This window comes from Hephaestia caeni, from assembly GCF_003550065.1.
GTDB lineage: Bacteria > Pseudomonadota > Alphaproteobacteria > Sphingomonadales > Sphingomonadaceae > Sphingomonas > Sphingomonas caeni_A.
The window spans coordinates 115,343-226,023 of the sequence record NZ_QXDC01000002.1 but is presented as its reverse complement, the minus strand read 5'-3'; the positions used below and the strand labels follow the sequence as shown (position 1 = coordinate 226,023).

Sequence of the window (110,681 nt, the reverse complement as noted above, 5' to 3'; positions counted from 1 at the left end):
CCCTTGCGTTGCCATAGGACAAGCGCGTTCATTGCCACCCCGACGCAATGGTGCTCACCAGCTTTGGCGGCAAATCGAACGACTGCCTCGCCGCAATTCAGCATCAATTCATTGGGGCAAGCAGAGTCTTCGTATCTCGAACGGAGGACACTATGAGATTGACTGTAGCAACGGTGCTTCTTTTGGCTGTGCCGTTCACTGTGCATGCTCAGATCGCGCCTCGAACCCCGCCAAGCGACGGCCACATTCCGGGTGGCATAATCGATGTGCGTGTCCGCCCTTCCCACCCGACGATCGGACGCGAACTTCGCGAGACCCGTGACCGCATCGATCGCGGGCGAGACAATGGCGACCTGTCGAAGCGTGAAGCAAGGGCGTTGCGTCGGGAGGCCACGCAAATCGGCACGCTTGCAGATCGCTATGGCCAGGACGGTATCTCCGAGGCCGAGCATCGCGAATTGGAAATGCGCACACGCGTTTTGCAGAGTCAGATAGACATCCAGCGCATTCGACAAAATCCCAGCGATCCTGATTGATTCGCAACACAGGCTTGGCGCGCGCAACGCACCTACGAGCGCTGCCGTCGCTCCTTTTTCCGTAAGCCTTCGCCTTCCATATCAAACGCCCGCTTGCCGCGCCGTTTCCATAAGACGAGCGCGGTGTCGCGATCGTTGCCCTGCAACCTGTTCGCGAGATCAAGGAACGCGCCATAGAGCGTAGCGCGGTCATCGTCGGTCAGATCGACCAGCTCCGCCTTGACGACGAGGCCACCCAGCTCAATGAGCTGTCGCGTCCGCTCGCGGCGCTTCACCTGCCAATCGCGCATGTCGCTTCGCGCTTTTGCCGCTTCAAGCCGATACCGCATCGCCATCGCGCGGCGCAGTGCCTTCATCATCGCGACCAGATCGCGGCGCAGACTTGCGGGCCGAGCGCTGAAAGAATGCCACGCCCGCCTTGCGCCATGCCTCCTTCGCGCTCGCGTCCTTGTTCGCCGCCGCGCCGAGCAATGCGCCCGCGAGCATATCGGCATCGAGCGCGTCGGCACCCGTCGCGATGACGAGTTCGCCGAGCTGACGAACGCGGCGTTCCTTGAGCAGCTTCGCCTTGTCGGCAAGCATCTTCAGTTCCGAGTCAAAATCGCGTGGCTTGCGCATCGTAAAGTCTCCATCCTTGTTCGATGGAGCGATTCTAGGTTATCGCCTTGCGTAATGCAGTAGAGTCGCCGGGACAGCCTGACACCACCTAGTCCCGTCCGAGAATTTATTCGAGAAGGGCGCGCTTATACGTCGTGCCGACGTGCGCTTCGCAGTGTAACTGAACGATCGCTATGGCGATCTTCCATTTCAGCGTGCAAGTCATCGGGCGCACTTCGGGCCGCTCCGCCGTCTCGGCGGCTGCCTATCGCGCGGGCGAGCGCCTGCACGACGAGCGCCTCGACCGCGACCATGATTTCCGCGCCCGCTCGGGTGTCGAGCATAGCGAAATCATGTTGCCGGAGAACGCGCCCGAACGCTTCTCCGACCGCGAAACCCTCTGGAATGAAGTCGAGGCGATCGAGCTACGCAAAGACGCACAGCTCGCGCGCGAGGTCGAGTTCGCCATTCCGCGCGAGATGACGAAGGAACAGGGTATCGAGCTGGCCCGCGATTTCGTCCAGACCGAGTTCGTCGACCGCGGCATGATCGCGGATTTGAATGTCCATTGGGACGTTGGCGCCGACGGCATGGCAAAACCCCATGCCCATGTCATGCTCACCATGCGCGAGGTGGGCCAAGACGGGTTCGGGGCGAAGGTGCGCGAGTGGAACGAGCACGCGCATGTCGGCCAGTGGCGCGAACGCTGGGAGGCTCATGTCAACGCGCGGCTCGCCGAACTCGACATCGACGCGCGCATTGACCATCGGTCGCTGGAAGCGCAAGGCATCGACCTTGAACCGCAGGACAAGATCGGCGGTCCCGCGCAGCGGATGGAACGCGAGGGCCAGCTTGCCGACCGTGCCGAACTCCACCGCGAGATCGCGCGCGAGAACGGCGAGCGGATCATCGCCGATCCCGGCATCGCGCTCGACGCGATCACCCACGGGCAGGCGACCTTCACGAACCGCGATCTTGCCATGTTCGCGCATCGGCACAGCGATGGGCGCGAACAGTTCGATGCTGTGCTCGGCGCGGTGCGATCCTCGCCCGACCTGATCGCGCTTGGCAAAGACGGACGCGGCGAGGACCGGTTCACCAGCCGCGAGATGATCGAGACCGAACAGCGGTTGCAACGCGCATCGGAATTGATGGCGACACGCGAGCGGCATCGCGTGTCGGAAGCGGACCGGAAAGGCGCGCTGGCGCGCGCGGAGGCGGATGGGCTTGTGCTGTCGGGCGAGCAGCGCGCCGCGTTCGACCATGTGACCGACAGGCAGGGCTTGAGTGTCGTTATCGGCTTTGCCGGAACCGGCAAGAGCGCGATGCTCGGCGTTGCACGCGAGGCGTGGGAGCACGCGGGCTATGAGGTGCGCGGCGCCGCGCTCTCGGGCATTGCGGCGGAGGGTCTGGAACATGGCTCGGGTATCGCGTCGCGCACGATCGCGAGCATGGAACATGGCTGGTCGCAGGGGCGCGATTTGCTCGGCCCGCGCGACGTGCTCGTTATCGATGAGGCCGGCATGGTCGGCACGCGCCAGATGGAGCGCGTATTCTCCCATGCTGCCGAGGCTGGCGCAAAGGTCGTGCTGGTGGGCGACGCGCAGCAGTTGCAGGCGATCGAGGCGGGCGCAGCGTTCCGCGCCATCCACGAACGGCATGGCGGGGTGGAGATTACCGAAATCCGTCGCCAGCGCATCGACTGGCAGCAGGACGCCACGCGTCATCTGGCGACCGGTCGAACCGGCGAAGCCATCGCTGCCTATGCCGACAAGGGTATGGTCCACGCCGCCGAGACGCGCGAACAGGCACGCGACGAGCTGATCGACCGTTGGGACGCTGCGCGGCAGGCCGAACCGCAGGCCACGCGCATGATCTTCACCCACACCAATGACGAAGTGCGCACCCTCAACGAGATGGCGCGCGGGCGCTTACGCGACGGGGGCGAGCTGGGCGACGATGTGCGCGTGCGGACCGAGGAAGGTGAGCGGGATTTTGCGCCGGGCGATCGGGTGATGTTCCGGCGCAACGAACATAGCCTTGAGGTGAAGAACGGCACGCTCGGCACGGTCGAGCAGGTCAACCAGTCAAGCATGACGGTTCGCACCGACAGCGGGCGCAGCGTGGCGTTCGACTTGAAGGATTACCGCGACCTCGATCATGGCTATGCCGCCACGATCCACAAGACGCAGGCGGTCACCGTCGATCGCACCCATGCGCTCGCGACGCCCGGTATGGACCGGCATGGCGCCTATGTCGTCCTCTCGCGGCATCGCGACGGCGCGGACCTGCACTATGGCCGCGACGACTTCAAGGATCAGGGCAAGCTTGTCCGCACGCTGTCGCGCGAGCGCGCCAAGGATATGGCGAGCGATTACAGCCGGGCTGACCCGGCGCGCGACTTCGCCGAGCGGCGCGGGATCGGCTTTCGCGAGCGCATCGCGGAAATCGCCCGCGCAGGCGCGGAGAAGGCGCGCGGCATCTTCGACGGGTTGCGGCTTTCCCTACCCGGACAGGATCGCGGGGCGCAGACTGCACCCCATCAACAGCGTGACATTTTCGCGGACTTCAAACCGCCCGCTCCACAGCACCAACGCGAACAGAGTATGTTCGCCAACTTCCGCCCGCCCCCGCAAAGCCACGACCTGGCCAAGGCGGCCCGCGCAGCGCACGAACGGATGCGGGTTATCGCCGTTCAGCGCCACGCCCGCGCCGTCGCGAACATCTGGAAGATGCAGGATCAGGGCTTGCCCGTCCTGCCCCACCAGCGCGCCGAACTCGACAAGGCCCGCGAGGCGGTGAACCAGACCGGCAAGTATGCCGCGCAGGACATGGAGCGAGCCTATAACCGTGATCCCGCGCTGGCGTCCGAAGCATCGGCCGGGCGCGTCCGCCAGGCCATGCGCGCCATGAGCCAAGAGGCGGAAATCCGCACCGATCCCGACAAGCGCGCCGACAGGTTCGTGGAAGGCTGGCGGCAGCTTGGCCAGCATCGCGAAGAATTGCAGCGCGATGGGGACTTCCGGGGCGCGCGGAAAGTATCCGAGCAGATGGCGGGCATGGTCAAGAGCCTTGAGCGCGACGCGCAGGTGGAATCCGTCCTGCGCGGCCGCAAGCAGGAACTCGGCATCAACTTCGAGACGGGCCGCCAGCTTTCCCACGACCTCGCCAGCAGCGTCGGTATCGAAATGGGGCGCGGCCGTGACCTTGGCATGAGCAGATAGGAGAAATGATCATGGATAGCAACTTGCCAACCCTTCCGCGATCGGTCCCGGAGGCGGTTCCCGCGTCCGAACAGGACAAAGCCACCCAGGCCTTCACCCAGCTCGCCGAGAAGGTAGCCTTGTTGGAAGCGGCCATTGCAGGCCTTTCTGCAAAGCGCGAGGCCATGCCGGACTATAGCGAGACGCTTGGCGAGATCGCGGCGCTTCTCGAAAGGATGCGCAAGGCGATCAACACGCTCGCCCACCGTCCAGCGATGGAGATCACGCCGGATGCGATGGCGCAGCAGATCGCGGCGGCCGGAAAGGCGGCGCGCGCGGAGGACAGCGCAGCCACCGCGCAGGCGCGCGACCGGATCGACAAAGCTGCCGCCCGGATGGAACTGCTGGCAGGTACGGTTGCGACCATCCGCGAACATCGCCGTCACCTGCTATGGGCGGTGGGCGGCGGTGCGCTCGCGGCTATCCTGCTATGGTCGATCGCGCCCGGAACCATAGCGCGCGCCATGCCCGATAGCTGGCATTTGCCCGAACGAATGGCAGCGCGGACGCTGGACCTTGATCGCTGGACGGCCGGGGAACGCCTGCTTGCCACTGCCGAGCCGGAGCGCTGGCGGACCGTAGTCCTGGCAAACCGAATCTTGCAGGACAATCTCCAAGTAATTTCTGATTGCCGTTCGGCCACACAGAAATCACAGAAAGCCACGCGATGCACTGTGACCATCCCAGTCGACTAACTTATCCATCCATCATTATTTCATAGGAGCGACAGAAGTGCTCTGCCAAGTCGCTCCAATTATTATTATGAAGAGCATCTCTCAGTTTTATAAGCAAGCCGCCTTTTGAAATCTCCCAAATCTCGATTATGGGAAGGTAGAAACATCCCCGCACGCGTTTTAACATGAAAGCGTTAAAAAGAATCCGAGCCGTTCTTCCATTTCCATCTTCGAAAGGGTGGATGGCGTTTACTCCGGAGAAAGCAAGAATCGACGCCCATAACGGCGCCTCCGCCTCACAATCGCGAATAGTGCGGTCAAGTTCGTCAATCAAAGCTGGGACTCGGTGCGGAGGCGGATAGATGCCGCGATTGCCGAACTTATCCGTATTGGTCCCAACCTGTGTCACGCGTATCCCCTTTGCATGCACGGGAAGCGCTTCTATCACCACGTTCATAGCATTGAGGAGCCCTTCAGACTTTAGTTTGGCAATGTGCTGTGCGATGGCCACCTCGGTCGAGGATGTGCGCGACTTTCGAACCCCACCATCCATGTAGCTCAGGTAGGGACTCAGAGGGTGTTGCAACTCCTCGACCCTGGATTTGATATCCTCGCGCTTGGGATCGTGAATTTTCTCGATTGCCGCCAAAGGATTGGTTTCGCCTTTTGCTGCAATCGCCTTTTCCACGTCATTCAATCGGTTTCGCAATCCAGTGTCCAGACTACTCCAAGGCGGAGGCCGAAATGGGGGGATATGGACGTCACCAATATAATACTTCCCGCTTCCCAGTGATCGATTGGCCATGTCAGACCTCAATCTTGAGGGTGGGGCTGCCGGCAGCTTTGTCATGCACCAATCCTTTCGAAACCGTCATTACCCTATCGGCCGCCTCGATTGACTGCTGACGATGCGCGATTACGATCCGCGTAATGCTGAGACGCGAAAGCGCCTCTAGGACCTTAGCTTCATTTTCAGGATCAAGATGAGCAGTTCCTTCATCCATGAATAGTATGGCTGGCCGACCATAAAGTGCCCTTGCCAGTAATACACGCTGCTTCTGACCGCCCGATAACACCGACCCCATATCGCCAATCAAGGAATCATAGCGAAGCGGCATAGCGTTGATTTCATCATGAACGGCCGCCAGTTTAGCGACTTCCTCTACCCTCGCCATGTCGATTTCCGAATCGAAGAAGGCTATATTTTCGGCAATGCTGCCAGCATAGAGTTGGTCGTCTTGTGAAACTGAACCGATAGCCTGTCGGTAGGCGTGCTTGGAGAAACTCTTGATCGATCGGCCGCCAACGAGAACCTCCCCATGAAACGGTTCGAACAGACCCATCATGATCTTCATGAGCGTGGTTTTTCCACCCCCGGAAGGACCGATCAATGCCAGCATCTCGCCCGGCCGGATGGTCAGATTGACTCCCTTGAGAACGCTCTGCTCCCCGAAGCCATAGCGGAAATGGACGTTACGTAGTTCCAACTCCTGGCTGAAATCCGGCCGATCAACATTGGCAACCAGATTGGCGTCCTCCTGCTTCGATAAGGCCACGTCAGCCACGCGGGCAAGATGCACCTGCATAATCTTATAGTTCAGTAGCTGCTCGATAAGCCGCATGGAGGCATCGAGGAATTGCGTTTTGTACGCCTGGAACGCAAAAAGCATTCCAAGTGACAGAGCCCCATCCAGAACAAGACCGATTCCGAGATATACAAATGCGATCTGTTCAACAATCAGGACGAGCTGCCCGAGCCCGTCAAACCCGGCAGTGGTTCTTTCAAGCTTTATTTGCGCGTTGACGGCATCGGCCTTTGTTCTTTGCCAAAGACGTTGCCGATTGCCTTCCTGACCAAAGGCCTTGATCGCAGCGATACCTCTGACGCTCTCGATAAAAGCACTTTGCTCGCGTGCCGCAGCAGTGATTGCATCGATGTTCTTGAGCCGCAACGTACTGAGAAACGCCAAACGCAAACCGGCATAGAACGCGAAGAGCACTGACGTCACAAGCGCCAAAAGCGGCGCATAGATCACCATCAGCGTCAACGTCGCGAGCGTCATGACGCCATCGATGAGTCCCGTTACCATGCCGTCACTGACGAGCTGCGTAATTGGCTGCGTCGATCCGAAACGAGAAACGATGTCGCCGATATGACGTCTCTCGAACCATTGTAGGGGCAAGCGCAGGAGGTGCCGATATAGGTTGACGATCACCTGATAAGACAGGGAGTTGGTCATGCTGACGACCGCAAGCGATCGTACCCAACTCGAAAACACCTTGATTAGCCCCAGCCCCCCGAAGCCAAGTGCAAGAACAAGGAGCAAATCTCGATCCGATGATGGCACGACGCTATCGACGGACACTTGCATCAGAAATGGCAATGCCAGCGTCGCCAACTGAATAACGGCGGAGAGGATCAGCACATTTTTCAGGACCGACCAGAATCCGCTGATCGAACTCCAGAGCTGCCGCACGCCAAATTTCGTCTTCTCGACGCCAGGCACGAATTCCGCCGATTTCAGGAGTTCAAGAGCTACGCCCGTGAAGGAGCGTGACACCTCTTCGCCACTGAGCTTCAGCACGCCCCTGGCAGGGTCGTGAACGATATAGCGCACGCCCTGAACACGTCTCTCGATCCCAGCGAGCACAACGAAATGATTGAGGTTCCAGTGCAATATGGCGGGCAATGCCATCTTATCGAATTCTTCGATCTCGCCTCTCAATGGCCGGCAATTGAAGCCTATTGCTTCGGCGACCCGGATAACCTGTCCTAGCGTAGCCCCCTTAAGGGAAAGACCGAACCTCTGTCGCAGTGCGACCAAATCTGTCTTGTAGCCATGAAAGCCCGCTACCATTGCAAGGCACGCCAAGGCGCACTCACTTGCCTCCGATTGAGGAATATACGGGAGCCGGGCGCGTCCGGAGAGATTTAGCGCCGCAGCGTCGCTCACGACGATCTCCTCGCAGCGGCCCGAAGTGGCGCTAGAAACCAATCTAAGAAGGTTCTGCGTTCCAGTATGATGTTCGCCTGCAAGGTCATGCCGGGCTGGAGCATTTCGCGCTTCCCGAAGGCCAAGACCGATTGCTGAGAAGGAATCACTTCGATGCGATAGACCGGCTCTTCCGTCTGGAAGGCGGCGTCCAGATCCTTGGGATTGATAGCCGTGCGTGAAACGGCTTTCACGACGCCCTGGAAGCTACCGAACTGCTGAAAGGGGAACGCGTCATAGAGTAAGCGAACTTCCTGCCCTGGATGGACAGCCCCAATCGCCCGGCTTGGTGCATACAGTATCGCCTTCAACGAAGCATCTCGCGGGACGACTACAGCCAAAGGAAATTGAGGATCGGCGCGGCTGCCGACGCCTGCCTGAAAGGCCGTAACCCATCCATCCAGCGGCGCCGTGACCAAATACGCCGAATCTCCTTCAAATTGCGCCAACTTTTGATTGAGCGGCTCAACGGCCGCTTCGATTTGGTTTTCGGCGCGCTTTTGGTCTGCAAGGAGGCTATCGATGGCGAGTCTCGCCGCGTCGGCTTCGCCCTGTTTAGCATTCTTCTGTTGCTCCAAGGTTGCCAACTCTTGCCGCGTGCTCAAAACCATCTGGCGTCGCCGCTCATACTCCACGCGGGACACGAAACCGCGTTCCAAGACACCCTCAATCCGCCCGAGCATCTCTTCATTGGACTGAATCAGGTCCTGTTGGATTTGTATCTTCTGCTTGATCAAGGATAGCTCGCGAAGCGCAGCCTCACGTGCATTCGAAAGCCTTTCGGCTTCCAAAGTTGTATAGTTCTTGGAAAGGACGATTTGTTTCCGGTTGAAGGCGAGTTCATTCCTCACCGAAGCCAGTGCGGCGCTGGCGATGCCTTCACCCGACGAAGCCTTTCGATCCACTTGAATCGTTGCGATGGGCTCATTGGCCCGGACATAGCCTCCGTCTTTGACGTAAATTTTCGAGATTACTCCGGTTGTGCTCGGGTAGAGCCTTGCGGACGGGCGATCGGTAGCCAGCACACCGGCCACAGTCTCAATCCTTGGGAATGTCCCGTAAACGACCCAGGCCAATGCCCCGATCATGACCAACACAATCGCACCAACGATGACAGTGGTGGAAATGGGTTGCGAGAGGACCACGGTGCCGTGAAGCCGCTCGTTTCGTGCCTGAGCCACCTCTTCACGAAACAAACTCTGCGAATCCATAACGCCCCTATATTGTAAAATACATTTAAACCAATCTGATTCGCGATTAATGTGGAATAAGAACTATTCTCTTTGCGCTATAATCGAACAAAGAATTAAACCTAGTAAAAAAAGCTGACCCTAAAAAACCATTAACGCCAGAAAACTTCCTTTTCGAAACTCTGGCTGGCATGGAACCTTTAACGGTTCCAATTTCCACATTGACTGAATTCACTTCCTTGGTTAGAAATTTTTCTCCACTCGCATCCACAGCCACCGAGCTGCGAGAATTCGAATTTACTGGTATGTAATTTCTCCAGTCCTCCTGAGAGATAGATAGAGCGCCATTGTTACCAAGGTCCACATAAACCGTAGCCGGCTTGCCATTAATATTCATGCTTATAGAATTGTTATCATTAAGCGAAATTTCCGCTACATCTTTGCCGATTTTTGGATTTATTGATCCGCTATTTCTAATATAAATCTTCATATTTTCGGTATCTACGTAAAACGCTAACTTATTAAAATACTCCCTTCCGAGAATTACGCCAACCGGGCGACCGATTTCCGCAGAGAAACGCGAGAGGTCCACGCCAGCCATGTGCGCTTGAAAGGTTAGCTGCCTAGGAATGGAAAATGGGACATTTTGCACCACGCTCTGAATACTGGTGCCATTTGCCGTTCGAACCCTTCCGTGACTGTCATTGGTTTTCAGTCCAAGGCTTCGCGCCAAATTGACATCGATGAACGTCTGCTCTGCACCATTGTCGAGCAACACCCAAACCTCTTTACCCGCCACATTCCCCTTGAAGAAAATGCCGCCTCTCAGGAGATCAATTGGCGTTGGAGCCCATTCCTTCTGCGCTAACGAAAGCTTCACATCTTGTTGAACGAGTTCGCCAGTCGTGGAATCGGATGGCGCTGTGCCAACGCCTTGCGCTCGTGCGACTTGGAAGGGTAGAAGAAATATACATAGGAAAATTGTGAATCTTCTGAGATTCATATCTCTATTTCCTGATAAAATCGAAAGAGTTACCAATAAAAATAGGCGGGATCGTTAAAATAACCAATCCCACCTATTTTCAACGTCAGAACGGAATAACCAATGACCCAGATGCAGAATAGCTGCTTCCGTTGGTGCTAAAGGACAATGATCCGGTTATTCCACCTCCAAAATCTACCTGATACGATTGATCAAATGATCCATTTTCTATGTTAACAGTCCCCGTATAAACGGAACCGTTGTTAGTTATCTGCAAGGAAATGCTGTTGACCGAGAGGTCATTCAGGCTGAAATCAGCTATGAGATCAGCGTTGGGCGCAATTGATGCAGTAACAACGATGTCAGCCTCGTTGGCCTCGGGGTCAATATCGACGTCAACGTCAACAGAGCCGCCCCCATCTCCGCCACCGCTTCCTCCGCCGCTGCCCCAGCCTCCATCGCCACCGGGCCAGCCACCACCGGGCCAACCGCCACCCCAACCACCACCGCCGCCGCCAGGATCGCCAATGACGACTATTTCAGACGAAGAATTTCCTCCAGCGACGAGCTTCAACTCCTCGCGAGTTAACATGCGCATCAGATAGCTCCTTTCACGTTGGCATTGAGCGCCGTCGAGAAAGAAAGAACAACAACTCCGATTTCCGTGCCTGCGTGTGCTGCCCTTCTCTTGTCTCGACCGGCCGGGCTGTCTCCAGCCCGGCCGGTAAACGTGTAGGCTCAGAGCGAGTCGGTCAATACAAATTTCCTATATAAGTCCAATATCGACAGGATAATGTTGGCAATTTGCCATGGAATTGAGATTTTTTGCGACTGCGGGCAATTTCAGCCAACAACTGTTACAGAATTTTTACAAAAGGCTCCGCTGACTTTAAGCGGACCGCGCTGGAGTGATCATTTCGCAGTATGATCACGGTATGCTAACTCAGCAGGAGTCATCAGGAATGATTCTGAGGAACTTATGCGAATAATGAGCTTTCTTCCATATATCGCTTCGCTTGGTGTCCTCATGGGGACTCCCGCTACCGCCTTCGCTCAAGCAGAGTCCGCACCTGACTCTTCCGCTGAGAATGGGCGGATAACGATCCAGTTCGTCGGCAAAGACCAATATGGGGCCACGCCCGTCGAAATTCACAATGGAACGATATTCTTCAAGGCCGTCGTTGCTAATCGAGATATTTGGATGGTGTTGGACAACGGTGCCAGCAACACCATCCTTGATGAAGCGGTGGCGAAGCAGGCAGGCTACAGAACCACGGCGAGCACGATGTCCTTCAAGACGATGCAAGGTGAGATCGTAGGACACCGGCTGGACGATGGTGCCGTGACGATTCCACCGCAGTTTAGCGTCGCGGGAAACCTGTTCACATTCGATCTTAGCGAAATGGAAAAGTTTCTGGGTAGGCCGATCGGTGGAATTCTGGGGGCTGACGTTCTCAGCCGTTTTGCGCTCATCTTTGACACTGACGGTCAACGGTTCACGCTAGCACCAAGCGGAAAGGTGACGCCTCGTGAAGCGCATATTGTCTTCCCTCTGGTGAAGCCGGCAAAGATCGCAGCCAAAGTCAGCAACCAATCGCTATTGTTGTCGGTGGACCTGGGATATAATGGTCAGGCGGCGATTAGGGATACTACCTGGCATCGCCTTGGACTCACCACGGAGCCATTGAGGAAAGAGGAACGATATGGAGCTGACGGCTCCTCGCGGACGACGCCGACCGTGGTGATCAGTGAAATGAGCTTTGGCCCATTGCAGGTTCGTGATTTTCCCGCTGAGATTAGCGAAATGAACGATGAACTCGGTGATGGCGTAATCGGGATGGGCCTCCTCAACAGGTTCAACTTCATACTGGATATTTCTGCTGGCAAGCTACTTCTTACGCCTAGACAGCCACTCACATCGGCACGAGAAGCGTCTCCATAGTGCGCACCACTACACTCGATGCCATGACACGGGGCAGCGGGTTACATTCTTAAACGCAATCTGCGTTGCCTTCCTCCTGTTCCAAAGACACTCATATGATCCCTATGGACATATGGTATATCGGATGGTATCTCCCCGCTAGGAAGCATAAGAAACTTCCGTTTATCAATACCTTGCCACGGCAACCGGGTGACCGTAGGGGTCACCAACCAATTCTTGCGGGCGTGGGAATCTATTCGCGGCGTCGTTCCAGTGCCAGGCGCAGTGCCTTGAGCCGAACCTCGCCATCGTGCACCGCGATCTTCAATCGGTTGATGCCGGGCAGCAACGTCACGTCAATCGGCGCCGTACTCGTCCAGCCGTTCGCGGCGTGCACCGCGATGGCCTTCGCCGGACCGTCGTTGATCCGCACACCGATCGTTGCCCCCCGGGCAGCCGCCGTGGCGAGCACCAGCCGCGCCGCGCCGCCACCCTCGGCGGTGATCGTATATTGCATCCATTCGCCCGCTTCGAAACGATCGACAAACGGAGTGCCATCCGCCTCGCGGGCGATGTCAACGCCGTCGTTGCGATAGGTGCGGCCGTCGTTCCATTCGGTGCGATCGCCGCCGGTCGCGATGTGATAATTGGCGTCGACGCGATCGTGATAGGCGACGCCCGCCGGCCCCATGTCGTAATCGACCGCCGCGATCGTCAGCGGCGCCTTGCCCAACACGTGCGGTGCAAACGGGATCGCGCGATCCGAATGCGGCAGCCGGAACATCGCGTCGATGACGTCGGGGTGCCGGATGTTGTTCTCGAACGCGATGTCGTGCGTGGCGAGTCGCATCAGCGTTTGATCGGCCTCGGCGGTCGACGGGCGCGGACCATCGTGGATCCAATAGTCGACGAGCTTCTTCCAGCCCGGATTGGGCGCGACTTCGAGCGGATTATTGAAGCCGATCTTCTTGAGCGGCCACCACGACCAGCCGATGCCGTGGCGTTCGACCAGCCGGATCGCGTCGCGGAACCAGACGTTCGAATTCTCCCCCGATTCGCCGAGCCAGACGGGCATGCCGTATTTCTCGCGCAGCCCCAGGATATCGGTGAGGTCGGCGTCGGTGTTGTGGTTCCAATATTTGTGGAAGCTCAGCACCATATTGCCGTCCCACGCGGGCAGCATCCCGGCGTAATTATTGCCCCAGCAATTGCCCTCGATGACAATCAGATGCCGCCGGTCGACCGCGCGGATCGCGCTCGTGATGCGCTTGAGCAGCGCCGTCAGCGGGGCATTTCCTTGCTCCTTGCAGCCATGCCCGCCGCCCTCCCCATCGAAATCCCAATTGGGCTCGTTGAGAATGTCGTAGCCCCCGACCCACGGTTCGTCGGCGTAGCGCGTGGCAAGCTTGTGCCACAAGGCGACGGTGCGACGCTGGTTCTCGGCGCTGTCCCACAGCGACGGCGTATCGGGATCGCGATCGGCGATCGGCAGGTCGGCCCCCTGCCCGCCCGGCGCGGCGTGGAGATCGAGGATGACGTAGATCCGGTTCGCGCGCGCCCAATCGATCAGCGCGTCGATGCGCGCAAAGCCGTCTTCCTTCCAGCGATCTACGCCCGCGGGCACGGCCTCGTCGAGCAACAGATTGTAGTGCATCGGTAGCCGGATCGAGTTGAAGCCCCAGCGCCCCATCGCATCCACATCGGCCTTGGTGATGTAATGATCAAGCCAGGCGCGATAGAAGTCGGCGGTGCGATCGGGGCCGATCAGTTCGGCGATGTGCTGACGAACAACGTGCTGTTGCCCTTTCTCCAGATCGCCCAGCCCGAGCATATAGCCTTCCTGGAGCATCCAGCCGCCCAGCCCCATGCCGCGCAGCAGCACCGGGGCACCGTCGCCGTCGACGATTTCGGTGCCGCGCGTGTGGAGGAAGCCCTGCGCCTGCGCCGCCGCGCCCGACAGGCACAGCAATAACGCGGCGGCGATCAGGCGAAACGGCATCGTTCGGGCTCCCCTCGTTTCGCGAGGGCATAGCCTAGATTTCAGCCAAAGTGAACGTTCTCACATCTCGCCGCGCGCGCGGCGGATGGCGTACCATTTGGCGACGTTGGCGTTGTGCTGATCGAGCGTATCGGCAAACACATGCCCGCCCGTGCCATCGGCGACGAAATAGAGCGCGTTCGAGGCCGCCGGATTCAGCACGGCATCGATCGAAGCGCGGCCGGGGTTGCAGATCGGCCCTTCGGGCAGCCCGGCCATCGCATAGGTGTTATAGCCGTTTTTCGCTTCCAGTTCGGATCGCAGGATGCGGCGGCCGAGCGGCTTGCCGTGGGTGATCGGATAGATCACCGTCGGATCGGCCTGAAGCGGCATGCCGCGCTTGAGCCGGTTGGAATAGACCGCGGCCACCGTGCGCCGTTCTGAGGGCTTGCCGGTCTCCTTCTCGACAATCGACGCGAGGATCAGCGCCTCACGCGGGGTGGCAACCGCGATTCCCGGCTGGCGTCGCTTCCAGGCCTCCGCGAGATAGCGCGACATCGCCCCCTGCATCGCCGACAGTACCGACGCGCGCGTATCGCCGCGCTGATAACTATAGCTGTCGGGCAACACCGAGCCTTCGGCCGGCACGGCGACGCTGCCGGTCAGCGCGGCCGCCTCGGCAAGCTTTTGCTGAACGTAGATCGAGGGTAGCCCCTCGGGGATCGTCACCAGCCGCTGGAGCGTCTTGCCGTTCTGCATCGCCGACAGAATGTCCGACTGGCTGACATGCGCCGGAAGCTGATATTCGCCGGCCTTGATCGGGGCGGAACCGCCGAACAACTTGGCCAGCAGCAGGAAACGCCGCGCCGAACCAATCGCCCCCGCCGCCTCGAGCTGATCGGCCGCACGGGTCAGCGTCGCCCCCTGCGGCACGACGACGGTGACGGTCTTTTCCGCCGGCCCGGCGCCGCTCCAGCTCTGGGCGACCAGAAACACCCCGAGGATCGCGGCGAGCGCGATCAGCAGGCCGAGGCAGCCGGGCTTGCGCATCGGACTAGAGCGCCCGCAGCACCAGCGAGGCGTTGGTGCCGCCGAAGCCGAAGCTGTTGTTGAGCACCGCCTTCACCTTGCGCTTCTTCGCCGTGTGCGGGACGAGATCGACGCCCGCGCACCCCTCGCTCGGATGATCGAGGTTGAGCGTGGGCGGCACGATCTGATCGCGCATCGCGAGGATGCAGAAGATCGATTCGACCGCGCCGGCACCGCCGAGCAGATGCCCGATCGCCGATTTGGTCGAACTCATCGACAGATCGCCGATCGCATCGCCGAACAGCCGCCGCACCGCGCCCAATTCCAGCTCGTCGCCAAGCGGGGTCGAGGTGCCGTGCGCATTGATATAGTCGATATCGGACAGCGCGAGCCCCGATTTGCGCACCGCCATCTGCATCGACCGGAACGCGCCCGATCCTTCGGGATGCGGCGCGGTGACGTGATAGGCGTCGCCCGACAGGCCATAGCCGATCACCTCGGCGTAAATCTTGGCGCTGCGGGCCTTGGCGCGCTCATATTCCTCGAGCACGACCACGCCTGCGCCCTCGCCCATCACGAAGCCGTCGCGATCGACATCATAGGGGCGGCTGGCCTTTTCGGGCGTGTCGTTGAAATTGGTGCTGAGCGCGCGCGCCTGCGCGAAGCCCGCGATGCCGAGCGGGCAGATCGCGCCCTCGGCGCCGCCGGCGAGCATGACATCGGCATCGTCCATCGCGATCATCCGCGCCGCATCGCCGATCGAATGCGCGCCCGTCGAGCACGCCGTGACGACCGCGTGATTCGGCCCCATCAACCCGTATTTGATCGAGACCTGGCCCGAGATCAGGTTGATCAGCCGGCCGTGGACGAAGTGCGGGCTGACGCGGCTCGGCCCCTTTTCGTGGAGCACGATCGATTCGCTTTCGATCCCCGGCAGGCCGCCGATCCCCGCGCCGATTGAACAACCGGCGCGGAATCGCTCCTCCTCGGTCATGTCGGTGAGCCCGGCATCCTCGATCGCTTGCCCCGCGGCATCGATGCCGTAGACGATAAACGGATCGACCTGACGCTGGATCTTGTGATCGACGCGCTTGCCGGCATCGAAACCATAAGCGTGGTCGGCGGGCTTCACCTCGCACGCGATCCGGCATTTCTGATCCGACGCATCGAAACGCGTGATCGGCCCTGCGCCCGACCGGGACGCGATGATGTTGGCCCAGCTCGTCTCGACGTCACCGCCGAGCGGGGTGACAAGGCCGAGACCGGTGACGACGACACGGCGCATGCCGCTTCTCCTAGTACGTCACCCCGGCAACGCGCCGGGGTCTCTTCGTTGCAACGCACCGCCGGCAATCGCCGGAGGAGCGTCGATGGATAAACAGAAACGGCCCCCGGCACCGGAAACCGGGCGGGAGCCGTCTATCGAGCGACCAAGCCTGAAAGCAGGCTTCGATCAGCCCTTGTGCTCGTCGATATAGGTGATCGCGTCCTTGACGGTCGTGATCTTCTCGGCAGCATCGTCGGGGATTTCGACGCCGAATTCCTCCTCGAACGCCATCACCAGCTCAACGATGTCGAGGCTGTCTGCACCGAGATCGTCGATGAAGCTCGCGTCTTCGGTGACCTTGTCGGCCTCGACGCCGAGATGCTCGACGACGATCTTCTTCACGCGATCGGCGGTCTCGCTCATGTCCCTAGTCCCTCTTTCAGTTGGGGTTTGAATTTCCTGAACGCACGTAGAACGCGTGCCCCGTCGTGGCAAGTCCGGACGTCAGATCATTGCCATGCCACCGTTGACGTGCAGCGTCTGTCCGGTGACGTAACCGGCCTCCTTGCTGGCCAGATAGACCACCGCCGCACCGATATCCTCGCCCGTACCCAGATCGCCCGCGGGGATGCGCCCGAGCAGCGATTCCTTCTGCGCCTCGGGCAGCACGTCGGTCATCGCCGATCGGATAAAGCCGGGCGCGACGCAATTGACGGTGATGTTGCGGCTGGCGAGTTCCTGCGCCAGCGCCTTCGACATGCCCACCAGCCCCGCCTTCGATGCCGCATAATTGGCCTGCCCCGGATTGCCCGTCTGCCCGACGACCGAGGTGATCGAGATGATCCGGCCGAACCGCGCCTTCATCATCGGCCGGGTAGCGGCGCGGGCAAGGCGGAATGCCGCCTCCAGGTTGACGCGGATCACCTGATCCCATTCGTCATCCTTCATCCGCATCGCCAGATTGTCGCGCGTAACGCCGGCATTGTTGACGAGGATATCGAGCCGGCCGCCAAGCGCCTCGACCGCGGCGGGCACCAGCGCATCGACGGCGGCGGCATCGGCGAGGTTCGCGGGTACGGCCACATGATCGCCGCCCAACGTTGAACGGAAAGCAGCCAGTTTCTCGGCATTCGAGCCCGACACCGCCAGTCGCGCGCCCTGCGCCGCGAGCGCGGTCGCGATCGCCGAGCCGATTCCGCCCGAAGCGCCGGTCACCAGCGCAGTCATGCCTGTGAGGTCGAACATCATATCACTCCATGATTTGGTGCGCATAGAGACGTAGAGGGGTATAGTCGTTGGCGACGCGACGGATATCCCCTCCAAACGTCGCGCCTCCGCGCGAAAACTAAATCTCTTTCACCAACGCCTCGACGTCATCCATCGTGATGACGCTGTTGGTGCCGGCATCGGGAACGGTCCGCTTGACCATCGCGCCGAGCACCTTGGCGCCGAATTCGACGAACAGCCACACCCCCGCATCGTGCATCGCGAGCACCGATTCGCGCCAGCGCACGCGCCCGGTGACCTGCTCGACGAGGTGGGTGCGGATCGCATCGGGATCGCTCACCGGCGCGGCGGTGACATTGGCGTAGACGGGCACCAGCGGCGCCTCGATCCGCGCGTCGGCAAGCGCGGCATGCATGGCATCGGCGGCGGGCTGCATCAGCGGGCAATGGAAAGGCGCCGACACCGGCAACGACACCGCGCGCCTGGCACCCATGTCTTTCGCAAGCGCGATCGCGCGCTCGATCGCCTCGCGCGCGCCCGACAGCACGACCTGGCCGGGATCATTGTCATTGGCGACGGTGCAGACCTGCCCCTCCGCGGCGGCGTCGGCGATTTTCTGCGCCATTCCCACGTCGGCGCCGAGCAGCGCCGCCATCGCGCCCTCACCCACGGGGACCGCCGCCTGCATCGCGCGTCCGCGTAGCCTGAGCAGCCGCGCGGTGGTGGCGAGATCGATCGCGCCGGCCGCGCACAAGGCGGTATATTCGCCCAGGCTGTGCCCGGCGACGAAATCGGCCTTGTCCGCGAGCCGGATGCCGCCTTCCTGCTCGAATACCCGGAGCGTCGCGATCGCGTTCGCCATGATCGCGGGCTGCGCGTTCTCGGTCAGCGTCAGGTCATCGGCCGGGCCTTCGCGCATCAGCCGGAACAGATTCTGGCCGAGCGCTTCGTCGACTTCCTCGAACACCGCGCGCGCGACGGGGCTGGCGTCGGCAAGCCCGCCGCCCATGCCGACGGCCTGGCTGCCCTGCCCCGGAAAGATGAACGCGCGCATCATGGTCTCCTCAGCGAAACGAACCGCCCGGTTAGAAACGCGCGCCGACGATGGCAAGCGGCGAGCAATGCGCCCTCCGCGCCGCCGCGACAATTTGCGACCATTTCGCACGATCGCCGACACATCTGCGCGACACCGGCTGCCTAGCTTGGCCATGACGCCGAATGAGGGCGCCGATGAAGAAGTGGAGTAGCAGTCATGAAAAAGTTTCTTCTGAGCGCGGCCGCCGCATCGATGGTCGCGATTCCCCTGATGGCCGCGGCCCCCGCCGAAGCGGCGCCGCGCCACCAGACGACCGTCGTCAAGCACAAGGCGAACGGCCGCACCGTGATCAAGCAGCGCAAGGTGGTGCGCCGGCCTGTCCAGCGAACAGTCCGCTACCAGACGAGCTATCGCCCCGCCCACGCAACCTATCGCCCGGTCTACGCGACCCCGCACCGCACCTGGGCCCGCGGCCAGCGCTTCGACTATCGCTATGCGCCGCGCTATCGGGTGGTGAACAATTACCGCGGCTATAACCGCCTCTACACGCCGCCGCGGGGCTATCACTGGGTCCAGTCCGGCAACGATGCGGTGCTGGTCGCGATCGCCAGCGGCCTGATCGGCGCGGTGATCGGTGGAGCGTTCCTGAACTAAGGCGCCGCACCGGCCCACTCCCCCACCCGGCCACCCAATAGGATAATCGCATTGGGAGGTCGGGTGGGGGGGGGTGGGCCGGCACCGCTTTCCACCAGGACTCCGGGACTTGCGTTTCGCCCGGATTTCGCTAAGGAACCCGCGCAACCGGGGTGGGAAGCATCGCTTTCCGCCCTGGTTTTGCGTTGCAATAGACGATAGCCGGAGGGGCCAGCGCACGGGGCGCGGGTCAGCGATCGGCCAAGACGAAGGACGAAACATGGCTCTTTACGAGCACGTGTTCCTTGCGCGCCAGGATCTGGCACAGGCGCAGGTGGACGCGCTGGCGGAAGCCGCCACCAAGATCATCGAGGACTTGTCAGGCAAGGTCGTCAAGACCGAGACCTGGGGTCTGCGCAGCCTCGCGTACAAGATCGCAAAGAACCGCAAGGCGCATTACGTGATGCTGGAGATCGACGGCCCCGGCGCCATCGTCGCCGAGCTTGAGCGCCAGAACGCGATCAACGAAGACATCATCCGCTACATGACCGTTCGCGTCGACGAACTCGAAAACGGCCCGACCGTCATGATGCGCAAGAGCGACCGCGACGGTGGTCGCCGCCGCGACCGCAATTAAGGGAGGCAGAACACATGGCACGCCCGTTTTTCCGCCGCCGCAAGAGCTGCCCCTTCTCCGCGAAGGATGCACCCCGGATCGATTACAAGGACGTCCGCCTGCTCCAGGGCTTCGTCTCCGAGCGCGGCAAGATCGTTCCCTCGCGCATCACCTCGGTGAGCGCGAAGAAGCAGCGCGAACTCGCCCAGGCGATCAAGCGCGCCCGTCATCTGGGCCTGCTGCCCTATCTCGTGAAGTAAGGAGGGCAAGCACATGGACGTGATTCTGCTCGAACGAGTCGAGAAGCTCGGCGGCATCGGCGATGTGGTGAAGGTGAAGGACGGCTTCGCCCGCAACTTCCTGCTGCCGCGCAAGAAGGCGCTGCGCGCCAATGAGGCCAACCGCAAGGTCTTCGAAGCCAATCGTGAGCGTCTGGAGGCCGAGAACGCTTCCCGCCGCACCGATGCCGAGAAGGAGGCCAAGGGTCTCGACGGCACCTCGCTGACACTGATCCGCCAGTCGTCGAACACCGGCCAGCTCTACGGCTCGGTCGCGGTGCGCGACGTCGTCGAGGCGCTCGAGGCCGATGGCCATAAGATCGCCAAGAGCCAGGTCGTGCTCGATCGCCCGATCAAGGCGATCGGCATGCACGAGGTCAAGGTCGCGCTGCACCCCGAAGTCGCGGTGACGATCAAGATCAACGTCGCGCGCTCGCCCGAGGAAGCCGAGATGCAGGCCGAGGGCGTCGACGTGATGGCGCAGATGTTCGAGGAAGCCCACGACGTCGCGGGTTTCACCGAAGACTATCAGGCATCGCAGGACGCCGCGGCGGCGCTGGGCGAGGAAGCCCCGGCACCGACAGCCGAAGCGACCGAGGTCGAGGCGGACGACGCCGACCAGGCCTGATCCGCGTCAACCGATCCAGAGAAAGGGCCGTCCGGCAGATACCGGGCGGCCTTTTCTTTTGGTTACGGTTCTTTACGGCTGATTGTTCCGTTCTCGTGGCAGGATAGCGAGGCTCAGCAAGCTGAGTGCGCCGGCCGCGACGAGATACAAGCCGACATGGCCGAGTCCGCCGTGGTCGGCGAGCGCCTGGGCGATCATCGGCGCGAGCCCGCCGCCGACGATACCGCCCAGATTGAACGACATCGAGGTGCCGGTATAGCGCACGCCCGGCGGAAACAGGCTCGGCAGCCAGCCGCCGAGCGGGCCGTAGGCGAAACCCATCACGAACAGCGCCAGCGCGAGCCATAGCCAGACGACGAACAACGACGGAGCGCCCAGCATCGGGCCGAGCAGAAATCCGACCGCGATCGTGCCCGCGAAGCCCCAGGCGAGCATTCTCCCCGCCCCGGTGCGGTCCGCGAGCACCGACGCGACGACGATGCCCGCCGCGAGGAACAGGATCGCCACGAGTTCGATCGCGAGAAACGCCTCGCGGCTGTGGCCGAGCACCGTGGTTTCGTATCCCATCGCGAAGGCGGTCGCGAGGTAGAAGATCGCGAAACAGGCGACGACCGAAACCGTCGCCGCCAGCGTCTCACGAAAATGATCGCGCAACAGCGTCGCGATCGGCACCTTGGGCAGCGCCTCGGCCTGAGCAGCCTCCAGAAACTCCGGCGTCTCCGTCAGTTTGAGCCGGACCCACAGCCCGAGCGCGACGAGCACCGCGCTCGCCAGGAACGGCAGCCTCCAGCCCCAGTCGCGGAACTGATCGTCGGTCAGGAACAGGCCGAGCAGCAGGAAGAACCCGTTGGCGGCGATGAACCCCACCGGCGCCCCCATCGGCGGGAACATGCCATAGCGGTTCCGCCACCCCTCGGGCGCGTTCTCGACCGCGAGCAGCGACGCCCCGCCCCACTCGCCGCCCAGCCCGAGCCCCTGCCCGAGCCGGAGCACGCACAAGAGCAGCGGCGCGATCCAGCCCGCCTGCGCATAGGTCGGCAGGAAGGCGATCGCGACGGTCGAGCAGCCCATCAGGACGAGACTGGCGACGAGCGTCGATTTGCGCCCGATCCGATCGCCGAAATGCCCGAACAGCACCGCCCCCACCGGCCGCGCCACGAACGCCAGCCCGAAGCTCGCATAGGCGAGCATCAATTGCGCCGACGCCGATTCGGAGGGAAAGAACAGCGGCCCGAACACCAGCGCCGCGGCGGTGGCATAGATATAGAAATCGTAGAATTCGACCGCGGTGCCGACCAGGCTCGCGAACAGGATACGCCGATGCGATGCGCCGCCGCGTGCCGCCATGTAATTTCCCCATCGCGCTTCGAACCGGTGAAAGTCGCCTGCTGCCCTGATTGCAGCCGCGGCACAACCGTTCACGCATCAACCCGCCAGAAAAGCGTTCCCGATGCCGACCGGGAACGATCGCCGGCTACAAGACCCAGCGAAACGCCCGGTGCAGTTCGGCGGTGCCGTTTTCCGCATACCAGCGGCCGTGCGCGAGCAGGATCCGCTCGGGCGCCCAGCCGATCATCGCCTCGACCGCGCGGCGCACCTCGGCGCGGTGCTTGCGGAAGCTCCATTGCATGTCACGCGGCGCCTTGCCGTCGGGATCGGCCGCCCCACCCAACCGGATCAGCCAGCGGTAGAGCATATTCTTGACCCGCCGCGGCTCGATATTCTCGATCAGGTCGGTCAGGACGAGCGTGCGACTCGCGCGGTGGAAGAAATCGACCTCGCTCATGAGGCCGCCGGGCACCAGCACCTGATCGATCTCGTCGGCCCATTCCTCAGGCGCCCTATCACCAAGCACCCGGTGCGGCGGCAGCGGCCGTCGAGACCGCTCGTTTACCCCCGGCGCCAGGTGCACCGTGGCGCCGGGAAAGCGGCGATGCCAATCGGGCACCCACCAATAATGGATCGTGTTGGGTGCGATCAGGTGCCGCACCGGGCCGAGCGCCGCGACCGCGGCAAAGACCCGCTCGTCGTCGGTGGTGGGCGAATGTATCCACAAGCCGCCATCGGCAAGGCGGATGATCGTCATCCGCGTCGGAAACGGCATCCCGAACCCGGCAAACTCCATCCGGATTTCGGGGCCGTCGACAATCCAGACCCTCTCTGCAACGGGCTTGGGCACGTCGAGCGGTGCATAGGGAATGAAGGCATCGGGCATTGCCACGGTTTAACACAAGATCGCGGGCGGCGCCCGTTCATCGCCCGGCAAGCCCGTTCGTGTTTTCTCCAGCGTCGACCGGAAAGCGGGATACGACCATGCGCGATCGGAAACCGGGCATCATCTGGCGGGCGGCCCTGCTCGCGATCACCGCGGGCATGATCGTCGCTTATGCCGACCCCGCACCGCGGATCGCACACGCCACGATCACCGATGAAGTCGCGCTCGATCGCGCCGCGCGACAGGTCGCAGGGCTGCTCGAACGCGCAACGCGGCCGCTGTCGGCCTCGATGGCGAAGGTCGACGCCATAATCCCGCGCTGACGTGCTATTTCACCAGCGCTGAAATCGTCTCGCGGAGCCAGCGCACGCCGGCGTCCTCCTCGAACTTGCTGTGCCACAGCGTCGTCAGCCCGATTCCGTCGCCGCTGTCGGGAGCGTCGAGGATGACGACGCCGTGCCGTTCGCCGTCCTGCTGCGCGAAGCGTTTCGGCACCAGCGCGATGCAATCGGTGCATCCGACGACCGCGAGCGCCGTCATCGCGTCGTAGACCGACGCCGGCGGCTCGTCCGTCGTCCCGTTGGTCGGATCGTGCGTATCGACGATCGTCCTGCGTTCGAGGCCGCCTTCGGAGGTGAGCAGCCGCAACGCCTCGAACGACTTGCCGGCCGCGATCAGCACGCGCGGCTGCCCGGTGAGGTCGGTGTGGCTCAGCCGGCGACCGGCCAGCGGGTTCCCGGCCGCGGCGATCCACACGAGTTCTTCCTGAAACAGCGCCTCCAGCCGCAAGCGCCTGGGAATCTTGGTGAACGCACCCAGGGCAAGGTCGATCGCCCCCTCATCCAGATCGACGAGAAGATCGCCCCCGAGCGGCTGGATCCGAAACGACACATTGGGTGCGGTCTGCCGTGCGCGGGCAAGCAGGGCCGGGATGAACAAGGTACAGAAATAGGATCCCGCCGCGATCGTGAAGCGGCGGTCGGCGGTTCCCGGATCGAACGCGCTCGGCGACAGCGCGGTGCGCAACTGCGCCAGCCCCACCCGAACGCCGGGCGCGATTTCGATCGCCCGCGCGGTCGGCTGCAACCCGCCCGGCGCGCGCACGAACAACGGGTCGCCCACCGATTGCCGCAACCGGCCGAGCGCATGGCTGACGGCGGATTGGGTCAGCCCCAGCCGCGCCCCCGCCTTGGTCACGTTGCCGAGTTCGAACAGCGTATCGAAGACGCGAAGCAGGTTCAGATCGATTTCGCTCATGCAGCGCCTTCATATTTCATGGGACGAATAATCATTAGCGCCAATTGTGCAGTGCACTACATGGGTTCCTCCGCGTATCGTAGCGCAGCCCAACCGCCCTTCGCAAAGCCTCAACAGGGAATTGTCGTGACAGAGATGTCGCATTCGTTCGACCAGCCCTCCCGTCCCGGCACGGATGATCCTCAGATCGAGGGGCACGATGTCGTCGGCGACGAATTCATCGTCGGCGACGAAGCCGGGGACGCCGAACCCGATCGCGCGCCGCGCCGCCGCCTGCGCACCGCGCTGCTGCTGCTCGGGCCGCTCGTGCTGTTGCTCGGCGGGCTTGCCTTCTATCTGCATGGCGGCCGGTACGAGACGACCGACAACGCCTATCTGCAATCGGGCCAGATATCGGTGAGCCCCAATATTCCCGGCCGCGTGATCGCGGTTGAGGTGCGCAACAACCAGCGGGTGAAGAAGGGCGACGTGCTGTTCCGGATCGATCCGGCGCCGTATCAGGCCGCTGTCGACGAGGCCGAAGCCGCGGTCGCCGGCGCGCGCACGGGCGTCGCCTCGCTGCGCGCCAATTACCGGCAGGGCCAGGCCGAACTGACCGCCGCTGAGGACAAGCTGCGCTATGCCGAGCGCGAGGCCGCGCGCCAGAAGGAATTGCTGGCCGAGGGGATTTCGTCGCAGAACCAGTACGATCAGGCCGTGCTCGCGGCGCAGAACGCCCGCAGCGCGATTCTCAACACCCGCCAGGCGAATCAGAGCGTGGCGGCGCAACTGACGGGCAGCGTCGATGCACCCATCGATCGCCAGCCCGCATTCGCCCAAGCACAAGCGGCGCTCGAACGCGCGCGCCTCAACCTCGGCTACACCGTGGTGCGCGCGGCGCAGGACGGGATCGTCGCCAAGGTCGATCAGTTGCAGACCGGCGATTACGTGACCGCGGGCAAACCCGTGTTCACGCTGGTCGGCAACCGCATCTGGGTCGAGGCGAACTTCAAGGAGAACCAGTTGCGCTACATGCGCCTGGGCCAGCCCGCGACGATCGCGATCGACGCCTTTCCCGATCTCGACCTCAAGGGGCACCTTTCGAGCTTCAGCCCCGGCACCGGCAACAGCTTCTCGGTGCTCCCGGCGGAAAATGCGACCGGTAACTGGGTCAAGGTCGTCCAGCGGCTCGCGGTCGAGATCACGATCGACGATCCGCCTGCTGACATACCGCTTCATGCCGGCCTGTCGGTGGAAGCGACGGTCGACACCGGCCATCAACGGCGCCTGTTCGGCCCCGACAAGGCGCCGACGACACCCGCACGATGACCGACGCCTATCCCGACAACACCACGCGGCGGTTCATCACCGCCTCGGTGATGGCGGCGACGGTGATGAACTCGCTCGATTCGACCATCGCCAACGTCGCGTTGCCGCACATGCGCGGCAGCGTGTCGGCCTCGCCCGATCAGATCACCTGGGTGCTGACCTCGTACATCGTCGCCGCCGCGATCATGACGCCGCTCACCGGCTGGCTCGCCGGCCGGTTCGGGCGCAAGCGGCTGATGCAGATCTCGATCATCGGCTTCACGATCGCATCGGGGCTGTGTGGCATCGCCACCAACCTGAGCGAACTCGTGGGTTTCCGGCTGCTCCAGGGCATTTTCGGCGCGGCGCTCGTGCCGATGAGCCAGGCGATCCTGCTCGACATCAATCCGCCCGAACGCCACGGCCCGGCGATGGCGATCTGGGGCATGGGCGCGATCCTCGGGCCGATCATCGGCCCCGCGCTCGGCGGCTGGTTGACCGACAATTTCACCTGGCGCTGGGTGTTCTACATCAACCTGCCCGTGGGCGTGCTCGCCTTTTTCGGGCTGACGCTGTTTCTGGGTGAGACCAAGAACGCCACCCGCATCAGGCTCGACGCGTTCGGCTTCGCGATGCTCGCGCTGGGCATCGGATCGTTGCAGTTGATGCTCGATCGCGGGCAGCAACTCGACTGGTTCTCATCGACCGAAATCGTGGTCGAATGCGCGCTCTCGGTGCTCTTTTTCTACCTGTTCGTCGTCCACACGCTGACCGCGAAGAACCCCTTCATCGATCTCGCGCTGTTCAAGGACAGGAATTTTCTGTTCGGTTCGCTCTTCGGCTTCTTTCTCGGCGTGCTGATCTTCGCGGTGCTCGCGCTGCTGCCGCCGATGCTAGAGGAGCTGATGGGCTATCCGGTGATGCTGACCGGCCTCGTCACCGCGCCGCGCGGCATGGGGACGATGATCTCGATGATCCTCGTCGGCCAACTCATCAAGCGGGTCGACGCCCGTATCCTGATCGGGGCCGGCATGGTGCTCGTCGCCTGGTCGACGTACATGATGGCGGGCTTTTCGCTCGACATGGACGAAAGCCTCGTCGTGCATTCGGGCTTCATCCAGGGGCTGGGCACCGGCCTCATCTTCGTGCCCCTGTCGACGATCGCCTTCGCGACCCTGGCGCCCAAATATCGCAACGAAGGCACCGCGATGTTCACGCTGATCCGCAATATCGGGTCGTCGATCGGCATTTCGGTGTTGCAGGCGATGACGATCCGCAACGCCGCCACCGTGCATTCGCGGCTGGTCGAGACCGTGCGGCCCGACAATCCCAACGTCGCAAAGGCGATGCCGGGGCTCGATTTCTCCTCGCTCGAAGGCCTGCTCAAGATCAACGACGAGATCACGCGGCAGGCGAGCATGGTCTCGTATATCGATGCCTTCTACGCGCTGTTCGTCGTCATCATATTGATTTCCCCGCTCATTCTCCTGATGCGGCCGCCGCGCAAACAGGCCGGCGAGCAACCCGTGATGCACATGGACTGATCCGATGACCCGCCCTTCGTTTCGCCCTCTCCTCACCGCGCTCGCCGCGGGCTCGATCCTCGCCGGCTGCGTCTCCGGCCCCGATTTCGAGCGCCCCGACGCGCCCTCGGCGACCGCCTATCGCTCGCCTTCCGATCCCGCCGGCACGCCGGCCCCCGGCCCCGTCGCCCAGACGGGCCAAGGCCCGGCGGTCCGCTGGTGGACCGCGTTCGGCTCGGCCGATCTCGACGCGCTGGTGGCGCGCGCGATCGCCAACAATTACAGCCTCGCCGCGAGCAACGCGACGCTGCGGGCCTCGATCGAGGAAGTGAACGCGGCGGCGGGCAAGCGGCTGCCGCAGGTTGATGCCAATGCCCGAATCGAGCGCCAGCAACCCAATCTCGCCGCGTTCGGTTTCGAATCCGATACCGGCAACCCCGAATTCAACCTCTATTCGGTGGGCGGCGGCGTATCGTACGATCTCGACCTGTTCGGCGGCAAGAAGCGTGCGGTCGAACAGGCCGCCGCGAAGGCCGAGGCGCAGCGCCGCCAGACCGAGGCGGCGCACCTCTCGATCGCCGGCCGCGTCGTCAACCAGGTGCTGACGATCGCGGCGATCCGCGACAGGATCGACACCGCCGATGCACTGCTCAAGGAAGACCAGCGCAACGTCGATCTCACCGAAAAACGCCGCAAGGCGGGCGAAGGCACATTGGTCGAAGTGCTCAACGCACAGAGCCAGTACGAGGCCGATCGCGGCGAAATTCCACAGCTTGGTCAAGAGCTTGCCGAGGCGCGTCACCTGCTCGCGATCCTGATCGGGGTGACGCCGGCCGAGCTGGGGCCGACCGAGTTCAACCTCGCCGATTTCACGCTTCCCGGCGACGTGCCCGTGACGTTGCCGTCCGAACTGGTGCACAAGCGCCCCGATATCCTTCAGGCCGAGGCCGAATTGCACGCTGCGACCGCGGCAATCGGCGTCGCGACCGCCAGGCTCTATCCCGACATCACGCTCGGCGCGACGGTGACCCAGGGTTCACCGAAGTTGGGCGACGTCTTCAGCAGCGCGTTTCGCGGGTTCGACATCTTCGCCGGGCTGACCGCACCGATCTTCCACGGCGGCACGCTGAACGCCGAGAAGCGCGCCGCGATCAGCGCGGCCGAGGCGGCACAGGCGCAATATCAGCAGACGGTCCTCGAGGCGTTCGGGCAAGTCGCGGATCTACTCCAGGCGCTCGACAGCGACGCCCGCTCGGTCGCCAACCAGCGCGAATCGATCGACGTCGCAGAGCGGTCGCTGCACCTCTCCCGCCGCAGCTTCGAGGTCGGCAATTCCGGCGTTCTCCAGATCCTCGAAAGTGAGCGGCTCTATCAGCGCGCACGCTCGGCGATGGTGGATGCGCAGGCACGCCAATATTTGAACGTTGCACGGCTCTATGTCGCGACGGCGGGCGGCTGGACCGGGCCGGCAGTGGAGGCGGCGGCGAAGTAGCGCAAACCGCCCATCGTTGGGCTCACCTTCGCCTGACCTTCCGCCGGGGGCGCATCACGCCGCCAGCGCGTTCTGCTCCAGCACCGCCCGCACCGCCGCGACCGCATCGTCCGCCCTGGCGCCATCGGGGCCGCCGCCTTGCGCCATATCAGGCCGCCCGCCGCCGCCCTTGCCGCCCAGCGCCGCCACCGCGCTCTGGACCAGTGCGACCGCATTTGCCGTCGCCACGACATCGTCGGTGACCCCAACCGCGACCGAAGCACGCCCGTCGTTGACCGCGACCAGCATCGCGACCCCAGACCCGACGCGGGCCTTCATCTCGTCGACCGCACCGCGCAGCCCCTTGGGGTCGAGCCCTTCGACCACCTGCGCCAGAAAACCCACGCCGCCGACCTGCTCGGGGCCGGCGGCCTGGCTCGCGCCGCCGCCGAGCGCGAGCGCCTTCTTCGCCTCGGCAAGCTCGCGCTCCAGCCGCTTGCGCTCCTCGACCAGCGCCGCGACACGCGCGGGCACCTCATCGGGCGCGGCTTTGAGAACCGCCGCGGTCTCGCGCAATTTCTCGTCGCGCGCCTCGAACCAGCGCCGCGCGGCGTCCCCGGTCAACGCTTCGATCCGGCGGACGCCCGACGACACCGCGCCTTCGTTCACCACCTTGAACAGGCCGATATCGCCCGTCGAGGCGACATGCGTGCCGCCGCACAATTCGAGGCTGTAGATCGGTGCGTTATCGCCGCCGGTGCGCCCCATCGAAACGACGCGCACCTCATCGCCATATTTCTCGCCGAACAGCGCCATCGCGCCTTCGGCGATCGCCTCGTCGGGGGTCATCAGCCGCGTCTCAACGGCGTCGTTCTGGCGGATATAGGCGTTGACGTCGCTTTCGATCTCAGCCAGCGCCGCCGCCTCGACCGCGGTGGGCTGCGAAAAATCGAACCGCAGCCGATCGGGCGCGACGAGACTGCCCTTCTGCGCGACATGGGTGCCCAGATGGGCACGCAGCGCCGCATGAAGCAGGTGCGTCGCCGAATGGTTGGCGCGGATCGCGGCGCGGCGGATGGGATCGACCTCCATCCGTATCGGATCACCAACCCCGACGGCGCCCGCCTCGATCGTCGCGCGATGCGCCCAGACCCGGCCTAGATACTTCTTCGTATCGGTAACAACGGCTCGCAATCCGTCGTCGTTACTAAAGATGCCAGCGTCACCCACCTGGCCGCCGCTTTCGCCGTAAAAGGGCGTCTGGTTGGTGACGATATCGACCGTGTCGCCCACGGCAGCGCGATCAACGCGCGCGCCGTCTCTGACGATCGCGATGATCTCACCCTCACCCTGTTCGGACGTATAACCGACGAATTCGGTGCCGCCCTTTTCCTCGACGAGATCGAACCACAACTCGTCCGATGCCTTGTCGCCGGATCCCTTCCATGCCGCCCGCGCCGCGCGACGCTGCTCGGCCATCGCCGCCTCGAAACCTTCGCGATCGACCTGAAACGAATGCGCACGCAACGCATCCTCGGTCAGATCGTAGGGAAAGCCATAGGTATCGTAGAGTTTGAACGCGGTTTCGCCGGGCAACGTCTCGCCGGGTTTCATCCCGGCCGTCGCTTCGTCGAGCAGCTTCAACCCCTTGTCGAGCGTCTGGCGGAAGCGCGTTTCCTCCTGTTGCAGCGTCGCCTCGATCAGCGGCTGGGCGCGGATCAATTCGGGATAGGCCACCCCCATTTCGGCGACCAGCGCCGGCACCAGCCGGTACATCAACGGCTCCTTGGCGCCCAGAAGATGGGCATGGCGCATCGCGCGGCGCATGATGCGACGGAGCACATAACCCCGGCCCTCGTTCGCCGGCAGCACGCCGTCCGCCACCAGGAAGCCCGAGCAACGCAGGTGATCGGCGATCACGCGGTGGCTCGCCTGGTTTGCGCCGGCGGTCGCGGTGTGGGTGAGCGCACCCGATTCGGCGATCAGCGCCTTGAACGTGTCGGTATCGTAATTGTCGTGCACGCCCTGCATCACCGCGGCGACACGCTCGAGCCCCATGCCGGTATCGATCGAGGGCTTGGGCAAATTGCCGGTGATCTCGCCCGCTTCCTGCTCGTACTGCATGAAGACGAGGTTCCAGATCTCGACAAAGCGATCGCCATCCTCGTCCGGGCTTCCGGGAGGGCCGCCGGGAATATGGTCGCCATGATCGTAGAAGACTTCCGAGCACGGACCGCACGGCCCATCCTCGCCCATCGCCCAGAAATTATCCTTGGTCGCGATGCGGATGATGCGACTTTCGGGGAGTCCCGAAATCTTCTTCCAGAGATCGAACGCCTCGTCGTCGGTGTGATAGACGGTCGCGGTCAACTTTTCGGCGGGCAGGCCCCATTCCTTGGTCAGCAGCGTCCACGCGTGGGTGATCGCCTGATCCTTGAAATAATCGCCGAACGAGAAATTCCCCATCATCTCGAAGAAGGTGTGGTGGCGCGCGGTATAGCCGACATTGTCGAGATCGTTGTGCTTGCCGCCCGCGCGCACGCATTTCTGCGCCGAGGTAGCGGTCGAATAACGACGCGTCTCAAGCCCGGTGAAGACGTTCTTGAACGGCACCATGCCGGCATTGACGAACATCAGGGTCGGATCGTTCTGCGGCACGAGCGGCGCAGACGGCACCTTGGTGTGGCCAGTGCCTGCGAAATAATCGAGGAACGAGCGGCGGATGTCGTTGGTAGAGGTCATGATGTGCGATCTAGGCGGAGTGACGCACGCGAGCAAGGCGACACAAAGCCGGCGATGCGCATTAAGCGAGGCTTAGCCAAACCGCGCTAGACGACGGGCATGGCAATCGCCCGCCCCTTCCCATTCCACGACACCATGCCCGTCTCGCGTCGCTCACTTCGCGTCCCGCGCGACGGGCTGATTCTGCTGGGTTTCGTCGGCCTGATCCTTGCCATCAATCCGCGTGGTTTCATCGGTGGTGGCACCGACGACTGGCAATATCTGGAGGCGGCACGATGTTGGGTGGCGCACGGGCCGTGCGTGCCGACGCAGCACTGGGCGACGCGCTGGCCGCTGATCGCGCCGCTTTCGATCGCGATCGGCCTGCTCGGCGAGTCGCGGCTGATCGTCGGGCTGGTGCCGCTTGTGTACAGTCTCGCCGCGGTGGCTCTTATCCGCCACCTCGCGCTGAGGCTGTTCGGCACCGCCGCGAGCCTGATCGCCGGAATTGCGTTCCTCGCGACGCCGATGGTCGGGTTATCGCTGCTGCACCCCAATATCGACATCGTCGAATTGACCTTCCTTCTTGCCGCACTCGCCGCCTCGATTGCCGCAAGCGATCACCGATCGAGATCCGCCGCCTTGTTCGCAGGCGTGATGCTGGCGCTGGCCGTGCAAAGCCGCGAGACGGGGTTTGCCTATATCATTGTCGCCGGCGCCGCCTTTCTGTGCGCCGATCGCGAAACCCGGCGGATATTATTCTGGGCCGTGCCAGGCTTCGTCGCGCCGATAGCGGTCGAGATGGCGGCGTTCACCGCGATGTTCGGCGATCCGCTGGCGCGCTATGCGATCGCCCTGCACCATACCGCAGTGCCGTCGACAGCGCTTGCCGCCGGCGTCGATGTGAGCCGGGGGCCGTTGCTCAATCCCGCGGTCATTGCCGGTTGGCGCCCCGTGAGCGGCATCGACGTGCACTGGACGATCAACCCGGTGATCAATCTGCTCGCCCACGCGATGATCGGGCCGACGCTGATGGCGGCGGCGGTGCTGATCATCGCACGGCGCCGCGCTGTGCCGCGACCACACGCGCTCGCGGCGACCCGGCTGCTGATCGCGGCCCTCGGAGCGAGCGCGATCCTGATCTACGTGCTCGCGATCGACCCGCTGCCGCGGATGTTCCTCCCGCTCGCGGCGGCGGCGGCGCTGGCGATCGGCGCGCTCTCGCCGCGATCGCTTGCGATGCGCGCCGATGCCGCCGTGCTTGTGGCGCTAGCAGTCTTGCTCGTGATCGCCCTGGCCACCATCGCGCGCCAGCCGACGATGCTGCGCGCCGACACACCCGCCGCCCGCATCGTCGCCGCGCATACCGGCGCGATCGCGATCGACACCACTAGCCGCCGCGCGCTCGCCCTTGTATCGGGCGTCCGCGCGCTCCCGGGCATCGATACACCGACGCGGTGGCGGCTCGCCGTCGCACAGCATGGCTGCGAGGGACGGCAGACCGAACGGATTATGGAGGTGTATCCGCTCAGCGGGCCGTGGTTCGCCCCTACGGCCCGCTATCGCGGCCCCGCTCGATCCGCGCCGATGTTCGCGCTCTGCCTGTTCGAGCGCGGCGTAGCTTAACCCACCGGGCGGTCGATCGAGGCCGGCGGCTGTGAGAACCAGCGTGGCCCCGCCTCGGTCATGTGGAAACAATCTTCCAGCCGCACCCCGAACTTGCCGGGGATATAGATGCCTGGTTCATCCGAAAAGCACATGCCCGGGGCGAGCTTCGTCGTCTCCCCGCGGACGAGGTTGACCGGCTCGTGCCCGTCGAGGCCGATGCCGTGACCGGTGCGGTGCGATAGCCCCGGCAACTTGTAACCGGGGCCGTAGTCGAGACTTTCGTAATACCGACGCACCGCATCGTCGACGCTGCCCGCGGGGGCACCGATCTGCGCTGCTTCGAACGCAATCTGCTGGCCGCGACGGACCCGATCCCACACAATGCGCTGTTCGCTGTTCGCGCCACCGCCATGAACCCAGGTGCGCGACACATCCGACTGGTAACCGTGGACGGTGCAGCCGCAATCCATCAGCACGATCCGGCCCGCATCGACCGTCTGCGGCTGTTTCGAGCCGTGCGGATAGGCGGCCGATTCGCCGATCAGGCACATCGAAAATTCGGGGCTGCCGCCGAGCTTCTTCGTCGCGGCGCTCATCAGCGCGGAGACGTCCTGCTGGCGCATCCCCTTTTCGATGCGGGGATGGAGCCAGCGATAGGCGGCGATCGTCACGTCGGTCGCGATCTGCATCAGCGCCAATTCGGCCGGCGTCTTGATCATCCGGCATCCACGCACGACCGGATTGGCGGAGACCAGTCGCGCCTCGGGTAGCACCTTGCGCAATCCGTCGAACGCGAAGAAGCGCACGCTCTCCTCGATCGCGATTGGTTGGGTGGCAAGTTTGCGATCGTACAGGAAACCCGCGACGATCGCGAGCGGATCCTCATCCTCCTGCCATACGCGTATGTCGGCCGGTACGGCGAGCGTTTCGTGGACGGACGGCTCTTCGAAGAACGGCGTGACGATGCACGGCTTGCCTTCGACCGGGAGTACGACGGCGGTCAGCCGCTCGCTGCGCCACCATTCCACGCCGGTGAAATAGATCATCGACGATCCCGGCTCGATCACCACTGCGCCAATGTTGTTGGCCTTCATGAGCGCCTGTGCGCGGGACAGACGACGCGCGCGTTCGTCCGCGTCGATCGGGCGCGCGGCGCCGGTGATCGATCGTAGTTCGGAGAGGTCCGGCTCGGCGGCGCGGAGTATGCCCGCGCGCGCGATGAGCGGCATCGCCGCGGCGCCGGCAATCACGGTTCGACGCGATACACGCATCATGCGCCCTCCTCCACCATGCCTTGCCGATCGGTCTGGGGCTCGCCCGCCGAAACGATCGTGGCCAGCACCAGATCGCCGATGACGTTGAGCGTCGTGCGGCACATATCGAGGAAGCGGTCGACACCGAGGACGAGGCCGATGCCCGCCGGCGGTACCCCGACCATGCCCAGGATGAGCGCGACCACCGGCAGCGATCCCGCCGGCACGCCCGCCGTGCCGATACCGCCGAGGATGCACACGAGCATCACCATGAACTGCTGCGCCAGCGTCAATTCGACGCCGAAGAACTGGGCGAGGAAGAGGACGGTGACACCCTCGAACATCGCAGTGCCGTTCTGGTTCGCGGTCGCCCCGATGGTGAGGACGAAGCGCGCCACCTTGCGGGGCAGCTTCAGCTCGGTATCCGCGACCCGCAGCGAGGTGGGCAGCGTCGCGTTCGACGACGCGGTCGAGAACGCCATCACCGATGCTTCCTGCGTATCGCGGAAGAAAGCGATCGGCGACCGCCGGGCAAGCACGATGAGCAACAACGGGAAGACGATGAACATCTGCACGCCGAGCGCCGCCAGCACCACGCCGACAAATGCGGACAGGCGCACGAGCAGATCCCAGCCGAACAGCGCGGCGAGGTTGAACATGAAACAGAACACCGCCAGCGGCGCGAGGCGGATGACGATGTTGATGAGCCGCATCGCGACCTCGAACACGCCCTCGATCGCGCGCTTGAGCGTCTGCACTTCGGGCCGATCCTGCGTCAGCACGATACCGATGCCGAAAAACAGGGCGAAGAACATGACCGCGAGGATATCGTTCCCCGCCATCGCGCCGACGACGTTCGAGGGCACGATCGCCAGCACCGCCTCGATCCCCGAGGGCGTCTCGCCGGTGCGGGCGAGAATGGCGTGCGCGCCGGGGCCGGCATCGGCCAGCATCGCCTGTGCAAGCACGGGATCGACGCCATAGCCGGGGCGCAGCAGATTGACGAGCACGATGCTCACCACCACCGCGATCGTCGAGACGACGACGGTGAGGCCTAGCGTGCGCAGGCCGACGCGGCGGAGCGAGCGGATCTCCCCCATCTCGGCGATCCCGACGACCAGCGCCGAAAACAGCAGCGGGATCACCAACATGAACAGCAGGCGCAGGAACACCTGACCGATCGGGCCGGTGACATAAGAGGTGATCACCTCCACCCACGGCGCGTCGGCCGCGCCGACATGCACCGCGAGCCCGGCGAGAAGACCGATCACGAACCCGATCAGCATCTGATATTGCAGCGAAAGCCCACGCCGTTCGGTTGCCGATTCGGCAGCGTCCATGCTCTCTCCCTTCGCTATTGTGGCCGGGCTTCCCGCTTCCGGCCCGATGACATTTCACGTACGTTTATTGCGCGAGCGCTCCCCTAGCAGGCACACCCCCATTACGCATAGGCATAGTGTCCCCCGGCGGCGAGCGCGGCCTGGTAGGCGGGCCGTGCATGGATCGTCTCCAGCCAGCGGATGGTCGCCGGGCGACGCGCATCGAGCCCGGCGCGGTGGCGCGCGACTTCGAGCGGGAAGCTCATCATGATGTCGGCGGCGGTCATGGCATCGCCCGCGAACCACGGGTGCGACGCCAGCTCGGCTTCGACATAATCGAGATGAACGTCGATCATCGGCTGGAAGCGTTTTTGCGCCGTTTTGCCGAACATGGGCACACGGCCGAGCACGAGCTTGACGAGCAGCGGCGGCATCAGCGAGCCTTCGGCGTAATGGAGGAAGTGGCGGTAGCGCAGCGCCGATTCGTGGTGCGCGGGCGCGCCGAGGCGGCCGTCGCCTTTCTCGACGAGATATTCGAGGATCGCTCCCGTCTCCGCGACGACGCGGTCGTCCGCATCGCTATCGACGATCACCGGCGCCTTGCCGAGCGGGTGGACACGGGCGAGCGCCGGCGGAGCGAGCATCGTCTTCGGATCGCGTTCGTAGCGGCGGACCTCATAAGGCAGACCGAGTTCCTCGAGCAACCACAGCACCCGCTGCGAGCGCGAATTTTCGAGATGATGGACGATGATCGTCACTGGCCGCGAACCGTGTTGATCGCCAACAGGATTACGCCGCTCAGAATGCCGACGAGCCCCGCTTGAAACATCATCAATTGGTTTTGAAGCAAACCGATGTTGATTGTATCGCGCGAAGGGATGAACGTCCCCCCGATAAAATTGGAATCCGAATGGATAGCTGTGTCGTATCCCCATGCAGCATACACTATCAGCACAGCGGATATTACAAGGACGATCCAGCCTGTCGTCACCATCGACGACGATCCAGATGCCATTGAAGGTTGCTCATCTCGGCCTGCGATGACGTTATGCATTCGCTGGAAGGCCGCTGCACGCTTCTCCTCAGCCATTTCGTCAAAATCCGGCTGATCCAGCACCGCCCGAATCGCGATTTTGTCATTTTCCGTATATTCGCGCTTCGGTGACCTGCCTTCGACAAGAGTTTGTTCGATCGATGCGCGATCCATGCCCCAGATACTTGGTGGTTGCTCGTTCATATCATCCCCCCATTTTTCACGATCGTGCGTCAACATAAGAGGTTAATCAAGAATATCGGGAGCGGCGAGATCGCGTGATCGCTTCCCTTTCAAAGTCGACCAAGTCGACGGTCCCACGGGATAACGCCTTGGCCCCGAAACGTCGAAAGGCCCGCCAAAGGCGGGCCTTTCCATGCGTGCGACGCGAATACGTCGCGATACGAATCAAGTTGGCTCAGCGATCGTCATCCTCGGCATCGGGGCCGGTCATCATCTCTTCGGCGACCTTGTCGGTGTGCCCACGGATCGCCTTTTCGAGCCGATCGGCCATTTCCGGGTTTTCCTTGAGAAAGACCTTGGCGTTCTCGCGGCCCTGGCCGATGCGGACGCTGTCGTAGCTGAACCACGATCCCGATTTCTCGACCAGTCCGGCCTTGACGCCGAGATCGAGAACTTCGCCGATCTTGGAGATACCCTCGCCATACATGATGTCGAATTCGACCTGCTTGAACGGCGGGGCGACCTTGTTCTTGACGACCTTCACCCGCGTCGAATTGCCGACGATATCGTCGCGATCCTTGATCTGGCCGGTGCGGCGGATGTCGAGACGGACGGAAGCGTAGAATTTGAGCGCGTTGCCGCCGGTGGTCGTCTCGGGATTGCCGTACATCACGCCGATCTTCATGCGGAGTTGGTTGATGAAGATCACCATGCAGCGCGAGCGGCTGATCGAGCCGGTGAGCTTGCGCAGCGACTGCGACATGAGGCGGGCCTGAAGGCCGACATGGCTGTCGCCCATCTCGCCTTCGATTTCCGCGCGCGGCACCAGCGCCGCAACCGAATCGACCACAAGCACGTCGATCGCGTTCGAGCGCACCAGCGTATCGACGATCTCGAGCGCCTGTTCACCGGTATCGGGCTGCGACACGATCAGTTCGTCGATATCGACGCCCAGCTTCCTGGCGTAGACCGGATCGAGCGCGTGTTCGGCATCGACGAACGCGGCGGTGCCGCCGTTCTTCTGCGCCTCGGCGATGACGTGGAGCGCGAGCGTCGTCTTGCCCGAACTTTCAGGGCCGTAGATCTCGATCACGCGGCCGCGCGGCAAACCGCCGACGCCCAAAGCGATGTCGAGCCCGAGGCTGCCGGTCGAGATCGATTCGACCTGCATCGTCTCCTTCGAGCCGAGCTTCATCGCCGAGCCCTTGCCGAACGCGCGGTCGATCTGCGCCAACGCGGCGTCGAGCGCCTTCTGCCTGTCCGAATTCGCTGTTGCCATGCCGGTGTCGATGACCTTCAAGTTCGCTGCCATTGGAAAGGCTCCCGTCGCTAGAGCAATCGCGTGATGCGTTCAATGTGAAGCATTGTGTATCGCGTTTGTTCTCTAAGAACAAGAGCGGAACGAAAGTTTTTGCCGGGATCAGTTCGGGCGACGATTTTCCTGGCTTTCACGCGAATATGACGCGCGCGCGGCGGGATGGAGGAAAGCGTTCTCCCCCTTGTGGGGTCGAAAGAAGAACCACCCTTCGACAAGCTCAGGGCGAACGGGTCGGGGAATCTATAAAACCGGGATGTCTACGCGCGCGGCACGTTGGCCCCCGGAACAAGCCTGGGGTGACGGGCGATTATTCGAGGAAAGCGGCGGGGACGATCGCGGTGGCGCCGATGTCGGCGACCGTGACGGGGACGAGCACGCGACGGCCGGTGGCATCCTCGACCTCGATCAGATCGCCGGCGCCGAAATTCTCGACCGCGACGATCCTGCCGGCGGGCACGCCCGCATCGGTGACGACGGGCAGGCCAACCAGATCGGCATGATAATATTCGCCCTCGCCGAGCGGCGGGAGCGACGCGCGCGGGACGGTGAGCGCGGTGCCGCGCAGTCCTTCGGCGGCGGTGCGATCGGTAATCTCGGCGAAGCGCCCGATCGCCCCCTTGGGGCCGACCCGCACCGATGTGAGCGTCAGCGCGCCATTGTTGAACGCGCGATAGGGGGTGAGATCGTCCGTGAAGAGCTTCAGCCGGACCTCGCCCGTCACGCCGTGCGCGCCGATGACGGCGGCCAGCGTGACGGGGCGATCTTCGCTCCCGCCTGCGGGAGGAGTCGGGGACGGCGGTGTCGATTGCTGCGAAGGCATTGCAACACGCCCTCCCCTACCCCCTCCCGCAGGCGGGAGGGGAATTGAGATCAGGCCTCGGCGGGCTTTTCTTCGGCCGCGGCTTCGGCGGCCGGAGCCTCCTCGGCAGCGGGCGCCTCGACGGCCGGAGTCTCTTCGGCCACCGCCTCGGCGACCTGCTCGGCCTCGGGCGTGGGCTCTGCGGTCGCGGCTTCGACCTCGGCGGCGACGACGGCTTCGGCCTCGGCGGCTTCGGCTTCGACGGCCGCTTCGGCCTCAGAGGCGGGCGCCTCTTCGACCGCTGGCGCGGGGGCCGCCTTGGCCTCGGCTTCGGCTTCCTGCTGCGCCTTCAGCTTCTCGGCCCGCTCCTCGGCGCGCTCCTTGGCCTTCTCGCCGGGCTCGGCCTTCTTGGGGTTGTTGCGCGCGGCGCGCTCACGCACGCCCGCCGCGTCGAGAAAGCGCGCGACGCGATCGGTCGGCTGCGCACCGACGCTGAGCCAATGATTGGCGCGATCGGTGTCGAGCTGGACGCGCTTCTCGTCGTCCTTGGCGAGAAGCGGGTTGTAATTTCCGATCCGCTCGATGAAGCGGCCGTCGCGCGGGCTGCGCGCGTCGGCGACGACGATGCGATAATAGGGACGCTTCTTGGAGCCGCCGCGCGACAGACGAATGCTGAGTGCCATTGTGTACCTTCTTCCTTCTTTTATTCGTCACCCCAGCGGAGGCCGGGGTCTATCTCTGGTTGTGATGTCGGTCTTGAAAGGCTGGTTGCCTCATTTCTTCTTCATGAAATTCTGAAAGCCGGGCGGGACGTTCGGCATGTTCTTCGGGCCATTGGGCAGGCCCGGAAGGCCCGCGTCCATACCCTTCATCATATCGCCCAGTTCGGGGCCGCCGAGCTGATTGCCCACGCCCCCCATGCCGCCTTTTCCCATCATCCCGAGCAGCCCCTTGAGGCCGCCCATCTTGCGGATCTTCTTCATCGCGTTGGACATTTCGAGGTGCATCTTGAGGAGCTTGTTGACCTCCTGCACCGTCGTGCCCGATCCCTTGGCGATACGGATCTTGCGCTTGGCGTTGATCAGCGCGGGTTTTGCACGCTCCTTGACCGTCATCGAGCCGATCATCGCGTCCATGTGGACGAGGATCTTCTCGTCGACCGCGCCCGAGGCCATCGCGGCCTGCGCCTTCTTCATGCCGGGGATCATGCCCGCGAGCGCGCCGAGACCGCCCATCCGGCGCATCTGCGCCAATTGCCCGCGCAGGTCGTTCATGTCGAACTGGCCCTTGGCGAGCTTGGCCGCCATCCGCTCGGCATCTTCGGCCTGGATCGATTCCGCGGCCTTCTCGACAAGGCTGACGACGTCGCCCATGCCGAGGATGCGCCCGGCGATGCGCTGCGGGTGGAACGCCTCCAGCGCGTCCAGTTTCTCGCCGGTGCCGGCGAATTTGATCGGCTTGCCAGTGACGGCGCGCATCGAGAGCGCGGCACCGCCGCGCGCGTCGCCGTCGAGCCGGGTGAGGACGACGCCGGTGAGCGGCACCTGATCCGAGAAGCTCTGCGCGACGTTGACGGCGTCCTGGCCGGTCAGCGAATCGACGATGAGAAGGATTTCGGCGGGATTGGAGACGTCGGCGATCGCCTTCATCTCGTCCATCAGCGCCTGATCAACGTGGAGGCGGCCGGCGGTGTCGAGGATCAGGACGTCATAGCCCTGGAGCTTCGCCGCCTGCATCGCCCGGCTGGCGATCTCGACCGGGCGCTGGCCCGCAACAATCGGAAGCGTCGCGACCTCGGTCTGCGTGCCCAGCGTCGCAAGCTGTTCCTGCGCGGCGGGGCGGTTGACGTCGAGCGACGCCATCAAGACCTTCTTGCGGTCCTTTTCCTTGAGGCGTTTCGCGATCTTGGCAGCGGTGGTCGTCTTGCCCGAGCCTTGCAGCCCGACCATCATCACGACCGCCGGCGGGGTAACGTCGAGCAGCAGATCGGACTGATCCGACCCGAGCATCTCGGTGAGTGCGTCGGAGACGATTTTGACGACCTGCTGCCCCGGCGTGACCGAGCGCAGCACGTTGTGGCCGATCGCCTTTTCGGTGACCTGATCGACGAAATCGCGGGCGACCGGGAGCGCAACATCCGCTTCGAGCAAGGCGACGCGCACTTCGCGCATCGCGGCGCGCACGTCCGCCTCGGTCAGCGCGCCACGGCCGCGCAACCGATCGAAAACACCGCCAAGCCTGTCGCTCAAGCTATCGAACATACCAACTCCAATCCGTTCCGCGAGAACACGAAGGCCGCCAACGCAAAACACGCCGGCGGACGAAACCTCGTCGGCCGGCGTCGCCCACATGGGACGGGTGCCTTCGCTCCTCGATGGAACGTTCGGCGCGCCCGATAGCGCAAAGCCACCCTGTGCGCAACCGGCCGATCGCCTTAGCGCCCGTTTCGAAATGCGCCTTTCGGCGCATGGCGGCACCGGCCCACTCCCCCACCCGGCCACCCATAGGATAATCGCATTGGGTGACCGGGTGGGGGAGCGGGCCGGTGCCGCTTCGGAAATCGCCCTTCCGCGATTTCCCAAACAGCTCTTAACGCCTTCTACACGCCTGATGTGGGACAAGCGCGGCCGGTTCGACAGGGGGACGTCGAAATATGGCGATCGAGACGATGGAGATCGGGGCGCTGCCGCACCGGCGTGGCCGCGACATCGTGACGCCGACCGTCACCATCGCCGCCATCCTGCTGTTTTTGGCGGTGGGCGGCGCCGCTTTGTCACGGATCGTGGCGGCCTATGCGCACGACGGCGCCCCGCCCGAGCGTGCGCTGACGGTCGCACTGATCCTCAACGTCGCGCTGATCCTGTTCGGCTGGCGCCGCCACACGGCGCTGGCGCACGAGCTTGGCGCGCGGACCGCCGCCGAAGAACGCGCGCACGCGCTGGCGGCGAGCGACCCGCTGACGGGTTTTCTCAACCGACGCTCACTGACCGAACAGGGGGCGATGCTGTTCGCGCAGGCGCAGCGACGCCAGAAGGCGCTGGCGCTGCTGCTGCTCGACCTCGATCATTTCAAGACGATCAACGACATGCACGGCCACGCGGCGGGCGACGCGCTGCTCAAATGCGTCGCCGCCAAGATCGGCGACCTACTGCCCTCCGGTGCGCTGGCCGCACGCTTCGGCGGCGACGAATTCGCCTGCGCGATGCTGTTCGACCCCGATCATCCCGACACCGTCGAGCGGATGGCCGAGCGGATGGTGTCGCGGCTCGCCGAGCCGATCGCGATCGACGGCGTGCATTTCCACGTCAGTGCGTCGCTCGGCGTCGCGCGATCCGATTTCGATTGCGCCTCGATCGACGGCCTGCTGCGCAGCGCCGACATCGCGATGTACGCCGCCAAGAAAGCCGGCCGGAACCGTTATGCCTGGTTCGACGCCTCGATGGAGCGCGAACTGCACGCGCGAAACGAACTGGAGACCGGTTTGCGCGCTGCGATCCCGCGCCAGGAGATCGTCCCCTATTTCGAACAGCAGATCGATCTCGCGACCGGGCGGCTCCACGGCTTCGAAGTGCTCGCGCGCTGGGAGCATCCGCACCGCGGGCTGATCGCGCCCGAACAGTTCATCCCGATCGCCGAGGAAACCGGGATGATCGCCGATCTGTCGCTGTCGGTGACGCGGCAGGCCCTGCTCGCCGCGCGCGACTGGGATTCGTCGCTGAGTCTCTCGATCAACATTTCGCCGTGGCAGCTTCGCGATCCCTGGCTTGCGCAGAAGATCATCAAATTGCTCACCGAGACGGGCTATCCGGCCGCGCGGCTCGAAGTCGAGATCACCGAAAGCGCGCTGTTCGAGAATCTGGCGCTCGCGCAGTCGATCGTCGGCAGCCTCAAGAACCAGGGCATCAGCCTTGCGCTCGACGATTTCGGCACCGGCTACAGCTCGCTGGCGCATCTGCGCGCGCTGCCGTTCGACCGCATCAAGATCGACCGCAGCTTCGTCACCTCGATCAACGACAATGCCGAGAGCGCCGCGATCGTCGGCGCGATCGCGCGGCTGGGCGAAAGCCTCAACCTGCCGATCACCGCCGAGGGCATCGAGGACAAGGCGATCGCCGAGCGCGTGCTCGCGCTGGGCTGCGCACGCGGCCAGGGCTGGCTCTACGGCCGGCCGCTCAACCGCACCAATGTGCGCAAGCTGCTCGCCGAGCGCCGTCTGATCGCGTCCGCGGCGGCAACCGCGCAAGGGGCCGACAGCCCCGCCGTCACCAGCCGGCGTCAGGCCGGTTGAGATAGGTCTCCTCCTCGGGCGTCGAGACGCGCCCGAGCGCGGCGTTGCGCGAGGGGAAGCGGCCGAAGCGGGCGATGACGTCGGCATGGTCCTTCGCGAAACCGAAGATGAAATCATCGTCGAGCGTCGCGAAATAATGCAGGCTGCGCTGCTGCACCGCGCGATCCTCGGCGTGCATCATCGGCATGTAGACGAACTGGCGCTCGGTCACCGTCATGCCCACATCCCAGCCGCGCGTGATCGCGTGTTTGGTCAGCGATAGAGCGAGCGGATCGGCGGCGAACGCCTGCGCCTGCCCGCGATGGATGTTGCGCGAGAACTGATCGATCACGATGACGGCCGCGAGCAAGGTGCGCGGATCGTCGCGCCAGCCCCTGGCATCGGCGCGGATCAGCGTTTCGAGAAGCACACCGAAACGCGCCTTGATCACGGCGTCGAGTGCGGCATCTTTGGCGAAACGCTTGTCGGCGGGAACCTCGTCGAGCCAGAAGGCGAGCACCGCCTCCGCCAATCCGTGGACTTCGCCCGGCTGTATCCCTAGATCGTCCGCCATGAAGGCCCTTCCCTGCCATGCCTGAGCCCGAGATCATCACGCTGGGCTGTCGGCTGAACATCGCGGAAAGCGAGACGATCCGCCAGCTTCTTGGCGACGACGACGTGATCGTCGTCAATTCGTGCGCGGTGACCAACGCCGCCGTCAAGCAGACGCGCGCCGCGATCCGGCAGGCGCACCGCCGCCGGCCGGGGGCACGGATCGCGGTGACGGGGTGCGCGGCGCAAATCGATCCGGCGAGCTTCGCGGCGATGCCCGAGGTGACCCGCGTGATCGGGAATGCCGAGAAGCTCACGTATTCAGCTTGGAAGGCTGCCGCACCGGTCGTCGTCGGCGACATCATGCGCGTGCGCGAGACCGCGCCGCATCTTGCCGCGCGCTTTGCCGACCAGACCCGCGCCTTCGTCGAGGTGCAGAATGGGTGCGACCATCGCTGCACCTTCTGCGCGATTCCCTTCGGCCGCGGCAACAGCCGATCGGTGCCCGCCGGCGCGGTGATCGACGGAATCGCGGCGCTGGTCGACGCGGGGCACCGCGAGGTGGTGCTGACCGGTGTGGATTTGACGAGCTACGGCCCCGATCTGCCGGGCGCGCCGAGCCTCGGCCAACTCGTCGAGCGCATTCTCCGGCATGTGCCGAGGCTCGACCGGCTGCGGCTGTCGTCGCTCGATTCGATCGAGATCGACGACCGGCTGTTCGCGCTGATGACCCAGGAGCGGCGGATCATGCCGCACCTCCACCTGTCGTTGCAGGCGGGCGACGACATGATCCTCAAGCGCATGAAACGACGCCACAGCCGCGCGCAATCGGTGGCGATCGTCGAGCGATTGAAGGCGGCGCGGCCCGACATCGCGATCGGCGCAGACCTGATCGCGGGCTTCCCGACCGAAACCGAGGCGATGGCCGCCAACAGCCGCGCGCTGATCGACGATTGCGACATCGTTCACGCGCATATCTTCCCCTATTCGGAGCGCGCGGGTACGCCCGCCGCGCGGATGCCGCAGGTGGCGCCCGAGGTGCGCAAGGCCCGCGCGGCGGCGCTGCGCGCGGCGGCCGGGGAACGGCGGGCGCGGTGGCTGGCGGGGTTGGTCGGCAGCGCGCAGGAGGTGCTGGTCGAACGGCCGGGGAATCGCGGCCATGCGGGGAATTTCGCCGAGGTGCGGCTGGACGGCGCATGTGCAGTGGGGACCATTCAGCGGGTGGTGATTGTTGGAGCCGCCGACGACATGCTTCTCGGCCGGCGGGCATGTGAAATGTCCCGTCACCCCGGACTTGTTCCGGGGTCCAACTCTCCACCGGCGTCATCGCCCGTTGAAGCTTGGATGCCGGAACACGTCCGGCATGACGATGAAATGGAAACCGAATGAGCACCAAAGCATCGTGGCATGACAAGCTGCTCGGCGGCTTCAGGCGCACGTCCGACCGATTGGTGGGCAATCTCGCCGGACTGGGGCTTGCGCGGTTCGATGAGGCGACGCTCGACGAGATCGAGGAGGCGCTGATCGCGTCCGATCTCGGCCCCGAGACCGCGGCGCGCATCCGCGGGCGGCTCGCCGAGGGCAGTTACGAACGCGACATGGAGGAACTGGGCATCCGGCTGGTGGTAGCCGAGGAGGTCGAGAAGGCGCTCGCCAGGGTAGCGACGCCGCTCGAGATCGAGGCGTTCCCGCGGCCGCAGGTGATCCTCGTCATCGGCGTCAACGGATCGGGCAAGACGACGACGATCGCCAAGCTCGCACATCTCCTGACCGAACAGGACTATTCGGTGATGCTCGTCGCGGGCGACACCTTTCGCGCCGCCGCGATCGGGCAGTTGAAGGTGTGGGCCGAACGGATCGGCGTACCGATCGTCTCCGGCGAACAGGGCGGCGACGCGGCCGGGCTCGTCTACGAAGGCGTCAAGCGCGGTACTGCCGAGGGCACCGACGTGCTGATCGTCGACACCGCCGGGCGGCTCCAGAACAAGCGCGAATTGATGGACGAACTCGCCAAGGTGCGCCGCGTGCTCGGACGGTTGAACCCGGCCGCACCGCACGACGTGGTGCTCGTGCTCGACGCGACCACCGGGCAGAATGCGCTGAGCCAGATCGAGGTGTTCAAGGAAAGCGCGGGCGTGACCGGGCTGGTGATGACCAAGCTCGACGGCACCGCGCGCGGCGGCGTGCTGGTGGCGGCTGCCGAGAAGTTCGGGCTGCCGATCCACGCGATCGGCGTAGGCGAGACAATCGAGGATTTCCGACCGTTCGACGCGCACGAGGTGGCCCGGATCATCGCCGGGGTCGAGGGTGTCAGGAAATGAGGTAGCGCTCCCGCGAAAGCGGGAGCCCAGAATCAGAGGCGCTGCGTTTGCGACTCTGGCCCCCCGCTGTCGCAGGGGAACAAGGATGTGGAATGACTGAACGAGCTGAACAAGACGATTCCCCGGGCATCCGTATGGCGGTGGATTACGCGCCGCTGGTGGTGTTCTTCGCGGTCAATTTCCTGGTGCCGGCCGGCGTCGCGATGCGGATCGTCGCGGGGGCAACGCCGTTCCTCGAGGGGGTCGACAAGCTCGGCGCGGTGGTGATCGCGCGCGTCATTCTCGCGACCGCTTCGTTCGTGCTGGCGACGATCGCGGCACTGATCGTCTCGAAGATCAAGCTCGGGCGGATTTCGCCGATGCTGTGGATTTCGGGCGTGCTCGTGCTCGTGTTCGGCGGGCTCACGATCTATTTCCACGATCCCAAGTTCATCCAGGTCAAGCCGACCATTCTCTACGCGATGTTCGCCGGTATCCTGGGGTTCGGGCTGGTGACCGGGCGGCCGCTGCTCGAAGCGCTGCTTGGATCGGCCTATCCAGGGCTCAACGCGCTCGGCTGGCGCAAGCTGACGCGCAATTGGGCGTTGTTCTTCGTGGCGATGGCGTTGCTCAACGAACTCGTCTGGCGATCGACGAGCTGGGATTTCTGGGTCGGCTTCAAATTGTGGGGCGCGCTGCCCCTGACCTTTGCGTTCGCGCTCGCCAACGTGCCGATGCTGATGCGCCACGGGCTGACGGTGGCGGAAAAGGCAGTGACGGATTTGCCGCCGGAGGGGTGACGAAAAAGGCCCCGGTCGCCCGGAGCCCTTTCCATTCCACCGTCACTCCAGCAAAGGCTGGAGTCTCTCGCGGAGAAAGATGCCCGCCTTCGCCGGCATGATCGGCTATCAGGCGAGCGCGGCGGCGTAATTCTTCGACGCCTGATCCCAGTTCACGACATCCCACCACGCCTTGAGATAGGCGCCGCGATCGTTGCGGTAGGTGAGGTAATAAGCGTGTTCCCACACGTCGTTGCCGAGGATCGGCGTGCCCTTGTCGGCAACCGCATCCATCAACGGGTTATCCTGATTGGGGGTCGAGGTGATCTTGAGCTTGCCGGCCTTGTCGGCGATCAGCCACGCCCAGCCCGAACCGAACTGGCCCGCGCCCTTGGCGTTGAATTCTTCCTTGAGCTTGTCGAGCCCGCCGAACTCGGCGATCGCATCGGCGAGTTTGCCCGCGGGGCTGCCACCGTTCGCGGCCATGATCTTCCAGAAGAAATCATGGTTCCAATAGCCGCCGCCATTGTTGCGGACCTTGGCCGACACCTTGGACGCCTGGCCGAGAATTTCCTCGATCGACTTGCCCTCAAGCCCGCCTTCGGTGACGCCGGCATTGAGATTATTCGTATAGGCCGCGTGATGCTTGTCGTGGTGGAGCTTCATCGTCTCCTCGTTGATCGTCGGCGCGAGCGCGCCGTAATCGTACGGCAGCGGCGGCAATTCGAAAGCCATTGCTTTTCTCCTGGTTATGATCGGGGGTGTCGCTGTGGGCAACGCCGGGGCACCAAAATGGGTCCGCGAAGGTCGTTACGCAACCGGCCCCCTGGGCTTTCTTTTGGAAGCTGATTCGAAATTCGGCCCCGGCCCGAACGGATCAAACACTCAATTCGCGCCGCCGAGCAGATCGTGGCGGCGCAGCGCGTGACGAAGCTGATCGTAGGTCAGCCCCAGCGCCTCGGCGGTCGCACGCTGGTTGAAGCGGTTTTCGCTCAGCGCGCGCTTGAGCAACTGATGTTCGAAGCGCGACACACGCGATTTGAAATCCGACGGACCTTCCTCGCACGCGGTGACGGGGTCGTCCTCCCCGCCCTGGTCATGCTCGACGGCAGCGGCGGCGGGCGGCGCGGCGCGATCCGCCTCGCCGCGCGTGGCCGGCCGATAGGGCGACTTGAACGGATCGAACTCGATTCCGTCGATCGGGCCTTCGCGTTCCCAGCGGTAGACCGCGCGCTCGATCACGTTGCGCAGTTCGCGGACATTGCCGGGCCAGCCATATTCGATCAGCGCGTCGGTCGCCTCGGCGCCGAACCCCGGCCAGTCTGCCCAGCCGATCTCGGAAGCCATGCGGCGCCCGAAATGATCGGCGAGCACCATCACGTCGCCCTTGCGCGCGCGCAAGGGCGGCAGCGTGACGACCTCGAACGACAGCCGATCGAGCAAGTCCGCGCGGAAGCTGTGCGCCGCGACTTTGGCAGGCAGATGCTCGTTGGTCGCTGCGACGATGCGCACGTCGACATTGATCGGCCGCGACGAGCCGATCCGGGTGATCTCGCCATATTCGACCGCGCGCAGCAGCCGATCCTGTGCGGCCATCGACAGCGTCCCCAATTCGTCGAGGAACAGCGTGCCGCCGTGCGCCTCTTCGAAGCGGCCCGCACGCGCCTTGGTGGCGCCGGTGAAGGCCCCCGCCTCATGCCCGAACAATTCGGCCTCGATCAGCGTTTCGGGAAGTGCGGCGCAATTCATGATCACCAGCGGCTGATCCCAGCGCGGCGACAGCCGGTGGAGGCGTTCGGCGACGAGTTCCTTGCCGGTACCGCGCTCGCCGATCACCAGCACCGGCCGATCGAGTGCGGCGGCGCGACTGGCGCGTTCGAGCGCGTCGAGAAAGGCCCCTGATTGGCCGATGACCTGGGTGGTTCGTTCCATCGCCAAGCATTGGCGTATTCCACCAAGGGTTGGCAAGATGGAAAGTGTATGGTGTGAATAAAACAGGGCTGGAATGCGCGATTTTTTCGCTCAACCGGCATTTGGCACGGCTTCTGCAAAGTACAGGGCAACGCCATCACGGCGGCCCAATCAGAGGTTCAGGAGAATCGCCATGTTCAAGTTTGACACCATCGCCCGCACCGTCGCCACGGTCGCCTGCACCCTCGTCTTCAGCACCGCTTGCGTGCTGGGCGCGGTGGCCCCGGCCCACGTGACGACGGCAGCGTCTTCCGATAGCGTCGTCGTCAGCCCCCTCGCTTGACCCGACGCGCCGGGGCGGGCCTTCCCTTGCCCCGCCCCGGCACCCCGTTCACCTAGGAGCACCACCACATGGGTATCTTTTCGCGGACCCGAGACATCATCGCCGCCAACTTCACCGATCTGCTCGACAAGGCCGAGGACCCGGCCAAGATGATCCGCATGATCATCCTCGAGATGGAGGAAACGCTGGTCGAGGTCCGCGCGTCCGCCGCGCGCACCATCGCCGACCAGAAGGAGATGCGCCGCCATATCGCGAAGCTCGACAAGCTCCAGGAGAACTGGACCGAGAAGGCCGAGCTGGCATTGTCGAAGGATCGCGAGGATCTCGCCAAGGCCGCGCTGATCGAGCGCCAGAAGGCCGCCGACATGGGCGAGCAGCTCCAATCCGAGATCACCGTGCTCGACGACGCGCTGCGCGCGTCGGAGGAAGACATCGCCAAGCTGCAAACCAAGCTGCGCGAAGCACGCAACCGGCAGAATTCGATTCAGACCCGGCTGGAGAGCGCCACCAACCGCGTGCGGATGCGCGAGATCTATGCCGGCCCCAAGACGCAGGATGCCTTCTCACGCTTCGACGTGCTCGAACGCCGCGTCGATATGGCCGAAGGCCGCGCCGATGCGTTGTCGCTGGGCGCGCCGCAGAAAACACTCGACGAGGAGATCGCCGAACTGCGCTCGAGCGAGAAGGTCGAGGCCGATCTCGCGGCGCTGAAGGCCAAGATGAACAAGGAGGATTGAGCCGATGGCTGATCTTTTGATGTGGATGGGCATCCTCGGCATCGTCGTGGGACTGCCCTGGCTCCTCCTCCACTACATCACCAAGTGGAAGCAGGCGCCGTCATTGACCGGCGAGGACGAGAAGCTGCTCGACGATCTGCACTACACCGCCCGCCGGCTTGAGGATCGGCTTGCGACGATCGAACGAATCATCGCCGCCGACCATCCCGACTGGAAACCGCTCGATCCGCCCGCGCAGGAGCGCCGGCTCGAAGACTATGACGTCATGAGGAGGAACTGAGATGTCAGACCGCCGCACCCAATTCTATCTCGACAAGCATAACGGCAAATGGCTGGGCGTGTGCGCGGGGATCGCGGATTATACCGGGCTCGACGTGACGCTGGTGCGGGTCGGCATGGTGCTGCTGACGCTCGCGACGAGCGGATGGGCCTTTCTCGGTTACATCGCCGCCGCCTGGTTCGCCCCCAAGAAGCCGATCGAGCATTATTACACCTCGCCCGAGGACACCAAATTCTGGCAGGGCGTGCGAACCAATCCGCGCCGCTCGACCGCCGAGGTGCGCTCCAAGTTTCGCGACATCGACCGCCGGCTCGCCGACATCGAACTGATGTACACCAGCCGCAACACGCGCCTTGCCGACGAGATCGAACAGCTTCGCTGAACCGCCCGGCACATAGGGGAGACAAGATAATGGATATGGGTTGGATGGTGCCGGTGGGGGTCGTGGCCGCAATCAGCGCCTCGCATGCCTTTCGCACCTGGGTTCGCGCCAAGCACGGCTACCCACTGGAGGACGAGAACCGCAAGCGCGGCCGATCGTATCGCGGCGAGAGCCCCGATGCCGAGCGCAAGATCGAACTGCTGTCGAGCGAGAACGAGCGCCTGACCGGGCAGATCGGCCGGCTCGAGGAACGGCTGCGGGTGCTCGAGCGGATCGCCACCGATCCGGCCGAACGAACCGCCCGCGAGATCGACTCGCTGCGCGACGCGAACTGAAGGATCACGCGATGGACATTGCCGACATCATCATGCGTCTCGGGCCGCTCATCCTCATGATCATGGGGATTGCGATCGGCGGCTGGGTACTCACCACCTGGATGCGGATCAAGAACGGCTATCCGCTCGACGGCGCGTGGGGCCAGGCGGTCTATCCCAGGACAAGCAACGAGACGATCGAACGCGTCAAACTGCTGAGCCAGGAGAACGCGCAACTGCGTGCCGAGCTTGGCTCGATGAAGGACCGGCTCGCGACCGTCGAACGCATCGTCACCGACAGCGGCCACCTGCTCGATCAGGAGATCGAGCGGCTGCGCGGCCCCGCGAACTGAGGAGAAGGCCCAATGGACAGCAACATGATCGCCTTCTTCGCGATCGTCGTCGGCATCCCCGTCGTGCTCGGCATCGGGAGCGACATGTTCAAGCGCTGGCTGAAACTCAAGGAGCGCCAGATGGAAATCCAGGGCGTGCAAACCGCCGAAAAGGCAGCGCAATATGCGGCGCATACCGAGCGGCTCGAACAGCGGGTGCGCGTGCTCGAACGGATCATCACCGACCGCGGCATCGCGGTTGCCGACGAGATCGACAAGCTGCGCGACGACCGACCGGTCGACCCGCTGAACTGAACGCGGAAAAGATAGCAGGGAGAACCTGACATGAATGGTCCAGAAATGGTTGTGATGATCGTGATGATCGTGGTCATCGGACGGATCATCCAACTGCGATACACCGCCGGAAACACCGCCCGGTCCAGCGAAGATGGGCGGGAATCCGACCGGCTTCGCGAGGAAGTCCGCGCGCTCAAGGAGCGGATTCAGACCCTCGAACGACTCGCCACCGATGACAATTCGAGCACACGCCTCGACCGTGAGATCGAAGCATTGCGCGACCGTAACAACGAAAGGACGCGTCATGATGACTGACAGCATTCTTTACATGACCCTGGCCTCCGCCGGCCTCGCGGCGATCGCGATGCTGGCCTATACCGGGCTGACCGGCTGGCGCGGCTGGCTCCAGCTCAAGCACGAGGAACTCGCTGCCCGGCACGAGGCCGAAGGCGACCGGACCTTGCCCAACGCGAGCGCGCGCATCGAGATCGCGGATCTCAAGGAACGCATCCGCAAGCTCGAAGCGATCGCGGCTGGGGTGGATTTGTGATCCACGCATCGTGCCGGGGATGACGGGATTGTGAAAGCGGCTCGAAGCGCCTAGCTCGCGCGGCATGAGCCATCTCACCGAACTGCAAGACGAATATGAGTTCCTCGACGGCGACGACCGCTATCGCCTGCTGATCGATCTGGGCCGAACGCTGGCGCCGATGCCCGAACCGCTCAAGACCGACGCGACGCTGGTGCGGGGGTGTTCGGCGTCGGTGTGGGTCTATCCCACCGTCCGCGACGACGGCGCGCTGCATTTCATGGCCGACAGCAACGCCGCGATCACCAAGGGAATCATCGCGCTGGTGCTGCTGACGGTGCAGGACCAGGCACCCGCCGATATCCTCGCGACCGATATCGAGGGAGCGCTGGCGCCATTCGACCTCAGGAACCAGCTCAGTTCGAACCGAACGCAGGGGATTCCCAACATGATCGCGCTGATCCGCGCGACCGCCGGGCGGTACGTTTCGGCGGGTTAGGAACCGTCCGCTCCTGCTTTCGCAGGAGCATTGCACCTCAATCGGGGCGCCATTCGCGGTTTTCCTCGGCGATGCGCAGCACGTCGTAGGCTGCCTGCACCGCCTGGAAGCGCGCCGCCGCCTCGGCATCGTTCGGGTTGGTATCGGGATGGTTCGCCTTGGCGAGACGGCGATAGGCAGTGCGAACCTCGGCGAAGTCCGCGTCGGGTTCCAGCTCGAGTACCGCCAGCGCGCGCATCTCATCGCGCGACCGGCTGCCGTCGCCGGGCCCGCCCCAGCCATAATGTTTGGCTTCCGCGAAGCCGCTGGCGTCGCGCTGTTCCTCAGCCTCGCGCGCCTTGGCTTCCTCCTCGCTCAGGCCTTCGAAATAATTCCAGTTACGGTTGTATTCGGCGGCATGCTGCTCGCAGAAATACCAGCGATCTTTGCTGTTGGGCGATTTGGGCGCCGGCCGGTCGCCCGGTTCCTCGCAGCCGTGCCGATCACACAGGCGCACGCGCACGGCCTCACGCTCGGAGCCGTAGCCCCGCCAGCGGGGAAAGCCCCAGTCGGTCGAGCGTCGCGCGGTGGACATCGTTGCCGACATAAGCCGCCAACCGGGAAGCGCAAGCAAGGATCAAACCATAGGCGCAAGCGTGCGAGTGAATCGCACGCCGTCGGTCCTCGCTGATGCGAGGCCGGCCGCGCCGATGCGCGCAACGACGATTAGCGACGCTAATCGCCTCGCATCGGCGTCAGAGGGCCTGTAAGCCGGGTTTTGTCCTCCCGCCAAAGCGGGATGTGCGACCATTCCTCTAGCCCCGAACTCGCGTTCGGGATCAAGCGACCAACCCGGGTGCCGGGCCGGAACAAAGCCCCTGTGGCACCCCTATTCGGTCTTGCTCCCGGTGGGGTTTGCCATGCCGCTGCCGTTGCCGGCCGCGCGGTGCGCTCTTGCCGCACCCTTTCACCCTTGCCTGCCCACGGGGGGCGTCGGCGGTCTGCTCTCTGTGGCACTTTCCCTGGGGTTACCCCCGCCGAGCGTTACCCGGCACCGTCGTTTCCGTGGAGCCCGGACTTTCCTCGGTGCGCGCGAACGCGCAACGCGGCCGCCCGGCCCTCTGACGTTGTCGGCAATAGCGCCTGCGCGGCGCTATGGGAAGCGGTGCCGGCCCAATCCCCCACCCGACCTCCCATATCATACTGGCGTTGGAAGGTCGGGTGGATGAGCGGACCGGCACCGCAAGCCGATCAATCATCCCCCTGCGGCTGGGGAAGCAGCAGGGCGAGCAGGATCATGCGGCATTCGGCATCGACTTCGCCATCGACCAACTCGGGGCGGAAGCGGCGCTGGAACGCCATGATCGCCGCCATCGGCTCGCTGGTGTCATAGCCGAAACGCTCGAGCGCCATCAGGAAGCCGCCTTCGGTCCAATGCGGATCCATCAGGTTGCGCGTCGGGCGCGGCAGCGCGAGCCGACGTCGCGCGAGTTCGTGCCAGGGGAACAGCTCGCCGGGATCACGCTTGCGCGCGGGGGCGACATCCGAATGGCCGACGACGTTGCCGCGCGTGATCTCGTGACGGTCCTTGATGCCGGCGACGAGGCGCACGACCGCGGCGATCTGCGCGTCGGGAAAGGGGCGATAGCCGAATTCATGGCCCGGATTGACGATCTCGATCCCCACCGACGCCGAATTGACGTCGGTGATGCCGCGCCACGACGATTTGCCCGCGTGCCACGCCCGGTCGGCCTCGTCGACGAGGCGGAGCACGATGCCGTCTTCGGCGACGACATAATGCGACGACACCTTGGCTTCGGGGTCGCGCAGCCGCGCGATCGCGGCCTCGCCGGTCTCCATGCCCGTATAATGGAGCACGATCATCGAGACCGGCAGGTCGCGCACGTCGAAATTGGGGGACGGCGCCTCGATCATCGCCGAGGCTTGGCGCGGCGGCGCCGGGTTGTAAAGCGCGCTCAGCCGGCGCGCGCGAGCGGCACCGATTCGGCCACCCGGCCCGTCGCCTCGTAGAGCCCGCGGAACGCGGGGCTCGGCCGGAACGCGTCGGTCTGGCCGATCACCGTTTCGCCTGCGCCGAGCACCAGCAACCCGCCGGGGCGGATCACCTGCGCGAACGTATCGAAAATCTGCCGTCGCATGCCGGCCGCGAGATAGAGCAGGACGTTGCGGCACAGCACGATATCGAAACGCCCCACCGGCGGCGGATCGCCGACGAGATTCTGGCGCCGGAACTGGACCTGGCGCACCAGCTCGGGCCGCGCGACCCAATCGGCGCCGTCGCGTTCGAACCATTGCATCATCCGCCGGACGGGCAGCCCGCGCTGGATCTCGAACTGCGAATAGCGCCCCTCGCGCGCACGGGCGAGCGCAGCATCGGAAACGTCGGTCGCGACGATCTCCGGTCGCGACGATGCCTCGTACCCGGCCTGTTCGCTGAACAGCATTGCGAGCGACAGCGGTTCCTGCCCGGTCGAGCAGCCCGCCGACCAGAGGCGCACGCGCCGGCCCGGATTGTCGCGCCCGAAGCGCGCCGCCGCATCGGCGACCATCTCGACCACCTGCGTGTCGCGGAAAAACGAGCTTTCCTGATTGAGCAACGCGTCCACCACTTCCTCCGCAAGCTCGGGCGCGCGCCCGTCGAGTATGCGCGCCACCAGCCCATCCAGGGTCTCGATCCCGCGTGCCCGAAGCACCGGCTTTAGCGCGGTTTCGATCCGCCATGCCCGGCTGGCGTCGATCTGTTGCCCGGTGCGCGATTCGAGCAGCGCGGCGATAACGTTCATCGCGCGGTTCGATCGGACGACCGGCCCGGGCGGCCCTGCCCCCGTCACGGTATTCGCCGCCGCGCGACGACGACCTGGCCGATCGCGTCGGGGGTCAAGACGGCCGAGGCGATCCCGGCATTGGCGACCGCACCGGGCATCCCCCACACAACCGAACTCGCCTGATCCTGCGCCACGACGCAGCCGCCGGCATCGGCGATCGCGCGCGCGCCCTCGGCCCCGTCGCGGCCCATACCGCTCAACACCACCGCCAACGCACGCGCGCCGTAGACCCGTGCGACCGAGGCGAACATGGGATCGACCGAGGGCATACATCCGCTCGGTACCGGTTGCCGGTCGAGCCGGATCGCCGCGCCGCCGCCCAAGCGGACGACACGGATGTGCGCGTCGCCCGGCGCCAGGATCACCCGGCCGGGCATGATCCGCATATGCTCGGTAGCAACCGCGCAGGGGCGCCCGGCAAGCAAGGCGATCTGTGCTGCGAAATAGGGCATGAACGAATCGGGCAGATGCTGGGTGATGAGGACAGGCAGCGCGAAATCGGGCGGGATCGCGCGCAGCAGGCGGCTGAGCGCGTGGATGCCGCCGGTCGAGGCACCGATCGCGACGACATCGAAATCGTCACCGCGCGGCAGCGGAAAGCACGTCGGCGTCGGCGCGCCGCGATCGCTCGCCTGCGTCTGGACGAGACGCCCGAGCTTGGCCGCGAGTAGATCGCCGAATGCGCCGAGATGCGCGCCGCCGGCGGGCTTTTCGAGTGTATCCGCCGCTCCCAGCGCGAGCGCCTGGATCGCCGCCGCGCCACCGTCATGCGCGTTCGACGACACGACGAGCACCTTGGCGCCGTTGCCGGCGGCGATGATGTCCGGAAGCGCCGACAACCCGTCGATGCCTGGCAGCTCGATATCGAGCAGCACCATATCGACCCGATTGTCGGCGAGGAAGGCCAGTGCCGCGTGCGCGTCCGACACCGCCCCGGCGACCATGAAGCGCTCGCCATTGTCGATCAGGCGGCCGATCACGGCGCGCGCGACGACCGAATCGTCGACGATCAGGATTCGCGCAGGTGTCGCGCCGAACCGGGGATGCGGGGCTGCCTCGCGAGGCGATGTGGACATGGGCGCGGGCCGCGAATCAGGCCATACCGACGATCTGGAGCTTGCTCTCGAGCGTCTCGCGATCGAACGGCTTCATCACATATTCGTCGGCGCCCGCCTCGATCGCGGCACGGATATAAGCCATGCCGTTCTCGGTCGTGCAGAACACCACCTTGGGCCGCTGCGCGAAGGCCCGGTCACGCAGCGCGCGCAGGAAATCCATGCCGCTCATCACCGGCATGTTCCAATCGAGCAGAATCACATCGGGCGTGCTTGCGAGGCACGCGTCGAGCGCCTCGCGCCCGTCGCCGGCTTCGGTAACCTCGAAATCAAGCGTTTCGAGGATGTGGCGGGCGACCTTTCGAATAACCTTCGAATCGTCGACCACGAGACAAGTCTTCATGTGAACGCACCCTGTTATGACCCCTGCGCCGATCTGTGCCCGAATTCCGTAATCTTCCCGTTAATTGCCCCTGCGCCGTCAGGCAGCAGCGGCGAGGCCGGGCACCAGCGCGCGCAAGTCGATCGCCAGCACGGGCTCACCGTGCAGCTCGATCAGCCCGGTGCCGATGCTCCGCCAGCCGGCATCGAGCGCGACGCCGCTGGTGAGCGGCTGGACGTCGTAGACCGCGACATCCTCCACCCCTTCGACGAGCATCGCATAGGGGTGGCCGTCGATATGCGTGATGACCGCGCGGCGCGCGGCGTCACCCGGACAGGGCAGGCCGAGCGCGACGCACGAATTGATGACGGTGACGACACGGCTGCGCAACGCGGCGAGCCCGCGGACACGCGCGTCGGCGAGCGGGATCGGCGTGACGGTGCCGATATCGACCACCGATTCAATCTGATCGGCGCTGATCGCGACCGCGCGGCCGCCGATCTCCGCGATGAGGAACAGGCCGTTCATGCGCGCGCCTCCGTGCGATGGGCCGCAAGCGCGCCGAGCAACCCGGCGCGATCGTAGCGATAGATGCTGTCCGCCCCTGCCCCACCCCGCATCCGGCTGAGCCGCACGAGCGGCCCGGCGGCGTGAGCGGGGATGGGATCATCCTCCATCGCCAGCACGACCGCGGCGGTTTCACCGGGCTTGAGCGATGCCGCGACGTGATAGCCCGCGCGCTCGAGCACCGGGCGCAGGAAGGTGGCCATCCACGCCGCCTCGCGCCCCACGATCAGGCAGAGCGGCGCCTTTGCGGCGAAGGTGCCATCGATCTGATCGGCGAACAGCCAGTGGACATCGAGCATCTCGATCTGATCGTCGTCGAGCGCGATCACCCCCGCGACCGGGCCGGGTTCGCGCGCGATCGCCATTGCCAGCGGGACATCGGCGATATCGAGTGCTTCGGCGATCGCATAGCCGATCTCATGATCGCCATCCTTCATCCGGATGACGTGGATATCGTCGCGGCCATCAAGGCCGCCCTGCGCGGCGAGCGGGATCATGCCGCCATCGATCGAGAGCCGCAGCCGCCCGCCCTTATGGTGGATCGCATCGATAGACACCGGTTCGACGCGATCGATCGCGGCAAGCGCCACCGCACGGCGTGCGCCATCAAGATCGACGAACAGCAACGCGGGCTGGCGCGGTTCGTCGGCCGCCGCCGTGTCGTCCGTCTCGTCGTCATTGGCGGCAAGATCGCGGGTAAAGACGAACCCCGCCGCATCGGCCAGCCCCGCGCAATCGAGCAGCAGCATCGGCGTGCCGCTGTCGGGCAAGGTGAGCCCGGCATAGATTCCCGACGCCATGACCGCCGGCGGCGCGGGTTTGATGACCAGTTCCTCATTGTCGAGCAGCCTGTCGACCGCGATCGCATAGCTGCCGCCGGGAACCCCGACGATGACCAGCGTTTCGGGCTCCGGCGTCTCGGGATCGCGTCGATCGTCGGCCAGGCCGAGCAGGTCGCCGAGCGCGAGCAGCGGCAGCCGGCGGTCGCGCACGGTGGCGATCGCGGCACCGCCCAGCCGATCGATCCGCACTGCGCCGCCGGCGCGCGCGGTGACGATCTCCTCGATCGCCTGACGCGGCACGGCGAAACGCTGGGCACCCGCGCCGACAACGATCGTCGAGATGATCGAGAGCGTGAGCGGGACGTGGATCGCGATCCGCAAGCCCCGGCCGGGATTGTTGGCAAGCTCGATCCGGCCGCCGATCTGTTCGATATTGGCGCGCACCACGTCCATGCCGACACCGCGCCCGGAAACCGACGTCACCTAGTCCTTGGTGGTGAGACCGGGCTCGAAGATGAGATGGAGCCGCTGGAGTTCGGTAAGTTCGCGCAATTCGCGCTGGGTTCGCACACCATTCTCGACAAGGCGGCGGACAAGCTTGTCGGTATCGATGCCGCGACCGTCGTCGATAAATTCGATGATGATCTGGTTGCCAGACTGGCGCGCCGATACGGTGAGGCGGCCGTTTTCACGCTTGCCCGCTGCGCGGCGCTCGGCGGGGGTTTCGATACCGTGATCGAGCGCGTTGCGGACGATATGACCCAGCGGATCGCGCATCATCTCGATCATTTCGCGATCAAGCTCGACATCGGCGCCCTCGATCGAGAGCGAGACCGATTTGCCGAGGCTGGCGGCGGTATCGCGCACCATCCGCGGCAATGCCGAGAACAGCGCGTCGATTTTCTGCATCCGCGTCCGCGTGACGGTGTCGCGCATCTCGGCGACGGTGAGCGACAGCCGTTCGAGCGACGCATCGACCAGCGGATCGGGATCCGCGTCGTCGCGCAACCGGCGGGCCAGTTCGTTGCGCGCCAACACCATATCCGACATGCCGCTCATCATGCGATCGAGCAGATCGACCGACAGGCGGACGCTGCGTGTCGCGGCGCGACGCGCGGTGGGTTGCGGGGCGGCTTCCGTGCCGGTCGGGGCGGCATCGATCGACCCGTCCAGCGCGGCGATCAGTAGGTCTTCGCCCGAATCGCCGAGCGCCTGGCCGCTATCGATCGCCTCAACGATCTCTCCGATCCGGTCGACGATCGCGAGCACCGCGTTGACGAGCGCCCGATCGGGGGTGCGCGTCCCGGAACGCACCGCCGCCAGCACATCCTCGGCGGCATGACTCAGCCGCGCCAACCGGGGCAGATCGAGGAAGCCGCAGCTTCCCTTGACGGTATGGACGAAGCGGAAAATGGCGTCGAGGCGGTCGCGATTGCCGGGATCGGCCTCCCACGCGACGACCTCGCCCGCGAGCGCTTCGAGCGTCTCGCGGGTTTCGGCGATGAATTCCTGTAGCAGATCGTCCATGAGGCCCCGCACGTTGGCAAGGGCTAGCTATGGCGCGGAGCGGTTAAGGAGCCGTTAGCCAGATAAGCGCGGGCGAGACACCCACCCGGATCGGGCGGGTGCCCATCATGGCCGTTATCGAAAAGGAAGATTAGCCGGCGCTATCGGAATTGTCGTCGTCATCATCCCCGAACGCGACGTAAATGGCGGTGCCGATCGCGGCGCCCGCAGCGATGCCGAGTACAATCCCCGCGTTCTGGCTGATCGCATTGCTCTGCTTCTTGAGCGGCGTTGCCGTCCGAATCCCTTGGATCGGCGCGGGTTGCCCGGCCGCGACGGGAAGCGCCGCGCTCGAGCGCGTGGCATCGGCCGCGACCGCCGCCGTCGAACAGAGCAGGGAGGCAATGGCACCGAGGCCGGCGGCGTACTTTCCGAGGGTCATCACTGTCTCCGTTGCTGGCGGGCGATACGCTCCCGCAACGGATTTAATGCGTGATTCCCGCTCCAGGTTCCGCCGCCGCACTCGCTTCACCTTGGAAAAGCGGCAATTTATCCGGCCATCGAGACGCCGAACAGCAGCATTTCGGCATCGGGATCGGAGACCTGGATCGTGCCCCCGGCCTCCGCCGCGAGCGATGCGGCGAGATACGCCGCGGCCGCGCGCGGCGCATCGACCGGGTTGTCGAGCGTGCCAATGAGCGCGGCGCGCAATTCGGGATCGAGCACGATGCGCGGCCCCTGGCCGCGCACGACGATCTCGACGTTGCCGTCGTCGCGAAGCTCGGCGCCGATATCGAGTTGGCCGCCCCGCACCAACGCGTCGCCCGCGATCAGCGCGAGGTTGAGCAGCACCTTGATCGCCGGCTTGGGCAGCGCCGCCTCGTCAACCAGCCAGCCGATCTCAAGCCGTTTGGCGTCGCCGAACAATCCCTCGATCGCGGTCCGTGCCTCACGCGTGTCGACGGTTTCTCCGAAACCCCCTGCCGCCCCGAACGCGAGCCGGAAGAATTTAAGCTTGCTCGCCGAGGCGCGCGCGCTTTCACCGAGCAGTTCGAGGCAGCGGGCGCGCATCTCGGGATCATGCTCGTCGGCAAGCAGTTCGAGCCCGTTGTTGAGCGCGCCGACAGGGCTCAACAGATCATGGCAGAGACGTGAGCAAAGCAGGCTGGCAAATTCGACCGGACTGATCGTCATCGGGGAAATCGCTCCCGAACCAAGGGGTTTTCGTCGCGGCCTTGTGGCGGAGCATGGCCCGGCGCGCAAGCGGGCGTCGCCTCCAGGACGATCGGATCGAAGCCCTGCCCGTCGCGCCGGGCACGCCACAACCGCGCCGCGCCCCCATCCTCGATCCCGCCGACGATCAGCCATAGCGCGCCATCGGGTGCCGCCGCGGCGGCATCGCGCGCCGACGGTTCGGCGGGGCCTGAGGGGTGCGAATGATAGCAGCCCGCGATCGCCGGCCCGCCTGCCCGCGCCGCTTTGTGTGCGGCGAGCAAGGCGGCGGGGTCGATCTCGAAACTGTCGGCCGGGACCGGCGCGACGTTTGGGCACGGCTGCACCGCGTCGATGCGGTGCGGCGATCCGAACAGCAAGCCGCACACTTCGGCCCCCGGCGATCCGGTCGCTTGGTCGATGATGCGGCGCAACAACGCGCTTGAAATTCGTACCCTCATTCCCATCTTCCTAAGGCATGGACGGGGGTGTTTCCATCATCGACGCCGAGATCGCCGGAGCCGCCGATGGCTGGCGTCTCGATCGCGCGCTGACCGAGGCGCTGCCCAACCTGTCGCGCGAGCGCGTCAAAGCGTTGATATCGAGCGGACAGGTGCTGGGGATCGATGGTGTCGCGGTACGTGATCCGTCACGCAAGGCGATCGCGGGCCAGCGTTTCTCGGTCGAAATGCCCAAGCCGGCACCCGCGCACAACGAACCGCAGGCGATCGCGCTCGACGTGGTGTTCGAGGACGAGCATCTGATCGTGATCGACAAGCCCGCGGGACTGGTCGTCCATCCCGCCGCGGGCAATCTCGACGGCACGCTGGTCAACGCATTGCTTCACCATTGCGCGGGGCAATTGAGCGGGATCGGCGGGGTCGCCCGGCCGGGCATCGTCCACCGGATCGACAAGGATACATCGGGGCTGATCGTCGCCGCCAAGCACGATCGCGCGCACGTCGGCCTGGCAAAGCAGTTCGCGGCGCATTCGATCGACCGGCGCTATCGGGCGATCGTCGCGGGGCGCCCCAATCCGATAACGGGCACGATCGACGCGCCGCTCGCGCGATCGCCCGCCAACCGCAAGAAGATCGCGATCGTGCCCGGCGGCAAGCACGCGGTGACGCATTACCGCACGATCCGGCCGCTGCGCGAGGCGGCGCTGGTCGAATGCCGGCTCGAAACAGGGCGCACGCATCAGGTTCGCGTCCATATGACCTCGATCGGGAACCCCTTGCTGGGTGACCCCGTTTATGGCAGAACAAAACCGGTTCATCGACCGATTCTGGAAACGCTGGGTTTCCGCCGCCAAGCCTTGCATGCGGCGCATCTGGGGTTCATTCACCCCGTCGAAAGCCACGCTTTGTCCTTCGATAGCGAATTGCCTGCTGACATGCAGGAACTGTTCACGTCACTTATCGTATAAGTTTCATGCCGAAACGCGTCTGGTGATTTCGGCTGGTTTTAGGGAGAAACGATCATGGCCAGCGGCAGCAACGTCCCCGCGACGATCCCCGCACTCGGCGGCGAGGCGAGCCTCAACCGCTATCTCGCCGAGATCAAGAAATTCCCCATCCTGCAACCCGAGCAGGAATATATGCTCGCCAAGCGCTTTCAGGAGCATGGCGATACCGAGGCGGCGGCGCAGCTCGTCACCTCGCACCTCAGGCTCGTGGCCAAGATCGCGATGGGCTATCGCGGCTATGGCTTGCCCGTGTCCGAGCTGATCTCGGAAGGGAATATCGGACTGATGCAGGGCGTGAAGAAATTCGAGCCCGATCGCGGGTTCCGCCTCGCCACCTATGCGATGTGGTGGATTCGTGCCTCGATCCAGGAATTCATCCTGCGCTCGTGGAGCCTCGTCAAGATGGGCACCACCGCCGCGCAGAAGAAGCTGTTCTTCAACCTGCGCCGGATGAAGGCCAAGCTCGACGCGTTCGAGGACGGCGATTTGAAGCCCGAGGACGTCGCCAAGATCGCCAAGGATCTCGGCGTCACCGAGGACGAAGTCACGAGCATGAACCGCCGCATGGCGATGGGCGGCGATACCTCGCTCAACGTCCCCATGCGCGAGGATGGCGAAGGCCAGTGGCAGGATTGGCTCGCCGACGACAGCCCGTTGCAGGACCAGATCGTCGCCGATGCGCAAGAGGCCGATGTCCGCCATGACATGCTCGTCTCGGCGATGGACAATCTCAACGATCGCGAGAAGCACATCCTCACCGAACGCCGGTTGACCGACGATCCCAAGACGCTGGAGGAACTGAGCCAGGTGTACGGTGTCAGCCGCGAGCGCGTCCGCCAGATCGAGGTCCGCGCGTTCGAGAAGCTGCAAAAGGCGATGATGCGGCTCGCGGGCGAAAAGCGCCTGATCGCGATCTGAAACCGTTTCGTCCACGGATCGAACACGCTAAAGCGCGGGGATGGCGACATCCTCGCGCTTTTCGTTTCGGCGGCTGCCGTGGCTGGTTCTCAAGGCCGCAATCTGGTTCGTCGTGATCTCGGTGGCGTGGGTGGCGCTTTACCGTTTCGTGCCGCCGCCCGTCACCTTCACGATGCTGGGCAATGCGATGGACGGGCGCGGCATCCACAAGGACTGGATGCCGCTATCAACGATGGATCCCGATATGGCGCGCGCGGCGATCGCGGGTGAGGACGCCAAATTCTGTTCGCACCACGGGTTCGATTTCGAGGCGATCGAGACCGCGTATCAGCGCAACGCGAAGGGCGGGCGCATTCGCGGTGGATCGACGATCAGCCAGCAGACCGCCAAGAACGCCTTCCTGATCCAGGGTGGCGGCTATCCGCGCAAGGCGCTGGAGGCATGGTTCACGCTGCTGATCGAGACGCTCTGGGGCAAGCGCCGGATCATGGAAGTCTATCTCAACATCGCCGAAACCGGGATCGGCACCTACGGCGCCAATGCCGGTGCGCAGCGCTATTTCGGGCATGACGCCTCGCGGCTGAGCACTACCGAGGCGGCGCGGATCGCGGCGGTGCTGCCGCTGCCCAAGAAGCGCGCCGCGATCGCGCCCACCGGGTTCACGCGGCGCCACGGCAATGCGATCGCCCGCCGCGCGGGAGTGGTGCGGCGCGGCGGGCTCGATGCCTGCCTGAAATAGCCTCTATTGGTTGGTGACGCTCTCGGCCGCCTGCTCGGCCGAATCGCCGACCTGTTTCGCGGCATCGCCGACCTTATCGGCAGCGGTCGTCACCGCCTCGGTTTGCAGATTGTCATTTCGACTTTGGTTGAACAGGAAATACGCGCCGACGAGGACAACGATCAGCACGGCAAGGCCGATCAGCATGCCGCCGCCCCCGCCGCGGCGCTCGATCACCGTCGTGTGCGTGGGCTGCGCGGGCGGCGTATCCGCCGGTTCGGTCGTACGGGTTTCGGTTACGCGGTCGCGTTCGTCCGACATGGCATGTCCCTCCTCGTTGCTGGTCGCACCAACGATACCGCTCGCCCGGTTGTTCCCGAATCGGACCGATTTTAGAACGGCAGCTTGAAGCCCGGCGGCAACGGAATGCCCGATGTCATCTTGGACATCGCCTCGTTCGCCGCGAGATCGGCCTTGGTGCGCGCATCGTTGATCGCCGCCGCGATCAGATCCTCGAGCATCTGCTTTTCGGACGGCTGCATCAGCGAATCGTCGATCTCGACGCCGATGATCCTGCCTTTGGCCGACGCCCTGACCTTGACCATCCCGCCGCCTGCGGCGCCCTCGACCTCGATCGTATCGAGACCTTCCTGCGCCTTTTGCAGTTCGGCCTGGACGTTCTGGGCCATCGCCATCATTTCTTCGATGCTCTTCATCACGCTTAACTCCGTCTGTTGGTTTCCCATGCCGTCACCTCGGCATCGGGGAAGGCGTCGAGCGCGGCCTTTACGACCGTCGTCGACTTGACCCAATCGAGCGTATCAGCCTTTTCCTTCGCCTCGGCCTCGCGCACCGAGGGCGCGCCCGCGGCATCGTCGGTCGTTACCTTCCAACGCTGCCCGGTGGCGCGCTGGAGCCCGGCGGCGAGATCAGCGACGAGATCGGCGGGGAGCGGCTTGGCCGCGCTGAGCACGATATCGGGCGGATCGTAGCGGATCAGTCGCGCCGAAATCTTGAGCTTCTCGGCAAGCGCGATCTGGCCGTCGCCATCGAGCAACGCGATCACGCCGGCGAAATCGGTGGGCGGTCCGGCGGGGGCTTCGGGCAGTGGCGCCACGGCAGGCGCGGACGTGGACGTGGACATAGACGAAGGCCCAGGCGCAGGCGCGGTAGAGGACGGCCCTTCTCCGCTCGTCACTCGGCGCGCCAGTTCGCCCGGATCGGGCAGGCTCGACGCGTGGATGACGCGCAGCAACGCCATTTCCGCCGCCTCGATCGGCAGTGAAGCGCGCGCCACCTCGTCATGCCCCTTGAGCAATAATTGCCAGAGCCGATGGAGCGCCGGGAAGGAGAGCTTGCTCGCCCATTCCTCGTAACCGCTGCGTTCCTCGGCGGGTTGGGCGGGATCGGGCGGCGTGCCGAGCTTGACCAATGTCACACCGTGGACGGTTTCGAGCAGCGCGCGCAGCACCGATTGCGGGTCGACACCGTAATCATATTGCCGCCGAAGCGCCGCGAGCGCGCCCGGCGCGTCGGCGGCGAGCACGAGGCCCATCAATTCGCGCATCGCGCCGCGATCGGACAGCCCGAGCATCTGGCGAACCGCCTCCGCACTGACCCCGCCGCCTTCCATCCCCGCGTGCGCAATCGCCTGATCGAGGATCGACAGCCCATCGCGTGCCGAGCCTTCGGCCGCGCGCGCGATCAACGCCAGCGCCTCGGGTTCGGCCTCGATGCCTTCTTGTTCGGCCACCCAGGCGAAATGCGCGCCGAGCTTGTCGGTGGGGATGCGGCGCAGGTCGAACCGCTGGCAGCGTGACAGCACCGTCACCGGCACCTTGTTGACCTCTGTAGTGGCGAACAGGAATTTCACATGCTCGGGCGGTTCCTCCAGCGTCTTGAGCAACGCGTTGAAAGCGTTCTTCGAAAGCATGTGGACTTCGTCGACGATGTAGATCTTGTATCGCGCCGACACCGCCGAATAGCGCGAGGCATCGATAATCTCACGAACGTCGTCGACGCCAGTGTGCGAGGCGGCGTCCATTTCGATCACGTCGATATGGCGGCCCTCGGCGATCGCGCGGCACGGCTCGCACACCCCGCACGGATCGATCGTGGGGCCGCCTTCGCCGTCGGGGCCGATGCAGTTGAGCGCCTTGGCGATCAGCCGCGCGGTCGAGGTCTTGCCCACCCCGCGCACGCCGGTGAGCAGGAAGGCGTGCGCCAGCCGGCCCCGCCGAATCGCGTTGGCCAGCGTGGTGACCATCGCATCCTGCCCGATCAACTCGGCAAAGGTCTGCGGTCGGTATTTGCGCGCGAGCACGCGATAGGGCTGCGCCATCGCGGGCTGGGGCGGCTCGCCGAGATCAAGGGAATCGGTCATCGGATGCTATCTAGGCACACGCGCCGCGGATGTCGAAAGGCGTCTGCGCGCGAGGGCTGAGTTGACCAATTTGCCTGCCTTCACCCTTCCCATAGCCTTTGGCTGCGGGCCCCTTCGTTCTCCGTTGAGGAAAAGGGAATATCCGGCTTACGCAAGTCGCGGCGGGCGTGCGCGATGATCTGCCATCCGCCGCTGACACCGAGCCCGGCCAGGATGACCGCGACGATGATGTCGGGCCACGCCGTGCCGGTACCGAACACGCCGAGCGCGGCGGCGACCACCGCGATATTGCCGATCGCATCGTTGCGCGAGCAGATCCACACCGAGCGGCGATTGGCGTCGCCCTCGCGGTGGCGCCACAGCATCAGCGCGCAGGCGAAGTTGGCGACCAGCGCGAGCACGCCGACCACCCCCATCGTCTCGGCCTTGGGCAACGTGCCCGCCATCATCATCCAGATCGTGCCGATGAGGACCGCCGAGCCGAGCAACAGCAGCGACGCGCCTTTGAGCAGCGCGGCGCGGGCGCGCCAATGCAGCGCGAGCCCCGCCACCCCGAGGCTGATCGCGTAATTGGCGCTGTCACCTAAAAAATCGAGCGCGTCGGCCTTGAGCGCGGCCGAACCCGCGGTGACGCCCGCGACGATTTCGACCCCAAACATCGCAGCGTTGATGCCGAGCGCGATCCACAGCACGCGCCGCCACGCCTTGTCCTGCGGCGGCGGTGTCGCTTCGCATCCTCCGCAACATCCGCCCGCCATTTCGTCATCCTGTCTCGTGCGCGATGATCGGTTTATACAGGCTGGAGCGACGAGCGGGTCAAGCACGTGGCATCGATGATCGGCGGTCGCGATTACTCAAGACGTCGCGCTGGGGGACGGTTGGTTAGAAAGAAGTCCCGCCGCGGCAAAGCCGCGTCGTCGGTCGGCCTTGAGCGCCGCCGGCCGGGCAAGCCGCTTAACGCGATTTAGCGTTGCAAAATCTTGGCGGCTTGCGGTGGGAGCCGGAACGACCCGGGGCGAAATCGTTGCGGCTGCTTCCTTCCGGACCTGACCGGGTTGGCGATGACCACGTCCGCCCGACTCCCGCGCGCCATATGGGCGAGGTCGCGCGGCGGATCAAGCCGTCACGCGAACGCCGCCGCCACCGCGCGCGCGACATCGGCGTGGACCGCGTTCGCCCGATCGGCGGAGAGGTCTGGCGCGTAGAGATACGACGCGATCAGGATCGGCGCGCGACGCGGCGGCCAGGCGATCGCGATGTCGTTGACCGCACCCTCACCGCTGCGCCCGGTCTTGTCGCCGACGCGCCAGCCTGGCGGCAGGCCCGCGCGGAGCAGCGCGCCGCCGGTCTGACCCGCGACCAGCCAGGCGATGAGCTGCGCGCGTGACGATGGCGACAGCACCTCGCCCAGCGCCAGCGCGCCCAGCAGGCCGATCATCGCCGCTGGCGTCGTGGTGTCGTGAATCTCACCGGGGCCGACGAGGTTGAGCGCGGTCTCATAGCGATCGAGCCGCGACACCGAATCGCCGGCGGCGCGCATGAATCGCGTCAGCCCGGCGGGGCCGCCGATCCGCTTGAGCAACAGGTTGGCGGCGCTGTTGTCGGAAAGTTCGACGGCACCCGCGCACGCCTCGCCGACCGTGAGCGTGTGACCGGCGCGGTGCGCCTTCACCACCGGGGCGTAATCGAGCACGTCCGCGTCGGTGAATGTCAGCCGGTCGTCGAGCGCGATGTCGCCGGCATCGACGCGCGCGAGGATCGCGGCCGCAAGCGGCGCCTTGAAGGTCGAGCACAAGGCGTAGCGCGCGTCCTGATCGTGCCCGATACGGCGGCCGCTGCCGGTATCGAGCGCGGCAACGCCGAGCCGGCCGCCGCTGCGCGTGGCGATGGCCGCCAGATCGGGCGACGGTTCGAACGTCACCGGGAGCTGATCCGGTTCCCGCTTCTCGATATCGTTCGATAGCGGCGGTGGCGAACAAGCGGCGGCACCCGTCGCGATCAGCCCACCGACGAAAGTGCGCCGATCCAGCATCAGCGCCCCCGCATGTCGCGCGCGCCGGGCGGCATCTTCACCGTCAGGCTTTCCATCGCGCCGGTGAGCATGATCTGGCAGGCGAGCCGGCTGGTACGCGTCGCGCCGACCGCGAGATCGAGCATATCCTCCTCCTCCTCGCTGGGCGGGGGAAGCTTGTCGGCATCTTCGGCTGCGACGATGACGTGGCAGGTCGAACACGCCATCTGCCCTTCGCACGTTCCCTCGAGCGGCTGGCCATAGGCCTGCGCGAGATCGAGCAGGCAATCGCCGGGCGAACCGCGCGCTTCCTCGACGCGCGTGCCGTCGGCGCTGATGAAGCGGACCAGCGTCATGCCGCCACCCGCTGCGCGTCGGCGGCGGCGATGATGTCGGCAATCGCGGCGGCCAGTTCGTCCTCGGTCGTCATGCGGCCGAAGCCGAGGCGGATGCTCGATCGCGCCTCGGCATCGCTGAGGCCGATCGCGCGGAGAACGTGGCTGGGCCGCCCCGATCCGCTCGCACAGGCCGAGCCCGCAGAGAAGGCGATGTCACCCAGGTCGGAGAGGAGGCGGTTCACATCCAGCCCCTCGCGGCGCAGGTTGAGATTGCCGTGATAGCGCGGGGCGGCGGCGCCATTGAGGGTCCAGCCCTGCCGCTTCAAACCATCGGAAGCCAGGTTCCACAATCGTTCAACATGCGCGGCGTCTTCGTCGGCTCGCGTCTTCATCAACGTCGCCGCCGCGCCGAAACCCGTGCACAGCGCCGGCGAGAGTGTGCCCGAGCGGCCCGGCGCTTCCTGCCCGCCACCGTGAAGGAGCGGCTCTACGCCCACGCCATCGCGAATCCAGAGCGCGCCGATGCCTTTGGGGCCGTGGATCTTGTGGCCCGAGATCGCGACCAGATCGCAGGTGTCGGGGATCGGCACCCGGCCGTATCCCTGCACCGCGTCGCACAGCATCAGCGCGCCGGCGGCATGCGCCAGCGCCGCGAGATCGGCGATCGGCTGGATCACGCCAATCTCGTTGTTGACCAGCATCGCCGCCATGAGGCCGGTGCCGGGCACAATCGCGGCGCGCGCGGCGTCGAGATCGACAAGGCCGTCGTGCCCGACCGGCAGGATCGTGACCGCGCGGCCGCGCGCCTGCTCGGCCGCCACGGTATCGAGCACAGCGGCATGTTCGATTGCGAGCGTGACGATCGGGCCGCGCGTGCCCTTGATCGCCCAGTTGAGCGCTTCGGTGGCGCCGCTGGTGAACGCCACCTGCCCCCCCGGCGGCAGCAACGCGGCAACCTGACCGCGCGCATGTTCGACCGCCGCCTTCGCCGCGCGGCCCGCACGGTGGGGCGAATGGGGATTGGCGTGCTGGCGCTCCAGCCAGGGGAGCATCGCGGCCAGCGCCTCGGGCGCGAGCGGGGTCGTTGCCTGATAATCGAGATAGGTCATGCCAGAACGTCCCGCGTTTCGCGCGATACCTGCCGCCAGGCCACGATCGCGCGGGCGACGTCCTCCTCGCTGGTGGTGCGGCCGAAGCTGATGCGGATGACTTCGCGCAGCGCGGGGTCGCGCCAACCCATCGCGGCGAGGACATGGCTCGGCTTCATGCTGCCGCTCGAACACGCGCTGCCTGCCGAGACCGCAATCCCCGCCATATCGAGGCGGATGAGTTGCGCCGCCGCTGCGATGCCGCGCATCCGGTACGAGGCGATTGCCGGGTGGCGCGGGGCCTGATCGGCCACCACCTCGCCGCCCGAGCGCCGGATCGCATCGTCGAGCGTGACACGCAGCGCCGCCATGCGGGCGATGTCCTCGGGTTCCTCGACCGCGGCGGCGAAGCCAAGCGCGCCCGGCAGATTCTCTGTGCCCGCGCGATAGCCGCGTTCCTGCCCGCCGGTGGGCGAGAGCGTGCCGAGATCGCGCACCAGCAGCGCCCCCACACCGGGCGGGCCGCCGCGCTTATGCGCGGAGACGACGACGAAATCGGCATGATCGATCGGCGCTGGATCGGCGCCCGCGGGCATCTGCGCGGCATCGACGAGCAGCAACGCTCCGGCGGCATGGACGATTGAGGCAAGCTCGGCGATCGGCTGGCGCACGCCGGTCTCGCTATTGGCCCATTGGATCGCGACGATCGCGCGGTCACCCCCGGCCAGCGCCGACTCGAGCGCGTCGGCGCGAACGAGGCCGTCACCATCGACGCCGATCATCGCCGCACCACCGCCCGCGCGGATCGCCGAATCGTGCTCGACCGCCGAGACCAGCCGCCTCGCGACACTCGCGCGGCCAAGCGCGATCGCCAACGCCTCGCTGGCGCCGCTCGTCAGGATCAGATCATGGCGCCAGCCATAGCCCTTCGCGATCCGGCGGCGCGCCTCTTCGAGCGCGGCGCGCGCGGCACGGCCCTCGGCGTGCGGCGACGACGGATTCGCCCAGCGCGCGACGCCTTGCGCCACGGCAGCGACCGCCGCCGCGGTCATCGGGGTGGTGGCGGCATGATCCAGATAGAGACGATCGGCCAAGCGGACTTCCAGCAAGATTGCGAAACGAGGCTCGCCGCTTATATAGCGGCGACGATTTCCTGCGCCACCGCGCCCAAGCCACCGAGTATTATGCCCGAAGTCATCTTTCCCGGCCCCGAAGGCCGTCTCGAAGGCCGTTTCTCCCCTGCGCCGCGCCCGCGCGCGCCGGTGGCGATGATTCTCCATCCGCACCCCGCCTCGGGCGGCACGATGAACAACCGGATGGTGATCGAACTCTACAAGACCTTCCAGCGGCGCGGTTTCGCCACGCTGCGCTTCAATTTCCGCGGTGTCGGCAAGAGCCAGGGCACATTCGACAACGGCATCGGCGAATTGTCGGATGCCGCCAGCGCGCTTGATTGGGTGCAGAGCTTCCATCCCGAAGCACAAACGACATGGATCGCGGGCGTCAGCTTCGGCGCGTGGATCGGGATGCAGTTGCTGATGCGCCGGCCCGAGATTCGCGGCTTCATCTCGGTGGCGCCGCCCGCTAACATGTACGATTTCACCTTCCTCGCGCCGTGCCCCTCGTCGGGCATCATCATCCAGGGCGACGCCGACGAAGTCGTGACGCCGAGCGCGGTGCAGAAGCTGGTCGACAAATTGCGCACGCAAAAGCACATCACGATCCACCACGACGTGATCCCGCGCGCGAACCATTTCTTCGAGCATGAGATGACCGAGCTGATGGGATCAGTCGACAATTATCTCGACATGCGGCTGGACCCGAACTCACCGATCAAGTGAGGCTCGCTGGGACGGCTTAGCAGGCGTTGATCCGCGCCTCGGCGAATCCGGCCGGCAATCAATGGCGTAGCTGCCCAAGGCGGGCATCCATCATACCGCTCAATGGCTCGGATCCACTTGCGGCTATTCGCTGCTATGATAGCTTGCGCTTATGAAGCGCTGGCGCTGGCTCAAATATGTCCACTGGTTTGGATATCTCACCAGTGCCGTCGTTATTCTGCAACTGCTGTTTCTCGGTTACATCGGAGCGGCGGAGTGGATGAAGCGCGAAGCTCGGCGCGCAGAAACCTCAATGCAAAAAGGGCCAGTGACCGAACGATTGAGCAACCTTTACGGGGGCACAACACAAATCGCGTTGCTCAATCAACTTCCTCCGCTCACTGCTATTGCACCCGATGGATTACGATTCGTCGCGATACCGTCGTTTGGCGATACCTATTTCGCGGTGTCGCTCCGTCGCACCTCCGCTGGCGGCGAAGGAATGGTGGCAATGAGGCCTAGAAGCGATAGCGACCAATATAAATCATTTAAAATTAATCTTAGCTCGACGAGATATACAAAACTAACCTCAGAATTGGACGCTCTGGCTTCTTCCTGGAATGGCGAAAGTGGTTGGTGGACCGATGGAACAGCGGTCGCCTTCGAGCGCGTTAAAGACGGAGACGTCACTTCAGGTCATGGCAATTCTCCTCTTTTTTACGACAAGATCGGTATACTTATCTTCAACGCTATACGACCATCAACTCCTCAACTGGCACGATTCAACAGTGACTGGCATCCCAAGGGCACATTTAGCGCACCGTCGGACAATGGCAGCTAAGCACCAACTACCAACCATTCTCTTGACAGTCGAAACGATCTCTACGCCCTCACATCGTCCAGATCAGCACATTCCCCACCAACACCGCCGCCATCACGAGCATCAGCACGCCCTTGCGGCGGTCTTCGCCCTGTCGGATCAGCACGATCCCGCCGATAACGAGCGCGAAGGCGGCAAGCATCGCGATTGCGGGCGCGGCGTGTTCGAGCGCGTTCATGCCGGCTCTCGCGCCACGGCGATCTCGCCGCCGAGCACTGCGGCGTAAGAATCGAGATCGACATTGCCGCCCGAGAGGATGACGAGCGTGCGCTCGGCGGGTTTGATCCGGCGCGCGAGCAAGGCGGCGAGTGCGACCGCGCCGCCCGGTTCGACCACCAGCCGCAGCTTTTCCGCCGCCCAGCGCTGCGCGGCGCGGATCTCCGCCTCGCTGACCGCGACACCGTGTGCATCATGGTTTGCCAACACCTCAAAGGTCAGCGGCGAGACGCGCAGCGTTTGCAGCGCGTCGCAGGCGGTGGGGGGCGGATTGGGGCCGACGGGCTCGATCCAGCCCGCCTCGAGGCTGCGACGCATGTCGTCCCAGCCTTCGGGCTCGACGATCGTGATCGCCGCGTCGGGCAGCGCGAGCGCGATTCCAGCGGCAAGCCCGCCGCCACCGCACGGCACCACTGCGCGCGCCGGAGCGCCCAGCCCGCGTTCCGCCATCTGCTGCGCTGCCTCGACGCCCGCACTCCCCTGCCCCTCGATCACCCACGGATCGTCGAAACTGGGCACCAGCGCGGCGCCACGCGCCTCGGCGAGACGCGCGGCGATCAACTCACGGCTTTCGGTCGCGCGATCGTAGCTGACGATTTCGGCGCCGAGCGCGAGCGTCGACTCGCGTTTCGCGCGCGGCGCATCCGCGGGCATCACGATCGTCGCGGGCATGCCGAGCCGCTTCGCCGCCCAGGCAATGCCTTGCGCGTGATTGCCCGACGAGAATGCAACCACCCCCCGCGCCCGGACGTTTTCGTCGAGCGCGGTGAGTCGGTGCCACGCGCCGCGCAGCTTGAACGCGCCGATCGGTTGCAGGCACTCGGCCTTGAACGCGATTGGAACGCCATCCAGTTCGTGGACGAACAACGGTGAAAAAGGCAGGATTTGCGCGACTTTCGCTGCCGCATCGCGGACCCCGGCCCGGGTCGGTTGTCGTACGATCGTCACGGCGTGTCCTTCGTCATTCCACAATGCTTTACATCGCGGTTCGGTGACCCTATGTCGCGCTTCCGCTGCCCCAAGGGACTTCCAACCGCAAGGCAGCTCTTTGTGTCGAACTACGCCCTGGAGGTCCCTTGAATTGGTCAAGCATCATCGCGCGCTGGGGCTAGCAACAGCCCCCCTTGGTGTCACGTGTGGCATCGATATCGCCAATGGCCATCCGGCCCAGCCGGTAACGCTCGTTCGCCCGCACGCCGCGGCACGCGCCGCCCGATTCTTCGTCGAGAAGTTTCCGGGCCGCTCGATGTATGCGGTGAAGGCGAATCCGTCGCCAGACCTGTTGCAGATCCTGTGGGATAACGGGATCACGCATTACGACGTCGCCTCGATTGCCGAGGTGCGGCTCGTCGCGCGCACGCTGCCGGGCGCGATCTTGTGCTTCATGCACCCGGTCAAGGCCGAGGAAGCGATTCGCGACGCCTATGAGACGTACGGCGTGCGTACCTTCAGCCTCGATTCGATCGAGGAACTGGAAAAGATCATGCGCGCCACGAACGGCGCGACCGACCTGACGCTGTGCGTCCGACTGCGGGTGTCGTCCGATCTGTCTAAGCTCAGCCTCGCGTCCAAATTCGGCGCGGTGCCCGGCGAGACCAAGGAACTGCTGTTCGCAGCCCGCCAGGCGGCGGACGCGCTCGGCATCTGCTTCCATGTCGGCAGCCAGGCGATGGCGCCCGATGCCTATGCCAACGCGATGGAGCGCGTGCGCGAGGCGATCGTCGAGGCCGCGGTGACGGTCGACGTGATCGATGTCGGCGGCGGTTTTCCGAGCGTCTATCCCGGCATGGAGCCAACCTCGCTCGAACGCTATTTCGAGACCATCCATCGGTGCTTCGAAAGCCTGCCGATCAGCTATTCGGCTGAATTGTGGGCCGAGCCCGGCCGCGCGCTGTGCGCCGAATATTCGTCGCTGATCGTGCGCGTCGAACGGCGGCGCGGTGACGAATTGTATATCAACGACGGCGCGTACGGCGCGCTGTTCGATGCCGCGCATATCGGCTGGCGCTTCCCCGTGCGCCTGCTGCGTGAGCCGGCGAGCAACACGCGCGAGATGCCGTTCAGCTTCTACGGCCCGACGTGCGACGATCTCGACCATATGGCCGGCCCGTTCGAACTGCCCGCCGATATCCGCGCGGGCGATTATATCGAAATCGGGATGCTCGGCGCGTACGGCGCGGCGATGCGCACCGCGTTCAACGGCTTCGGCTCGGACGAAACGGTGATCGTCACCGACGAGCCGATGGCCTCGCTCTACGTCGAGCCCGAGACCGAGGTCGCATCGAACGTCGTCACGCTGTAACATTGGCGCCATCCACCTCCGTCATGCCAGCGCAGGCTGGCATCCATGTCTGTCTGTCATCGGCGATGTCGATCGCCTCTTTCGTGCCAGACATGGACCCCAGCCTTCGCTGGGGTGACGGGCGAATTGCTTGAGGAAGACCATGACCGTTTCGCACCCCGACGCCCCCGCCAACGACACGCGCAAGGCCGAATTGCTGTCGACGACCGTCGAGCATATCGACATCACCAGCTTCGACGCGCGGCCGATCGTCGATGCGATGGGCAAAATGAGCTTCACCAGCCGCGACCTCGCGCGCGCGACCGGCATCTACAACCAGATGCTCGCCGACAAGGATTGCTCGATCTTCCTCGTCATCGCGGGCAGCACCTCGGCGGGGGGGTGCATGGACCTCTATGCCGAACTGCTGCGCTCGAACATGATCGACGGCGTGGTCGCCACCGGCGCCTCGATCGTCGACATGGATTTTTTCGAAGGCCTTGGCCACAAACACTATCAAGCGCTTGAAATTCCCGACGATAACGTTCTACGATCGCTCTATATCGATCGCATCTACGATACCTATATCGACGAAGAGCAGCTTCAGGATTGCGACGGCACAATCGGCGCGATCGCCGACGCGCTCGAGCCCAAAGCCTATTCGTCGCGCGCGTTCATCCGCGAGATGGGCCGCTATCTCGCCGAACACGGCAAGAAGGAGAACAGCCTCGTCAAGCTGGCCTATGAGCATGACGTGCCGATCTTCTGTCCGGCCTTCGTCGATTCGTCGGCGGGCTTCGGGCTCGTCAAGCATCAGGTCGAGCGGATGAAGGCGGGCAAGCCCTATCTGACGATTGACGCGGTGGCGGATTTCCGCGAGTTGACCGACATCAAGATCAAGGCCGGCACCACCGGCCTGTTGATGATCGGCGGTGGCGTGCCCAAGAATTTTATCCAGGATACCGTGGTTTGCGCCGAAATCCTCGGCCATGACGATATCGAGATGCACAAATATGCGGTGCAGATCACCGTCGCCGACGTGCGCGACGGGGCGTGCTCCTCCTCGACACTCAAGGAAGCGGCGAGTTGGGGCAAGGTCGATACCGCGCTCGAACAGATGGTCTATGCCGAGGCAGGCAGCGTCATGCCGCTGCTCGCGTCGGACGCTTACCATCGCGGCCACTGGAAGACCCGCGCAAAGCGCCGCTGGGGCGCGATCTTCGACTGATCGGTGTCGCTGGACGCTGGACATGACCCCGGCGTCCGGTGATATTCCCCCTCCATACGGAGGGGGATGCCGTCATGATATCGCTGCTGCTGATGCTGGCCGGCGCGGCCCAGGCAAATGCCGACCAGCGCCTATCACGGATGACCGCGCTTTACGATCAGGTCTGCCTCCAGACATTCCCCGACGATCAGGCCGTCGTCGCGCTGATGGAAGCGCAGGACGCCACGCCGCTCACGTCCGAACAGGTGAAAATCACCCTCCGCGACGATCCGGGCCGGGGCTGGATGATCGAGGACGGCGACGTCACGGCGCTACTGTTCATCGAGGACCCGCCTTATCATGCCTGCTCGCTGCGCTGGCCGATGCCCGCGGAGATCGGCGATCTGAAAGACTATCATGACATCGCCGATCGCTACGAGGGCAAAGTCGGCGATTTCACCGCCATAGAACCCTATAACGACGACCGGGACGACATCCATATCCACGCCGTTGGCGAGCAGCGCACTTTGCCCGATGGAAGCTTCGAATCCCTGTTCGTTTTCGACCAGCATGTGACCAACCCCGAACGCCGCGCTGCCGGCGAGACGGGAACGATGCTTCGCTTCGTTCATCAATACGCCGCGCCAGGTGCGCGATAGGAGGGGCACGATGCTTGATCCGACTCTGAACATCCTGCGCCCGGTGATCGCCTTGATCGCCTGGACGCTGGTGATGCTCGTCTGGCTGATGGCGACCCGGCTGCCGGCGATGAAGGCGGCGGGGGTCGATCTGGGCAAGCTGATCGGCGGCAAGGGCACCGATGCCGACGGCGCGCTGCCGCCGCGTGTCCAGTGGAAGGCGCATAACCACAACCATCTGCTCGAACAGCCGACCTTGTTCTATGCCGTCGCGCTGGTGCTGGCGATGATCGGCCAGGGCGGCGGGATCAACGCCGATATCGCCTGGGCCTATGTGATCCTGCGCATCCTCCACAGCCTGGTGCAAGCGTTGTGGAACCGCGTGTCGGTGCGGTTCACGCTGTTCGTGCTATCGAGCCTCGCGCTGGTCGCGCTGACGCTTCATGCGGGGATCGCGTTGTTCGCCTGATCGGTTTCGCTTTGGCATCGCGGCGGCTAAAGTCGCGCCAAATCAAAGGGGAGACGCAGATGCCGATCGATCGCCGCAGCCTGATCGGGGCCGGGCTCGGGCTCAGCCTCGCGAGCGTCGCCGGTGCGCAGGAATGGGGCACGCCGACGCCCGCCGAAGGCGAACCCGATCGCCCCGCCTGGCCCCCCGAGCATTTCAAGCTCTGGCCGGGCAAGGCGCCGGGCACACCCGCGACGCTGCCGACCCCGCACGACACGATGAACGGCCCGGCGGGCGATCGCCAACTCTGGCTCTACGGCATTCCCGAACCGATCGTCGCGGTGTATCGCCCGCCCAACCCGAACGACCGTGCGTTGCTCTCAATTCCGGGCGGCGGCTACGGCTTCGTCTCGGTGCAGAACGAAGGGATCGAGGTCGCCAAGACCTATGTTCCCGAGGGGATCACCGTGTTCGTCCTCGCCTATCGTCTGCCCGGCGAAGGCTGGGGCACGCGCTGGGACGTGCCGTTGCAGGACGCGCAGCGCGCGATGCGGCTGATCCGCGCGAACGCCGCCAAATACGGCATCGATCCCGCCAAGCTCGGCATCGTCGGCTTCTCGGCCGGCGGGCACCTAGCGGGGTCGCTCGCGACCTGCTTCGCCGACAAGGTCTATGATGCCGTCGACGCTGCCGACCGGCAATCGGCGCGCCCGGCGTTCGCGGGGCTGGTCTATCCGGTGATCGACCCGGCCTTCGGCACGAGCGGCGCGACGTTCAAGAACCTGCTCGGCCCCAACCCCGACCCCGCGATCGCGGCGCGCTACACGATCGACAAGCGCGTGACGGCCCAAACGCCGGCCTTGTTCTTCGTGCAGGCGATGGACGACGGGCTGGTCGATCCCCGCAACACGCTATCGATGCTCGCCGCCTGCCGCGCGGCCAAGGTGCCGGTGGAGGCACATCTGTTCGAGAAAGGCGGCCACGGCTTCGGCCCGATGCGGATGGGGTCACAGGCGCTGACCACCCGGCGCTGGACCGAGAATTTCTCGGACTGGATGACGATGCAGGCCGAATAGAGGCGAATGACCCTTTGCGGGCGCCCCAAGAGCGGACATAAAATTTATCGTCACCCCCGGAGTGACGGAAGGTCGGAAACGCGTTCGGTTTCCAACACACGCCGAAGCCGTCGCCGATGATTTCGATACCTACCCAAACACCCGCGCCAGCGAGCGTTCGAGCATCATCAACTGCCACAGCGTGCGGCCGTGCTCAGCCTTGCCCGCGCGGTGATCCTCGGCGAGATGCTGGATCGCGCGCATATCGAACCAGCCGGTGGCGGATAGCGTCTTCGAGACCGCCAGCCCCTGCGCCTCATCGGTCAGTGCCCCGCGGAACCACGCGCTGATCGGGGTCACGAACCCCATCTTGGGGCGGTAGAGCACATTTTGCGGCAGATAGCGTTCCATCGCTTTCTTCATCAGCCACTTGCCCTGCCCGCGCCGCAGCCGCATCGAGACCGGCAGCGTGGCGGCAAATTCGAGCAGGCGGTGATCGAGTAGCGGCTCGCGCGCCTCTAGGCTGACGGCCATACTGGTGCGATCACTCTTGGTCAGAATATCGCCGGGCAGCCAGTGCTTGATATCGGCATATTGCGCGCGATCGAGCGCGTCGCGCGCGGGGGCGCCGCGCATCGTCGCGACATAGCGTTCCTCCGCGCGGTGCCCGCCGAGCGCGCGCGTCGCCGCGTCGGTGAACAGCAAAGCGCGCAGCGTGGGCGTGGTGACACCCACCGAGCGCGCATAAGCTTCGTCGCCATCGTCGGCGAGCGCGAGCAGCGTCGATTTGAAGCGCAGCGGCCGCGGCGCCCAATCGAACTTGGGATAGGCATGGCCGAGCCGCCCGAACACATTGGCCCGCAGCCCAGCAGGAAGCAGCCCGCGCACGCGCTCCTCGGCGTGCTGGAATTTGTAGCGGCGATACCCCGCCAGCGCCTCGTCAGCGCCGTCACCCGAGAGCGCCACCGTCACATTCTCACGCGCGAGTTCGCAGACGCGATAGGTGGCGAGCGCCGAGGCATCGGCAAAGGGTTCGTCGAACGCGGTGACGAGGCGGTCGACGGCGGAGAAATCGTCGGGCGCAACGATCCGCTCGCGGTGATCGGTGGCGAAGCGGCGCGCGACCTCTGTGGCGAAGCGGCGCTCGTCATGCCCCGCCTCGTCGAAGCCGATCGTGCAGGTCTTGACCGCGCGGGTCGACGCCTCGGCCATCAGCGCGACCACCGCCGAGCTGTCGACCCCACCCGACAGGAACGCACCGAGCGGCACGTCCGCCACCATCCGCGAGCGCACCGCGGCGCGCATCCGCTCAACCAGTTCCTCTTCGAGCGCGCTTGCCGACCCACGCGCGCGGTTCGAAAAATCCAGATCCCAATATTGCACCGGCTTGGGAACCGGTTTGCCGCGCTCGACCAGCAGGCAATACCCCGCGGCGAGCTTCTTCACGCCGGCGACGATGCAGGCGTCGTCGGGGACGTAGCCGAGCGCCATGAAATCCTCGATCGCGCGGATATCGGGCTTGCGGCGCAGCAGCGGGTGCGCGAGCAGCCCCTTCAATTCGGACGCGAAGGCGAGCGCGCCGTCCGCCAGCTCGACATAATGGAGCGGCTTCACCCCCAGTCGATCGCGCGCGAGGAACAGGCATTGCCGCTCGGCATCGTGGAGCGCGAAGGCGAACATGCCGTTCAGCCGCGCGAGCATCCCCGGCCCCCAGAGCCGCCAGCCGTGGAGCAGCACCTCGGTATCGCTCTCGGTGACGAAATGCGCGCCCCTGGCCTCCAGCTCGAGGCGCACCTCGCGGAAATTGTATATTTCGCCGTTGTAGGTGACGGTGATCCGCTCGTCGAAGCTCTGCATCGGCTGCGCGCCGCCGCCAAGATCGATGATCGACAGCCGCCGGTGCCCGAGCCCCACCCCCGGCGCGGTCCATACGCCGCTGCCGTCAGGGCCGCGATGCGCCTGCACCTCGATCATCTTCGCGATGCGCTGCGGATCGACCGGCTTGGGGGTCGCGGGGTAGAACAACCCCGCAATGCCGCACATCAGCGGCCCCTAAGTCCGTTCGTGCTGAGCTTGTCGAAGCACCGTTCTTCTTTCCGTCTTGGCAGAGAAGAACGGCCCTTCGACAAGCTCAGGGCGAACGGAAGGATGGTGACCCTCATTCGGCGATCGTCTTGTCGACCAGCCGGTCGAACGGGCCGAGCGCGCGGGCAAAGCGGGCGATCGCGGCACGCGGATCGGTGCCGGGGCGGACTTGCGCCGACAAATGGATCGCGGCCGCGCGGTGGTCGCCCCCCAACAGCCGTACCTTGAGCGTTTCGAGCTTCACGCGATTCGGACTGGCGGTGACGACATCGCCGACCACGTACCACGTCGCGACGATCCGTTCGACCGGCCCCGGATGCGTAATCCGCATCACCGATCCGCCCGCGATCGGGGGTTGGTTCTGGACGCGCACCCACACATCGTCCTCACGCAGCACGCCGGTGCCGAACGAGACGAGTTCCTTGCCCTCCTGCTGATCGGCGAACACCGCAATCGCGATGTCGACCGCCGCCGTCCCGTCGGTGTAGCGGCCGACAAGGAAGTGATCGGTGCCCGGATAATAAGGCGTCCACGGCGCCTTGGTGGCGATCGGCGCGCGGTGCCAGCCGGGCACGGCGGGCAGGTCGATCTGGTCGGGCAGTGCGGCGCGCCCGCCGATCGCGATCGACCATGCCGGAAAGATCGATGCTACCGCGAGCACCAGCACCACGCCGGGGAGCAGGCCGATACGGTGAGCCGGCCGGGCCTGGAGCGCGGCGGGATCGAACCAGCGCGCGCGCGGATCGCGATCGAACCACTTCCAGCCGATCGCGAGCACCGCGGCCATCACCAGCCCGAAGAAAATCCAGCCGTAAACGATATGATCATAGCCGGTCGCCTGTTCCACCGAGGTGAGGTGCGCGGCGTAGATCGTACCGAACGCGCGCAGCCCGTTGGCGAGCACGGGCACCACCAGCGCCATCACCATGAACACCGCGCGGCGGGCCCATGAGACGTAGCAGACGTTGGCGACGAGCGTTCCATAGGCGATCATCGCGATCACGAATTTGGCGCCCGAACACGCCTCGGCGACCTCGAAATAGCCGTTGGGGATCGTGATCAGCACACCATCGACCACCGCGGGCACGCCGAACAGATGGAGCAGCGGCATGATCATCGTCACCGTCACGTCCTGAAGCGGGCCTTCGAGCGATTCGCCGAACGGCACGAGGAACACCGCATAGACCAGCGGAAACAGCAATCCGCGCGCGACCGCGGGGCCGAGCAAGGTCACCACCGCGCCCTGAAGCATCATCACCAACCCGAGTTGGCGCGCCAGCGCGACGCTTGCCGCGTCGCCCATCAGCCAGCCCGCGCCGCCCGCCGCGACCAGCGCCAACCCCGGCCACCACGCAGCGGGCGTGAGTTGCGAAAGATCGTCGCGGCGTTGCCACACCAGCCAGGCGAGGACGGGGCCGATGAACAGGCAATGCCCAAAGGTCGTGCTCGTCCACCACAGGTGCGCGAGATCGGCGACATCGCCGCGAAACAGGATGAGGATCGCCACCGCGACCACGCCGAGCGCAATCAGATGCCGCCGCCAGACGCCCAGCGGGCGCGCAACCTCCGGTGCCAGCGCCGCTGCCGTCATGCTGCATTCCTGCGGGCGTCCAGCCCCAGCAGCGCATCGAGCGGCGCAAGGCGGGCCGACCAGCCGTAGCGCGCGATCACGCGCGCGCGCGCCGCAACACCCAATGCCGCGGCATCGGCGGAATTGCCGAGCAATGACGTCACAGCGTCGGCGATGGCGTCGGCGTCGCGACCGGTGCGGATCGTGCCGTCATGGTCGATCCCCTCGGCGGCGGCGGCCGAGGCGACCACCGGGCGCGCCATCGCCATCGCCTCGAGCACCTTGTTCTGCACCCCGCGCGCGAGCCTGAGCGGCGCGACCACCGCCGATGCCGCCGCCAGCCAGCCGCGCACATCGGCGACCTCGCCGGTGACGATCACGTGCGGCGATACGAGCGCGGTTACCGCCGGATCGGGGTTGCGACCGACGATCGCGAATGTAGCGTCATGGGTTCGGCGGATAAGCGGCAGGATATCTTCCGCAAACCAGCGCACCGCTTCCATATTGGGGCGGTAATCCATCTGGCCGGTGAAGGCGATCAGCGGGCGCGGCGCCGCAACGGACTCGAAGGCCGCTTCGGGATCGAAGCGCACGGTATCGATGCCGTTTTCGATCGCGATGACCCTGCCCTTGCCGCCGCCGCCGCGGAACAACGCGGCCTCGGCCTCGCTGACGAACAGGCTGACGTCAGCGCGCGCGGAGATCGCGCGCTCGAACGCGCCGAGCAGCCGCGCCTCGCGACGCATCATCCAGGCCATCGGCACACGGGCATCGTCGGCGTAACCGGCGAACTTGGCCGAATCCACATCGACGAAATCCATGATGACACGCTGAGCCCGTGCGGGAAGATATTGCGCCATCTGCCCGGAAAAACAGAAAATCGTATCGATCGGATGCGTTGAGAGGATGTCCGCGCACGCCGCTGAAACTGCGGGATCGGCAAAGGCAGTCAGCGAGACGGGTTTGCCGGTCGCCAGCGCCTCGATCGCGGCGCGCGCCTGCCCTTTGCGGCGCGGAACGAGCGTGCGGGTCGCCGTCCAGGGGGTCAGTGCGTCGCGATGCGCCAGATCGCGATCGTCGTCTGTGAACGCGACGAGATGGACCTTCGCCCGCGCTGAAAGGTGCTTGAGCAGGTGAAAGCTGCGGATCTTGTCGCCACGATCGGGCGGATAAGGCACGCGGTGCGCGAGGAAGAGGAGTTCCATCACCCCAGCCCCTTGGCGATCCACGGCCCCATGATGTTGGCGAGCCACAGCGGCAGTTTCTGCCAGACGCGCACCTGCAAGCGATAGCGCGGGCTCAGCGGGTTGATCTCGCGCTTCGCGGCGCCGTCGGCGGTGCGCACGGCGTACGCGAGCGGTGTAGCGTCGAACCCCCAATTCTTCTTGAACGCCGCCGCGCCGGTGCCGACTTTCGAGCGCCCGAAATCGAACCGCGTGCAGCCGCGTGACCGGGCATGGCACATCAGCGCGTAATACATCGCATCATTGGCGCGCAGCCCACGCGCCTAAAAAGTCCCGCCTCCCCAATAGGGATAGACGGTATTATTGGCATAAAAACTGAGAACGCTGGCGACCGCGCGGCCCTGATGACGCACCGTCAGCACGTCGGCGGCATCGCCGAATTGATCGAGCACCGCGCGGAACAAGGCGGCCGGAAATACCGGGGTGCCGAGGTTGCGCACCGATTCGGCATAGACCGCATAATGCTCGCGCGCAGCAGCGGCGTCATTGCCGATCGCGATCTCGAAATCATGGGCGAGCGCCTTGCGGACCTCGGCGCGCTGCTTACGCGGGATCGCGGTCAATTGGGCGTCGTCATCCGCAGCGAGATCGCGCGCGAAACCGACATAGGTGGCCTCGTCGACCTGCCAGCCGTCGCCGGGCACCGGGCCGCCGCGCAGTTCGAGCGTGGGGCAGCGCAATTGTTCGGCAAGCGCCCAGGCCGCGCGGCTGAGCGGCCCCACCGCCACGTTGGCGCCAAGCACGCCGCCATCGACCGCGAACCCCGCCGATACCAACGCCGCGCCGAACAGGGGCGATCGGATCGCACTGGTCGGCAGCACCCCCGCGATCGCGCCGTCAGCGGTCTCGGCGACCAGATAATGCGCGCGCTGCCCGCAGCCGCGCTCGACCGCGCGGCTCCAGCCGGTAAAGTGGAACGGCGTGCCGCGATGATCGCGCACGAAGGCGTCGATCCGCGCGCATTCGGTGGGATCGCGCAAATCGGCCGTGCGGAGCGCCAGCGGGGGATCGAGCAAGGCCATCGTCATCCGAGCCGCGCCGCCTCGCCTGCCGCGACCGCATCGACCCGGCCCCATTGGTGGTGCGCGATCAGCCCGCGCAGCTTGCCCGCCATCGCGCCCAACCGCGCGTAATGGCGAAGCTTCGACCTGAGCGGCGCGTCGGCGACGCGCGGCTGGCCGGGATCGATCTCCCACGGGTGGAAATAGAACACCGCCGGGCGCTCGTCCTTGCGATTGACCTGCCGCACTGCCCAATTGGTGTAGGCGCTCGGGAACAGCCGAAAGAAGCCGCCGCCGGTCGCGACATTGCGGCCGCGGATGCGTGCGGTGGTGACGGGAAGCTCGATCAGGCCGCTATCGGCGAGCGGACGGAAGGCGAAGCGCGATGCTTCCGGCCAGCCGTAATGATCGTGGACCACCGGCGCGACGCTCGACGAATAGGTATAGCCCGCTTGCGCCAGTTCGGGGTGCGCCCAGGGGGTGCGGGTATCGATCGAGAAGCTCGGCGCGCGATAGCCCGTGACGGCCGTGCCGCCTGCATCTTCGAGCGCGGCGCGCGCCCGCGCGAGATCCGCGCGGAAGGTGGCCGCATCCATCGTGAACACGCGCTGATGATCCCAGCCGTGGCTCGCGATTTCATGGCCCGCATCGACGATCCGGCGGATCAGCGCGGGGTAGCGATGCGCGACCCAGCCGAGCGTGAAGAAGGTCGCCTTGACCCCCGTCTCGCCGAACAGCGCGAGCACCGCATCGGTATTGCGCTCGACGCGCTGCGGCAGCCGATCCCAATCGGCTTTCGCGATCACCGTTTCGAACGCGCCGACCTGGAACCAGTCCTCGACATCGACCGACAGACCGTTGAGCATCGTCACGCGCGCCCCCTCAGGCCGCGCTGCTGCCCATCACGGGCTCGCTGCGCTGGCTGTCGCCACCCTCGACCCAATCGACGAGCAGCGTCAACACGCGGCGCAGCGCTGCATCCTGTTCCTCGACGCGCGTTTCGAGCATCGCGATCCGCTGCATCGCTTCGGCTTCGGCACCAGCCTTCTCGGCATCGGCGAGCGGTTGCGGCGTGGGGTGATGGACGTCGGCGGCGAGATCGTCGATCACCGCGTCGATCACCTCGGCGTCGATCGTCTCCAGCCGGTCCATCGCCGCGAACAGCATCACGCGCCCGGCGAGCTGGTTGACGAGCCGCGGCACGCCGCCGGTCGCTTCGTGCAGCGCCTCGAAGGCGTCACGGGTGAAGGCGGGCTTCCCCTGCCAGCCGACCAGCGACAGGCGGTGGATCATATACGGTTCGATCTCCTGCGGTTCCATCGGATCGAGATGGTGGATCGCGATCACGCGCTGGCGCAATTGTTCGAGCCGGTCCGACCCGTGGAGAGAATCGCGAAATTCGGGCTGGCCGAGCAGCACGATCTGGAGCAGCGGATGCCCACCCGCCTGGATGTTCGACAGCATCCTGAGTTCTTCGAGCGAATCGGTGGGCAGCGCCTGCACCTCATCGACGATCAGCAGCGTGCGACGGCCCTCGCGCGCCGTGGCATGCAGCCCCTGTTCGATCCGCTTGAGCAGGTCGGCCTTGGCGAGCCCGTGCCCGTCAATGCCGAGCCCGTCGGCGACCAGCCGCAACAGATCCTCGGGATTCATCTGGGTCGAGACGAGGGTGATGATCCTGAGCCGCGCGGCATCGATCGTATCGACCAGATGGCCGACCAGCGTCGTCTTGCCCGCGCCGATATCGCCGGTGACGACGATGAACCCCTCGCCCTGCGACAGGCCATAGCCGAGATAGGCCATCGCCTTGCGGTGCGTGGCGGTCTCGAACCAGAAGCGCGGATCGGGTGTCAGCGCGAAAGGCCGGCCGCTCAATCCGTATTGGTCTTCGTACATCGTCGCATTCCTGCCTGTGGGGCGCCCGTAATCGTCAGAAGTGCCGGTCATCATCAGAACTGATAGCGCAGCCCGACCAGCGCCTGGCCGGTCACGTCCGCGTCGGTGGATTTGGTGTCGAACGTGTAGACGCCGAGCGAGGCGATCGCCCCGAGCCGGCCGAAGTAGCGGTTGTAGGTGCCGACCGCGCCGGTCGAGAAGATGTTCTCGGCGCCCGCAAACCCCGGATTATACCAATTGGCGAAGACATCGCCTTCGAGGCTCGAATTGGCGTCGAGCGCGCGCTGGACGAAGAATTGCCCGTAGACGCTCTGATCCTCGATGCCATAAGCGATCGCCCCGCCCGGCGTGTTGGGCGAATAGAGCTTGCGGTTGGCATAGCCCACGCCGAAGCCCAGTCGCGTCGGCCCCTTGCTTGCGTAGATGACGCCATCGGCGCCGCGCGCGCGGTAGCTCGCGGTCGAGATCGACTGGAACACGTCGTTGAGGCAACCGCCGACCTCCGACCCGCTGGTGCCGAAGGTGCAGCCCGCATAGGCGCCGCTGAACTGATCGCGCAGCGTGGTGAAGCTGGTCGGCAGCCCGGCGAGCCCGTTGCGCAACTGGCGCCCGAACGTATCGACCTGATCGTAGACCACGACCCGCATACCGCTCGTTTCCGACATGGCGTGGCTGAGCGAGCCGAAATAAACCCACGAATCGTAACGCCGCCCGACATGCGCCTCGAGTTGCGTGCGCGGGCTCGGCCGCCAGACGACGCCGGCGTCCCAATAGATGCCGTCGGTGCGATAGGCGATCCGCTGCGGTGAGGCCGGATCGGTGACGAAACGGCCGTCGCCGTCGATCACCGGGTTGCCGTCGGCATCGAGCAGCGGGTCTTTCTGGCTGGTCTCCAGTTCCTCATAGCCGACGCCGGCGGTCAGCGCGACAGTGGCCGAGACCGGTGCGAGCACGTCGCCGCGGACATATTTGTCCTCATAGCGCTGGTCGAGCTGCCCGGCATCCTCGCGTTCGTAACCCGCGCTGGCGGTGAGCCCGACCGGCGCCACGACGCCGGGGCGCACGCCAGCGCTGACCTGGACGTTGTGGCTGGTCGAATCGTCGTAATAATCGAGCCGTGGCGTATCGGGGCCGAGGCCCGTGAAGCCCGGCGCCTCGACCTTCACATAGCCCAGCCGATAACTCGCGGTGAGATCGACCGGCCCGGCGCGCGTCGCGAACGACGGGCCGGCGTAAAAAGCGTAGACCTGCGTCACGTTATCGATCTGTGGCCCGTCGAACCCTGCCGCGGGCCCGCGGATGTCCGATCGCGCGCGCGTCGCCAGCGCTCCGCCCTCGATCGTCAGCGCCTGCCCGACCTTGACCGCGGCCCGCGCGAGCCCCTGATGGACGTCGTCGTCGCCGACATCCTTGTCCCACGAGAAGCTGTGCTCATAGCGATAGCTCACCTGCGCGGCCGCATTATGCGTCGTCAGCGCGGCGTCGACACCGGCGGCGACCTGCGAATAGGTGAGCACGTCGCCGGTCGTGAAATTGTCGGTCACCACCTGGCTGATCTCGATATAGGGCGAGATCTGCTTTTGCTGCGCGAGCGCGGGGCTGGCCGCACCGAGCAGCGCCACGGCGGCCGCGATGCTGGTTGCGCGGATCACTGCGACTTCTCCTCGCCATAATGGCCGTAATAGCTGCCGAAGCGCGGGCGGCCGGCGGTGAAAGAAACGGCGTTGAGCACCAGATTGACATGCTCGCACGCATCGAGAAGCTGGATTGCCTCGCGAAGCTCGCTGTCGCCGGTGCGATCGGCGCGCACCACCATCATCACCTGCCCCACCCGACTCGCGAGCACGGCGGCAGGCGACGCGGCGAGCGCCGGCGGCGAATCGAACACCAGAATGCGGCGCGGATCGGCCGCGACCAGCGCGTCGAGCAACGCTCCTGCGCGTTCGCTCGCGAGCAATTCGGTGTCGTCGTGGCTGCGCGCGCCTGCGGGGAGCACGCTCAGTTGCGGGATATCGGTGCGGATCACGCAATCCTCGATGTCGAACGCTTCGTCCGCAATCGCGTCGAGCAGCCCCGGCCCTTCCTCGATGCCGAGGCGGTGGAGCAGATCGGGCTTGGCACAATCGCCCTCGACGAGCAGCACCTCGACGTTCTTCTCCGCCGCGAGCGAAATCGCGAGATTGGTCGCGCTGAAGGTCTTGCCCTCATCGGGATTAGCCGAGCAGACCAGCACCATGCGCGAGCGCACATCGCCGGCGCCCCCCTTCACCGCGCGCGCGGTGAGCAGCACCTGGCGCTTGATCAGGCGGAATTCCTCGGCGAGCACCCCCACCGGCGCCCCGGGCACGAGCAGATGCTGGCTCGCGAGCCGCTCGCGATCGACGGTCGCCACGCCGGCCAGCCGGGTGACAGGCGCGGGCCTGGGCGCCTCGACGGCCACGACCGGAGCAATCGCCGGCGGCGGCACGGACATCCGCGGTTCGGCACCGCGCAGGAGCGCCTGAAAATCATAAGCCGCATCGGCGCGCTCGATCAGCGAGCCCTTGAAACGGCGCGGTGTGGCGTCGTTCATGCCGGCCTCCCTCACGCCGCCAGCCCGCGCTGGAGGAATTCGACCCCCAGCAACGCGACATAGGCGACCCCGAGCGCGGCCGTGCCGCCCGCGAACAATCGCAACCGCCGCGTCCGCAGCGCGCGTTCGGCCTCGTTCAGCATCAGCCCGACCGATCCGATCACCGGCAGCCCGGTCGCGACCTCGAGCCGCGGCGCGGTGGCGAAGGTGGTTTTGAGCTGGGCGAGTCCGAAGGCGACCCCGACGCCACCGATCAGCCCGACGATCAGCACGCCGCTGAGCAGCAGCACGCGATTGGGCGAGGTCGGCGCGGTCGGGCTCGTCGGCGGATCCACGACGTTGAACTTGATCGCGTCGGTCTGCGTCTGCACTTGCCCGCGAAGCTTCACATCCTCACGATCGGCGAGAATCTTGTCGTATTGCGCCTTGAGTACCTGATAGTCGCGCTCGAGCTGCGCCTGCTGCGCCGCGACACCGGGATCGGCGGCAAGCCGCGTCTGCAACGTATTGAGATCACCAGCGATCTGCTGCTTGCGCGACACGAGCGAGGCGACCGTCGACGTCTTTTCCGCCTGCATCGATTGGAGCGACATATAGAGTGGGTTGGGCGTGCCGCCGGTGGCCCCGGCGGGCTCGCGCGCGGCCGCGGCCTGTGCGACCTTGAGCTGGTTCGCGAGCGCGATCACATCGGGATGTGAATCGGTGAAGCCGCCCGCGCGCGCATCGGCGAGTTGCCCCATGATCGCGGCGACGCGGGCGTGCGCCGGGCCGAGCGTGGTGCCGCCCGGCCCCGCAACCGTGGACGGCGTTCCCGCCATCTGCGCGTTGACCGCCGACAGGCTCGATTGCGCCGCCGCCAGATCCGAATCGACCTGCGCCAATTGGCTGCGCGCGGCGTTGATCCGATCCTGGAGCGAGCCGGTGCCGGGCAACGACCCCAGATATTGCGCGTTGAAATCGGCACGCTTCTGGTCGGCGTCCTGCAACTGGCGCTGGCGTGCGGCGAGCTGCGCATCGAGGAAGCCGAGCGATTCGGTCGTCTCGGTGCGATCGCCGGCAAGATTTTCCTCGACGAAGATGTCGATCATCTTCTGGACGATATCGTGCGCAAGCTTGGGGCTTGCCGCGGTGGCGGTGATCTCGAACAGATTGTCCTGCTGCGCGGTCACCTTCACCGCGTCCTTGAGCCCGGCGGCCCGCACGGCGACATCCTTGTCGTTCGACACCGTGTTCACGAGATCGGTGCCGCGCACGACCTTCTGGAGGTTGACCGACGAGGCGAGCGTCTGCCGGATGCGATCGACATCCTTCTGCTGGTCGCTCGGCGTGATGCCGAGCTTGCCCGGCAGGATCGAACTCATCTGCACGAACACGCGCGCGTGCGAATCGTAGCTGTTGGGAATCTGCGCCACCGCAAGCCAGCCCAGCAGGCAGATCGCCCAGGCGGCCGCGAGTGCGATCCAGCGCCGTTGCCAGACCGCATGCAGCGCGATGCGCAATTCGTCGTAGAGAGCGTTCACGCGCGCATCCTTTAGAACATGCTTTCGGGGATGATGATCACATCCCCCGGCTCGAGCCGCACGTTGGCGCGCGTGTTGCCGTTCTTGAGCAAATCGGAAAGCTTGAGCGCATATTCCTTCTGCTTGCCGGTAGTCCGATCGAAGCGGACCAGCCGGGCGCGGTTGCCCGCGGCGAATTCGGAAAGCCCGCCGACTGCAATCATCGCGTCAAGCAACGTCATGTTGGCGCGATAGGGCAGCGCCGCGGGCTTCTCGGTCGCGCCGACGATGCGGATCTGCTGGCTGAACGTGCCCGAGAAATTCTCGACGATCACCGAGACGATCGGGTCCTGGATATATTGGCTGAGCGCGATCTTCATGTCGTCGGCGAGCATCGCCGGGGTCTTGCCGACCGCGGGCATGTCGCTGACGAGCGGTGTGGTGATGCGCCCGTCGGGTCGCACCTGCACCTGCGACGACAGTTCGGGATTACGCCACACGAAGATGTTGAGCTTGTCGAGCGGGCCGATGATGTATTGCTCGCCGGGTGCCTGCTGCTGAGCGACGAAGGTCGCCGGCGGCAGTTGCGGCCGATCGCTCCCCGCGCACCCCGCTAGCGCCAGGGCGAGCGCGGCGGGTGCCGCGACAGTCCTCGAAAAACGCTCCAGACCCATGCTCGAAACCTCCCGCGCGGGGCCGGCCGGAGGTGACGTCGCCTCCGGCCATGCGCCGCGATCAGCGTCGGGCTATGCGGTCAAGAGGTGAAGATAGCGTTAGGATTGACGGCCGCGGGCCAGCATTTCGCGTGCCGGCGGGTGGCTCAGGAAACCCGCGGGGCTCGCCGACGCGCCATACGCCCCGGCCAGGAAGATCGCGATGACGTCACCCACTCCGGCGTGCGGCAGCGCGACACGATCGCCGAGCCGATCGAGCGGGGTGCACAGGCAGCCGACGACATTCACGTCCTCGTCGGCGGCCTCGCCCATGCGATGCGCGACCGCGATCGGATAGTTGCGGCGCACCACCGTGCCGAAATTGCCCGAGGCGGCGAGCTGGTGGTGCAGCCCGCCGTCGACGACGAGGAAGGTCTCGCCGTGGCTGACTTTTCGGTCGATCACGCGCGTCAGATACACGCCCGCTTCGGCGACCAGCCACCGGCCCAGCTCGATCGCGAACCGGCTCTGCGCCAATACGGCCGCGCGTGCCGCCAGCCGCACGCCCAGCGCCGCACCGATCGCCTCGACGTCGAGCGCCGCGTCGCCCGCGAAATGAGGCACCCCGAAGCCGCCGCCGAGATTGACCAGCGGCGGTGATGCGCCCGCCTCGTCGGCGAGCCTGCCCGCAAGCGCCAGCGTCTCAGCCTGCGTTTCGATGATCGCCGCGGCGTCGAGCGCCTGCGACCCTGCGAAGATATGGAAACCCCGCCAGTCGGCGCCCACGTCGATCAGGCGGCGGACCAGCGCGCCCGCGCGATCGGCATCGACCCCGAACGGCGAGGCGCGCCCGCCCATCCGCATCCCCGATCCGCGCAGTTCGAGATCAGGGTTCACACGCACCGCCAGGCGCGGCGTGACGCCAAGCCGCTCGCCGATCGCCAGCGCGCGGGTCGCTTCGCTTTCGGATTCGAGGTTGATCGTCACGCCGACACCGATCGCGGCCGCCAGTTCATCATCGCGCTTGCCCGGCCCGGCGAAACTGATCCGCGCAGAGGGCATCAGTCCCTCCACCCGCGCGAGTTCCCCCGTCGAGGCAATGTCGAGCCCGTCGACAAGCGGTGCGATTTCCGCCAGCAGCGGCGCGAACGGGTTCGCCTTGACGGCATAATGCACGTCGAGCCCCTTCGGCATCGCCGCGCGCAGCCGCGCGATCCGGGCGCTCACCGCCGCCATGTCGTACACGAACAGCGGCGTCGCGCCGGCCTCGGCCACCCAATCCGCCGCGCGCCGCCCGCCGATCGTCAGATCGCCCTTCTGCGCCGCGAATTCGGGCGGGATCGGCCCGATCGGCTTCATGGCGTCAGCCCCGTGCGCATCGCCGCGCGATCAAGCTTGCCGTTGGCGTTGCGCGGCAGCGCATCGCGCCATTCGTAGCGTATCGGTTGCATGAAGCTCGGCAGATCACGCCGCAGCCGGGCGCGCAAGCCTTGTTCGGCCGCCTCGATGTCGCCCACCGCGCGCGCGACGACGACGATCGCCTGCCCCAACCGATCGTCGGGCACACCGAATGCCGCCGCCTCGGCTGCCTCGCCGCCGCGCAGCACCGCTTCCTCGATCTCGGTCGGGCTGATCCGGTTGCCCGCGCTCTTGATCATCTCGTCGTCACGACCGACGAAACGAAACAGGCCATCGGTTCCTTCGATCACGGTATCGCCCGACCATGCGGCGATCCCGCCTTCGCGCGAAAAAGCTGGCGCGGGGCGAAAGCGCTGGGCGGTGCGTTCGGGATCGTTCCAATAGCCCCTGGCGACCAGCGGTCCGGCATGGACGAGTTCGCCCGGCTCGCCCGGCGCTGCGCGGCTGCCGTCGGCGCGCACCGCCATCACCTCGGCGAACGGGATCGCCCTGCCCATCGCCTCGGGATGCGTGTCGATCAGCCCCGGATCGAGATAGGTCGATCGGAACGCCTCGGTGAGCCCGTACATCGCGTAGAGCTTCGCCGCCGGGAAGCGTGCGCGCAGGCCGCTTACCATCGTGGGCGCCAAGGCACCGCCTGAATTCGTCAACCGTTTCAGATAGCCTACGCTATCTTCCGTCCAATCGATCTCAAGCAACTGCGTCCAAAGCGGCGGCACACCGGCGAGCGTCGTGATACCGAATCGCGCGACCGCCTTCATCACGTCGCGCGGCAACAGATAATCGAGCGGCACCACCCGCGCGCCCGCCGCCCAGGTCGAAAAAAGCTGGTTCTGCCCGTAATCGAAGCTCAACGGCAGCACGCCGAGCACGCGATCTAGCGATTCCAGTTCCAGGTAATGCGCGACGCTGATCGCCCCGAGCCACAGATTGGCATGGCTCAGCATCACGCCCTTGGGGCGCCCGGTCGATCCCGAGGTATAGAGGATCGCCGCGAGATAATCGGGATCGGCGGCAGATGACGGAAGGCGATCGCCCGTGATCGCGATATCCTCCTCGGCCACGATCCGGCACGCCTCGGGCACATCTCCGGCCTCGAAGGTCGCCGCGCGCGCGGGCTGGGTCACGAGCATCGCCGCGCCGCTATCGGCGAGGATATGAGCGACCTGGGCGCGTTTGAGCACCGGATTGACCGGCACATGGATCAGCCCCGCGCGCGGCGCCGCGAGCGGCATCACGCAGGCGAGACGCGTCTTGGGAAGCCAGCTTGCCACACGGTCGCCGGGGCTGAGCCCCTGCCGCGCCAACCATGCCGCCGTGGCGCCGACACGCGCCTCGAGTTCGGCATAGGAAACCGTGCCGGCGCGATCTTCGATCGCCACGTCGCCGGGGCGCCCGCACGCCGGCAGGTGGTCGATCGGGCGCGGCATGGGATCGAGATCGATCATGTTTTCCGCCTCTACCCGCAAACCCGGATTGCGCGAAACACTTGTCCCGCATTCGGTCAGCGATTAATGCGGCGCCGCACCATGACGGGGGAAGCCGTGGTTCGGGAAGGCAAAGCGGAAATCGACACCACCATCCGCGCCGTGTTGCGCGACGTGCTTGGGCTTTCCGCCGAGCGCGCGGCCGCCTTTGCCGACGAAACGCCGCTGTTCGGCGCGCTTCCCGAACTCGATTCGATGGCGGTGGCGGGCGTGCTCACCGAGATCGAGGATCGGCTCGGCATCCTGATCGAGGACGATGAGGTCGATGGCGAAATGCTCGAGACCTTCGGCGCGCTCGCGGCGTTCGCCGCCCGCAAGGCGCTACAATGATCGGGCATAGATGATCGGCCGCTACGATTGGGCAGGCGGAACCGAGGCGATGCTCCGTTTCGGCCCGGCTACCGGCCCGGTCGTGGTGCTCGCCTTGCCCTTGTTCGAGGAAGCCAACCGCACGCGCGCCTTCGCGGTGACGATGCTTCGCAGGCTGGCTGAGCGTGGTGTGGCAAGCGTGCTGCCCGATCTGCCGGGGCAAGGCGAGAGCCTGGTTCCGCTGCATGATATGACGATCCTGCGAATGCAGGAGGCCTATGGGGGCGTGGTCGATCACTTCGATCGCGAGGGCCGCACCTGCTACGGCGCCGGCATCAGGAGCGGCGCCTTGCTCGATGCGCTGGGGCTGCTGTTCGGACGCTGGCATTTCGCACCGCAGGATGGGGCGTCGTTGCTGCGCGAGTTGACCCGGATCAAGAGTGTGGAGATCGGCAAGTCGCTCGGTGAATGTTGGTATTTCGAGCACGCGGAAAAGGGCGTGGACCCCGTGCCCTCGGTCGAGATCGCGGGCAATGTGATCGCGCCTGACTTGCTGACCGACCTGTCGGTGAAAACACCCTTCGATCGCTCACCCGGCACCGCGCATCGAACACTTCGGCTGGCGAGCGATCCCGGCGAGGCCGACCGTAAGGTCGAGGGTACCCCGCTCTGGAGACGCAGCGAGCCCGGCAACGATCATGCTTTTGCACAAATACTTGCAGAAGATATCGTGGACTGGATTGCAACATGCGAACGCTGATCGCTTTCCCCTGCGAGGGCGAGACGCTGATAGGCACGCTCGATGCGGCGCCGGGGACGACCGGCCTGCTGATCGTCTCGGGCGGCAACGAAATCCGCGTCGGCGCGCATCGCGGCATGGCGCTGCTCGCGGAACGCCTCGCCGCGGCAGGTGTGTCCGTCTTCCGCTTCGACCGACGCGGGATCGGTGATTCGACCGGCGCGAACGGCGGCTATGCGTCGTCCGGTCCCGATATCGCCGCCGCGGTCCGCGCTTTCCGCGCGCAGGTGCCGCACCTTTCCACCCTCATCGGCTTCGGCAATTGCGATGCCGCGACGGCGCTCGCGCTGTTCGGGCGCGATGCCGGAATCGATCGGCTGATCCTCGCCAATCCGTGGGTGGTCGACGAGGACGACGACCTCCCCCCCGCCGCCGCGATCCGCGCGCGCTACGCCGAGCGCCTGCGTGATCCGCAAACGTGGCTACGCGCGGCCAGGGGCGGTATCAGTATCGGAAAATTTATCAGTGGCTTGAAGAAGATTTCTAATAATTCCCCTAAGGATGCGAACGGGCTCGCCGATCGCATGTTCGCGGTGCTGCCTCCCACCGCGACGGTGATCCTCGCCAAAGGCGACGCCACCGCGATCGCCTTCGCCGACGCCGCCCACACACGCGGCTGGGTGGGGACGCCGATCGAGATCGCTACCGCCTCGCACAGCTTCGCGCGGGTCGACGATGGCGAGGCATTGTATCAGACGATCGCGAGGGCGATTCTCAACGACCGTTCGTGCTGAGCTTGTCGAAGCACCGTTTTTCTTCCGGCGAGGAAGAACGGCCATTCGGCAGGCTCAGAGCATGCCCCGGACTTGATCCGGGGGCGAACGGAAACCGACCCCCCGCCCCTTACTCGGCCGCCTCAGCGATCCTCTCAAAATCGGCTTCGGCGAGAAACTTCTCGGCGTCGAGCGCGGCCATGCAGCCGGTGCCGGCCGCCGTCACCGCCTGGCGATAGATTTTGTCCATCACGTCGCCGCACGCGAACACACCGGGGATCGAGGTCCGCGTGCTGCCCGGCTCAACCTTGATATAGCTGTCCGAATCGAGATCGAGGTGCCCCCGGAACAGTTCGGTCGCGGGATGATGGCCGATCGCGACGAACCCGCCCTCGACATCGAGCGTCGACATTTCGCCCGTCACCGTATCCTTGAGATCGAGCGCGACTAGCCCCTCGGGGCTGCCGCCGCCGACGAACCGGTGGACTTCCTTGTTCCACAGCACGTTGATCCCCTTGTGCGCGAACAGCCGCTCCTGAAGGATGCGTTCGGCGCGCAGGGTGTCGCGGCGGTGGATCAGCGTTACGTCGGGCGAATGGTTGGTGAGGTACAGCGCTTCTTCGACTGCGGTGTTGCCGCCGCCGATCACCGCCACCTTCTTGCCGCGATAGAAGAAGCCATCGCAGGTCGCGCAGGCGGAAACGCCTTTGCCCTTCATCGCTTCCTCGCTGTCGAGCCCCAGCCATTTGGCCTGCGCGCCGGTGGCGATGACGAGCACGTCGCCTTCGTACACGTCACCGCTGTCGCCGGTCAGCCGGAACGGGCGCCGCGAGAGATCGACATCGACGATCGTATCCCAGACGAGATTGGTGCCGACATGCTCGGCCTGCTTCTGCATCTGCTCCATCAGCCAGGGACCCTGGATGACGTCGGCAAAACCCGGATAATTCTCGACATCGGTGGTCGTCATCAACTGACCGCCGGGCTGGATGCCCTGGACGAGGATCGGCTTCATCCCCGCGCGCGCGCCATAGATCGCGGCGGAAAGCCCGGCGGGGCCGGAACCGAGGATGAGCATACGGGTCGAATGGGTCGTCATGTCGCGGAATCTGCCTCGTCTGGAAGGAGCGCATCTAGGATCGAAGCGCCCGCCGTGGCAACATGGGCCGAACAGGCGCGCGTGCAAGAGCGGTGCGCCTCACGAAAATCTTCGCCCGCGCATCGTAACGTTTGATCGGACGACCGAGGAGGAATTGAATGGCCGACACGATCCTCGGCGCGATCATCGCCGGGGGCGCCGCGCGCCGCTTCGGCGGCGACAAGGCGCTCGCCGATCTCGACGGCAAGCCGCTGATCGATCACGCCGCGGAGACGCTGCGCGGCGCGGCCGATGCGCTGGTGGTGTGCGGCCGCGAGCTTGCTGGGTGGACGTGCCTCGCCGATCACCCCCGCCCCGGCCTGGGCCCGTTGGGTGGGATCGCTGCGGCGCTCGACCATGCCCGCAGCAACGGCTTCACCTCGGTGCTGACGATCGGCTGTGACATGCCGCGCGTTCCGGCCGGCCTGCTCGCGACCCTTGCCGCCACGCTGCCGGGCTATTGCGCGGACGCCCCGATCCTCGGCCATTGGCCCGCCGGCGAGGCCGATGCGCTGCGCCGCCATATCGGAGACACGACCGGCAGGAACCCGCGCCTTTCGATCCGTCGCTGGGCCGAGACGATCGGGGCGACGCCGATCGCGGCCCCCGCGCCGCTCGTCAATATCAACACACCGGCGGACCTCGCGGCGCTATGACGGCATCGCGCACGGAGACGGTGACGATCCTCACCCCCGCGCGCGCCCGGCCAGGGACGCGCGAGGTTGCGGTCGAGGCGCCCGTCGCGATCGAGGTCAACGGCCTCGGCTATGCGGTGATGATGATGACCCCCGCCGCGCTCACCGAGTTCGCGACCGGCTTCATGCTCACCGAGCGCCTCGCCGATACCGCCGCCGATCTCCATGATATCGACATCGCCGAGACGCCCGCGGGGATCATCGTGCGCGTCATCCTCGCTGCGCATTGCGCCGGGCGCATCCACGATCGCGTCCGCCACCGCACGAGCGACACTGGATGCGGGCTGTGCGGGATCGCCGGGCTCGAACAGGTCGTGCGCCCCCTGCCCGCACCGCCGCCGCGCCCCGACACCGCGCCCGCCGCGATCTTTGCCGCGCTGGCCGCGCTGCGCGATCGCCAGCCGCTCAATCGCGCGACCGGCGCGGTCCATGCCGCCGCCTGGTGCGATTCGACAGGCGCGATCCTCGCCGCGTTCGAGGATGTCGGCCGCCACAATGCGCTCGACAAGCTGATCGGTCATATCGCACGCTCGGGCGCCGCCCCCGACGGCTTCCTGCTCGTCACCTCGCGGATCAGCTTCGAGATGGCAGACAAGGCGCTGGTCGTACGCACGCCGCTTCTCGTAGGAATTTCAGCGCCAACGACACTCGCGATCGAGCACGCGCGCGCGCACGGCCTCACCCTCGTGGCGCTCGCGCGCGCCGATGCGATGCTGGTCGCGAACGACCCCTTCGGCGCTTTCGCCCAGGTGGCCGCATCGCCGCAATAGACGGCATGCGCGTCGCGGGAAATCGCCGCGCAAAGCGCCGCAATATATCCGTCATATAAATGACGCGGTTGTGTCACTCCTCCTCCCTCGCGGTGTCATGCATGCACCATAGAGCCCGCCGCGGGCGCAAGCGGGGGCTTAGTCGATTCGTCTCCCGCCGCGCTGCCTCGAAGCCAACAGGGAGCCGGCTGGCCGGCCAGCGGAGACACCATGATCCACAATATTCGAATGCGTACGCTGCTCGGCGGCTGCGCTCTACTCGCGCTCGCCGGATGCGGCGCCGATGACGTCGCCTCGCCCGGCGAAGGCGTGATCGTGGTGCCGACCCCATCTCCCTCGCCGACACCAAGCCCGACGCCCACACCCACCCCGACCCCCGGCGGCCCGGCGGCGGATTGCCCCACCGGGTTCACCAATGCCGGCGTTATCGCCAACCTGCGCAACTGCTCGATCACCGGCCGCATCAACAGCGATCTCAACATCCCCAAGCGCGCCGGTACGGTCTATTCGCTGGTCGGCCGCGTCGATGTCGGCACCGATGTCGGCGGCGACGGGACGGCGGCGGGCGGCAAGGGCGTGACGCTCTCGATCGATCCGGGCGTCGTCGTCTTCGGCTCGGGCGGGCTCGATTTCCTCATCGTCAATCGCGGTTCGAAGATCAACGCCGTCGGCACGCCGACCCAGCCGATCATCTTCACCGGCCGCCGCAACGTCGAAGGCACCGCGACCGACGACAGCCAGGCCTTGTGGGGTGGCGTCGTCCTGCTCGGCCGCGCGCCGATCTCCGATTGCATCGGCGGCGCCACGGGCGGCGCGGCGGATTGCCAGAGCCAGTTCGAAGGCACCGCGGACGCGCTGTTCGGCGGCGCCACCGCGACCGACAGCTCGGGCGCGCTGCAATATGTCCAGATCCGCTACGCCGGCTTCGAGTTGGCGAAGGACAAGGAACTCAACGGCCTGACGCTGGCCGGCGTCGGATCGGGCACCACGCTCGATCACATCCAGGTCCACAACAGCTCGGACGACGGGATCGAGATGTTCGGCGGCCGCGCGAACCTTAAATATGTCGCGCTGACCGGCAATGACGACGACAATCTCGACAGCGATCAGGGCTATCAGGGCTTCGTCCAGTTCGCGATCGTCGCGCAGCGGGCGAACGGCCAGTCGGGCGACTCGATCCTCGAGGTCGATTCGAACGGCAACGAGGATTCGTTGCCGCGCACCTTCGTCCGCCTCGCCAACTTCACCTTCCTCCATCGCAGCACGCTTGCGGCATCGGTCAACGCGATGCTGTTCCGCGGCGGCACGGATTATACCGCGGTGAACGGCATCGTCGTCAGCCCGCGCGTCTGTCTCGATATCGACGAAACCGGCGGCACCACCACGCGCGCGGCCGATGCGGCGCTCCAGGATCAGGGCCCGCCCGTGTTCAAGTCGGTGGTCATGCAGTGCGGCGAAGGCGCCTATCAGGACGACGGCAACGTGACGGTGGCGAAGATCAAGTCGATCTTCGAGGTAGCGGGTGCGAACAACAAGCCCGACTTCACCAACTCGCTCACCGGCTTCATCAATGGCGCGAACGAAGCGGCGGTGCCTGCCTTCAACGCGGCGACGCTCGGCTCGTTCTTCACGACGACCGATTATATCGGCGCCGTCAAGAATGCGAGCGACACCTGGTATCAGGGCTGGACGTGCGATTCCTCGACGCTCGATTTCGGCAGCGGCGCGTCATGCACCGCGATCCCGACCGAATGACGCCTTGAACGACTGACGGTGGCGGCGGCGCATCGCGTCGCCGCCACGCTTTCTCTGCACGCCTTATTTTCGGAGCATCGCTCATGAACCGCACGCTCGGGCTCGCCGGCCTCCTCCTGTCCACCGCGCTCACGCCGAGCGTTGCCCTAGCGCAGGCCACCATCGCCGATGCGTCGCAATCGGGGCCGGCCGCGCCCGCCGATACCGGCGAACCACAGCGCGATCGGCCGGTCGATATCTCCACCCCCGGCGCCGAACTGCCCGGCATCGTCGTGATCGGCCGCAACATCCCGCAGCCGATCCGCGACACCCCGCAGGTCGTGTCGGTGCTCTCGTCGGCAGATATCGCGCGGGCCGGCGACGGCGACGTCGCAGGCGCGCTCACCCGCGTCACCGGTCTGTCGGTCGTCGGCAACGGCTATGTCTATGTGCGCGGGCTCGGCGATCGCTATTCGCTGGCACTGCTCAACGGCTCGCCCTTGCCATCTCCCGAGCCGCTCAAGCGCGTCGTCCCGCTCGATATCTTTCCGTCGAGCATCATCGCCAGCGCGCTCGTCCAGAAAAGCTATTCGGTCAATTATCCGGCCGAGTTCGGCGGCGGGGTCGTCAACCTGACCACCACCACGCTCCCCGACGAGAGCTTCCTTGAGGTCAAGGGCAGCGTTTCGGGCGATACCGAGACCACCGGCCGGCTTGGCTACACCTATTACGGCAGCGATACCGACTGGACCGGCTTCGACGACGGCACGCGCGATATCCCCTTCGCGCTGCGCAAGGCAATCTCCAGCGGCCGCCCGGTGTCGCTCGACACGCTATCCCCTGATGCACCGTTCGAGGCGCGCAAGGCCGAGATGGCGGCGATCACCTCCAGCCTCGTCAACGCCGGCACGTCGCTGCTCCAGCGCAACAACAACCTTCCGGCGAACTTCTCCACCTCGGCGAGCGCCGGGATTCGCTATGACAGCCCCGGCGGCGCGCAACTCGGCCTGATCGCGAGCGCGGGACTTTCCAACGAATGGCGCACCCGCGATGCGACCCAGCAGGTGTCGATCGATTCCGATCTGGGCGGGCTGGTGCGCGACGCGCGCACCGTGCTCACCGACAACCATGTCGTCGTCCACGGCCTGCTCGGCACCGGCGTGCGATTCGGCGAGAACAGCATTCGCTGGACCGGGCTCTATATCCGCGACACGCTGAAGCAGGGCCGCCTGTCTCGGGGGCAGAGCAGCGTCAGCGAGACCAAGGATTTCATCGATCAGAACACCGCCTGGTACGAGCGCCAGCTCATCGACACCCAGGCGACCGGCGAATTCAAGTTCGGCAACGTCGGGCTTGATCTGCGCGCGACCTATGCCAACACCAAGCGCGAAGCGCCGTACGAGCGCGGCTTCGAATATATCTACAATTCGCAGGTCGACGATTACGTCAACAACCTCAACCAGTCGGGCAATGCGACGATCTCGTTCAGCAAGCTCGAGGAGAACCTCTATTCGGGCGCGGCGGACCTGTCGTACACGCTCCCCTTCGCGCGACCGGTGACGCTCAGCGGCGGCTATGCCTATACCGATCAGACGCGCAATTCGACGCGCCGCGATTTCCGCTTCACGCCCGAACTGGGCAGCCTTGGCCTTGCCGTGTCGCAGGAGCGGCCCGACTATCTGCTCTCGGATTACAACATCCAGACCTACGGCATCTATCTGCGTGAGGCGACGGGTGTTTCCGGCGCGGGTGCGTTCGAGGCCGGATTGCGGATCCACGCCGGCTATGCTCGCATCAATGCCGAGCTTTTCAGTGGCCTGACGCTCGATCTTGGCGTGCGTTATGAGGATGCACGTCAATTCGTGACGCCGCTCGGCCTCGACGGACGCCCGACCGAAGCCTACGCGACCACGAAGCTTGACAACGATTACTGGCTGCCCGCCGCGACGCTGACTTGGAACATGGCCGAGGACATGCAGCTACGCCTCGCCGCTTCGAAAACCATCGCGCGCCCGCAATTTCGCGAACTGGCACAGCAGATCTATCAGGATACCGATTCGGACCGCCAGTTCATCGGCAACCCGTTCCTGAACGACAGCAAGCTCACCAACGTCGAGGCGCGCTACGAATATTATTTCGCGCCCGAACAGCGCTTCACCCTCGCCGGCTTCTACAAGAAGATCGAGAACCCGATCGAGGCGTTCAGCTATTTCAACAACGGCATCGTCACCAGCTTCGCCAACGCGCCCGAGGCCGATCTGTACGGCGGCGAAGTCGAGATGCTCAAATACGTGTCGCTCGGCGGGATCGCCGACAACGGCTTCTTCTCGACGCGGCGGTTGGTGCTGAGCGCCAACTACACCTATTCGAAATCGAAGCTGAAGGTGGGGCCGGACGACACGGTCACCACGCCGCTGTTCACCGGCACCGCGGCGGGGCTGTTCCACGACGGCGATCCGCTGACCGGCCAATCGGACCATCTCGTCAATTTCCAGATCGGCCTCGAAGACCCCGACAAACTGTCGCAACAAACGCTGCTGCTGACCTATGCGAGCGATCGCGTCACCAGCCGGGGGCTTCAGGCAGGCACGCTCCAGCAGCCGCCAATCGTGGAACGGCCGGGGCTGCGTCTCGATGCGGTGATCCGCCAGGGCTTCTCCGCATTCGGTGCGCAAGGCGAGATCACGCTCGAAGCGCGCAACATCACCGGCACCGGCTATCGCGAATTCCAGCAGAGCGGGGACAATGTCGTCGATATCAATCGCTACGATATCGGCACGAGCGGTTCGATCGGCGTCAGCCTTCGCTTCTGATCGGCCGCGTTGTCATCAATCTGTCCGACAGCCGTAACAACACTGTCACCCCACTGACGCAAGGCCCTCCCCGTCACGCACGCGACGCGATTCCGATGCGCCGAGTCGGGGGGAGTTATGCAGTTATACCAACCTGAAAGACTGCGACGACTGGGGCGTCGCCTGTCGCGTGGTGGGCCGCTCGCGGGAATCGAGGCGGTGTTGTTGATCGGCCTCGCCGTCGCGGTTGCCCGGCTCGTGTGGGCGATCGCGACGCCGGTGGGTCCGCTCGGCACGTGGCAGCCGCGCCAGCCGGTCGATTTACCGGTCGGCGCGCGCCTTGCGTCGTTCGCGCGCTTCGATCCCTTCTATCGCACCGCGCCCGACGACGACGGCGCGCAGGCGGTCACCTCGCTGCCGCTCAAGCTGATGGGCGTCAGGATCAACGAGGCGACCGGGCTCGGCTCGGCGATCATCGCCACGCCCGACGACGTCCAGACGAGCTATGCGGTGGGCGACGAGATCACCGGCGGCGCCAGGCTGAAGGCAGTGGCGATCGACCATGTCGTGATCGACAAGGGCGGCGCCGATGAATTGCTGTATCTCGACCAGTCGGAGCCCGCGCCAACACCGGTGCCGACACCCACCCTCCCGGCTGCGGCTGAGGCTGCGGCCACGGCCACGGCCACGGCCGACCTTCCCAAGACAGATCAATGACCTCCAGGATATTCCTGATCGGCGCGGCGCTCGCCCTCGTCCTCGGCGCACCGGCGCACGCGCAACAGACGCTCAACGTGCGCGATGCCGATATCCGCGCCTTCATCCAGGATGCCGCACGCGTCACCGGGCGGACGTTCATCATCGACGAGCGCGTCCAGGGCAAGGTATCGGTCGTCACCGATCGGCCGCTGTCGCGCTCCGAATATTTCGAGATCGTGCTGTCGACGCTGCGCGCCAACGGCCTCGTCGCGGTGCCGACCAGCGGCGGTGCGCTGCGCATCCAGCCGGTCGACGGCGCCGCGTCGCAGCCCGGCGGCGTCGGCCGCGCGGCCAGCCGCAATTCGTTTGTCACCGAGGTCTTTCGCCTGCGCCATATCGACGCGACCTCGGCGGTCGAGACGCTGAAGCCGCTGGTCAGCAAGGAAGGATCGATCACCGCCAACCGTGCGGCGAACAGCCTCGTCGTCGCCGATTATGCCGACAACATCCAACGCGTCCGCGCGCTGATCGCGCGGATCGACCGCACCAACGACACGACCGAGATCGTGGCGCTCAAGAATGCGGGCGCCCGCGAAGTCGCCGAATCACTCCAACAGTTGAGCGGCGGTGGCGCGGCAGGCGCCAATGGCGGCGCCACAGTGGGATCGGGCGTGGTCGCGGTGGCGATCGACAGTTCGAACAGCATCGCGCTGCGCGGCGATCCGGCAGGGGTTGCGAAACTTGCCTCGCTTGCGCGCGACCTCGATCGCCAGGCGGCAAGCGGAACCGAAATCCGCGTCATCTATCTCAAGCACGCCGACGCCGCGCAATTGTTGCCCGTGCTCCAGCAACTCGTCGGCCAGCCGGTGACGCAGGCGATCGAGGAAACCCCCGCATTCGCCCAGGTGCCGCTCGGCGCGGATGGCAAGGGCAGCACGACGGGCGCCGTCGCAACGCCGGTATCGCAGCCCGCCGCGACGGCCGCTGGAACGCCCTCACCCGCGACCAGCCTGTTCCTGCGCGGGCCGGTGATCGTGACGCGCTTCGCCGGCGCCAATGCGATCGTGATCGGCGGCAATGCCGATACGCAGCGGATGCTGGGCGAGGTGGTCCGCCAGCTCGATGTCGCGCGCGAGCAGGTGCTGGTAGAGGCGATCATCGTCGAGATCAGCGACAATGCCGCCAAGCGGCTCGGCGTCCAGTTCCTGCTCGGTGGCGATCCGTCGAGCGGGGTGCCGTTCCTCGCGACCAACTATTCGAACGCGGCGCCCAGCATCCTCACGCTTGCGGGTGCTTACGGCGCGACCAAACTCGACAAGTCGAGCACCACGATCGACGGCAACGTCGTTACCACCAACAACAACAGCCCGCTGACCGACAGCCTCCAACAGGCCGCAGCGCAGGAACTGCTCGGCGCCAACGGCGGATTCGGCGGCACCCTGCTCAATATTGGCAGCAACGCGATCTTCGGGGCGATCATCAACGCCGTGAAGTCCGACACCGCATCCAACATCCTTTCCACCCCGCATGTACTCGCGCTCGACAATCACGAGGCGCATTTCCTCGTCGGGCAGGAAATCCCGATCACCACCGGCGAAGCGCTGTCCGACAATTTCGACAATGCCTTCCGCACGATCCAGCGCGAGAATGTCGGCATCAAGCTCGATATCAAGCCGCAGATCAACGAAGGCGGCGAGATCAAGCTGACGATCCGGCAGGAAGTCAGCTCGATCGCCGGGCCGGTGTCGAACAACTCGAGCGAACTGATCCTCAACAAGCGCGAGTTCCAGACGACGCTGACCGCACAGGACGGGCAGATCCTCGCGATCGGCGGCCTGCTCGATGATAATGAGCGCCGGACGATCGAGCGCGTACCGCTGTTGTCGGACATCCCGGTCGTCGGCGAATTGTTCAAGTCGCGTTCGCGGACGCGCACCAAGACCAACCTGATGGTCTTCATCCGGCCGACCATCATCCGCAACGCCGCCGATGGCGATCGCATGACCCAGCGGCGCTACGGCTATATGCGCGATCAGCAGCTTGCCCAGAACCCCGGCGTCGAGCCGAGCCTCGACGCGCTGGTGCGCGACTATATGGGCGCGGTGCCACCGATCCCGCCCGGCACGCCCGAAACCGGCACCGTCATCCGCCCACAACAGGTGATGACCGTGCCGGGCGGCGCCCCGGTAACGCCCACACCACCTGTCGTAGTACCGATCGAACAACAGCGATCATCGACCGCGATCCGGCCTGTCGACATCGCCCCGAGCGAGGCGCAGCCATGAAGATCGCGCGCGGATCGACGGACGAGGATGCCGCGACGGCCGGAGAAGCAGCCTCGGATTCGACGCCAAGCGCCATTCCTTACGGTTTTGCACGCAAGTTCGGCGTCGTATTGCTCGACGGCAATCCCGACCGGCCGATCGTCGCGTTGCGCGAGGACAGCGATCCGCGCGTGCTGATCGAGGTACGGCGCCATCTTGGCCGCGCGTTCGATGTCGAGACCGTGTCGTCGACCGACTTCGATCGCCATCTCTCCGATCGCTACGCGATGGACGGCACCGCCGCCGCGATGGCGAATTCGATCGATCTTGGCGCGAACGAACTCGATCTCATCGCCGGCGACCTGCCGAGCGCGGAGGATCTGCTCGATTCGGCGGACGACGCGCCCGCCGTCCGCCTGATCAACGGTGTCCTCGCCGAAGCCGCGCGACACGGCGTGTCGGACGTGCACATCGAGCCGTACGAGACCGGCCTCGTCGTCCGTATGCGGATGGACGGCGTGCTCAAGGAAATGCTGCGGATGCCGCCGCATGTCGCGCCCGTGGTGGTCAGCCGGATCAAGGTGATGGCGCGGCTCGACATCGCCGAGCGGCGGCTGCCGCAGGACGGCCGGATCGGGATCACGCTGGGCGGCCGGGTGCTCGACGTGCGCGTCTCCACCCTGCCGTGCCGCGGCGGCGAGCGCGTCGTGCTGCGCATCCTCGACAAGGACACGATCGGCATCGGCCTCGAGGTGCTCGGCATGAGCGAGGTCATGGAGACCGCGTATCGCGCCGCGCTCGCCGAGCCCAACGGCATCCTGCTCGTCACCGGCCCGACCGGATCGGGCAAGACGACGACACTCTATGCCGGCCTGCGGCGCTTGAACGACGGCAGCCGCAACATCCTGACGGTGGAAGATCCTGTCGAATATGCGGTCGAAGGCGTCGGGCAGACGCAGGTCAACGCCAAGGTGGGGCTCACCTTCGCGGCCGGGCTGCGCGCGATCCTCCGGCAGGACCCCGATGTCGTGATGGTCGGCGAGATCCGCGATCGCGAGACCGCCGAGATCGCGGTGCAGGCGTCGCTGACGGGGCATCTCGTGCTGTCGACCGTCCATACCAACGATGCCGTCGGCGCGATCACGCGAATGCGCGACATGAAGGTCGAACCCTTCCTGCTCGCCTCCACGCTGCGCGCGGTGATCGCGCAGCGACTGGTGCGCCGGCTCTGCCCCGCCTGCCGCCAGCCGGTTCAGGCACCGCAGGCACTCGCCGCCCGACTCGGTTTCGAGATCGGAACGATCGTATACCAGCCGGTCGGCTGCGATCAGTGCAACGGCACCGGCTTCAAGGGCCGGATCGGCGTGTTCGAGATGATCCGCGTCGACGATACGATCCGCCGACTCATCAACGACGGCGGCGACGAGGCGCTGATCGCGCGCCACGCGTTCCTGCACTCACGCACGCTGGGCGCGGCGGCGCGCGCGCTCGTCGGCAACGGCGAGACCACGGCCGAGGAGGCGATCCGCATCACCCGCGGCGATGACGACGAAGAGCTGGGCGATGGCTGAATTCGCCTATCTCGCGATCGCACCGTCGGGAAAGGAGCAACGCGGCCATATCGCCGCCGAGACGATCGCGGCGGCCCGGGCCGAGCTTGATCGACGCCGGCTGTTCGTGATGCGGATCGATTCCGAAACGCGCCGCGCGGCAGCCCCCGCGCTGTTCAGCCTCGAACGCAAGAAGCTCTCGGTGAAGGAACTGACGCTGTTCACGCGCCAGGCCTCGACGCTGATCCAGGTGAGCCCGATCGAGGAAGCGCTGCGTACGATCGCCCGGCAGAGCGAGAAGCCCCACGTCCGCAAGGTGATCGATCGTGTCCACGCCGGGATCATCGAGGGCCGCCGGCTCGCCGAGGCGATGGGCGGCGAGCCAAGGAGCTTTCCGCTGCTGTACCGCGCGATGGTGTCGGCGGGCGAGAGTTCGGGCAGCCTGCCGCTGCTCATGGAACGACTCGCGGACCTGCTCGAACGGCAGGCGGAGATGCGTGGCCGCGTGATCACCGCGATCGCCTATCCGTTGATCCTCGCGGTGTTCGCGGTGCTCGTCGTCGCGGCGCTGATGATATTCGTCGTGCCCAAGGTGGTCGAGCAGTTCGACACGATGGGGCAGACGCTACCGCTGCTGACGCGGATCGTGATGGGGCTGTCGCAATTTCTCGCGCATTGGTGGTGGGCGCTGCTGCTCGGGATCGCGGTGCTCGCCGGGCTCGGCTGGCGCGCACTCCGTGAGGAACCGATCCGATACGCGGCCGATCGCGCGATCCTGAACACGCCGATGATCGGCCGGCTGTTGCGCGATCTCCACGCGGCACGGATGGCGCGAACGCTGGCAACGATGGTCGCGAGCCGCCTGCCGCTGATGGAGGGCCTCGCGCTGACGGCGCAGACGGTTCACAACCGCGTGCTCAAGCGCGCCTCGGACGAGATCGTCGAGGCGATCCGGGGCGGCGGCAGCCTGTCGAGTGCGCTGCGGCGCGCGGGCGTGTTTCCGCCGCTTCTCGTCTATCTCGCGGCGTCGGGGGAATCGGCGGGCCAGCTCGATACCATGCTCGCGCGCGCCGCCGATTATCTCGAGCGCGAATTCGATTCGTTCACCTCGGTCGCGCTGGCGATGCTCGAACCGGCGATCATCATCCTGATGGGCGCGGTCGTCGCGGTGATCGTGCTCTCGATCCTTCTCCCTATCCTCCAACTCCAGAGCCTGACCGGCGCTTGAGAGGTATCCATGTCTGAGATTGCCAAGCCGTGCCTTCCTCAAAGCACCCCGTCACCCCGGACTCGTTCCGGGGTCCAAGGTTCCGCAAGTGCCGCCGCCGGTGAATTTGCGGCACGTTCGATACCGGAACGAGTCCGGCATGGCGGCAAGGCAGCCGAAAACGGCTTCACATCTTCGAGGCGTTCCGCCGAAAACGGCTTCACGTCTTTGAGGCGTTCCGCCGAACACGGCTTCACATCTTCGAGGCGTTCCGCCGAACACGGCTTCACTTCTCGTAGGCGTTCCGCCGAACACGGCTTCACTTTGGTCGAACTGATGGTCGTCATCGTCATCATCGGCCTGTTGGCGACGATCGTCGCGGTCAACGTGCTGCCGGCGACCGGCAAGGCGCGGACCGAAAAGGCCAAGGCGGATATCGCGACGCTCGAACAGGCGCTCGATCAATATCGGCTCGACAACATCACCTATCCCAATGCGAACGAGGGGCTCCAGGCACTGGTGACGGCGCCGCCGACGCTGGCCCAACCGAGCCGCTACCGGCCGGGCGGCTATATCCGCCGGCTGCCCAACGATCCGTGGGATCACCCCTATCAATATCGCGTCCCCGGCAAACGCGGGCCGTTCGACATCGTATCGCTCGGCGCCGACGGCGCGGCGGGCGGCGAGGGCGAGAATGCCGACATCTATTCCAGCGACCTTTGAACCCCGCGGCGTCGCCCGGGATCTCAACTCTCTCGGATTCACGCTGGCTGAACTGATGGTGGTGCTGGTGATCCTCGGTCTCGCCTCGGCGGCGGTGGTGATGACGATTCCAGATTCGGGCAGCGGCGTGCGCGACGACATGCAGCGCTTCGCGGCGCGCCTGTCCGCGGCGCGCGATCGGGCGATCGTCGCGGCGCGGCCGATGAGCGTGTGGGTGGCCCCCAGCGGCTATGGCTTCGCGCAGCGGATCGAAGGCGAATGGGTGCCGCTCGACGACAAGCCCTTCGTCACCACCGACTGGCGCCATCAGGCGATCGCGCTCGTCGACGCCAGCGGGCCGGCGCGCGTGACGTTCGACACCACCGGCGCAGCGGTCGCGCCGCTCACCATCACGTTGGTGCGCAACGATGCGCGCGCCTCGGTGAGCGTCACCACCAGCGGCAAGGTGACGATCGATGAGTGATCGCGGCTTCCGTTTTTGTTCGCGCTCCGCCGAAAACGGCTTCACTTTTTATAGGCGTTCCGCCGAGCACGGCTTCACTTTTTATAGGCGTTCCGCCGAAAACGGCTTCACTTTTTATAGGCGTTCCGCTGAGCACGGCTTCACGCTGATCGAAATGCTCGTCGCGCTGGCGGTGTTCAGCCTCGCCGCGCTCGCGCTGCTGCGGCTGCAAGGCGTGACGCTGCGTACCGCCGCCGATCTCGACCAGCGCGTCGTGGCACAGGCAGTCGCGCGAAATCTTGCGATCGAGACGTTGACCGATCCCGTACCCCCGGTGATCGGCGCCAGCGCGGGGACCACGGTGAACGGCGGTCGCCCGTGGCATTGGGCGCGCCGCGTACAGGCGCTTGGCGGCGGCGTGCTCAGGATCGACATCGCGGTGCGCGGCGCCAGCGGTTCCCCCGCCACGCTGACGATCGCGAGGCGCGCAGGATGACTCGCGGCTTCACCCTCATCGAACTGCTCGTCGCGCTCCTGATCTTCGCGACGCTTTCGGCCGCCGGCGTGATGCTGCTGTCCGGCACCGTTTCGGCGCAAGCCACGGTGACCGCACGGCTCGACGACATGGCCGCGGTCGAGCGCGCCAGCGCGCTGATCACTGCCGATCTCGCGCAGGCGCTGCCTCGGATCAGCCGCACCGAAAGCGGCACGCTCGCGCCCGCTTTCTATGCCGATGCGGTGATCGAGCCCCACCGCCCCGCGCTGCTGTTCGTCCGTGGCGGCTGGGACAATCTCGATGGCCACGCCGATCGCCCGGCGATCCAGAAGGTCGAATATTGGCTCGTCGATGGCCGGCTCGAGCGGCGCAGCTATCCCTTCGTCGACGGGGCACGCGGCAACGAGGCGACGCCGATGATCGACGGCATCACCGCCGCGCGGCTTCGGTTCCGCGACCCCACGGGCGCATGGCGGGATGATTGGGCAGCCGTCAAACCCGATCTGCTGCCGAGCGCGGTCGAATTGACCATGACCCGCACCGGCGCGCCGTTGCGGCTGCTATTTCTCGTCGGCCCCGGCGCCCTTTCCGAACCGGACGCGCCCGTTCATGGCTAGCCCGGTGGCCCCTCCCCCACGCGAGCGCGGCGCGGCGTTACTGACGGTGTTGCTGCTCGTCGCGGTGATGTCGGTCGTCACCGCGACGCTGCTCGAACGGTTGACGATCGCCACGCGCCTTACCGGCAATGTGGGCGCACTCGATCAGGCGC

111 protein-coding genes, 2 other RNA genes and 3 pseudogenes (1 of these 116 cut by a window edge) are annotated in these 110,681 nt (G+C 65.4%); 53 read left to right on the top strand and 63 right to left on the bottom strand.

All coding sequences use genetic code 11. From position 1 onward, the window contains the following. Positions 1 to 152 precede the first annotated feature (152 nt). Positions 153 to 536, top strand: a complete 384-nt coding sequence (locus tag DFR49_RS01035) for a hypothetical protein (protein ID WP_147373606.1) — start codon at positions 153 to 155, stop codon at positions 534 to 536. A gap of 32 nt (positions 537 to 568) precedes the next feature. Here DFR49_RS01035 and DFR49_RS01030 read toward each other — a convergent pair whose 3' ends face one another. Next, complete coding sequence (locus tag DFR49_RS01030) at positions 569 to 826, bottom strand: conjugal transfer protein TraD (RefSeq protein ID WP_119035203.1); 258 nt, start codon at positions 824 to 826, stop codon at positions 569 to 571. A 22-nt stretch (positions 827 to 848) separates the two neighbouring features. Beyond that, complete coding sequence (locus DFR49_RS01025; RefSeq protein WP_119034200.1) at positions 849 to 1,154, bottom strand: conjugal transfer protein TraD; 306 nt, start codon at positions 1,152 to 1,154, stop codon at positions 849 to 851. Between the two features lie 173 nt (positions 1,155 to 1,327). Here DFR49_RS01025 and traA point away from each other — a divergent pair, with 173 nt between their 5' ends. Next, on the top strand, positions 1,328 to 4,357 hold the full coding sequence (gene traA, locus DFR49_RS01020) for a Ti-type conjugative transfer relaxase TraA (RefSeq protein ID WP_119034199.1): 3,030 nt from the start codon (positions 1,328 to 1,330) through the stop codon (positions 4,355 to 4,357). 11 nt (positions 4,358 to 4,368) lie between these two features. After that, positions 4,369 to 5,091: a DUF6118 family protein gene (locus DFR49_RS01015; RefSeq protein WP_147373605.1), complete on the top strand. Its 723-nt coding sequence runs from the start codon at positions 4,369 to 4,371 to the stop codon at positions 5,089 to 5,091. Between the two features lies 1 nt (position 5,092). Here the strand turns inward: DFR49_RS01015 and DFR49_RS01010 are convergent, their stop codons facing one another. The 5 genes from DFR49_RS01010 to DFR49_RS22085 all read right to left on the bottom strand — a co-directional run bounded on the left by DFR49_RS01010 (position 5,093) and on the right by DFR49_RS22085 (position 10,833). Next, positions 5,093 to 5,758 (bottom strand): Fic family protein, encoded by a 666-nt coding sequence (locus DFR49_RS01010; RefSeq protein WP_170150888.1) that lies wholly within the window; start codon positions 5,756 to 5,758, stop codon positions 5,093 to 5,095. Between the two features lie 118 nt (positions 5,759 to 5,876). Next, entirely contained in the window at positions 5,877 to 8,024 is a 2,148-nt protein-coding gene (locus DFR49_RS01005) for a peptidase domain-containing ABC transporter (RefSeq protein ID WP_147373604.1), read from the bottom strand. Next, positions 8,021 to 9,274 carry an HlyD family secretion protein gene (locus tag DFR49_RS01000; protein ID WP_119034195.1) on the bottom strand — a complete coding sequence of 418 codons (1,254 nt, stop codon included), beginning with the start codon at positions 9,272 to 9,274 and terminating at the stop codon, positions 8,021 to 8,023. The genes DFR49_RS01005 and DFR49_RS01000 overlap by 4 nt, the downstream gene beginning before the upstream one ends. 46 nt (positions 9,275 to 9,320) lie before the next feature. Further along, positions 9,321 to 10,256 (bottom strand): retropepsin-like aspartic protease, encoded by a 936-nt coding sequence (locus DFR49_RS00995; protein ID WP_119034194.1) that lies wholly within the window; start codon positions 10,254 to 10,256, stop codon positions 9,321 to 9,323. An 85-nt stretch (positions 10,257 to 10,341) separates the two neighbouring features. Continuing rightward, a complete protein-coding gene (locus tag DFR49_RS22085; RefSeq protein WP_211325784.1) occupies positions 10,342 to 10,833 on the bottom strand; it encodes a hypothetical protein in 492 nt (163 codons plus the stop codon). Between the two features lie 390 nt (positions 10,834 to 11,223). Between DFR49_RS22085 and DFR49_RS00985 the strand changes: the two genes are divergently transcribed. Further along, positions 11,224 to 12,177 (top strand): retropepsin-like aspartic protease, encoded by a 954-nt coding sequence (locus DFR49_RS00985; protein ID WP_170150887.1) that lies wholly within the window; start codon positions 11,224 to 11,226, stop codon positions 12,175 to 12,177. A 232-nt stretch (positions 12,178 to 12,409) separates the two neighbouring features. Here the strand turns inward: DFR49_RS00985 and DFR49_RS00980 are convergent, their stop codons facing one another. The 6 genes from DFR49_RS00980 to fabD all read right to left on the bottom strand — a co-directional run bounded on the left by DFR49_RS00980 (position 12,410) and on the right by fabD (position 18,711). Beyond that, positions 12,410 to 14,155 (bottom strand): cellulase family glycosylhydrolase, encoded by a 1,746-nt coding sequence (locus tag DFR49_RS00980; RefSeq protein WP_119034192.1) that lies wholly within the window; start codon positions 14,153 to 14,155, stop codon positions 12,410 to 12,412. Positions 14,156 to 14,215: 60 nt separating this feature from the next. Next, complete coding sequence (mltG, locus tag DFR49_RS00975; RefSeq protein WP_119034191.1) at positions 14,216 to 15,184, bottom strand: endolytic transglycosylase MltG; 969 nt, start codon at positions 15,182 to 15,184, stop codon at positions 14,216 to 14,218. Between the two features lie 4 nt (positions 15,185 to 15,188). Beyond that, positions 15,189 to 16,448 (bottom strand): beta-ketoacyl-ACP synthase II, encoded by a 1,260-nt coding sequence (gene fabF / locus DFR49_RS00970; protein ID WP_119034190.1) that lies wholly within the window; start codon positions 16,446 to 16,448, stop codon positions 15,189 to 15,191. 168 nt (positions 16,449 to 16,616) lie between these two features. Beyond that, the gene (locus DFR49_RS00965; protein ID WP_019515010.1) at positions 16,617 to 16,853 is read right to left on the bottom strand and encodes an acyl carrier protein; all 237 of its coding nucleotides are present in this window, start codon (positions 16,851 to 16,853) and stop codon (positions 16,617 to 16,619) included. 81 nt (positions 16,854 to 16,934) lie between these two features. Then, positions 16,935 to 17,675 (bottom strand): 3-oxoacyl-[acyl-carrier-protein] reductase, encoded by a 741-nt coding sequence (gene fabG / locus DFR49_RS00960; protein WP_119035202.1) that lies wholly within the window; start codon positions 17,673 to 17,675, stop codon positions 16,935 to 16,937. A 100-nt stretch (positions 17,676 to 17,775) separates the two neighbouring features. Further along, positions 17,776 to 18,711, bottom strand: a complete 936-nt coding sequence (gene fabD / locus DFR49_RS00955; RefSeq protein WP_119035201.1) for an ACP S-malonyltransferase — start codon at positions 18,709 to 18,711, stop codon at positions 17,776 to 17,778. Between the two features lie 198 nt (positions 18,712 to 18,909). Between fabD and DFR49_RS00950 the strand changes: the two genes are divergently transcribed. The 4 genes from DFR49_RS00950 to rplI all read left to right on the top strand — a co-directional run bounded on the left by DFR49_RS00950 (position 18,910) and on the right by rplI (position 20,848). Continuing rightward, positions 18,910 to 19,347 carry an RcnB family protein gene (locus DFR49_RS00950; protein WP_119034189.1) on the top strand — a complete coding sequence of 146 codons (438 nt, stop codon included), beginning with the start codon at positions 18,910 to 18,912 and terminating at the stop codon, positions 19,345 to 19,347. 259 nt (positions 19,348 to 19,606) lie between these two features. Beyond that, on the top strand, positions 19,607 to 19,963 hold the full coding sequence (gene rpsF, locus DFR49_RS00945) for a 30S ribosomal protein S6 (protein ID WP_119034188.1): 357 nt from the start codon (positions 19,607 to 19,609) through the stop codon (positions 19,961 to 19,963). Between the two features lie 14 nt (positions 19,964 to 19,977). Further along, positions 19,978 to 20,202 carry a 30S ribosomal protein S18 gene (gene rpsR, locus DFR49_RS00940; RefSeq protein WP_066583513.1) on the top strand — a complete coding sequence of 75 codons (225 nt, stop codon included), beginning with the start codon at positions 19,978 to 19,980 and terminating at the stop codon, positions 20,200 to 20,202. 13 nt (positions 20,203 to 20,215) lie between these two features. Then, on the top strand, positions 20,216 to 20,848 hold the full coding sequence (gene rplI, locus DFR49_RS00935; RefSeq protein WP_119034187.1) for a 50S ribosomal protein L9: 633 nt from the start codon (positions 20,216 to 20,218) through the stop codon (positions 20,846 to 20,848). A gap of 72 nt (positions 20,849 to 20,920) precedes the next feature. Here rplI and DFR49_RS00930 read toward each other — a convergent pair whose 3' ends face one another. Continuing rightward, the gene (locus DFR49_RS00930; RefSeq protein ID WP_119034186.1) at positions 20,921 to 22,195 is read right to left on the bottom strand and encodes an MFS transporter; all 1,275 of its coding nucleotides are present in this window, start codon (positions 22,193 to 22,195) and stop codon (positions 20,921 to 20,923) included. 127 nt (positions 22,196 to 22,322) lie between these two features. Next, positions 22,323 to 23,063, bottom strand: coding sequence for a DUF4336 domain-containing protein (locus DFR49_RS00925; RefSeq protein WP_119034184.1), 741 nt, complete (start codon positions 23,061 to 23,063; stop codon positions 22,323 to 22,325). A 98-nt stretch (positions 23,064 to 23,161) separates the two neighbouring features. Between DFR49_RS00925 and DFR49_RS00920 the strand changes: the two genes are divergently transcribed. After that, positions 23,162 to 23,386, top strand: a complete 225-nt coding sequence (locus tag DFR49_RS00920; RefSeq protein WP_119034182.1) for a hypothetical protein — start codon at positions 23,162 to 23,164, stop codon at positions 23,384 to 23,386. Positions 23,387 to 23,390: 4 nt separating this feature from the next. Here the strand turns inward: DFR49_RS00920 and DFR49_RS00915 are convergent, their stop codons facing one another. Continuing rightward, a complete protein-coding gene (locus DFR49_RS00915) occupies positions 23,391 to 24,320 on the bottom strand; it encodes a LysR family transcriptional regulator (protein ID WP_119034181.1) in 930 nt (309 codons plus the stop codon). Between the two features lie 135 nt (positions 24,321 to 24,455). On the opposite strand from DFR49_RS00915, the gene DFR49_RS00910 reads away from it, so the two are divergent. From DFR49_RS00910 to DFR49_RS00900, 3 genes are read left to right on the top strand one after another with little or no spacing between them, the layout of a single operon-like run. Continuing rightward, positions 24,456 to 25,628: an HlyD family secretion protein gene (locus DFR49_RS00910; RefSeq protein ID WP_119034180.1), complete on the top strand. Its 1,173-nt coding sequence runs from the start codon at positions 24,456 to 24,458 to the stop codon at positions 25,626 to 25,628. After that, positions 25,625 to 27,151: a DHA2 family efflux MFS transporter permease subunit gene (locus DFR49_RS00905; protein ID WP_119034179.1), complete on the top strand. Its 1,527-nt coding sequence runs from the start codon at positions 25,625 to 25,627 to the stop codon at positions 27,149 to 27,151. Before DFR49_RS00910 ends, DFR49_RS00905 begins: the two co-directional genes overlap by 4 nt. A gap of 4 nt (positions 27,152 to 27,155) precedes the next feature. After that, a complete protein-coding gene (locus DFR49_RS00900; RefSeq protein ID WP_119034178.1) occupies positions 27,156 to 28,622 on the top strand; it encodes an efflux transporter outer membrane subunit in 1,467 nt (488 codons plus the stop codon). 54 nt (positions 28,623 to 28,676) lie between these two features. Here DFR49_RS00900 and alaS read toward each other — a convergent pair whose 3' ends face one another. Next, on the bottom strand, positions 28,677 to 31,343 hold the full coding sequence (gene alaS, locus DFR49_RS00895) for an alanine--tRNA ligase (protein WP_119034176.1): 2,667 nt from the start codon (positions 31,341 to 31,343) through the stop codon (positions 28,677 to 28,679). A 99-nt stretch (positions 31,344 to 31,442) separates the two neighbouring features. Between alaS and DFR49_RS00890 the strand changes: the two genes are divergently transcribed. After that, positions 31,443 to 32,948 (top strand): ArnT family glycosyltransferase, encoded by a 1,506-nt coding sequence (locus DFR49_RS00890; RefSeq protein WP_119034174.1) that lies wholly within the window; start codon positions 31,443 to 31,445, stop codon positions 32,946 to 32,948. On the opposite strand, the gene DFR49_RS00885 is transcribed toward DFR49_RS00890, so the two are convergent. The 8 genes and pseudogenes from DFR49_RS00885 to ffh form a co-directional block, all read right to left on the bottom strand. Next, positions 32,945 to 34,201 (bottom strand): M24 family metallopeptidase, encoded by a 1,257-nt coding sequence (locus tag DFR49_RS00885; protein ID WP_425454923.1) that lies wholly within the window; start codon positions 34,199 to 34,201, stop codon positions 32,945 to 32,947. The two genes, DFR49_RS00890 and DFR49_RS00885, sit on opposite strands and share 4 nt — an antisense overlap. Further along, positions 34,201 to 35,523, bottom strand: a complete 1,323-nt coding sequence (locus DFR49_RS00880) for a dicarboxylate/amino acid:cation symporter (RefSeq protein WP_119034172.1) — start codon at positions 35,521 to 35,523, stop codon at positions 34,201 to 34,203. The genes DFR49_RS00885 and DFR49_RS00880 overlap by 1 nt, the downstream gene beginning before the upstream one ends. 101 nt (positions 35,524 to 35,624) lie before the next feature. Continuing rightward, a complete protein-coding gene (locus DFR49_RS00875; RefSeq protein WP_170150886.1) occupies positions 35,625 to 36,260 on the bottom strand; it encodes a glutathione S-transferase family protein in 636 nt (211 codons plus the stop codon). Then, positions 36,257 to 36,739, bottom strand: a complete 483-nt coding sequence (locus tag DFR49_RS21805) for a hypothetical protein (RefSeq protein WP_170150885.1) — start codon at positions 36,737 to 36,739, stop codon at positions 36,257 to 36,259. The genes DFR49_RS00875 and DFR49_RS21805 overlap by 4 nt, the downstream gene beginning before the upstream one ends. Before the next feature lie 214 nt (positions 36,740 to 36,953). Continuing rightward, positions 36,954 to 38,030 (bottom strand): recombinase RecA, encoded by a 1,077-nt coding sequence (gene recA, locus DFR49_RS00870; protein ID WP_119034170.1) that lies wholly within the window; start codon positions 38,028 to 38,030, stop codon positions 36,954 to 36,956. A 313-nt stretch (positions 38,031 to 38,343) separates the two neighbouring features. Beyond that, complete coding sequence (gene rimM, locus DFR49_RS00865; protein ID WP_119034169.1) at positions 38,344 to 38,856, bottom strand: ribosome maturation factor RimM; 513 nt, start codon at positions 38,854 to 38,856, stop codon at positions 38,344 to 38,346. A 194-nt stretch (positions 38,857 to 39,050) separates the two neighbouring features. After that, positions 39,051 to 39,518: pseudogene (gene rpsP / locus DFR49_RS00860) on the bottom strand (30S ribosomal protein S16); the annotation flags it as partial. A 90-nt stretch (positions 39,519 to 39,608) separates the two neighbouring features. After that, a complete protein-coding gene (gene ffh / locus DFR49_RS00855) occupies positions 39,609 to 41,096 on the bottom strand; it encodes a signal recognition particle protein (RefSeq protein WP_119034166.1) in 1,488 nt (495 codons plus the stop codon). 392 nt (positions 41,097 to 41,488) lie between these two features. Here ffh and DFR49_RS00850 point away from each other — a divergent pair, with 392 nt between their 5' ends. Next, positions 41,489 to 43,123 carry a putative bifunctional diguanylate cyclase/phosphodiesterase gene (locus DFR49_RS00850; RefSeq protein ID WP_119034165.1) on the top strand — a complete coding sequence of 545 codons (1,635 nt, stop codon included), beginning with the start codon at positions 41,489 to 41,491 and terminating at the stop codon, positions 43,121 to 43,123. Here DFR49_RS00850 and DFR49_RS00845 read toward each other — a convergent pair. Further along, positions 43,098 to 43,676, bottom strand: a complete 579-nt coding sequence (locus DFR49_RS00845; protein ID WP_211325783.1) for a DUF924 family protein — start codon at positions 43,674 to 43,676, stop codon at positions 43,098 to 43,100. The genes DFR49_RS00850 and DFR49_RS00845 overlap by 26 nt on opposite strands. 17 nt (positions 43,677 to 43,693) lie before the next feature. Here DFR49_RS00845 and mtaB point away from each other — a divergent pair, with 17 nt between their 5' ends. From mtaB to DFR49_RS00830, 3 genes are all read left to right on the top strand, one after another. Continuing rightward, entirely contained in the window at positions 43,694 to 45,043 is a 1,350-nt protein-coding gene (mtaB, locus tag DFR49_RS00840) for a tRNA (N(6)-L-threonylcarbamoyladenosine(37)-C(2))-methylthiotransferase MtaB (protein WP_119034164.1), read from the top strand. Continuing rightward, complete coding sequence (gene ftsY / locus DFR49_RS00835) at positions 45,040 to 45,975, top strand: signal recognition particle-docking protein FtsY (RefSeq protein WP_119034163.1); 936 nt, start codon at positions 45,040 to 45,042, stop codon at positions 45,973 to 45,975. The genes mtaB and ftsY overlap by 4 nt, the downstream gene beginning before the upstream one ends. Positions 45,976 to 46,067: 92 nt before the next feature. After that, complete coding sequence (locus tag DFR49_RS00830) at positions 46,068 to 46,754, top strand: inner membrane-spanning protein YciB (RefSeq protein WP_245968181.1); 687 nt, start codon at positions 46,068 to 46,070, stop codon at positions 46,752 to 46,754. A 108-nt stretch (positions 46,755 to 46,862) separates the two neighbouring features. Here DFR49_RS00830 and DFR49_RS00825 read toward each other — a convergent pair whose 3' ends face one another. After that, entirely contained in the window at positions 46,863 to 47,468 is a 606-nt protein-coding gene (locus DFR49_RS00825; protein WP_119034161.1) for a superoxide dismutase, read from the bottom strand. Between the two features lie 150 nt (positions 47,469 to 47,618). Further along, positions 47,619 to 48,665 carry a phage shock protein operon transcriptional activator gene (gene pspF, locus DFR49_RS00820; protein ID WP_119034160.1) on the bottom strand — a complete coding sequence of 349 codons (1,047 nt, stop codon included), beginning with the start codon at positions 48,663 to 48,665 and terminating at the stop codon, positions 47,619 to 47,621. Positions 48,666 to 48,837: 172 nt separating this feature from the next. On the opposite strand from pspF, the gene DFR49_RS21800 reads away from it, so the two are divergent. The 10 genes from DFR49_RS21800 to DFR49_RS00770 all read left to right on the top strand — a co-directional run bounded on the left by DFR49_RS21800 (position 48,838) and on the right by DFR49_RS00770 (position 52,357). After that, positions 48,838 to 48,987, top strand: a complete 150-nt coding sequence (locus DFR49_RS21800) for a hypothetical protein (RefSeq protein ID WP_170150884.1) — start codon at positions 48,838 to 48,840, stop codon at positions 48,985 to 48,987. Positions 48,988 to 49,055: 68 nt separating this feature from the next. After that, entirely contained in the window at positions 49,056 to 49,724 is a 669-nt protein-coding gene (pspA, locus tag DFR49_RS00810; protein ID WP_119034158.1) for a phage shock protein PspA, read from the top strand. Positions 49,725 to 49,728: 4 nt separating this feature from the next. Continuing rightward, positions 49,729 to 50,004 carry an envelope stress response membrane protein PspB gene (gene pspB, locus DFR49_RS00805; RefSeq protein ID WP_119034157.1) on the top strand — a complete coding sequence of 92 codons (276 nt, stop codon included), beginning with the start codon at positions 49,729 to 49,731 and terminating at the stop codon, positions 50,002 to 50,004. A 1-nt stretch (position 50,005) separates the two neighbouring features. Continuing rightward, the gene (pspC, locus tag DFR49_RS00800; RefSeq protein ID WP_119034156.1) at positions 50,006 to 50,386 is read left to right on the top strand and encodes an envelope stress response membrane protein PspC; all 381 of its coding nucleotides are present in this window, start codon (positions 50,006 to 50,008) and stop codon (positions 50,384 to 50,386) included. 35 nt (positions 50,387 to 50,421) lie between these two features. Beyond that, positions 50,422 to 50,721, top strand: a complete 300-nt coding sequence (locus DFR49_RS00795; protein WP_119035199.1) for a hypothetical protein — start codon at positions 50,422 to 50,424, stop codon at positions 50,719 to 50,721. 32 nt (positions 50,722 to 50,753) lie between these two features. Then, on the top strand, positions 50,754 to 51,053 hold the full coding sequence (locus DFR49_RS00790; protein ID WP_119035198.1) for a hypothetical protein: 300 nt from the start codon (positions 50,754 to 50,756) through the stop codon (positions 51,051 to 51,053). Between the two features lie 12 nt (positions 51,054 to 51,065). Beyond that, a complete protein-coding gene (locus tag DFR49_RS00785) occupies positions 51,066 to 51,347 on the top strand; it encodes a hypothetical protein (RefSeq protein ID WP_211325782.1) in 282 nt (93 codons plus the stop codon). 30 nt (positions 51,348 to 51,377) lie between these two features. Next, on the top strand, positions 51,378 to 51,644 hold the full coding sequence (locus DFR49_RS00780) for a hypothetical protein (protein ID WP_119034155.1): 267 nt from the start codon (positions 51,378 to 51,380) through the stop codon (positions 51,642 to 51,644). Then, entirely contained in the window at positions 51,637 to 51,879 is a 243-nt protein-coding gene (locus DFR49_RS00775; protein ID WP_119034154.1) for a hypothetical protein, read from the top strand. Before DFR49_RS00780 ends, DFR49_RS00775 begins: the two co-directional genes overlap by 8 nt. Before the next feature lie 64 nt (positions 51,880 to 51,943). Further along, the gene (locus DFR49_RS00770) at positions 51,944 to 52,357 is read left to right on the top strand and encodes a SufE family protein (protein WP_119034153.1); all 414 of its coding nucleotides are present in this window, start codon (positions 51,944 to 51,946) and stop codon (positions 52,355 to 52,357) included. 37 nt (positions 52,358 to 52,394) lie between these two features. Here the strand turns inward: DFR49_RS00770 and DFR49_RS00765 are convergent, their stop codons facing one another. The 11 genes and pseudogenes from DFR49_RS00765 to DFR49_RS00715 all read right to left on the bottom strand — a co-directional run bounded on the left by DFR49_RS00765 (position 52,395) and on the right by DFR49_RS00715 (position 61,147). Further along, positions 52,395 to 52,931, bottom strand: a complete 537-nt coding sequence (locus tag DFR49_RS00765; protein WP_119035196.1) for a J domain-containing protein — start codon at positions 52,929 to 52,931, stop codon at positions 52,395 to 52,397. A 156-nt stretch (positions 52,932 to 53,087) separates the two neighbouring features. Continuing rightward, an RNA gene (gene rnpB, locus DFR49_RS00760) (RNase P RNA component class A) lies at positions 53,088 to 53,461 on the bottom strand. Between the two features lie 126 nt (positions 53,462 to 53,587). Next, on the bottom strand, positions 53,588 to 54,271 hold the full coding sequence (locus DFR49_RS00755) for an N-acetylmuramoyl-L-alanine amidase (RefSeq protein ID WP_119034152.1): 684 nt from the start codon (positions 54,269 to 54,271) through the stop codon (positions 53,588 to 53,590). 41 nt (positions 54,272 to 54,312) lie between these two features. Beyond that, entirely contained in the window at positions 54,313 to 55,140 is an 828-nt protein-coding gene (locus DFR49_RS00750; protein ID WP_119034151.1) for a CheR family methyltransferase, read from the bottom strand. Positions 55,141 to 55,184: 44 nt separating this feature from the next. Next, entirely contained in the window at positions 55,185 to 56,258 is a 1,074-nt protein-coding gene (locus DFR49_RS00745; protein WP_119034150.1) for a chemotaxis protein CheB, read from the bottom strand. Positions 56,259 to 56,274: 16 nt separating this feature from the next. Continuing rightward, a complete protein-coding gene (locus tag DFR49_RS00740; RefSeq protein ID WP_119034149.1) occupies positions 56,275 to 56,640 on the bottom strand; it encodes a response regulator in 366 nt (121 codons plus the stop codon). A 78-nt stretch (positions 56,641 to 56,718) separates the two neighbouring features. Next, positions 56,719 to 57,147: a chemotaxis protein CheW gene (locus DFR49_RS00735; protein WP_119034148.1), complete on the bottom strand. Its 429-nt coding sequence runs from the start codon at positions 57,145 to 57,147 to the stop codon at positions 56,719 to 56,721. Beyond that, positions 57,144 to 59,495: pseudogene (locus DFR49_RS00730) on the bottom strand (chemotaxis protein CheA). The gene DFR49_RS00735 and the pseudogene DFR49_RS00730 overlap by 4 nt, the downstream one beginning before the upstream one ends. Positions 59,496 to 59,625: 130 nt before the next feature. Then, complete coding sequence (locus DFR49_RS00725; protein WP_119034147.1) at positions 59,626 to 59,916, bottom strand: hypothetical protein; 291 nt, start codon at positions 59,914 to 59,916, stop codon at positions 59,626 to 59,628. A 107-nt stretch (positions 59,917 to 60,023) separates the two neighbouring features. Then, positions 60,024 to 60,668 (bottom strand): histidine phosphotransferase family protein, encoded by a 645-nt coding sequence (locus DFR49_RS00720; protein ID WP_119034146.1) that lies wholly within the window; start codon positions 60,666 to 60,668, stop codon positions 60,024 to 60,026. Further along, positions 60,665 to 61,147, bottom strand: coding sequence for a Mov34/MPN/PAD-1 family protein (locus DFR49_RS00715; RefSeq protein ID WP_119034145.1), 483 nt, complete (start codon positions 61,145 to 61,147; stop codon positions 60,665 to 60,667). Before DFR49_RS00715 ends, DFR49_RS00720 begins: the two co-directional genes overlap by 4 nt. A gap of 17 nt (positions 61,148 to 61,164) precedes the next feature. Between DFR49_RS00715 and DFR49_RS00710 the strand changes: the two genes are divergently transcribed. The 3 genes from DFR49_RS00710 to mtgA are packed head-to-tail and all read left to right on the top strand — an operon-like array spanning position 61,165 to position 63,811. Continuing rightward, positions 61,165 to 62,115 carry an RluA family pseudouridine synthase gene (locus DFR49_RS00710; RefSeq protein WP_119034144.1) on the top strand — a complete coding sequence of 317 codons (951 nt, stop codon included), beginning with the start codon at positions 61,165 to 61,167 and terminating at the stop codon, positions 62,113 to 62,115. A gap of 54 nt (positions 62,116 to 62,169) precedes the next feature. Continuing rightward, complete coding sequence (gene rpoH / locus DFR49_RS00705; protein WP_119034143.1) at positions 62,170 to 63,072, top strand: RNA polymerase sigma factor RpoH; 903 nt, start codon at positions 62,170 to 62,172, stop codon at positions 63,070 to 63,072. Positions 63,073 to 63,112: 40 nt separating this feature from the next. Beyond that, positions 63,113 to 63,811: a monofunctional biosynthetic peptidoglycan transglycosylase gene (gene mtgA, locus DFR49_RS00700; protein WP_119034142.1), complete on the top strand. Its 699-nt coding sequence runs from the start codon at positions 63,113 to 63,115 to the stop codon at positions 63,809 to 63,811. A 3-nt stretch (positions 63,812 to 63,814) separates the two neighbouring features. On the opposite strand, the gene DFR49_RS00695 is transcribed toward mtgA, so the two are convergent. From DFR49_RS00695 to DFR49_RS00655, 9 genes are all read right to left on the bottom strand, one after another. Further along, positions 63,815 to 64,111: a hypothetical protein gene (locus DFR49_RS00695; protein WP_245968180.1), complete on the bottom strand. Its 297-nt coding sequence runs from the start codon at positions 64,109 to 64,111 to the stop codon at positions 63,815 to 63,817. Positions 64,112 to 64,182: 71 nt separating this feature from the next. Further along, positions 64,183 to 64,506 (bottom strand): YbaB/EbfC family nucleoid-associated protein, encoded by a 324-nt coding sequence (locus DFR49_RS00690; RefSeq protein WP_119034141.1) that lies wholly within the window; start codon positions 64,504 to 64,506, stop codon positions 64,183 to 64,185. 5 nt (positions 64,507 to 64,511) lie between these two features. Then, a complete protein-coding gene (locus DFR49_RS00685; RefSeq protein ID WP_119034140.1) occupies positions 64,512 to 66,173 on the bottom strand; it encodes a DNA polymerase III subunit gamma/tau in 1,662 nt (553 codons plus the stop codon). Between the two features lie 80 nt (positions 66,174 to 66,253). Continuing rightward, positions 66,254 to 66,931: a cation efflux transmembrane domain-containing protein gene (locus DFR49_RS00680; protein ID WP_119034139.1), complete on the bottom strand. Its 678-nt coding sequence runs from the start codon at positions 66,929 to 66,931 to the stop codon at positions 66,254 to 66,256. A gap of 232 nt (positions 66,932 to 67,163) precedes the next feature. Then, an RNA gene (gene ffs, locus DFR49_RS00675) (signal recognition particle sRNA small type) lies at positions 67,164 to 67,259 on the bottom strand. Positions 67,260 to 67,296: 37 nt separating this feature from the next. After that, positions 67,297 to 68,205, bottom strand: coding sequence for a class A beta-lactamase (gene bla, locus DFR49_RS00670; RefSeq protein ID WP_119034138.1), 909 nt, complete (start codon positions 68,203 to 68,205; stop codon positions 67,297 to 67,299). Further along, complete coding sequence (locus DFR49_RS00665; protein WP_119034137.1) at positions 68,205 to 68,540, bottom strand: 2Fe-2S iron-sulfur cluster-binding protein; 336 nt, start codon at positions 68,538 to 68,540, stop codon at positions 68,205 to 68,207. Before DFR49_RS00665 ends, bla begins: the two co-directional genes overlap by 1 nt. Continuing rightward, the gene (locus tag DFR49_RS00660; protein WP_119034136.1) at positions 68,537 to 69,631 is read right to left on the bottom strand and encodes a cysteine desulfurase family protein; all 1,095 of its coding nucleotides are present in this window, start codon (positions 69,629 to 69,631) and stop codon (positions 68,537 to 68,539) included. The genes DFR49_RS00665 and DFR49_RS00660 overlap by 4 nt, the downstream gene beginning before the upstream one ends. Further along, positions 69,628 to 70,704 carry a cysteine desulfurase family protein gene (locus DFR49_RS00655; RefSeq protein WP_245968179.1) on the bottom strand — a complete coding sequence of 359 codons (1,077 nt, stop codon included), beginning with the start codon at positions 70,702 to 70,704 and terminating at the stop codon, positions 69,628 to 69,630. The genes DFR49_RS00660 and DFR49_RS00655 overlap by 4 nt, the downstream gene beginning before the upstream one ends. A gap of 90 nt (positions 70,705 to 70,794) precedes the next feature. Here DFR49_RS00655 and DFR49_RS00650 point away from each other — a divergent pair, with 90 nt between their 5' ends. Both DFR49_RS00650 and DFR49_RS21555 read left to right on the top strand, forming a co-directional pair. Beyond that, entirely contained in the window at positions 70,795 to 71,451 is a 657-nt protein-coding gene (locus DFR49_RS00650; protein WP_119034134.1) for an alpha/beta hydrolase, read from the top strand. 151 nt (positions 71,452 to 71,602) lie between these two features. Further along, on the top strand, positions 71,603 to 72,271 hold the full coding sequence (locus DFR49_RS21555; RefSeq protein WP_147373603.1) for a hypothetical protein: 669 nt from the start codon (positions 71,603 to 71,605) through the stop codon (positions 72,269 to 72,271). A 49-nt stretch (positions 72,272 to 72,320) separates the two neighbouring features. Here the strand turns inward: DFR49_RS21555 and DFR49_RS21795 are convergent, their stop codons facing one another. Together DFR49_RS21795 and DFR49_RS00645 are read right to left on the bottom strand one after the other, a co-directional pair. Next, positions 72,321 to 72,488, bottom strand: a complete 168-nt coding sequence (locus tag DFR49_RS21795; protein ID WP_170150883.1) for a hypothetical protein — start codon at positions 72,486 to 72,488, stop codon at positions 72,321 to 72,323. Then, positions 72,485 to 73,474, bottom strand: a complete 990-nt coding sequence (locus DFR49_RS00645; protein WP_119034133.1) for a threonine ammonia-lyase — start codon at positions 73,472 to 73,474, stop codon at positions 72,485 to 72,487. The genes DFR49_RS21795 and DFR49_RS00645 overlap by 4 nt, the downstream gene beginning before the upstream one ends. A 133-nt stretch (positions 73,475 to 73,607) precedes the next feature. Here DFR49_RS00645 and DFR49_RS00640 point away from each other — a divergent pair, with 133 nt between their 5' ends. The 5 genes from DFR49_RS00640 to DFR49_RS00620 all read left to right on the top strand — a co-directional run bounded on the left by DFR49_RS00640 (position 73,608) and on the right by DFR49_RS00620 (position 78,176). Continuing rightward, positions 73,608 to 74,828 (top strand): type III PLP-dependent enzyme, encoded by a 1,221-nt coding sequence (locus tag DFR49_RS00640; protein ID WP_119034132.1) that lies wholly within the window; start codon positions 73,608 to 73,610, stop codon positions 74,826 to 74,828. 142 nt (positions 74,829 to 74,970) lie between these two features. Next, positions 74,971 to 76,035 carry a 1,9-bis(guanidino)-5-aza-nonane synthase gene (locus tag DFR49_RS00635; RefSeq protein WP_119034131.1) on the top strand — a complete coding sequence of 355 codons (1,065 nt, stop codon included), beginning with the start codon at positions 74,971 to 74,973 and terminating at the stop codon, positions 76,033 to 76,035. Between the two features lie 74 nt (positions 76,036 to 76,109). Beyond that, complete coding sequence (locus DFR49_RS00630; protein WP_119034130.1) at positions 76,110 to 76,673, top strand: NMCC_0638 family (lipo)protein; 564 nt, start codon at positions 76,110 to 76,112, stop codon at positions 76,671 to 76,673. A 10-nt stretch (positions 76,674 to 76,683) separates the two neighbouring features. Then, the gene (locus DFR49_RS00625) at positions 76,684 to 77,121 is read left to right on the top strand and encodes an MAPEG family protein (protein ID WP_119034129.1); all 438 of its coding nucleotides are present in this window, start codon (positions 76,684 to 76,686) and stop codon (positions 77,119 to 77,121) included. Positions 77,122 to 77,180: 59 nt separating this feature from the next. Continuing rightward, positions 77,181 to 78,176, top strand: coding sequence for an alpha/beta hydrolase (locus tag DFR49_RS00620; RefSeq protein WP_119035194.1), 996 nt, complete (start codon positions 77,181 to 77,183; stop codon positions 78,174 to 78,176). Positions 78,177 to 78,305: 129 nt separating this feature from the next. On the opposite strand, the gene DFR49_RS00615 is transcribed toward DFR49_RS00620, so the two are convergent. The 12 genes and pseudogenes from DFR49_RS00615 to DFR49_RS00560 form a co-directional block, all read right to left on the bottom strand. Further along, positions 78,306 to 80,198 (bottom strand): XrtA/PEP-CTERM system amidotransferase, encoded by a 1,893-nt coding sequence (locus DFR49_RS00615; protein ID WP_119034128.1) that lies wholly within the window; start codon positions 80,196 to 80,198, stop codon positions 78,306 to 78,308. A gap of 115 nt (positions 80,199 to 80,313) precedes the next feature. Next, positions 80,314 to 81,831, bottom strand: a complete 1,518-nt coding sequence (xrtA, locus tag DFR49_RS00610) for an exosortase A (RefSeq protein WP_119034127.1) — start codon at positions 81,829 to 81,831, stop codon at positions 80,314 to 80,316. Continuing rightward, entirely contained in the window at positions 81,828 to 83,015 is a 1,188-nt protein-coding gene (locus DFR49_RS00605) for a TIGR03087 family PEP-CTERM/XrtA system glycosyltransferase (protein ID WP_119034126.1), read from the bottom strand. Before DFR49_RS00605 ends, xrtA begins: the two co-directional genes overlap by 4 nt. Next, positions 83,015 to 84,082 (bottom strand): annotated as a pseudogene (locus DFR49_RS00600) (FemAB family XrtA/PEP-CTERM system-associated protein). The gene DFR49_RS00605 and the pseudogene DFR49_RS00600 overlap by 1 nt, the downstream one beginning before the upstream one ends. Continuing rightward, entirely contained in the window at positions 84,079 to 84,921 is an 843-nt protein-coding gene (locus DFR49_RS00595; protein ID WP_119035193.1) for an XrtA system polysaccharide deacetylase, read from the bottom strand. The pseudogene DFR49_RS00600 and the gene DFR49_RS00595 overlap by 4 nt, the downstream one beginning before the upstream one ends. A 16-nt stretch (positions 84,922 to 84,937) precedes the next feature. After that, positions 84,938 to 85,951, bottom strand: a complete 1,014-nt coding sequence (locus DFR49_RS00590; RefSeq protein ID WP_119034125.1) for an ExeA family protein — start codon at positions 85,949 to 85,951, stop codon at positions 84,938 to 84,940. Between the two features lie 53 nt (positions 85,952 to 86,004). Further along, on the bottom strand, positions 86,005 to 87,603 hold the full coding sequence (locus DFR49_RS00585; protein WP_245968178.1) for a hypothetical protein: 1,599 nt from the start codon (positions 87,601 to 87,603) through the stop codon (positions 86,005 to 86,007). Next, positions 87,600 to 88,523: a P-loop NTPase family protein gene (locus tag DFR49_RS00580; RefSeq protein WP_119034124.1), complete on the bottom strand. Its 924-nt coding sequence runs from the start codon at positions 88,521 to 88,523 to the stop codon at positions 87,600 to 87,602. The genes DFR49_RS00585 and DFR49_RS00580 overlap by 4 nt, the downstream gene beginning before the upstream one ends. Positions 88,524 to 88,534: 11 nt before the next feature. Continuing rightward, positions 88,535 to 90,043: an XrtA system polysaccharide chain length determinant gene (locus DFR49_RS00575; protein WP_119034123.1), complete on the bottom strand. Its 1,509-nt coding sequence runs from the start codon at positions 90,041 to 90,043 to the stop codon at positions 88,535 to 88,537. A gap of 11 nt (positions 90,044 to 90,054) precedes the next feature. Continuing rightward, positions 90,055 to 90,696, bottom strand: coding sequence for an XrtA/PEP-CTERM system exopolysaccharide export protein (locus tag DFR49_RS00570; RefSeq protein WP_119034122.1), 642 nt, complete (start codon positions 90,694 to 90,696; stop codon positions 90,055 to 90,057). Between the two features lie 99 nt (positions 90,697 to 90,795). Beyond that, entirely contained in the window at positions 90,796 to 92,034 is a 1,239-nt protein-coding gene (locus DFR49_RS00565) for a pyridoxal-dependent decarboxylase, exosortase A system-associated (RefSeq protein ID WP_119034121.1), read from the bottom strand. Next, positions 92,031 to 93,542 (bottom strand): acyl-CoA ligase (AMP-forming), exosortase A system-associated, encoded by a 1,512-nt coding sequence (locus DFR49_RS00560; RefSeq protein ID WP_211325780.1) that lies wholly within the window; start codon positions 93,540 to 93,542, stop codon positions 92,031 to 92,033. Before DFR49_RS00560 ends, DFR49_RS00565 begins: the two co-directional genes overlap by 4 nt. Positions 93,543 to 93,623: 81 nt before the next feature. Here DFR49_RS00560 and DFR49_RS00555 point away from each other — a divergent pair, with 81 nt between their 5' ends. The 3 genes from DFR49_RS00555 to DFR49_RS00545 are packed head-to-tail and all read left to right on the top strand — an operon-like array spanning position 93,624 to position 95,423. Then, entirely contained in the window at positions 93,624 to 93,911 is a 288-nt protein-coding gene (locus DFR49_RS00555) for an acyl carrier protein (RefSeq protein WP_119035190.1), read from the top strand. Positions 93,912 to 93,921: 10 nt separating this feature from the next. Beyond that, a complete protein-coding gene (locus tag DFR49_RS00550) occupies positions 93,922 to 94,650 on the top strand; it encodes an alpha/beta fold hydrolase (protein ID WP_119034120.1) in 729 nt (242 codons plus the stop codon). Then, positions 94,638 to 95,423 carry a hydrolase 1, exosortase A system-associated gene (locus DFR49_RS00545; RefSeq protein ID WP_119034119.1) on the top strand — a complete coding sequence of 262 codons (786 nt, stop codon included), beginning with the start codon at positions 94,638 to 94,640 and terminating at the stop codon, positions 95,421 to 95,423. Before DFR49_RS00550 ends, DFR49_RS00545 begins: the two co-directional genes overlap by 13 nt. A gap of 109 nt (positions 95,424 to 95,532) precedes the next feature. On the opposite strand, the gene trxB is transcribed toward DFR49_RS00545, so the two are convergent. After that, complete coding sequence (trxB, locus tag DFR49_RS00540) at positions 95,533 to 96,501, bottom strand: thioredoxin-disulfide reductase (RefSeq protein WP_119034118.1); 969 nt, start codon at positions 96,499 to 96,501, stop codon at positions 95,533 to 95,535. A gap of 158 nt (positions 96,502 to 96,659) precedes the next feature. Between trxB and mobA the strand changes: the two genes are divergently transcribed. The 13 genes from mobA to gspK form a co-directional block, all read left to right on the top strand. Further along, a complete protein-coding gene (mobA, locus tag DFR49_RS00535) occupies positions 96,660 to 97,196 on the top strand; it encodes a molybdenum cofactor guanylyltransferase (RefSeq protein WP_119034117.1) in 537 nt (178 codons plus the stop codon). After that, positions 97,193 to 98,005, top strand: coding sequence for a formate dehydrogenase accessory sulfurtransferase FdhD (gene fdhD / locus DFR49_RS00530; RefSeq protein ID WP_119034116.1), 813 nt, complete (start codon positions 97,193 to 97,195; stop codon positions 98,003 to 98,005). Before mobA ends, fdhD begins: the two co-directional genes overlap by 4 nt. A 210-nt stretch (positions 98,006 to 98,215) precedes the next feature. Next, on the top strand, positions 98,216 to 99,760 hold the full coding sequence (locus tag DFR49_RS00525; RefSeq protein ID WP_119034115.1) for a hypothetical protein: 1,545 nt from the start codon (positions 98,216 to 98,218) through the stop codon (positions 99,758 to 99,760). A gap of 83 nt (positions 99,761 to 99,843) precedes the next feature. Then, positions 99,844 to 102,552 carry a TonB-dependent receptor domain-containing protein gene (locus tag DFR49_RS00520; protein ID WP_119034114.1) on the top strand — a complete coding sequence of 903 codons (2,709 nt, stop codon included), beginning with the start codon at positions 99,844 to 99,846 and terminating at the stop codon, positions 102,550 to 102,552. A gap of 204 nt (positions 102,553 to 102,756) precedes the next feature. Next, positions 102,757 to 103,248 (top strand): type II secretion system protein N, encoded by a 492-nt coding sequence (locus DFR49_RS00515; RefSeq protein ID WP_211325779.1) that lies wholly within the window; start codon positions 102,757 to 102,759, stop codon positions 103,246 to 103,248. Continuing rightward, the gene (gspD, locus tag DFR49_RS00510) at positions 103,245 to 105,515 is read left to right on the top strand and encodes a type II secretion system secretin GspD (protein ID WP_119034112.1); all 2,271 of its coding nucleotides are present in this window, start codon (positions 103,245 to 103,247) and stop codon (positions 105,513 to 105,515) included. The genes DFR49_RS00515 and gspD overlap by 4 nt, the downstream gene beginning before the upstream one ends. After that, a complete protein-coding gene (gene gspE, locus DFR49_RS00505; RefSeq protein ID WP_119034111.1) occupies positions 105,512 to 107,065 on the top strand; it encodes a type II secretion system ATPase GspE in 1,554 nt (517 codons plus the stop codon). The genes gspD and gspE overlap by 4 nt, the downstream gene beginning before the upstream one ends. Beyond that, a complete protein-coding gene (gspF, locus tag DFR49_RS00500) occupies positions 107,058 to 108,272 on the top strand; it encodes a type II secretion system inner membrane protein GspF (protein WP_119035189.1) in 1,215 nt (404 codons plus the stop codon). The genes gspE and gspF overlap by 8 nt, the downstream gene beginning before the upstream one ends. 207 nt (positions 108,273 to 108,479) lie before the next feature. Then, the gene (gene gspG, locus DFR49_RS00495; RefSeq protein WP_211325778.1) at positions 108,480 to 108,974 is read left to right on the top strand and encodes a type II secretion system major pseudopilin GspG; all 495 of its coding nucleotides are present in this window, start codon (positions 108,480 to 108,482) and stop codon (positions 108,972 to 108,974) included. After that, complete coding sequence (locus DFR49_RS00490) at positions 108,946 to 109,437, top strand: GspH/FimT family pseudopilin (RefSeq protein WP_119034109.1); 492 nt, start codon at positions 108,946 to 108,948, stop codon at positions 109,435 to 109,437. The genes gspG and DFR49_RS00490 overlap by 29 nt, the downstream gene beginning before the upstream one ends. A 154-nt stretch (positions 109,438 to 109,591) precedes the next feature. Beyond that, a complete protein-coding gene (gene gspI, locus DFR49_RS00485; protein WP_245968177.1) occupies positions 109,592 to 109,912 on the top strand; it encodes a type II secretion system minor pseudopilin GspI in 321 nt (106 codons plus the stop codon). Next, the gene (gene gspJ / locus DFR49_RS00480; RefSeq protein WP_119034107.1) at positions 109,909 to 110,529 is read left to right on the top strand and encodes a type II secretion system minor pseudopilin GspJ; all 621 of its coding nucleotides are present in this window, start codon (positions 109,909 to 109,911) and stop codon (positions 110,527 to 110,529) included. The genes gspI and gspJ overlap by 4 nt, the downstream gene beginning before the upstream one ends. After that, positions 110,522 to 110,681, top strand: partial view of a type II secretion system minor pseudopilin GspK gene (gene gspK / locus DFR49_RS00475; RefSeq protein WP_119034106.1) — the 5' end (the start) only. Its footprint extends 836 nt past the window's final position; only the first 160 of its 996 coding nucleotides appear in the window; the start codon lies at positions 110,522 to 110,524; the stop codon falls past the right edge of the window. The genes gspJ and gspK overlap by 8 nt, the downstream gene beginning before the upstream one ends.

What these genes read in the sequence shown, in the direction of transcription:
- pspF (WP_119034160.1), bottom strand. Translation starts at nt 48,665, where the DNA reads ATGGAACGAACCACCCAGGTCATCGGCCAATCAGGGGCCTTTCTCGAC.
- recA (WP_119034170.1), bottom strand. Translation starts at nt 38,030, where the DNA reads ATGGCAGCGAACTTGAAGGTCATCGACACCGGCATGGCAACAGCGAAT.
- DFR49_RS00625 (WP_119034129.1), top strand. Translation starts at nt 76,684, where the DNA reads ATGCTTGATCCGACTCTGAACATCCTGCGCCCGGTGATCGCCTTGATC.
- DFR49_RS00520 (WP_119034114.1), top strand. Translation starts at nt 99,844, where the DNA reads ATGAACCGCACGCTCGGGCTCGCCGGCCTCCTCCTGTCCACCGCGCTC.
- rplI (WP_119034187.1), top strand. Translation starts at nt 20,216, where the DNA reads ATGGACGTGATTCTGCTCGAACGAGTCGAGAAGCTCGGCGGCATCGGC.
- DFR49_RS00765 (WP_119035196.1), bottom strand. Translation starts at nt 52,931, where the DNA reads ATGTCCACCGCGCGACGCTCGACCGACTGGGGCTTTCCCCGCTGGCGG.
- DFR49_RS00660 (WP_119034136.1), bottom strand. Translation starts at nt 69,631, where the DNA reads ATGACCTATCTCGATTATCAGGCAACGACCCCGCTCGCGCCCGAGGCG.
- DFR49_RS00695 (WP_245968180.1), bottom strand. Translation starts at nt 64,111, where the DNA reads ATGTCGGACGAACGCGACCGCGTAACCGAAACCCGTACGACCGAACCG.
- bla (WP_119034138.1), bottom strand. Translation starts at nt 68,205, where the DNA reads ATGCTGGATCGGCGCACTTTCGTCGGTGGGCTGATCGCGACGGGTGCC.
- xrtA (WP_119034127.1), bottom strand. Translation starts at nt 81,831, where the DNA reads ATGACGGCAGCGGCGCTGGCACCGGAGGTTGCGCGCCCGCTGGGCGTC.
- DFR49_RS00735 (WP_119034148.1), bottom strand. Translation starts at nt 57,147, where the DNA reads ATGAACGGCCTGTTCCTCATCGCGGAGATCGGCGGCCGCGCGGTCGCG.
- DFR49_RS00995 (WP_119034194.1), bottom strand. Translation starts at nt 10,256, where the DNA reads ATGAATCTCAGAAGATTCACAATTTTCCTATGTATATTTCTTCTACCC.
- gspD (WP_119034112.1), top strand. Translation starts at nt 103,245, where the DNA reads ATGACCTCCAGGATATTCCTGATCGGCGCGGCGCTCGCCCTCGTCCTC.
- gspI (WP_245968177.1), top strand. Translation starts at nt 109,592, where the DNA reads ATGCTCGTCGCGCTGGCGGTGTTCAGCCTCGCCGCGCTCGCGCTGCTG.
- DFR49_RS21555 (WP_147373603.1), top strand. Translation starts at nt 71,603, where the DNA reads ATGAAGCGCTGGCGCTGGCTCAAATATGTCCACTGGTTTGGATATCTC.
- alaS (WP_119034176.1), bottom strand. Translation starts at nt 31,343, where the DNA reads ATGACCTCTACCAACGACATCCGCCGCTCGTTCCTCGATTATTTCGCA.
- DFR49_RS00725 (WP_119034147.1), bottom strand. Translation starts at nt 59,916, where the DNA reads ATGACCCTCGGAAAGTACGCCGCCGGCCTCGGTGCCATTGCCTCCCTG.
- DFR49_RS00925 (WP_119034184.1), bottom strand. Translation starts at nt 23,063, where the DNA reads ATGCCCGATGCCTTCATTCCCTATGCACCGCTCGACGTGCCCAAGCCC.
- rpoH (WP_119034143.1), top strand. Translation starts at nt 62,170, where the DNA reads ATGGCCAGCGGCAGCAACGTCCCCGCGACGATCCCCGCACTCGGCGGC.
- DFR49_RS00605 (WP_119034126.1), bottom strand. Translation starts at nt 83,015, where the DNA reads ATGGAACTCCTCTTCCTCGCGCACCGCGTGCCTTATCCGCCCGATCGT.
- gspE (WP_119034111.1), top strand. Translation starts at nt 105,512, where the DNA reads ATGAAGATCGCGCGCGGATCGACGGACGAGGATGCCGCGACGGCCGGA.
- DFR49_RS00565 (WP_119034121.1), bottom strand. Translation starts at nt 92,034, where the DNA reads ATGAAGCCGATCGGGCCGATCCCGCCCGAATTCGCGGCGCAGAAGGGC.
- DFR49_RS00630 (WP_119034130.1), top strand. Translation starts at nt 76,110, where the DNA reads ATGATATCGCTGCTGCTGATGCTGGCCGGCGCGGCCCAGGCAAATGCC.
- DFR49_RS21800 (WP_170150884.1), top strand. Translation starts at nt 48,838, where the DNA reads ATGTTCAAGTTTGACACCATCGCCCGCACCGTCGCCACGGTCGCCTGC.
- traA (WP_119034199.1), top strand. Translation starts at nt 1,328, where the DNA reads ATGGCGATCTTCCATTTCAGCGTGCAAGTCATCGGGCGCACTTCGGGC.
- DFR49_RS21805 (WP_170150885.1), bottom strand. Translation starts at nt 36,739, where the DNA reads ATGAACGAGCAACCACCAAGTATCTGGGGCATGGATCGCGCATCGATC.
- DFR49_RS00555 (WP_119035190.1), top strand. Translation starts at nt 93,624, where the DNA reads ATGACGGGGGAAGCCGTGGTTCGGGAAGGCAAAGCGGAAATCGACACC.
- DFR49_RS00755 (WP_119034152.1), bottom strand. Translation starts at nt 54,271, where the DNA reads ATGATCGAGGCGCCGTCCCCCAATTTCGACGTGCGCGACCTGCCGGTC.
- pspA (WP_119034158.1), top strand. Translation starts at nt 49,056, where the DNA reads ATGGGTATCTTTTCGCGGACCCGAGACATCATCGCCGCCAACTTCACC.
- rpsR (WP_066583513.1), top strand. Translation starts at nt 19,978, where the DNA reads ATGGCACGCCCGTTTTTCCGCCGCCGCAAGAGCTGCCCCTTCTCCGCG.
- DFR49_RS00920 (WP_119034182.1), top strand. Translation starts at nt 23,162, where the DNA reads ATGCGCGATCGGAAACCGGGCATCATCTGGCGGGCGGCCCTGCTCGCG.
- DFR49_RS00740 (WP_119034149.1), bottom strand. Translation starts at nt 56,640, where the DNA reads ATGAAGACTTGTCTCGTGGTCGACGATTCGAAGGTTATTCGAAAGGTC.
- DFR49_RS00615 (WP_119034128.1), bottom strand. Translation starts at nt 80,198, where the DNA reads ATGTGCGGCATTGCGGGGTTGTTCTACCCCGCGACCCCCAAGCCGGTC.
- DFR49_RS00950 (WP_119034189.1), top strand. Translation starts at nt 18,910, where the DNA reads ATGAAAAAGTTTCTTCTGAGCGCGGCCGCCGCATCGATGGTCGCGATT.
- DFR49_RS01025 (WP_119034200.1), bottom strand. Translation starts at nt 1,154, where the DNA reads ATGCGCAAGCCACGCGATTTTGACTCGGAACTGAAGATGCTTGCCGAC.
- DFR49_RS00770 (WP_119034153.1), top strand. Translation starts at nt 51,944, where the DNA reads ATGAGCCATCTCACCGAACTGCAAGACGAATATGAGTTCCTCGACGGC.
- DFR49_RS00890 (WP_119034174.1), top strand. Translation starts at nt 31,443, where the DNA reads ATGGCAATCGCCCGCCCCTTCCCATTCCACGACACCATGCCCGTCTCG.
- DFR49_RS00580 (WP_119034124.1), bottom strand. Translation starts at nt 88,523, where the DNA reads ATGAACGACGCCACACCGCGCCGTTTCAAGGGCTCGCTGATCGAGCGC.
- DFR49_RS00850 (WP_119034165.1), top strand. Translation starts at nt 41,489, where the DNA reads ATGGCGATCGAGACGATGGAGATCGGGGCGCTGCCGCACCGGCGTGGC.
- DFR49_RS00710 (WP_119034144.1), top strand. Translation starts at nt 61,165, where the DNA reads ATGGACGGGGGTGTTTCCATCATCGACGCCGAGATCGCCGGAGCCGCC.
- DFR49_RS00550 (WP_119034120.1), top strand. Translation starts at nt 93,922, where the DNA reads ATGATCGGCCGCTACGATTGGGCAGGCGGAACCGAGGCGATGCTCCGT.
- DFR49_RS00560 (WP_211325780.1), bottom strand. Translation starts at nt 93,542, where the DNA reads ATGATCGATCTCGATCCCATGCCGCGCCCGATCGACCACCTGCCGGCG.
- DFR49_RS00900 (WP_119034178.1), top strand. Translation starts at nt 27,156, where the DNA reads ATGACCCGCCCTTCGTTTCGCCCTCTCCTCACCGCGCTCGCCGCGGGC.
- mltG (WP_119034191.1), bottom strand. Translation starts at nt 15,184, where the DNA reads ATGCGCAAGCCCGGCTGCCTCGGCCTGCTGATCGCGCTCGCCGCGATC.
- DFR49_RS00825 (WP_119034161.1), bottom strand. Translation starts at nt 47,468, where the DNA reads ATGGCTTTCGAATTGCCGCCGCTGCCGTACGATTACGGCGCGCTCGCG.
- ffh (WP_119034166.1), bottom strand. Translation starts at nt 41,096, where the DNA reads ATGTTCGATAGCTTGAGCGACAGGCTTGGCGGTGTTTTCGATCGGTTG.
- DFR49_RS00785 (WP_211325782.1), top strand. Translation starts at nt 51,066, where the DNA reads ATGGACAGCAACATGATCGCCTTCTTCGCGATCGTCGTCGGCATCCCC.
- trxB (WP_119034118.1), bottom strand. Translation starts at nt 96,501, where the DNA reads ATGACGACCCATTCGACCCGTATGCTCATCCTCGGTTCCGGCCCCGCC.
- DFR49_RS00795 (WP_119035199.1), top strand. Translation starts at nt 50,422, where the DNA reads ATGGGTTGGATGGTGCCGGTGGGGGTCGTGGCCGCAATCAGCGCCTCG.
- DFR49_RS01035 (WP_147373606.1), top strand. Translation starts at nt 153, where the DNA reads ATGAGATTGACTGTAGCAACGGTGCTTCTTTTGGCTGTGCCGTTCACT.
- DFR49_RS00685 (WP_119034140.1), bottom strand. Translation starts at nt 66,173, where the DNA reads ATGACCGATTCCCTTGATCTCGGCGAGCCGCCCCAGCCCGCGATGGCG.
- DFR49_RS00775 (WP_119034154.1), top strand. Translation starts at nt 51,637, where the DNA reads ATGACTGACAGCATTCTTTACATGACCCTGGCCTCCGCCGGCCTCGCG.
- DFR49_RS00570 (WP_119034122.1), bottom strand. Translation starts at nt 90,696, where the DNA reads ATGGGTCTGGAGCGTTTTTCGAGGACTGTCGCGGCACCCGCCGCGCTC.
- DFR49_RS00620 (WP_119035194.1), top strand. Translation starts at nt 77,181, where the DNA reads ATGCCGATCGATCGCCGCAGCCTGATCGGGGCCGGGCTCGGGCTCAGC.
- pspC (WP_119034156.1), top strand. Translation starts at nt 50,006, where the DNA reads ATGTCAGACCGCCGCACCCAATTCTATCTCGACAAGCATAACGGCAAA.
- DFR49_RS00715 (WP_119034145.1), bottom strand. Translation starts at nt 61,147, where the DNA reads ATGAGGGTACGAATTTCAAGCGCGTTGTTGCGCCGCATCATCGACCAA.
- rimM (WP_119034169.1), bottom strand. Translation starts at nt 38,856, where the DNA reads ATGCCTTCGCAGCAATCGACACCGCCGTCCCCGACTCCTCCCGCAGGC.
- fdhD (WP_119034116.1), top strand. Translation starts at nt 97,193, where the DNA reads ATGACGGCATCGCGCACGGAGACGGTGACGATCCTCACCCCCGCGCGC.
- fabD (WP_119035201.1), bottom strand. Translation starts at nt 18,711, where the DNA reads ATGCGCGCGTTCATCTTTCCGGGGCAGGGCAGCCAGGCCGTCGGCATG.
- mtgA (WP_119034142.1), top strand. Translation starts at nt 63,113, where the DNA reads ATGGCGACATCCTCGCGCTTTTCGTTTCGGCGGCTGCCGTGGCTGGTT.
- DFR49_RS00880 (WP_119034172.1), bottom strand. Translation starts at nt 35,523, where the DNA reads ATGGACGCTGCCGAATCGGCAACCGAACGGCGTGGGCTTTCGCTGCAA.
- ftsY (WP_119034163.1), top strand. Translation starts at nt 45,040, where the DNA reads ATGAGCACCAAAGCATCGTGGCATGACAAGCTGCTCGGCGGCTTCAGG.
- DFR49_RS00545 (WP_119034119.1), top strand. Translation starts at nt 94,638, where the DNA reads ATGCGAACGCTGATCGCTTTCCCCTGCGAGGGCGAGACGCTGATAGGC.
- DFR49_RS00790 (WP_119035198.1), top strand. Translation starts at nt 50,754, where the DNA reads ATGCGTCTCGGGCCGCTCATCCTCATGATCATGGGGATTGCGATCGGC.
- DFR49_RS00720 (WP_119034146.1), bottom strand. Translation starts at nt 60,668, where the DNA reads ATGACGATCAGTCCGGTCGAATTTGCCAGCCTGCTTTGCTCACGTCTC.
- DFR49_RS00680 (WP_119034139.1), bottom strand. Translation starts at nt 66,931, where the DNA reads ATGGCGGGCGGATGTTGCGGAGGATGCGAAGCGACACCGCCGCCGCAG.
- DFR49_RS00985 (WP_170150887.1), top strand. Translation starts at nt 11,224, where the DNA reads ATGAGCTTTCTTCCATATATCGCTTCGCTTGGTGTCCTCATGGGGACT.
- DFR49_RS00745 (WP_119034150.1), bottom strand. Translation starts at nt 56,258, where the DNA reads ATGTCCACATCGCCTCGCGAGGCAGCCCCGCATCCCCGGTTCGGCGCG.
- DFR49_RS00845 (WP_211325783.1), bottom strand. Translation starts at nt 43,676, where the DNA reads ATGGCGGACGATCTAGGGATACAGCCGGGCGAAGTCCACGGATTGGCG.
- DFR49_RS00525 (WP_119034115.1), top strand. Translation starts at nt 98,216, where the DNA reads ATGATCCACAATATTCGAATGCGTACGCTGCTCGGCGGCTGCGCTCTA.
- pspB (WP_119034157.1), top strand. Translation starts at nt 49,729, where the DNA reads ATGGCTGATCTTTTGATGTGGATGGGCATCCTCGGCATCGTCGTGGGA.
- DFR49_RS00590 (WP_119034125.1), bottom strand. Translation starts at nt 85,951, where the DNA reads ATGTACGAAGACCAATACGGATTGAGCGGCCGGCCTTTCGCGCTGACA.
- DFR49_RS00490 (WP_119034109.1), top strand. Translation starts at nt 108,946, where the DNA reads ATGCCGACATCTATTCCAGCGACCTTTGAACCCCGCGGCGTCGCCCGG.
- DFR49_RS01015 (WP_147373605.1), top strand. Translation starts at nt 4,369, where the DNA reads ATGGATAGCAACTTGCCAACCCTTCCGCGATCGGTCCCGGAGGCGGTT.
- DFR49_RS22085 (WP_211325784.1), bottom strand. Translation starts at nt 10,833, where the DNA reads ATGCGCATGTTAACTCGCGAGGAGTTGAAGCTCGTCGCTGGAGGAAAT.
- gspJ (WP_119034107.1), top strand. Translation starts at nt 109,909, where the DNA reads ATGACTCGCGGCTTCACCCTCATCGAACTGCTCGTCGCGCTCCTGATC.
- rpsF (WP_119034188.1), top strand. Translation starts at nt 19,607, where the DNA reads ATGGCTCTTTACGAGCACGTGTTCCTTGCGCGCCAGGATCTGGCACAG.
- mtaB (WP_119034164.1), top strand. Translation starts at nt 43,694, where the DNA reads ATGCCTGAGCCCGAGATCATCACGCTGGGCTGTCGGCTGAACATCGCG.
- DFR49_RS00750 (WP_119034151.1), bottom strand. Translation starts at nt 55,140, where the DNA reads ATGAACGTTATCGCCGCGCTGCTCGAATCGCGCACCGGGCAACAGATC.
- DFR49_RS00930 (WP_119034186.1), bottom strand. Translation starts at nt 22,195, where the DNA reads ATGGCGGCACGCGGCGGCGCATCGCATCGGCGTATCCTGTTCGCGAGC.
- DFR49_RS01030 (WP_119035203.1), bottom strand. Translation starts at nt 826, where the DNA reads ATGCGCGATTGGCAGGTGAAGCGCCGCGAGCGGACGCGACAGCTCATT.
- DFR49_RS00980 (WP_119034192.1), bottom strand. Translation starts at nt 14,155, where the DNA reads ATGCCGTTTCGCCTGATCGCCGCCGCGTTATTGCTGTGCCTGTCGGGC.
- mobA (WP_119034117.1), top strand. Translation starts at nt 96,660, where the DNA reads ATGGCCGACACGATCCTCGGCGCGATCATCGCCGGGGGCGCCGCGCGC.
- DFR49_RS00905 (WP_119034179.1), top strand. Translation starts at nt 25,625, where the DNA reads ATGACCGACGCCTATCCCGACAACACCACGCGGCGGTTCATCACCGCC.
- DFR49_RS00965 (WP_019515010.1), bottom strand. Translation starts at nt 16,853, where the DNA reads ATGAGCGAGACCGCCGATCGCGTGAAGAAGATCGTCGTCGAGCATCTC.
- fabG (WP_119035202.1), bottom strand. Translation starts at nt 17,675, where the DNA reads ATGTTCGACCTCACAGGCATGACTGCGCTGGTGACCGGCGCTTCGGGC.
- DFR49_RS01000 (WP_119034195.1), bottom strand. Translation starts at nt 9,274, where the DNA reads ATGGATTCGCAGAGTTTGTTTCGTGAAGAGGTGGCTCAGGCACGAAAC.
- DFR49_RS00665 (WP_119034137.1), bottom strand. Translation starts at nt 68,540, where the DNA reads ATGACGCTGGTCCGCTTCATCAGCGCCGACGGCACGCGCGTCGAGGAA.
- gspF (WP_119035189.1), top strand. Translation starts at nt 107,058, where the DNA reads ATGGCTGAATTCGCCTATCTCGCGATCGCACCGTCGGGAAAGGAGCAA.
- DFR49_RS21795 (WP_170150883.1), bottom strand. Translation starts at nt 72,488, where the DNA reads ATGAACGCGCTCGAACACGCCGCGCCCGCAATCGCGATGCTTGCCGCC.
- DFR49_RS00885 (WP_425454923.1), bottom strand. Translation starts at nt 34,201, where the DNA reads ATGCGTGTATCGCGTCGAACCGTGATTGCCGGCGCCGCGGCGATGCCG.
- fabF (WP_119034190.1), bottom strand. Translation starts at nt 16,448, where the DNA reads ATGCGCCGTGTCGTCGTCACCGGTCTCGGCCTTGTCACCCCGCTCGGC.
- DFR49_RS00635 (WP_119034131.1), top strand. Translation starts at nt 74,971, where the DNA reads ATGACCGTTTCGCACCCCGACGCCCCCGCCAACGACACGCGCAAGGCC.
- DFR49_RS00595 (WP_119035193.1), bottom strand. Translation starts at nt 84,921, where the DNA reads ATGCTCAACGGTCTGTCGGTCGATGTCGAGGACTGGTTCCAGGTCGGC.
- DFR49_RS00690 (WP_119034141.1), bottom strand. Translation starts at nt 64,506, where the DNA reads ATGAAGAGCATCGAAGAAATGATGGCGATGGCCCAGAACGTCCAGGCC.
- DFR49_RS00910 (WP_119034180.1), top strand. Translation starts at nt 24,456, where the DNA reads ATGTCGCATTCGTTCGACCAGCCCTCCCGTCCCGGCACGGATGATCCT.
- DFR49_RS00915 (WP_119034181.1), bottom strand. Translation starts at nt 24,320, where the DNA reads ATGAGCGAAATCGATCTGAACCTGCTTCGCGTCTTCGATACGCTGTTC.
- DFR49_RS00780 (WP_119034155.1), top strand. Translation starts at nt 51,378, where the DNA reads ATGAATGGTCCAGAAATGGTTGTGATGATCGTGATGATCGTGGTCATC.
- DFR49_RS00650 (WP_119034134.1), top strand. Translation starts at nt 70,795, where the DNA reads ATGCCCGAAGTCATCTTTCCCGGCCCCGAAGGCCGTCTCGAAGGCCGT.
- DFR49_RS00830 (WP_245968181.1), top strand. Translation starts at nt 46,068, where the DNA reads ATGACTGAACGAGCTGAACAAGACGATTCCCCGGGCATCCGTATGGCG.